General features: G+C 71.5%; 96 protein-coding genes and 1 tRNA gene (1 of these 97 cut by a window edge). 62 read left to right on the forward strand and 35 right to left on the reverse strand.

Annotation, left to right across the window (positions count from 1 at the left end):
* Positions 1–867, reverse strand: an 867-nt coding sequence (locus ACFYYF_RS21100) for a glycoside hydrolase family 11 protein (RefSeq protein WP_388777836.1), incomplete at its 3' end; no start/stop codon positions are given.
* A 312-nt stretch (positions 868–1,179) separates the two neighbouring features.
* A tRNA-Leu gene (locus ACFYYF_RS21105) sits at positions 1,180–1,267 on the reverse strand.
* A 187-nt stretch (positions 1,268–1,454) separates the two neighbouring features.
* Here ACFYYF_RS21105 and ACFYYF_RS21110 point away from each other — a divergent pair.
* The 3 genes from ACFYYF_RS21110 (at position 1,455) to ACFYYF_RS21120 (ending at position 4,422) form a co-directional block, all read left to right on the forward strand.
* Positions 1,455–2,780: a M20/M25/M40 family metallo-hydrolase gene (locus tag ACFYYF_RS21110; RefSeq protein ID WP_361679621.1), complete on the forward strand. Its 1,326-nt coding sequence runs from the start codon at positions 1,455–1,457 to the stop codon at positions 2,778–2,780.
* A gap of 215 nt (positions 2,781–2,995) precedes the next feature.
* A complete protein-coding gene (chpH, locus tag ACFYYF_RS21115) occupies positions 2,996–3,229 on the forward strand; it encodes a chaplin ChpH (RefSeq protein WP_361679618.1) in 234 nt (77 codons plus the stop codon).
* Positions 3,230–3,441: 212 nt separating this feature from the next.
* Complete coding sequence (locus ACFYYF_RS21120; RefSeq protein WP_388777840.1) at positions 3,442–4,422, forward strand: chaplin; 981 nt, start codon at positions 3,442–3,444, stop codon at positions 4,420–4,422.
* A gap of 193 nt (positions 4,423–4,615) precedes the next feature.
* On the opposite strand, the gene ACFYYF_RS21125 is transcribed toward ACFYYF_RS21120, so the two are convergent.
* Positions 4,616–4,804, reverse strand: coding sequence for a DUF5703 family protein (locus ACFYYF_RS21125; RefSeq protein ID WP_081223519.1), 189 nt, complete (start codon positions 4,802–4,804; stop codon positions 4,616–4,618).
* 47 nt (positions 4,805–4,851) lie between these two features.
* Between ACFYYF_RS21125 and ACFYYF_RS21130 the strand changes: the two genes are divergently transcribed.
* Positions 4,852–5,541 (forward strand): hypothetical protein, encoded by a 690-nt coding sequence (locus tag ACFYYF_RS21130; protein ID WP_388777842.1) that lies wholly within the window; start codon positions 4,852–4,854, stop codon positions 5,539–5,541.
* Between the two features lie 107 nt (positions 5,542–5,648).
* Here the strand turns inward: ACFYYF_RS21130 and ACFYYF_RS21135 are convergent, their stop codons facing one another.
* Both ACFYYF_RS21135 and ACFYYF_RS21140 read right to left on the reverse strand, forming a co-directional pair.
* Positions 5,649–7,919 carry a helix-hairpin-helix domain-containing protein gene (locus ACFYYF_RS21135; protein ID WP_388777845.1) on the reverse strand — a complete coding sequence of 757 codons (2,271 nt, stop codon included), beginning with the start codon at positions 7,917–7,919 and terminating at the stop codon, positions 5,649–5,651.
* Positions 7,916–8,899 carry an aldo/keto reductase gene (locus ACFYYF_RS21140; protein WP_361679606.1) on the reverse strand — a complete coding sequence of 328 codons (984 nt, stop codon included), beginning with the start codon at positions 8,897–8,899 and terminating at the stop codon, positions 7,916–7,918. Before ACFYYF_RS21140 ends, ACFYYF_RS21135 begins: the two co-directional genes overlap by 4 nt.
* A gap of 144 nt (positions 8,900–9,043) precedes the next feature.
* Between ACFYYF_RS21140 and ACFYYF_RS21145 the strand changes: the two genes are divergently transcribed.
* Both ACFYYF_RS21145 and ACFYYF_RS21150 read left to right on the forward strand, forming a co-directional pair.
* Positions 9,044–10,099, forward strand: coding sequence for an LLM class F420-dependent oxidoreductase (locus tag ACFYYF_RS21145; RefSeq protein ID WP_388777848.1), 1,056 nt, complete (start codon positions 9,044–9,046; stop codon positions 10,097–10,099).
* 227 nt (positions 10,100–10,326) lie between these two features.
* Positions 10,327–11,115 (forward strand): ferritin-like domain-containing protein, encoded by a 789-nt coding sequence (locus tag ACFYYF_RS21150; RefSeq protein WP_388777850.1) that lies wholly within the window; start codon positions 10,327–10,329, stop codon positions 11,113–11,115.
* A 13-nt stretch (positions 11,116–11,128) separates the two neighbouring features.
* Here the strand turns inward: ACFYYF_RS21150 and corA are convergent, their stop codons facing one another.
* A complete protein-coding gene (corA, locus tag ACFYYF_RS21155; protein WP_388778414.1) occupies positions 11,129–12,127 on the reverse strand; it encodes a magnesium/cobalt transporter CorA in 999 nt (332 codons plus the stop codon).
* 98 nt (positions 12,128–12,225) lie between these two features.
* Between corA and ACFYYF_RS21160 the strand changes: the two genes are divergently transcribed.
* The 4 genes from ACFYYF_RS21160 to mshC all read left to right on the forward strand — a co-directional run bounded on the left by ACFYYF_RS21160 (position 12,226) and on the right by mshC (position 15,733).
* Positions 12,226–12,912, forward strand: a complete 687-nt coding sequence (locus ACFYYF_RS21160; protein ID WP_388777852.1) for a histidine phosphatase family protein — start codon at positions 12,226–12,228, stop codon at positions 12,910–12,912.
* A 115-nt stretch (positions 12,913–13,027) separates the two neighbouring features.
* Complete coding sequence (locus ACFYYF_RS21165) at positions 13,028–13,618, forward strand: DUF3090 domain-containing protein (RefSeq protein ID WP_361679597.1); 591 nt, start codon at positions 13,028–13,030, stop codon at positions 13,616–13,618.
* Complete coding sequence (locus ACFYYF_RS21170) at positions 13,582–14,409, forward strand: SCO1664 family protein (RefSeq protein WP_361679594.1); 828 nt, start codon at positions 13,582–13,584, stop codon at positions 14,407–14,409. The genes ACFYYF_RS21165 and ACFYYF_RS21170 overlap by 37 nt, the downstream gene beginning before the upstream one ends.
* A gap of 94 nt (positions 14,410–14,503) precedes the next feature.
* Positions 14,504–15,733, forward strand: coding sequence for a cysteine--1-D-myo-inosityl 2-amino-2-deoxy-alpha-D-glucopyranoside ligase (gene mshC / locus ACFYYF_RS21175; RefSeq protein WP_361679591.1), 1,230 nt, complete (start codon positions 14,504–14,506; stop codon positions 15,731–15,733).
* A gap of 98 nt (positions 15,734–15,831) precedes the next feature.
* Here the strand turns inward: mshC and ACFYYF_RS21180 are convergent, their stop codons facing one another.
* The 7 genes from ACFYYF_RS21180 to ACFYYF_RS21210 all read right to left on the reverse strand — a co-directional run bounded on the left by ACFYYF_RS21180 (position 15,832) and on the right by ACFYYF_RS21210 (position 25,635).
* Positions 15,832–16,449, reverse strand: coding sequence for a hypothetical protein (locus tag ACFYYF_RS21180; RefSeq protein ID WP_388777857.1), 618 nt, complete (start codon positions 16,447–16,449; stop codon positions 15,832–15,834).
* 63 nt (positions 16,450–16,512) lie between these two features.
* Positions 16,513–18,258, reverse strand: a complete 1,746-nt coding sequence (locus tag ACFYYF_RS21185) for a S8 family peptidase (protein WP_388777859.1) — start codon at positions 18,256–18,258, stop codon at positions 16,513–16,515.
* Between the two features lie 382 nt (positions 18,259–18,640).
* The gene (locus ACFYYF_RS21190; RefSeq protein ID WP_388777862.1) at positions 18,641–19,819 is read right to left on the reverse strand and encodes a PAC2 family protein; all 1,179 of its coding nucleotides are present in this window, start codon (positions 19,817–19,819) and stop codon (positions 18,641–18,643) included.
* Between the two features lie 337 nt (positions 19,820–20,156).
* Entirely contained in the window at positions 20,157–21,773 is a 1,617-nt protein-coding gene (locus ACFYYF_RS21195; protein WP_388777865.1) for an FAD-dependent oxidoreductase, read from the reverse strand.
* Positions 21,774–21,792: 19 nt separating this feature from the next.
* Entirely contained in the window at positions 21,793–23,331 is a 1,539-nt protein-coding gene (gene glpK / locus ACFYYF_RS21200) for a glycerol kinase GlpK (RefSeq protein WP_361679576.1), read from the reverse strand.
* A gap of 116 nt (positions 23,332–23,447) precedes the next feature.
* Positions 23,448–24,236, reverse strand: a complete 789-nt coding sequence (locus tag ACFYYF_RS21205) for an MIP/aquaporin family protein (protein ID WP_361679573.1) — start codon at positions 24,234–24,236, stop codon at positions 23,448–23,450.
* Positions 24,237–24,870: 634 nt separating this feature from the next.
* Positions 24,871–25,635, reverse strand: coding sequence for an IclR family transcriptional regulator (locus ACFYYF_RS21210; protein WP_361679570.1), 765 nt, complete (start codon positions 25,633–25,635; stop codon positions 24,871–24,873).
* A 267-nt stretch (positions 25,636–25,902) separates the two neighbouring features.
* On the opposite strand from ACFYYF_RS21210, the gene metH reads away from it, so the two are divergent.
* The 3 genes from metH (at position 25,903) to ACFYYF_RS21225 (ending at position 32,338) form a co-directional block, all read left to right on the forward strand.
* Positions 25,903–29,430: a methionine synthase gene (gene metH / locus ACFYYF_RS21215; RefSeq protein ID WP_388777870.1), complete on the forward strand. Its 3,528-nt coding sequence runs from the start codon at positions 25,903–25,905 to the stop codon at positions 29,428–29,430.
* Between the two features lie 139 nt (positions 29,431–29,569).
* The gene (locus tag ACFYYF_RS21220; RefSeq protein ID WP_361679564.1) at positions 29,570–30,271 is read left to right on the forward strand and encodes an HAD family phosphatase; all 702 of its coding nucleotides are present in this window, start codon (positions 29,570–29,572) and stop codon (positions 30,269–30,271) included.
* Between the two features lie 465 nt (positions 30,272–30,736).
* On the forward strand, positions 30,737–32,338 hold the full coding sequence (locus ACFYYF_RS21225; RefSeq protein WP_388777872.1) for an ABC transporter substrate-binding protein: 1,602 nt from the start codon (positions 30,737–30,739) through the stop codon (positions 32,336–32,338).
* A 309-nt stretch (positions 32,339–32,647) separates the two neighbouring features.
* Here ACFYYF_RS21225 and ACFYYF_RS21230 read toward each other — a convergent pair whose 3' ends face one another.
* The gene (locus tag ACFYYF_RS21230) at positions 32,648–33,319 is read right to left on the reverse strand and encodes a response regulator transcription factor (protein ID WP_037628456.1); all 672 of its coding nucleotides are present in this window, start codon (positions 33,317–33,319) and stop codon (positions 32,648–32,650) included.
* 14 nt (positions 33,320–33,333) lie between these two features.
* Positions 33,334–34,275: a RecB family exonuclease gene (locus ACFYYF_RS21235; RefSeq protein WP_388777876.1), complete on the reverse strand. Its 942-nt coding sequence runs from the start codon at positions 34,273–34,275 to the stop codon at positions 33,334–33,336.
* A gap of 175 nt (positions 34,276–34,450) precedes the next feature.
* On the opposite strand from ACFYYF_RS21235, the gene ACFYYF_RS21240 reads away from it, so the two are divergent.
* The 3 genes from ACFYYF_RS21240 to ACFYYF_RS21250 all read left to right on the forward strand — a co-directional run bounded on the left by ACFYYF_RS21240 (position 34,451) and on the right by ACFYYF_RS21250 (position 38,473).
* Positions 34,451–36,301 (forward strand): site-2 protease family protein, encoded by a 1,851-nt coding sequence (locus ACFYYF_RS21240; protein ID WP_388777879.1) that lies wholly within the window; start codon positions 34,451–34,453, stop codon positions 36,299–36,301.
* 41 nt (positions 36,302–36,342) lie between these two features.
* Positions 36,343–37,245: a tRNA (adenine-N1)-methyltransferase gene (locus ACFYYF_RS21245; RefSeq protein WP_361679552.1), complete on the forward strand. Its 903-nt coding sequence runs from the start codon at positions 36,343–36,345 to the stop codon at positions 37,243–37,245.
* Between the two features lie 652 nt (positions 37,246–37,897).
* Positions 37,898–38,473: a hypothetical protein gene (locus ACFYYF_RS21250; RefSeq protein WP_388777882.1), complete on the forward strand. Its 576-nt coding sequence runs from the start codon at positions 37,898–37,900 to the stop codon at positions 38,471–38,473.
* A gap of 98 nt (positions 38,474–38,571) precedes the next feature.
* Here the strand turns inward: ACFYYF_RS21250 and ACFYYF_RS21255 are convergent, their stop codons facing one another.
* Entirely contained in the window at positions 38,572–38,877 is a 306-nt protein-coding gene (locus tag ACFYYF_RS21255) for a ferredoxin (protein ID WP_361679546.1), read from the reverse strand.
* 253 nt (positions 38,878–39,130) lie between these two features.
* Here ACFYYF_RS21255 and arc point away from each other — a divergent pair, with 253 nt between their 5' ends.
* The 6 genes from arc to prcA all read left to right on the forward strand — a co-directional run bounded on the left by arc (position 39,131) and on the right by prcA (position 45,251).
* Positions 39,131–40,897 carry a proteasome ATPase gene (gene arc / locus ACFYYF_RS21260; RefSeq protein WP_361679543.1) on the forward strand — a complete coding sequence of 589 codons (1,767 nt, stop codon included), beginning with the start codon at positions 39,131–39,133 and terminating at the stop codon, positions 40,895–40,897.
* 235 nt (positions 40,898–41,132) lie between these two features.
* The gene (dop, locus tag ACFYYF_RS21265; protein WP_388777885.1) at positions 41,133–42,644 is read left to right on the forward strand and encodes a depupylase/deamidase Dop; all 1,512 of its coding nucleotides are present in this window, start codon (positions 41,133–41,135) and stop codon (positions 42,642–42,644) included.
* Positions 42,645–42,800: 156 nt separating this feature from the next.
* Positions 42,801–43,019, forward strand: coding sequence for a ubiquitin-like protein Pup (locus ACFYYF_RS21270; RefSeq protein ID WP_261702927.1), 219 nt, complete (start codon positions 42,801–42,803; stop codon positions 43,017–43,019).
* A gap of 121 nt (positions 43,020–43,140) precedes the next feature.
* Positions 43,141–43,653 carry an endonuclease VII domain-containing protein gene (locus ACFYYF_RS21275; RefSeq protein WP_388778416.1) on the forward strand — a complete coding sequence of 171 codons (513 nt, stop codon included), beginning with the start codon at positions 43,141–43,143 and terminating at the stop codon, positions 43,651–43,653.
* Complete coding sequence (prcB, locus tag ACFYYF_RS21280; protein ID WP_387711311.1) at positions 43,605–44,450, forward strand: proteasome subunit beta; 846 nt, start codon at positions 43,605–43,607, stop codon at positions 44,448–44,450. The genes ACFYYF_RS21275 and prcB overlap by 49 nt, the downstream gene beginning before the upstream one ends.
* A 57-nt stretch (positions 44,451–44,507) precedes the next feature.
* Positions 44,508–45,251 (forward strand): proteasome subunit alpha, encoded by a 744-nt coding sequence (prcA, locus tag ACFYYF_RS21285; protein WP_361679533.1) that lies wholly within the window; start codon positions 44,508–44,510, stop codon positions 45,249–45,251.
* Between the two features lie 122 nt (positions 45,252–45,373).
* On the opposite strand, the gene ACFYYF_RS21290 is transcribed toward prcA, so the two are convergent.
* On the reverse strand, positions 45,374–46,387 hold the full coding sequence (locus ACFYYF_RS21290; RefSeq protein WP_361679531.1) for a LacI family DNA-binding transcriptional regulator: 1,014 nt from the start codon (positions 46,385–46,387) through the stop codon (positions 45,374–45,376).
* A 108-nt stretch (positions 46,388–46,495) separates the two neighbouring features.
* Between ACFYYF_RS21290 and ACFYYF_RS21295 the strand changes: the two genes are divergently transcribed.
* The 12 genes from ACFYYF_RS21295 to ACFYYF_RS21350 all read left to right on the forward strand — a co-directional run bounded on the left by ACFYYF_RS21295 (position 46,496) and on the right by ACFYYF_RS21350 (position 58,763).
* On the forward strand, positions 46,496–47,755 hold the full coding sequence (locus tag ACFYYF_RS21295) for an MFS transporter (protein WP_388777891.1): 1,260 nt from the start codon (positions 46,496–46,498) through the stop codon (positions 47,753–47,755).
* Positions 47,756–47,764: 9 nt separating this feature from the next.
* Positions 47,765–49,126, forward strand: coding sequence for a Pup--protein ligase (gene pafA / locus ACFYYF_RS21300; protein WP_355769317.1), 1,362 nt, complete (start codon positions 47,765–47,767; stop codon positions 49,124–49,126).
* Between the two features lie 128 nt (positions 49,127–49,254).
* Entirely contained in the window at positions 49,255–50,262 is a 1,008-nt protein-coding gene (locus tag ACFYYF_RS21305; RefSeq protein ID WP_388777894.1) for an FKBP-type peptidyl-prolyl cis-trans isomerase, read from the forward strand.
* A 61-nt stretch (positions 50,263–50,323) separates the two neighbouring features.
* Entirely contained in the window at positions 50,324–50,695 is a 372-nt protein-coding gene (locus tag ACFYYF_RS21310; protein ID WP_361679521.1) for an FKBP-type peptidyl-prolyl cis-trans isomerase, read from the forward strand.
* Positions 50,696–50,828: 133 nt separating this feature from the next.
* Positions 50,829–51,782: a helix-turn-helix transcriptional regulator gene (locus ACFYYF_RS21315; protein ID WP_388777898.1), complete on the forward strand. Its 954-nt coding sequence runs from the start codon at positions 50,829–50,831 to the stop codon at positions 51,780–51,782.
* Positions 51,783–51,798: 16 nt separating this feature from the next.
* Positions 51,799–52,821: a WYL domain-containing protein gene (locus ACFYYF_RS21320; protein WP_361679515.1), complete on the forward strand. Its 1,023-nt coding sequence runs from the start codon at positions 51,799–51,801 to the stop codon at positions 52,819–52,821.
* Positions 52,822–52,961: 140 nt separating this feature from the next.
* Entirely contained in the window at positions 52,962–53,222 is a 261-nt protein-coding gene (locus ACFYYF_RS21325; RefSeq protein ID WP_103553753.1) for a hypothetical protein, read from the forward strand.
* Between the two features lie 10 nt (positions 53,223–53,232).
* On the forward strand, positions 53,233–53,427 hold the full coding sequence (locus ACFYYF_RS21330) for a hypothetical protein (protein WP_365485517.1): 195 nt from the start codon (positions 53,233–53,235) through the stop codon (positions 53,425–53,427).
* Positions 53,428–53,664: 237 nt separating this feature from the next.
* Positions 53,665–53,949, forward strand: a complete 285-nt coding sequence (tatA, locus tag ACFYYF_RS21335; RefSeq protein ID WP_361679509.1) for a Sec-independent protein translocase subunit TatA — start codon at positions 53,665–53,667, stop codon at positions 53,947–53,949.
* 47 nt (positions 53,950–53,996) lie between these two features.
* Complete coding sequence (gene tatC, locus ACFYYF_RS21340) at positions 53,997–54,941, forward strand: twin-arginine translocase subunit TatC (protein ID WP_361679506.1); 945 nt, start codon at positions 53,997–53,999, stop codon at positions 54,939–54,941.
* A gap of 29 nt (positions 54,942–54,970) precedes the next feature.
* Positions 54,971–55,861, forward strand: a complete 891-nt coding sequence (locus ACFYYF_RS21345; protein WP_388777903.1) for a diacylglycerol kinase — start codon at positions 54,971–54,973, stop codon at positions 55,859–55,861.
* Positions 55,862–55,901: 40 nt separating this feature from the next.
* Positions 55,902–58,763: a DEAD/DEAH box helicase gene (locus tag ACFYYF_RS21350; RefSeq protein WP_388777906.1), complete on the forward strand. Its 2,862-nt coding sequence runs from the start codon at positions 55,902–55,904 to the stop codon at positions 58,761–58,763.
* A 348-nt stretch (positions 58,764–59,111) separates the two neighbouring features.
* Here ACFYYF_RS21350 and atzF read toward each other — a convergent pair whose 3' ends face one another.
* From atzF to ACFYYF_RS21370, 4 genes are all read right to left on the reverse strand, one after another.
* Positions 59,112–60,776: an allophanate hydrolase gene (atzF, locus tag ACFYYF_RS21355; protein ID WP_388777909.1), complete on the reverse strand. Its 1,665-nt coding sequence runs from the start codon at positions 60,774–60,776 to the stop codon at positions 59,112–59,114.
* A gap of 212 nt (positions 60,777–60,988) precedes the next feature.
* Positions 60,989–64,516 carry a 5-oxoprolinase/urea amidolyase family protein gene (locus ACFYYF_RS21360; RefSeq protein WP_388777912.1) on the reverse strand — a complete coding sequence of 1,176 codons (3,528 nt, stop codon included), beginning with the start codon at positions 64,514–64,516 and terminating at the stop codon, positions 60,989–60,991.
* Positions 64,513–65,112, reverse strand: coding sequence for an urea amidolyase associated protein UAAP2 (locus tag ACFYYF_RS21365; RefSeq protein WP_388777915.1), 600 nt, complete (start codon positions 65,110–65,112; stop codon positions 64,513–64,515). The genes ACFYYF_RS21360 and ACFYYF_RS21365 overlap by 4 nt, the downstream gene beginning before the upstream one ends.
* The gene (locus ACFYYF_RS21370; RefSeq protein ID WP_388777919.1) at positions 65,109–65,933 is read right to left on the reverse strand and encodes an urea amidolyase associated protein UAAP1; all 825 of its coding nucleotides are present in this window, start codon (positions 65,931–65,933) and stop codon (positions 65,109–65,111) included. The genes ACFYYF_RS21365 and ACFYYF_RS21370 overlap by 4 nt, the downstream gene beginning before the upstream one ends.
* A gap of 213 nt (positions 65,934–66,146) precedes the next feature.
* On the opposite strand from ACFYYF_RS21370, the gene ACFYYF_RS21375 reads away from it, so the two are divergent.
* From ACFYYF_RS21375 to ACFYYF_RS21400, 6 genes are all read left to right on the forward strand, one after another.
* Positions 66,147–66,773 carry a TetR/AcrR family transcriptional regulator gene (locus tag ACFYYF_RS21375; RefSeq protein ID WP_388777921.1) on the forward strand — a complete coding sequence of 209 codons (627 nt, stop codon included), beginning with the start codon at positions 66,147–66,149 and terminating at the stop codon, positions 66,771–66,773.
* Positions 66,774–67,070: 297 nt separating this feature from the next.
* On the forward strand, positions 67,071–68,648 hold the full coding sequence (locus tag ACFYYF_RS21380) for a sensor histidine kinase (RefSeq protein ID WP_388777925.1): 1,578 nt from the start codon (positions 67,071–67,073) through the stop codon (positions 68,646–68,648).
* Positions 68,645–69,052 carry a roadblock/LC7 domain-containing protein gene (locus ACFYYF_RS21385; protein ID WP_361679479.1) on the forward strand — a complete coding sequence of 136 codons (408 nt, stop codon included), beginning with the start codon at positions 68,645–68,647 and terminating at the stop codon, positions 69,050–69,052. The genes ACFYYF_RS21380 and ACFYYF_RS21385 overlap by 4 nt, the downstream gene beginning before the upstream one ends.
* Entirely contained in the window at positions 69,049–69,504 is a 456-nt protein-coding gene (locus ACFYYF_RS21390) for a DUF742 domain-containing protein (protein ID WP_388777927.1), read from the forward strand. The genes ACFYYF_RS21385 and ACFYYF_RS21390 overlap by 4 nt, the downstream gene beginning before the upstream one ends.
* Positions 69,485–70,105, forward strand: coding sequence for an ATP/GTP-binding protein (locus tag ACFYYF_RS21395; protein ID WP_361679473.1), 621 nt, complete (start codon positions 69,485–69,487; stop codon positions 70,103–70,105). The genes ACFYYF_RS21390 and ACFYYF_RS21395 overlap by 20 nt, the downstream gene beginning before the upstream one ends.
* Positions 70,106–70,181: 76 nt before the next feature.
* Entirely contained in the window at positions 70,182–71,669 is a 1,488-nt protein-coding gene (locus tag ACFYYF_RS21400) for a cytochrome P450 (RefSeq protein ID WP_388777930.1), read from the forward strand.
* Between the two features lie 233 nt (positions 71,670–71,902).
* On the opposite strand, the gene ACFYYF_RS21405 is transcribed toward ACFYYF_RS21400, so the two are convergent.
* The 4 genes from ACFYYF_RS21405 to ACFYYF_RS21420 all read right to left on the reverse strand — a co-directional run bounded on the left by ACFYYF_RS21405 (position 71,903) and on the right by ACFYYF_RS21420 (position 76,493).
* On the reverse strand, positions 71,903–72,862 hold the full coding sequence (locus tag ACFYYF_RS21405) for an RluA family pseudouridine synthase (RefSeq protein WP_388777933.1): 960 nt from the start codon (positions 72,860–72,862) through the stop codon (positions 71,903–71,905).
* 10 nt (positions 72,863–72,872) lie between these two features.
* Complete coding sequence (locus ACFYYF_RS21410; protein ID WP_388777935.1) at positions 72,873–74,417, reverse strand: amino acid permease; 1,545 nt, start codon at positions 74,415–74,417, stop codon at positions 72,873–72,875.
* Between the two features lie 202 nt (positions 74,418–74,619).
* On the reverse strand, positions 74,620–75,453 hold the full coding sequence (locus ACFYYF_RS21415) for a siderophore-interacting protein (RefSeq protein WP_388777938.1): 834 nt from the start codon (positions 75,451–75,453) through the stop codon (positions 74,620–74,622).
* 101 nt (positions 75,454–75,554) lie between these two features.
* Complete coding sequence (locus ACFYYF_RS21420; RefSeq protein WP_361679836.1) at positions 75,555–76,493, reverse strand: 5'-3' exonuclease; 939 nt, start codon at positions 76,491–76,493, stop codon at positions 75,555–75,557.
* Positions 76,494–76,661: 168 nt separating this feature from the next.
* Between ACFYYF_RS21420 and ACFYYF_RS21425 the strand changes: the two genes are divergently transcribed.
* From ACFYYF_RS21425 to ACFYYF_RS21440, 4 genes are all read left to right on the forward strand, one after another.
* Positions 76,662–77,753 carry a glycine betaine/L-proline ABC transporter ATP-binding protein gene (locus ACFYYF_RS21425; RefSeq protein ID WP_388777941.1) on the forward strand — a complete coding sequence of 364 codons (1,092 nt, stop codon included), beginning with the start codon at positions 76,662–76,664 and terminating at the stop codon, positions 77,751–77,753.
* A complete protein-coding gene (locus ACFYYF_RS21430) occupies positions 77,746–80,361 on the forward strand; it encodes an ABC transporter permease/substrate binding protein (protein ID WP_388777943.1) in 2,616 nt (871 codons plus the stop codon). Before ACFYYF_RS21425 ends, ACFYYF_RS21430 begins: the two co-directional genes overlap by 8 nt.
* Positions 80,362–81,099: 738 nt before the next feature.
* Entirely contained in the window at positions 81,100–81,681 is a 582-nt protein-coding gene (locus ACFYYF_RS21435; RefSeq protein ID WP_361679452.1) for a helix-turn-helix domain-containing protein, read from the forward strand.
* 102 nt (positions 81,682–81,783) lie between these two features.
* Complete coding sequence (locus tag ACFYYF_RS21440) at positions 81,784–82,503, forward strand: helical backbone metal receptor (RefSeq protein WP_388777946.1); 720 nt, start codon at positions 81,784–81,786, stop codon at positions 82,501–82,503.
* A 185-nt stretch (positions 82,504–82,688) separates the two neighbouring features.
* On the opposite strand, the gene ACFYYF_RS21445 is transcribed toward ACFYYF_RS21440, so the two are convergent.
* From ACFYYF_RS21445 to ACFYYF_RS21460, 4 genes are all read right to left on the reverse strand, one after another.
* Positions 82,689–84,512: a choline/carnitine O-acyltransferase gene (locus ACFYYF_RS21445; protein WP_388777949.1), complete on the reverse strand. Its 1,824-nt coding sequence runs from the start codon at positions 84,510–84,512 to the stop codon at positions 82,689–82,691.
* On the reverse strand, positions 84,509–85,354 hold the full coding sequence (locus tag ACFYYF_RS21450) for a class I SAM-dependent methyltransferase (protein WP_388777951.1): 846 nt from the start codon (positions 85,352–85,354) through the stop codon (positions 84,509–84,511). The genes ACFYYF_RS21445 and ACFYYF_RS21450 overlap by 4 nt, the downstream gene beginning before the upstream one ends.
* Before the next feature lie 90 nt (positions 85,355–85,444).
* Positions 85,445–86,314, reverse strand: coding sequence for an arpA protein (locus ACFYYF_RS21455; RefSeq protein WP_388777954.1), 870 nt, complete (start codon positions 86,312–86,314; stop codon positions 85,445–85,447).
* Positions 86,315–86,563: 249 nt separating this feature from the next.
* Positions 86,564–87,721, reverse strand: a complete 1,158-nt coding sequence (locus ACFYYF_RS21460; RefSeq protein WP_388777957.1) for a TDT family transporter — start codon at positions 87,719–87,721, stop codon at positions 86,564–86,566.
* Between the two features lie 95 nt (positions 87,722–87,816).
* Between ACFYYF_RS21460 and ACFYYF_RS21465 the strand changes: the two genes are divergently transcribed.
* Positions 87,817–88,740, forward strand: a complete 924-nt coding sequence (locus ACFYYF_RS21465) for a LysR family transcriptional regulator (RefSeq protein WP_388777960.1) — start codon at positions 87,817–87,819, stop codon at positions 88,738–88,740.
* 244 nt (positions 88,741–88,984) lie between these two features.
* Here ACFYYF_RS21465 and ACFYYF_RS21470 read toward each other — a convergent pair whose 3' ends face one another.
* Complete coding sequence (locus ACFYYF_RS21470; protein WP_388777963.1) at positions 88,985–89,665, reverse strand: gamma-glutamyl-gamma-aminobutyrate hydrolase family protein; 681 nt, start codon at positions 89,663–89,665, stop codon at positions 88,985–88,987.
* Positions 89,666–89,842: 177 nt separating this feature from the next.
* Complete coding sequence (locus ACFYYF_RS21475; RefSeq protein WP_388777967.1) at positions 89,843–90,580, reverse strand: FadR/GntR family transcriptional regulator; 738 nt, start codon at positions 90,578–90,580, stop codon at positions 89,843–89,845.
* 77 nt (positions 90,581–90,657) lie between these two features.
* Between ACFYYF_RS21475 and ACFYYF_RS21480 the strand changes: the two genes are divergently transcribed.
* From ACFYYF_RS21480 to ACFYYF_RS21495, 4 genes are all read left to right on the forward strand, one after another.
* Positions 90,658–92,028 (forward strand): glutamine synthetase family protein, encoded by a 1,371-nt coding sequence (locus ACFYYF_RS21480; RefSeq protein WP_388777969.1) that lies wholly within the window; start codon positions 90,658–90,660, stop codon positions 92,026–92,028.
* A gap of 8 nt (positions 92,029–92,036) precedes the next feature.
* Entirely contained in the window at positions 92,037–93,452 is a 1,416-nt protein-coding gene (locus tag ACFYYF_RS21485; protein ID WP_388777972.1) for an aldehyde dehydrogenase family protein, read from the forward strand.
* Positions 93,449–94,240: a 3-oxoacyl-ACP reductase gene (locus ACFYYF_RS21490; protein WP_388777975.1), complete on the forward strand. Its 792-nt coding sequence runs from the start codon at positions 93,449–93,451 to the stop codon at positions 94,238–94,240. Before ACFYYF_RS21485 ends, ACFYYF_RS21490 begins: the two co-directional genes overlap by 4 nt.
* A 91-nt stretch (positions 94,241–94,331) precedes the next feature.
* Positions 94,332–95,246: a DUF2510 domain-containing protein gene (locus ACFYYF_RS21495; protein ID WP_388777978.1), complete on the forward strand. Its 915-nt coding sequence runs from the start codon at positions 94,332–94,334 to the stop codon at positions 95,244–95,246.
* Positions 95,247–95,333: 87 nt separating this feature from the next.
* Here ACFYYF_RS21495 and ACFYYF_RS21500 read toward each other — a convergent pair whose 3' ends face one another.
* Positions 95,334–96,536: an amino acid deaminase/aldolase gene (locus ACFYYF_RS21500; RefSeq protein WP_388777981.1), complete on the reverse strand. Its 1,203-nt coding sequence runs from the start codon at positions 96,534–96,536 to the stop codon at positions 95,334–95,336.
* 2,050 nt (positions 96,537–98,586) lie between these two features.
* Between ACFYYF_RS21500 and ACFYYF_RS21505 the strand changes: the two genes are divergently transcribed.
* Complete coding sequence (locus tag ACFYYF_RS21505; RefSeq protein WP_388777984.1) at positions 98,587–99,522, forward strand: hypothetical protein; 936 nt, start codon at positions 98,587–98,589, stop codon at positions 99,520–99,522.
* A complete protein-coding gene (mycP, locus tag ACFYYF_RS21510; protein ID WP_388777987.1) occupies positions 99,519–100,754 on the forward strand; it encodes a type VII secretion-associated serine protease mycosin in 1,236 nt (411 codons plus the stop codon). The genes ACFYYF_RS21505 and mycP overlap by 4 nt, the downstream gene beginning before the upstream one ends.
* Positions 100,755–100,863: 109 nt before the next feature.
* Here mycP and ACFYYF_RS21515 read toward each other — a convergent pair whose 3' ends face one another.
* On the reverse strand, positions 100,864–101,826 hold the full coding sequence (locus ACFYYF_RS21515) for a serine hydrolase (protein WP_388777990.1): 963 nt from the start codon (positions 101,824–101,826) through the stop codon (positions 100,864–100,866).
* Between the two features lie 149 nt (positions 101,827–101,975).
* Here ACFYYF_RS21515 and ACFYYF_RS21520 point away from each other — a divergent pair, with 149 nt between their 5' ends.
* The gene (locus tag ACFYYF_RS21520; protein WP_388777993.1) at positions 101,976–102,707 is read left to right on the forward strand and encodes an SseB family protein; all 732 of its coding nucleotides are present in this window, start codon (positions 101,976–101,978) and stop codon (positions 102,705–102,707) included.
* Positions 102,708–102,760: 53 nt separating this feature from the next.
* Here ACFYYF_RS21520 and ACFYYF_RS21525 read toward each other — a convergent pair whose 3' ends face one another.
* Positions 102,761–103,117 carry a DUF1844 domain-containing protein gene (locus tag ACFYYF_RS21525; RefSeq protein ID WP_151468384.1) on the reverse strand — a complete coding sequence of 119 codons (357 nt, stop codon included), beginning with the start codon at positions 103,115–103,117 and terminating at the stop codon, positions 102,761–102,763.
* Between the two features lie 413 nt (positions 103,118–103,530).
* On the opposite strand from ACFYYF_RS21525, the gene infC reads away from it, so the two are divergent.
* The 10 genes from infC to ACFYYF_RS21575 all read left to right on the forward strand — a co-directional run bounded on the left by infC (position 103,531) and on the right by ACFYYF_RS21575 (position 115,070).
* The gene (infC, locus tag ACFYYF_RS21530) at positions 103,531–104,247 is read left to right on the forward strand and encodes a translation initiation factor IF-3 (protein ID WP_388778419.1); all 717 of its coding nucleotides are present in this window, start codon (positions 103,531–103,533) and stop codon (positions 104,245–104,247) included.
* A 107-nt stretch (positions 104,248–104,354) separates the two neighbouring features.
* Positions 104,355–104,549 (forward strand): 50S ribosomal protein L35, encoded by a 195-nt coding sequence (gene rpmI / locus ACFYYF_RS21535; RefSeq protein ID WP_006374321.1) that lies wholly within the window; start codon positions 104,355–104,357, stop codon positions 104,547–104,549.
* A gap of 94 nt (positions 104,550–104,643) precedes the next feature.
* On the forward strand, positions 104,644–105,027 hold the full coding sequence (gene rplT / locus ACFYYF_RS21540; protein WP_003970214.1) for a 50S ribosomal protein L20: 384 nt from the start codon (positions 104,644–104,646) through the stop codon (positions 105,025–105,027).
* A gap of 178 nt (positions 105,028–105,205) precedes the next feature.
* On the forward strand, positions 105,206–106,057 hold the full coding sequence (locus ACFYYF_RS21545) for a TrmH family RNA methyltransferase (RefSeq protein ID WP_388777998.1): 852 nt from the start codon (positions 105,206–105,208) through the stop codon (positions 106,055–106,057).
* 53 nt (positions 106,058–106,110) lie between these two features.
* Entirely contained in the window at positions 106,111–107,280 is a 1,170-nt protein-coding gene (locus tag ACFYYF_RS21550; protein WP_361679393.1) for an ATP-binding protein, read from the forward strand.
* Positions 107,281–107,462: 182 nt separating this feature from the next.
* Entirely contained in the window at positions 107,463–108,590 is a 1,128-nt protein-coding gene (gene pheS / locus ACFYYF_RS21555) for a phenylalanine--tRNA ligase subunit alpha (RefSeq protein WP_388778002.1), read from the forward strand.
* A complete protein-coding gene (gene pheT / locus ACFYYF_RS21560) occupies positions 108,590–111,094 on the forward strand; it encodes a phenylalanine--tRNA ligase subunit beta (protein WP_388778005.1) in 2,505 nt (834 codons plus the stop codon). Before pheS ends, pheT begins: the two co-directional genes overlap by 1 nt.
* Before the next feature lie 585 nt (positions 111,095–111,679).
* Complete coding sequence (locus tag ACFYYF_RS21565; protein ID WP_388778422.1) at positions 111,680–112,657, forward strand: PP2C family protein-serine/threonine phosphatase; 978 nt, start codon at positions 111,680–111,682, stop codon at positions 112,655–112,657.
* Positions 112,658–113,062: 405 nt separating this feature from the next.
* Positions 113,063–114,403: a transcriptional regulator gene (locus ACFYYF_RS21570; protein ID WP_361679384.1), complete on the forward strand. Its 1,341-nt coding sequence runs from the start codon at positions 113,063–113,065 to the stop codon at positions 114,401–114,403.
* A gap of 121 nt (positions 114,404–114,524) precedes the next feature.
* Positions 114,525–115,070, forward strand: a complete 546-nt coding sequence (locus ACFYYF_RS21575) for an NUDIX hydrolase (RefSeq protein WP_339128267.1) — start codon at positions 114,525–114,527, stop codon at positions 115,068–115,070.
* A gap of 41 nt (positions 115,071–115,111) precedes the next feature.
* Here ACFYYF_RS21575 and ACFYYF_RS21580 read toward each other — a convergent pair whose 3' ends face one another.
* A protein-coding gene (locus tag ACFYYF_RS21580; protein WP_361679381.1) for a hypothetical protein crosses the window boundary here: on the reverse strand, positions 115,112–115,343 show its 3' portion. The gene runs 26 nt beyond the window's last position; 232 of the gene's 258 nt are visible here — the last part of the coding sequence; its start codon lies off the right edge, out of view — the gene reads right to left on this strand; the stop codon is at positions 115,112–115,114.

Here is a 115,343-nt window from a genome sequence, read left to right on the forward strand (position 1 = left end):
CGGGGACGGCACGTTCATGGTGACGGTCCAGGCGCTGGAGCCGGTGACCGTGACGTTGAGGTTGTACCGGTCGCTCCACTGCTGGCCCGCGGACAGGGCCGCCGAGCATCCGCCGGTTCCGCCGCCCCCGGATCCGCCGCCCGAACCCGCGTCTCCCACCGTGATGTTGGAGTTCCCGCTGCTCTGGTAGCCCTCGGTGGCGAGGATCATGTAGTAGGTGAAGCCGCCCAGGTTCAGTCCGGCGCGGGCCCAGGCGTCGAAGTGGTTGCCGGTGGTGATCGTCCCGCCCGTCCGCTTCGACTGCCGGACGCTCCAGTACTGGTCGAAGGTGCGGGTCCCTTCGACGGAGGGCGCGTTGGTCCGCGTCGTTTTGTAGATGTCGTACGTGCCGCCGTCGGTGGTGACGGTGCCCTTGAACGTTCCCGTGGGCCGGTAGGTGCCCCAGTTGTCGACGATGTAGTACTCGACGAGCGGGTTGGACGTCCATCCGTAGAGGGCCAGGTAGGCGTTGCCGGACGGGTTGAAGGTGCCCGAGTAGGTCACGCTCCTGCGTCCGCCGTTGCTCCAGCCCTTGCCGGCGACGAAGTTCCCGGTGTTGCTCCACGAGGTGCTGTAGTTGCCGCCGGAGCCCAGGTTCATGGACACCGTCCCGCTGCTGTCGGTCCAGAACGAGTAGTAGTACCCGTTGTCGGTGCCGGTCTGGTTCGACGTGACGACCGTGTCGGCCTGCGCGGTCCCGGGCAGGGTCATCGCGGCCACGGCGACCAGCAGCAGGGTGCAGACGCAGCTGATGAGCAGCCTGAGGTGACGGAACGCCCCTGGGCGACCGTTGCGGCGGCCCGGCGGGTGTGCGGATGCGTCGGTCATGTGCGTGTTTCCTCCTCGTTGTCGTGAGGTGACGCGCTGCGAATCGCCCACAGTGTTGAACTGGCCCTGTCAAGTGTCAACGGTTTCGGCATGACGAACGAAACATTCGCCTTCGTCGACGAGGGGATGGGAGTGTGTTATGCCTGCTCGGACGGGTTGATCAGTTCACGGGAGGGCGTCTCGGTTTTCTCGACGGACACATCAAGATCCGTATGGCTCATTGAGTGTTCGAAAGTTTCGAAGATCTGCCGAATCGTTCGGCGAGAGTGCGGCCCGGGAACGCGAAAGACCCCACCGGAGTGGGGTCTCTGCTGGTGTCCGAGGGGGGACTTGAACCCCCACGCCCGATAAAGGGCACTAGCACCTCAAGCTAGCGCGTCTGCCATTCCGCCACCCGGACAAGGTGTCTGTCGCGCGGGGTTTCCCTCGCGGCGACAGGTGAAACATTACCAGGCTTTCGAGGGTCCCCGATCACCCCCCGTCGCGGCGTGAACGGCGTGTGACGGGCCGGGGCCCACCTTGGGCACAGGGGTGGGTCGGAGAGAGGATGAAGGAGACCACCAGCGGCGACAGTGGGAGGAACCAGCGTGAGCGAGAGCGGCACGACCAGGAACGTCACGGGCGAGGACGAGGTCGTGGACCTCTGTCGTGAGCTGATCCGGATCGACACCAGCAACTACGGGGACCACTCGGGCCCGGGCGAGCGCAAGGCCGCCGAGTACGTCGCCGAGAAGCTCGCGGAGGTCGGCCTCGAACCGCAGATCTTCGAGTCGCACAAGGGCCGCGCCTCCACCGTGGCCCGCATCGAGGGCGAGGACCCCTCGCGGCCCGCGCTCCTCATCCACGGCCACACCGATGTCGTGCCGGCCAACGCGGCGGACTGGACCCACCACCCCTTCTCCGGCGAGATCGCCGACGGGATGGTCTGGGGCCGTGGCGCGGTCGACATGAAGGACATGGACGCCATGACGCTGGCCGTCGTGCGGGAGCGGATGCGCACGGGCCGCAAGCCTCCGCGCGACATCGTCCTCGCCTTCCTCGCGGACGAGGAGGCCGGCGGGACGTTCGGCGCCCGGCACCTGGTGGACAAGCACCCGGATCTCTTCGACGGCGTCACCGAGGCGATCGGCGAGGTCGGCGGGTTCTCCTTCACGGTCAACGAGAAGCTGCGGCTGTACCTCGTCGAGACCGCCCAGAAGGGCATGCACTGGATGAAGCTGACCGTGGACGGCACCGCCGGGCACGGTTCGATGATCCACAAGGACAACGCGATCACGGAGCTGTCCGAGGCCGTCGGGCGACTCGGCCGGCACAAGTTCCCGGTACGGGTGACGAAGACCCTGCGCCACTTCCTCGACGAACTCGGCGACGCCCTGGGCACCGAACTCGACCCCGAGAACATGGACGAGACGCTGGCCAAGCTCGGCGGCATCGCCAAACTCATCGGCGCCTCGCTGCAGAACACCGCCAACCCGACCCAGCTGGGCGCCGGTTACAAGGTCAACGTGATTCCGGGCCAGGCCACCGCGCACGTCGACGGCCGCTATCTGCCGGGCTACGAGGAGGAGTTCCTCGCCGACCTCGACCGGATCCTCGGCCCCCGGGTCAAGCGCGAGGACGTGCACGCGGACAAGGCGCTGGAGACCGGCTTCGACGGTGCCCTCGTCGACGCCATGCAGACCGCGCTCTCGGCCGAGGACCCCATCGCGCGTGCCGTGCCCTACATGCTCTCGGCCGGCACCGACGCCAAGTCCTTCGCCGATCTCGGTGTCCGCTGCTTCGGCTTCGCCCCGCTGAAGCTGCCCCCGGAGCTGGACTTCGCGGGCATGTTCCACGGAGTCGACGAGCGGGTGCCGGTGGACGCTCTCCAGTTCGGCGTGCGGGTACTGGACCGATTCATCGACGCGTCGTGACGTGACGCCGGCGGCACACCCCGCCCCCGTATCGGCGGGCCGACCCGCCGAACCGCCGGGAGGGTGCGGGGTGTTGACGCCGGCATTCGCCCGCGCGTGCGGAGATCGCCCGGGACGAGTGAATGCGACCATAAGCCCATAGCTCTACTACTCCCTCCTCGTTACAGGTGTTGCGATCCGCTGCTTTGGACCGCATTTGCCTACCAGGAGGAATAATGATCAAGAAGATCGTCGCCGCCGCTGCCGCCACGGGTGGTCTGGTTCTCGCGGGCGCGGGTCTGGCCGTCGCCGACTCGGGTGCCCAGGGTGCCGCCGTGGGGTCCCCGGGCGTCGCCTCCGGCAACGTCATTCAGGTGCCCGTCCACGTTCCGGTGAACGTCTGCGGCAACACGGTCTCCGTGATCGGGCTGCTGAACCCCGCCTTCGGCAACACCTGCTACAACCACTGACGTCGCGCCGCATCCCATGAGGGGGATCCCACGGGTCACCTCATGAGGGTCACTTCGTGAAGGTCTGAGCTCGTCGGCCCCGGAGTGCGCGCCATGCGCTCCGGGGCCGACCGGCTTTCCGCGCACGCCCGGTGGTGTGCGCGTGCTCTCGATGGTCCACGTCCCAAGGACTGTTGGTCCACGTCCCAGGACTGAAGGCAGGGAATTCAGCTATGCGACAGGTCACCCGCAAGGGCCTGATGACCGTGGCGGCGGCCGGCGGTGTACTCGCGGTCACCGGCGTCTCCGCGCACGCCGACTCGGGCGCGATCGGCTCCGCCTCGAACTCTCCCGGCGTGCTGTCGGGCAACACGGTCCAGGCGCCGGTGAACGCGCCGGTCAACGTCTGCGGAAACACCGTGAACGTGGTCGGGCTGCTCAACCCGGCCATGGGCAACACCTGCGTCAACCACGGCGGCGGATCGTCCGCGGGCCGGAGCGGTCACGGCGGTCACGGCAAGCAGGGCGGTCAGGCCGGCCGGGGGACCCACTCCGGCGGCGCGCAGGCCCGCGGCGGTGCCGCCCACTCGCCGGGGGTCGCCTCCGGCAACCACGTACAGGCGCCGGTCGACGCCCCGGTGAACGTCTGCGGCAACAGCGTGAACGTCGTGGGGATCGGCAACGCGGCGGCGGGCAACAGCTGCGCGAACGGCTCGACCACGGGCGGCCACCAGCCCGGACACCCGAACCACCCCGGCCAGCCGAACCAGCCCGGCCACCCCGGCCAGCCGGGTCACCCCGGACACCCGGGTCACCCCGGTCACGACGGTGACTGCGAGCACCCTGGTCACCCTGGTCACCCCGGTACACCCGGTCACCCGGGCCACCCCGGACACCCGAACCACCCCGGAACCCCCGGTCAGCCGGGACACCCCGGCACCCCGGGCAACCCCGGTACACCCGGTCACCCGGCCAACCCCGGAACCCCGGATCACCCGGGCACGTCCACCGCGGGCGGCGGAAAGCACCGGGCCGGTGCCGTGCAGGTCGGTCAGACCGGTCCGCGGGCCGCGGTGGGGGCGCCGGCCACGGACGGTGCGGCCGAGCTGGCCCACACGGGCAGTGAGCTTCCGGTCGGAGCCGCCGTACCCGCGGCGGCCGCCGCTCTGCTGGCCGGCGCCGTGCTCTACCGCCGGGCACGCAACGCCGCGTGACGCGACGGCGTCGCCCGGAGCGGTGACGTTGTGATGATCACATCAGGGAGTGGGGCGCGGAGACGACCCCGTGCGCGCAGGACTCATCGCTGCGCGGCACGGCTGCGACCGGGGCGCCACGGCCTTTCCCGCGACGTGGGCGACGGTGCGGGCCTCGCGGTGACGGGGCCCGCACCGGTTCAGCGGTCTCGCGTCACCACGTGGCGCGTACCTGGCGAATGATCCGTCGGCGCAGCCGCACTCTGCGGCTGCCGTCACGGAGCAGGCTCAGGCGGTCCAACTCCCAGTGTCCGTACTCGGCATGGTCCGTCAGCAGACGTGTCGTCTCCTTGCGGGAGACCCCGCGAGGTACGTACACGTCGACAAATTCGTATTCCGGCATCGCATCTATTGTGCGGGCAGAGGCCCTGTACGGATAGCGTCTGCACTATGTCTGATGCTGTGCAGCCCACCGCTGCCGAGGTACGCGCCGCCGCCGAGGCTGTCAAGACCGCACTCGACCGGCACCTGGCCGCGGTCGAGCGCAGGACGGGCGATGACGACCCGGACGTCTACGAGGCGTTCAACGAGCTCGCCGCGGCGGCCGAGGAGTACGACGAGCTCCTCTACGACCGCTACGACGAGGTCACGCCCTTCGAGATCCCCGGCGGTGACGACACGCTGCCTCCTTACACCGGACCCGAGGAGCCGAACGCGCTGAGCGTGGTGATCCGCCGGGACTACGCGGTGGTGGAGCCCCAGCGGCTGCTGGCCCAGGCCCAGCGGGTGGAGGCGGTGGAGGAGGACGGCGCCACCGCCGACGAGGGCTTCGACGCGGCGTCCGGCACCGTTCACGGCGCGCTCGGGGTCCTCTTCGGAGAGTTCGAGCCGGACGAGATCGCCAGCCGGCACAAGGAGTTCGGACTGGAGGAGGGCGACTCCACGCTGTGGGTGACCGCCGCGGACGAGCCGGCCGAGCCCGGTGAATGGCTGGAGACCCCCTTCGAGTCGATCGACCCGCAGCGCGTCGTCTGCCGCTTCGACGTCAGCGCGGTCTTCGACGAGGAGTCGGACGACGACGACCTGGACGACGGGCTCGGCTCCGGCGCGGAGATCGACCCGCTGGACGCGGATCGCTGAGACGCCCCGGCACGCAGGCGTGCCATGCGGTGGCGGTCACCGGACTCCGGTGACCGCCACCCGCATGTCCGGGCCGGGCGGCTGCGAGCGCCTGGTGCCGCCGGTCGTCAGCCCGCCGCCGGTGTCTGCGCCTTCAGCAGGGCCTGCAGGCGGGTCGTACGCGCCTTCTGCGGGACCTCGGCCACCGCGCGCGGCAGGGCCTGATCCACCCCGTGCACGACGGAGAGGTGCCGCTCGGCCCGCCCGAAGGCCGTGTAGACCCAGGGCCGGGTCAGGGCCGCCGCGGCGTCGCCCGGGAGCACCACCACGGCGGCGGGCCAGCGCAGCCCCACCGCCTGGTGAGCCGTGAGTGCCCAGCCGTGCCGCACGGTCTGCTCCACCCGCTCCTTCGGTACGACCACGGGGGTGCCCGAGCAGTCCAGGTGCAGCCCCTCGGCGTCGGCCCGCACCACACGGCCCGGCAGCGAACGGCCCGGCGCGGGGGAGTGGACGATCCGGTCGCCCGGGTCGAAGCCCCCGAAGCGGCCGGGACCGGGGTTCAGCCGCTCCTTGAGCGCGGTGTTCAGCGCGCGCGTGCCGGCCGCGCCCCCGTGCCCCGGGGTGATGACCTGCGTCTGCTCGGCCGGGACGCCGATCGCGCGCGGCACCGAGTCCGCGACGAGCTGAACCGTCCGGTGGACCGCCTCGCCCGCGTCGCGCACCGGGACGATCACCACGTCCTTGCCGGGCGCCTCGACCTGGTTGAGCTCGCCGATGCCGATCCCCGACACCAGCTCGCCGATGGGCCCGGGGTCGGGGGTCCGCGAGGCCACCTGCGGGCAGGCGCGGGCGGCGAGCAGGTCCGCGAAGACCCGGCCGGGACCCGCCGACCACAGCACGCCGGGATCCCCGCTCAGCACGAGCCGCGCCCCGTCGGGCAGCGACTCCGCGAGCATGGCCGCCGTCTCGACGTCGAGCTGCGGCGCGTCCAGGACGACCAGGACGTCCAGGTCCAGGGCGCCGTCCGCGTCCCGGCCGGGACCTTCGGCGCCGGAGAGGAGCCCGGCGACCGTGACGGCTCCCGCCGCCCCGCCGCCCGTGGGCCGGTCCCCGGCGCCGTCCGCCGGTGCGTGCCCGGTCAGCCGGGCGGCGAAGCCGTCGCGCCCGACGGAGGTGTGCGCGGCGGCCCAGCCGCGCAGGCCGAGCGCCCGGGCCGCGTCCAGCAGCGCCGCCGCCTCGGACCGCGAGGCCTCGCCACCGGTGTGCAGCACCAGTCCGTGAGCGGCGACCGCGCGGATCAGCTCCCCGGCCGAGCGGGGTGCCGAGGCCGCTTCCCGCTCCCAGTCGGCGGCCGAACCGTCCTCCTTCGGCACGGAGTTCATCAGCCGGGCGAGTCCGTCGGCGAGGCTCTCCTCGGCCAGCGCGTACCGCTCCAGGCCGATCAGGATCCGCACCGGGCGCTCCTGGGCCTCCTCCGCGTCGTCGTCCGGTGCCGCCGCGGCCGGGGCGGGGGTGTCGAGCGCGTCCTGGAAGACCAGCGCCTCGCCCTCCGCGAGGGCGCTCTGCACGGCCGTGTCCGGGTCGGGGACGGAGCGCTGGGCGAGCGCCGCTGCCAGGGCCGGGGCGTCCAGCGCGGTGTGCCCGGCGACGGCGGCCTGCTCCAGCAGCCACACGGTCAGCGCCGTGCCCCGGCGTTCGTCGTCGGGGCCGCACTCCGCGCCGAGCAGCGCCCGGGCGAACCCGTCGGCCTGCTCGGGCCGCACTCCGGGAACCCGCAGCAACTGCCAGGGATCCTGGCGCAGCAGGTCCTCGGCGCCCTCGCCCAGCACGGTGACGGCCTGTGCCGCGAGCGCTTCGGGGGCACCGGCCCCGGCCAGCACGGCACGGACGGCGGCGACGGCCTCCGGGGCCGCGCCCGGTGCGGGCACCGCGGGCGCCACGACCGGCTGCGGTCGCCGCACTGGCTCCGGAGCGGCCCTGCGCGGCGCGGGGTCGGGCTCGCGGAAGGCGGTGGCCACGGGCTTCTCGCCGCTCTCCACGGCCCGCACCGCCGCGAGCAGGTCCGCGGCGGTGCCGCTGAGTTTGCCGCCGGCCTCGATCGGCGCCCGCTTCTCCGCCTTGCGGCGCTCGATCCGCTCCCGCTCCACACGCTGGGCCGCCAGCTCGGCGGCCGCCTCGGAGACCTCAGCGGCCCCTTCGGCGGAGGTGTCCGAGGCGGCCGTGCCCTCGCCCGCACCCTCGCCTTCGTCCCCGGAGCCGCCCTCGTCCCCGGAGCCGTCGCCGGAGCGCGCGTCCGCCGGGTTCACGTCCTCGCCCTTCGGCTCGGGCGCGCCGTCGGCCGTGTTCGCGCCCGGCGTCCCCGGCTCCGCGTCCTGGGTGGTCTCGGGCTCCGTGCTCACAGCGTGCTCCAGTCGTGATCGGGATAGTGGTGCACCGGGGCCGACACGTCGTCGAGCGCCCGGCAGATCTCGTCAGGAAGACTAAGCGCCTCCACTGACAACGCGGCCGTGAGCTGCTGGGCGTTGCGCGCGCCGACTATGGGCGCGACGACCCCGGGCCGGTCGCGGACCCAGGCGAGCGCGACCTGGAGCGGGGTCACGGCGAGACCGTCGGCCGCGATCGACACGGCCTCCACGATGCTGCTCGCCGTCTCGTCGAGATAGGGCGCGACGAACGGCGCGAGGTGTTCCGAACCGCCCCGGGAGTCGGCCGGTGTCCCGCCCCGGTACTTGCCGGTGAGCACACCGCGCCCGAGCGGCGAGGAGGGCAGCAGGCCGACGCCCAGGTCGAGGGCGGCGGGCAGCACCTCCCGCTCGACGCCGCGCTGCAGCAGGGAGTACTCCATCTGCGTACTGGCCAGCCGGGTGCGTATACCGGGTGCCGAGAGCTGCCAGGTGGCGGCCTTGGCGAGCTGCCAGCCGCAGAAGTTGGACACACCGGCATAGCGGGCGCGGCCGCTGGCGACGGCCAGGTCGAGGGCCTGGAGGGTCTCGTCGAGCGGCGTGTCGGGGTCGTAGGCGTGCACGTGCCACACGTCCACGTAGTCGGTGCCCAGGCGGGCCAGGGAGGCGTCCAGGGCCGACAGCAGATGACTGCGCGAGCCGTCGAACCGGCGGTCCGGCTCGCGCACGCTCCCCGCTTTCGTCGAGATGACCAGGTCCCGGCGCGGAACGAGCCCTTCCATGAGCTGCCCGAGGAGATACTCGGCCTCCCCGTCGCCGTACACGTCGGCCGTGTCGACGAGGTTCCCGCCCGCTTCCCAGAACGTCTTCAAGAGGTCCGCGGCGTCATGCTCGTCGGTGTCCCGCCCCCAGGTGAGGGTGCCGAGTCCGATCCGGGAAACACGCAGGCCGGTACGGCCGAGATGCCTCTGCTCCATGGACGCCGAGATTACTGTCCGGCGCCGGCGGTGTGGGGGCCTGTGGACAACGGAAATCCGGTGGAAGGCCGCTCCCCGCCGGGGGCGCCCGCACGCTAGGGTCTCGGACACAAGGGACGTTACTGATCGGTAAGGGGATCGGCCATGCAGCTCGGCATCAATCTCGGCTACTGGGGCGCCGGAATGGACGCGGACAACCTCGCCGTCGCCCGGGAGGCCGACCGGCTCGGATACGCCGTCTGCTGGGCCGCCGAGGCCTACGGCTCCGACGCGGCCACCGTGCTGAGCTGGGTCGCCGCCCAGACCGAGCGCATCGACGTCGGTTCGGCCATCTTCCAGATCCCGGCCCGCCAGCCCGCGATGACCGCGATGACCGCCGCGACGCTGGACTCGCTGTCCGGCGGCCGCTTCCGCCTCGGTCTCGGCGTCTCGGGACCGCAGGTCTCCGAGGGCTGGTACGGCGTCAAGTTCGACAAGCCGCTGGCCCGCACCCGCGAGTACGTGGAGATCGTGCGCAAGGCCATGACGCGCGAGCGGCTGTCGTACGAGGGCGAGCACTGGACGCTGCCGCTCCCCGGCGGTCCCGGCAAGCCGCTCAAGCTGACCGTGCACCCGGAGCGCGAGCACATCCCGCTGTACATCGCGGCGATCGGCCCGAAGAACCTGGAGCAGACCGGCGAGATCGCGGACGGCGCGCTGCTGATCTTCCCCTCGGCCGAGCACATCGAGGACACCGCCCTCACGCACCTGCGGGCGGGCCGCGAGAAGGCCGGGAAGACGATGGAAGGGTTCGACGTCTGCCCGACCCTGCCGCTGGCCGTGGGCGACGACAAGGACGTCCCCGTGCTCGCCGACATGTTCCGCCCGTACACCGCGCTGTACGTCGGCGGCATGGGCAGCCGCAAGCAGAACTTCTACAACCAGCTCGCGCGGCGCATGGGCTACGAGAAGGAAGCCACCGAGATCCAGGACAAGTACCTGTCCGGCGACAAGGAGGGCGCCGCCGCGGCCGTCCCGCACGACCTGATCGACCGGACGACGCTGCTCGGCTCGGTCGACCGCATCGCCGACCGTATGAGGGCCTACGCCGCCGTCGGCGTCACCACGCTCACGCTGGCCCCCGCCGGCTTCACGCTGGACGACCGGCTCGCCTCGCTGCGGGCCGGCTTCGAGGCCCTGGAGCGGGCCGGACTCGCGTAACCCCGGCGCGGTCGGCGCCGGAAAAGTTCTGCGGCCGTGGTGGGGGCTCGGGGGTCTTCCCCGCCACGGCCGTCACGGAGAACAACGCGCCGACGGCCCCTTGGTTACGCGCTCGGACCCGCAAGCCCGTCCGTCATTCGGCGGATTTGTCGGACACATCGGTTGCCGGGTCCGAGACAACCCATTTGACTCGTTTTCTGCACAACTCTGCAGAGAGGGTGTCAATGATGCTGTCCGCCAAGAGCCTGTTCCAGGAAATCCTCGACAACGACGAGTCGTACCGCCTCTTCTGTTCCATCGCCGCCAGCGGGGAGTCGCAGGGCGGCTGGGAGAACGCCCGGATCGCCGCACTGGTCCCGGCGGACGAACGCGCCCTCGCCCCCAAGATCACCCGGCACGGCGCCGACGAGGACAAGCACGGCCGCATCTTCGGCGCCCTCATGAAGAAGCGCGGCCTCGAACCCGTCGAGGTGCCGCCCGACACCGACTACACGATGCTCCTGGAGCGGCACGGCATCGGCCTCGCGCACGACAAGCTCAAGAGCGACCAGCCCCTCACCGTGCAGGACATCGTCATCTATCTGGCCCACAGCCGGGTCACCGAGCAGCGCGCCTCCGAGCAGATGGACCTGCTGCGCAAGCACTTCTCCGACCACCCCGACATCGGCCGCGCGGTGCGGATGATCTCGGCCGACGAGGACAACCACCTCGCCTACTGCCACGAGGAACTGCTGCGTTTCGCCTACGCCGGCCACGGCCGCGCCATCCAGCGGGCCCTGCGCGAGTGCGCGCTCGCCGAGATCCGCGTCTACCGGGACGTCAGCCTCGCCGTGATGGCCCACATGGGCCGCCTCCTCGGCTGGTCCCGGGCCAAGGCGGCCGTCCTCGCCGCGGGCATCCACGCCGTGTACGCCTACGAGCGTGCCGTGGGCTGGCGCCGGATGGTCACCCTGAAGATGCCCGAGCGGCGCGGCGCGCTGAACGGCCCCGCCACCGCCGCACCGGAATTCGCCTGACCCGCGCGCGGACCTACAGCCAGCCCCGCCGCTTGAAGAGCCGGAACAGCATGATCTCCAGCACCGCCATGCCCCCGATCACCGCCGGATACGACCACAGCCAGTGCAGCTCGGGCATGTGATCGAAGTTCATGCCGTAGATCCCCGCGATCATCGTGGGGACCGCGGCCATGGCCGCCCACGCCGAGATCTTCCGCATGTCGTCGTTCTGCCGCACGCTCATCTGCGCCAGATGCGCCGACAGGATGTCGGACACGAGCCGGTCCAGACTCTCCACGGACTCGTTGACCCGCAGCAGGTGGTCGTTGACGTCGCGGAAGAAGGGCTGCGCGTGGTCGTCGACGAACGGCACCTCCGCCGTCTTCAGGCCCGAGCCCGAGAGCCGCGCGAGCGGCACCGCCAGCGGCACCGTCGCCCTGCGGAACTCCTGGACCTGCCGCTTGAAGGCGTAGATCCGCGAAGCGGTGTGCCGCGAGCCGCCGAGCTGCGGCGAGAAGACCTCCGCCTCCAGCTCCTCCAGGTCGGTGCCCAGCTCCGTCGCGACCTCCAGGTAGTGGTCCACCGTGGCGTCCGCGATCGAGTACAGCACCGCCGTCGGCCCGTGCCGCAGTGTCTCCGGATCCGACTCCAGACGCCGCCGGACCGCCTTGAGCGGCGACTCCTCGCCGTGGCGCACGGTCACCACGAACGAGTCGCCCACGAAGACCATGACCTCGCCCGAGGTGACGGTGTCGCTCTGCGGCTCGTACGACACCGGCTTGAGGACCACGAAGAGCGAGTCCTCGTACACCTCCAGCTTGGGGCGCTGATGGGCCTTGAGTGCGTCCTCGACCGCCAGCGGATGGAGCCCGAACTCCTCCGTGACCAGGTCGAACTCCTTCTCCGTCGGCTCGTGCAGGCCGATCCACACGAACGCGTGGCCCCCGGCACGGCACTGTGCCAGGGCGTCGGAGAGGTCGTCGGCGCCCTCGGTCCGGCGGCCGTCACGATAGATGGCGCAGTCGACGATCACGGTGCGCATTCTCCCGCCGTCATGGCCCCGCCGCACACCGGGGGCCGCTTTCCACAGGGCCCGCCGCCCTCCCGGGCCGTCCGTCTACGCTGGGCCGCATGCCCACCCTGATCCTCGTCCGGCACGGACGCTCCACCGCCAACACCGCGGGACTCCTCGCCGGCTGGACGCCCGGCGTCGCGCTCGACGAACGCGGTACGCAGCAGGCCGCGGCCCTGCCCGGCCGGCTGGCCGGACTCCCGCTCGCCGAGGTCGTCACGAGCCCCCTCCAGCGCTGCCGGGAGACCGTCCAGCCGCTGCTGGAGGCCCGGCCCGAGGTCCCCGTGCACACCGAGGAACGCATCGGGGAGGCCCACTACGGCGACTGGTCGGGCCGCAAGCTCGCCGAGCTCAAGGACGAGCCGCTGATGGACGTCGTCCAGGCACATCCGTCCGCCGCCGCGTTCCCCGGCGGCGAGTCGATGCGGGCCATGCAGACCCGCGCCGCCGAAGCGGTACGCGAGTGGAACGCGCGCGTGGAGCGCGACCACGGAGCCGACGCCGTCTACCTCATGTGTTCGCACGGCGACATCATCAAGTCGCTCGTGGCCGACGCACTCGGACTTCATCTCGACCTCTTTCAGCGGATCTCTGTGGAACCGTGTTCCATCACCGCGATCCGTTACACCCGTCTCAGGCCCTTTCTCGTGCGGCTCGGGGACACCGGTGATCTCGCCTCCCTGGCCCCGCGCGAGGAAACCCCGGACGGCGACGCACCGGTCGGGGGCGGTGCGGGCGCACCGTGATCGTCGGCCGCAGTAGGGTGAAGCGGTCGAACCAGCACAGCAGTTGTCAACCGTTCTCAGCCGACGCGGGCCGACGAGGCCGGCCGGCCCCCTGCCGATTCAATGGAGACAGGACGTGTCCCGTCAGGTGTTCCTCTACGACCCCCCGGACCGCTTCGTGGCCGGTACGGTCGGGTTGCCCGGGCGCCGCACCTTCTTCCTGCAGGCATCCTCCGGCCCCCGGGTGACGAGTGTGGCCCTGGAGAAGACCCAGGTCGCCGCACTCGCCGAGCGCATGGACGAACTCCTCGACGAGGTCGTCCGACGCACCGGAGGCAGCGCCCCCGTCCCGGCCATGGCCTCCACCGACGTGTCCGACACCGCCCCCCTCGACACCCCCGTCGAGGAGGAGTTCCGCGTCGGCACGATGGCGCTGGCCTGGGACGGCGAGGAACAGCGCATGATCGTCGAGGCCCAGGCCCTCGTGGAGGTCGAGGCGGAGACCGACGAGGACCTCGCCGAGGCCGAGGAGCGCCTGCTCCAGGACGAGGAGAACGGCCCGCCCATGCTCCGGGTCCGGCTCACCGGAGCCCAGGCCCGCGCCTTCGCCAAACGGGCCCTCGACGTCGTCAACGCCGGCCGGCCCCCCTGCCCGCTGTGCAGCCTCCCGCTCGACCCGGAAGGACACGTATGTCCGCGCCAGAACGGATACCGCCGCGGAGCGTGACGACCGCCGAGCTGCTCGCCCGGGGCGAGCTGAAGGTACACGGACGGATCCGCGAGGCCTCGAACGCGGTGCTCTACTGCTCCGTGTCCTACGAGGGCCGTGAGGCCTTCTGCGTCTACAAGCCCGTCGCCGGGGAACGGCCGCTGTGGGACTTCCCCGACGGCACGCTCGCCCAGCGCGAGGTCGCGGCCTACGAGGTCTCCGAGGCGACCGGCTGGGGGCTCGTGCCCACCACCGTGCTGCGCGACGGGCCGTACGGCGAGGGCATGTGCCAGATGTGGATCGAGCCCTCCGCCACCGAGGACGGAGAGGGGCTGCTCGCGCTCGTACCGGGCGAGGAGCCCGCCGAGGGCTGGAAGGCCGTCGGATTCGCCGAGGTCGGCGAGGGCGAGACCGCCCTGCTCGTGCACGCCGACGACGCCCGGCTGCGACGCCTCGCCGTCCTCGACGCCGTGATCAACAACGCCGACCGCAAGGGCGGCCATCTGCTGCCCGCGCAGGAGGGCCGCCTCTACGGCATCGACCACGGGGTCACCTTCAACGCCGAGAACAAGCTGCGCACCCTGCTGTGGGGATGGGCGGGCGAGCCGCTCACGGATGAGGCCCTTCAGGTCCTGGCCTCCCTGCGCGACGCCCTGGCTCCGGGCGCGCCCCTGGCCACCCGCCTGGCCGAACTCGTCACCCCCGCCGAGATCGAGGCCACACGGGAGCGGGTCGAGGGGATGCTCGCCTCCGGAAAGCACCCGGAGCCGAGCGGGGACTGGCCCGCGATCCCCTGGCCTCCGGTATAGCCCGCCGCCGCGTCCCCACCCCGCGACACGGTCTCGACACCGTCGGTTCACGCCCAGTTCGTATACGGAAGTCCCGTCCGGTTAGGCTCATGACATGTATGCCTGGCCGTCTTCTGAGGTCCCCGCCCTGCCTGGTGAGGGCCGCGACCTCCGGATCCACGACACCGCGACCGGTGGGCTCGTCAGCCTCACCCCCGGTCCCGTCGCCCGTATCTACGTCTGCGGCATCACGCCGTACGACGCCACCCACATGGGTCACGCGGCGACCTACAACGCGTTCGACCTGGTGCAGCGCGTGTGGCTCGACACCAAGCGGCAGGTTCACTACGTCCAGAACGTGACGGACGTCGACGACCCGCTGCTGGAGCGGGCCGAGCGCGACGGCGTCGACTGGGTGGGACTCGCCGAGAAGGAGACCGCCCTCTTCCGTGAGGACATGACGGCCCTGCGGATGCTGCCGCCCCGCCACTACATAGGCGCCGTCGAGGCGATACCCGGCATCGTGCCGCTCGTCGAGCGGCTGCGGGACGCCGGAGCCGCCTACGAACTCGAAGGCGACGTCTACTTCTCCGTCGAGGCCGACCCCGACTTCGGCAAGGTGTCCGGCCTGGACGCCGCCACGATGCGCCTGCTCTCCGCCGAACGCGGCGGCGACCCCGACCGGCCCGGCAAGAAGAACCCCCTCGACCCGATGCTGTGGATGGCCGCCCGCGACGGCGAGCCGAGCTGGGACGGCGGCTCACTGGGCCGCGGCCGCCCCGGCTGGCACATCGAGTGCGTGGCCATCGCCCTGGACCACCTCGGCATGGGCTTCGACGTCCAGGGCGGCGGCTCCGACCTCGCCTTCCCGCACCACGAGATGGGCGCCTCGCACGCCCAGGTGCTGACCGGCGAGTTCCCGATGGCCAAGGCGTACGTCCACGCCGGCATGGTCGCGCTGGACGGCGAGAAGATGTCGAAGTCCAAGGGCAACCTCGTCTTCGTGTCCGCCCTGCGCCGTGACGGGGTCGACCCCGCCGCCATCCGGCTGGCGCTGCTCGCCCACCACTACCGGTCCGACTGGGAATGGACCGACACCGTCCTCGACGAGGCCGTCGCGCGCCTGGAGGACTGGCGGGCCGCGGTGTCCCGTCCCGACGGGCCGTCCGCCGACGCGCTCGTCGAGGAGATCCGCGCCGCGCTCGCCGAGGACCTCGACGCACCGGCCGCGCTCGCCGCGGTCGACCGCTGGGCCGCCCTCCAGCACGAGAGCGGCGGCTCGGACGAGGGTGCCCCCGGCATCGTCTCGCGGGCCGTCGACGCCCTCCTCGGCGTCGCCCTGTAGTACCTCGTCCCGCCGCGGTCCACGAGCGCCGCGGGACACCCGAGTGCCGGGCGGAGATCCTCCGCCCGGCACTCCTCGCTCTCCTGGGCTTCCCCTCCCTACCGGGTCACGATGACCGACTGGAGGGCACCGGTGCCGGTGTCGTAGATCCCGTGGACCTGCTGCCCGAAGGCGAAGGCCCGCTGGACCACGTCGTGGGTCACCGGGTCGGGGTGCACGAGCCTGCGCCAGCCGTTGTCGATGAACAGGTAGAGCGCCCGCGGCTGGCCCGGGAGCGGCGTCACGACGTCCTGGAAGTGCTGGGCCGTGCCGATGGCCAGAGCCCGGGTCTCGACGGCGCTCGGCAGGATCAGCGGCTCACCCTGCTGGATCTGCTGGTGCTGCTGCTGCCCGCCGAGCTGCTGGAGCAGTTGCTGGAAGGGCTGCTGCTGACCGAGCTGCTGGAGCTGCTGCTGCAGGTACTGCGGAACCTGCTGCCCGGTCTCGTGCCGGCCGAAGGGCTGCTGGATCTGCTGCCCGATCGGAAGCTGCCCGGACATCTGCTGACCGAGGGGCATCTGCTGCCCGACGGGCGCCTGCTGACCGATGAGCGTCTGCTGCCCGATCGGCATCTGCTGACCGAACGGCTGCTGCGGGGCGGTGCCCTGCTGCTGGTACGGCGACGTGCTCGGGTACTGCTGCTGTCCCTGCTGACTCATCTGCGGGATAGCGCTCATGCGGGGTGCCACCTTCCATCCATGGTTGGTTGCGTTGTGTCCCGGTCCGGTGGGACGACGTCCTCAGCCCGTCACGACCAGGCCGACGATCTCGTCGTCCGAGAACCAGACCCGTACATCGGGCCGTCCCGTCGCGAAGGCGGCGTGCACCGCCTGCCGGACATCGGGGGACGGGTGGTCGAGGTTTCGCCAGGCACCGGACACGTACAGCCGGAGCCTTTGCGGTAGTTCGTGCGGATACGGCAGCAGCTCGTCCCAGTACCGTTCCGCCCGGCCCGAGCCGACCGCCTCCGGCAGCAGCCGGGTGACCGCCGCCCGGATGTCCGGCCGGTTGCCGATCCGCTGGGAGGCGGGCCGGCCCGGCGCGTCCTGCTGCGGGGAACCCGTGGTCCGCAGCAGGACGCGCGCACGTTCCGGGGACATCGGGGGCCGGCCCGCGGCCTTGAGCATGCCCTGCAGCGCCGCCAGGGCGCCGACCACCACCGGGGAGGCGGAGGAGGTCCCGGAGAACGTGTCCGTGTACCAGGCGATCTCCTCGGCCCCGCCCTGCAGATCGCCGGGCCGGTCCCAGAAGCCACCGGTGGTCGTCACCTCGCGTCCCCAGCCCTGAGCGTCCACGCGGGCGCCGTGGTTGGAGAACGCGAGCCGTGAACGGTCCGGACCGTGGTCGCGGCCGTGGGTGCCGGGCGGCGGCGCGCCCGCGCCGACCAGGATCGCGCCGGAGGACGGGTTGGAGGGGTTGAAGGGATTGCGCCACCACTCGGGGAACTCCGCGGGCCGGCGCTCGTAGAGCGCGTCGTCCAGCGACTCGCCGCCGTTGCCGGCGGCCGCCACCACGAGGATGCCCCGGGAGGTCGCGTCCTGGACGGCCGCGAAGTCGTCGGGCCACCACTCCAGTGCGATGTAGCCCTCCTGGCTGTCGCGCTCCTCGAAGTCGAACCGGGGCCCCGGAGCGTGCAGTTCGACCAGGATGACGTCGCCCGGGCCCAGCCGCTCCGCCGCCGCGTGGATCGCCGCGGCCGTCCCGATGCCCCGGAACGACGCCGCCGCCGTCACGGCCTCCGGCACGATGCCGGTGATCCCGCGCTCGTTGCGGTCGCCGCCGATCACACCGATGACGGCGGTGCCGTGGTTGCGCCAGGCGAGATCCGTGTGCGGCGTGCCGACGACGACCCCGGCGAGCTTGGACGCCAGGTCCTCGTGACCGAGCTGCCAGGCGCCCTCCACGTCGATCACCGTGACACCCCGGCCCGCACCGCCCGGCCGCTGCCACGCCCAGTAAGCGTCGACGCCCTCGGGCGCCGGGCGCAGGTAGCCCTGCCTGCTGGTGAAGTCGGGGGTGACCGGCGCCCCCTCCTTCAGCCGCCCGCCGTCGTCGGCGCTCCGGCCGGTCCACGCCGCCGTCTCCGAGGCGGGAACGGCACCGGGCTTCACGTACGCCGCGTCGATCCCCGGCAGCGCGGCGATCCGTGCCCGCAGCTCCTGGGCGCGGCTGCGCGCACCGCGCAGCCGGTAGAAGAGCGCGAGGTCGGGTCCGCCGCCCGTGCCCGCCTCCGTGGACTGCCTGAGCCGGTCCTCGCCGCCGAACAGCGGCTCCAGGACGAGCTGTTCGTCGCTGAGGAACATGTCGAGGGCGGAGACGTCGGCGCCCGCCGCCGACCGGACGCCGTCGGCCCGTGCCCGCAGCCTGGCCTCCGGCCGGGCGACGACGATCAGCTCCTGCTCGGCCCCTCGGTAGGTGAATCCGGCTCCGTCGGGCCCCGGCCCGGTCGTTCCCGGGCCGCGCGCCGGCTGTACCTGGTCGGTCATCGCGTACCGCTCCCTTCGATCCCTGGGGTGCCGGTCCCTGCGTGTGCCGTACGCCGCACAACCTGGCACGCCCCCGGCATCCCGTCCACCCCGAATTCGCCAACTTGGTTTGAGAACAAGTTGAATTGGGCAACGTGTGCAATCCGTCCTGAAACAGATGTCACGCCGAATTCAGGCCAAAGGCTGTGGAGACGGATGTCATGTGGTGGGACGGCAGCGGTGGTTGACGGGTGGACACATGGAAGGACGGACACACGGAAGAGCGGACACACGGGCGGGCGGACACACGGAAGGGGCGGTACGCGTGACGCGTACCGCCCCTTCCGGGCCGGTCCGTACGGGCCCGGCCGCCGGCCTCGATCTCCGCGGCTCCGCCGGGAGTTCAGTCCTCGGAGGAGTCCGTCCCGTTCGAGGTGTCGGGAGCGTCCTCGGCCCCGGACTCGGCTCCGGACTCGGCCCCGGACCCCGGCGCGCCGGGCGTGTCCGAAAGACCCGAGGAGCCCTCGGCACCCGACGCACGGTCTTGGGCGTCCGTGCCGGCGGCGCCGTCCGACGGGTCCGCCGCCTTCCGCTGCTCCCCGGACTCGGCGTCCTGTCCGGCGTCGGACTCCGGGCGCTGGGTCATCGGCGGCCGGGTGCGGCCGCCGGGGGTGTCACGCAGGTACGAGGCCGGCTCGCCGCTCTCCGTCGCGAGGCCCGGGGACCCCGCCGTCGGACCGCCGCCGTCCCTGCGGCGCAGGTACCGCTCGAACTCGCGGGCGATCGCCTCACCGGACGCCTCCGGCAGCTCGGCGGTGTCCCGGGCCTCCTCCAGCGTCTGCACGTACTCGGCGACCTCACTGTCCTCGGCGGCGAGCTGGTCGACGCCGAGCTGCCAGGCCCGCGCGTCCTCGGGCAGCTCGCCCAGCGGGATGCGCAGGTCGATGAGGTCTTCCAGGCGGTTGAGCAGCGCCAGCGTCGCCTTCGGGTTGGGCGGCTGGGACACGTAGTGCGGTACGGCCGCCCACAGGGACACGGCGGGTACGCCCGCGTGCGTGCACGCCTCCTGGAGGATGCCGACGATGCCCGTGGGGCCCTCGTACTTGGTCTCCTCCAGATCCATCGTGCGGGCCAGATCGGAGTCCGAGGTGACACCGCTGACCGGCACCGGACGGGTGTGCGGGGTGTCGCCGAGCAGCGCGCCCAGGATCACCACCAGCTCCACGCCCAGTTCGTGCGCGAAACCGAGCAGTTCGTTGCAGAACGAGCGCCAGCGCATCGACGGCTCGATGCCCCGGACCAGCACCAGGTCGCGCGGCTTCTCGCCACCGATCCGGACCACCGACAGACGCGTGGTCGGCCAGGTGATCTTGCGTACCCCACCGTCCAGGAACACGGTGGGGCGGTTCACCTGGAAGTCGTAGTAGTCCTCGGCGTCCAGCGCCGCGAACACCTCGCCCTTCCATTCCCTGTCCAGGTGCGCGACCGCGGCGGAGGCGGCGTCGCCGGCGTCGTTCCAGCCCTCGAACGCGGCCACCATGACTGGGTCGATCAGCTCGGGAACCCCCTCCAGCTCGATCACCCAGCGCCTCCTTCCGATCTGCCCTCGCGTACGCCTCAACCTTACGGCGTGCCGAGGGGACCTCCGCAGCCCCCTTGCACGGGGGAGTGAACGGATCACTGCCCCGTCGGGAGCCCGGAAACACGCGAGCCCGCCACCCCGCCGAGCGTGTCCGTCCCGGCCGCCGTCCGCCAACTGGGCCGGGAACCGTGAGCGTTGCGGCGCGGGCGGCGGCCCCGGAGCCCGCGCCGCAACGCGCGCGGGACTGCGGCGGCACCACCCCCGTGGGAGCCGCTCGCGCACGGGAAAGAGGGGCGGCACCCCCTGTGGGAGCCGCCCCTCACCCGTCCGTGGAGGTCTACTTGCCGTCGAGCAGGTCCTGGACCTTGCCGCGGACCTCGTCCGTGGCGAGACCCCGGATCGTCAGCGTCGTACGGCGGCGCAGCACGTCGTCCGCCGTCTCGGCCCACTCGTTGTCCCGGGCGTAGACGACCTGCGCCAGGATCTCCGGGGCGTCCGGGTGGACCCGCTCGGCGAGCGCCGGGTTCTCGTTCGCCAGCCGGGCGATGTCGAAGGCCAGCGAGCCGTAGTGGGTGGCCAGATGCCGGGCCGTGTCGGCGGCCATGCGCGGACCGGGCGCCGGACCGTCCACCAGCAGCCGGTGGGCGACCGCGCGCGGGTTGGCCACGCCGGGAAGCGGCATCCGCTTCGGCAGCGCGGAGACCGGCTCGAAGTCCTCGCCGAGCGGGTGACCCGGCAGCGCCTCCAGCTTCTTCATGACGGTTCGGCCGATGTGCCGGAAGGTCGTCCACTTGCCGCCCGCGACGGACAGCATCCCGCCGCGGCCCTCCGTGACGACCGTCTCGCGCTTGGCCTTGGAGGTGTCACCGGGGCCGCCCGGCAGCACCCGCAGACCGGCGAACGCGTAGGTGATCAGGTCGCGCGAGAGCTGCTGGTCGCGGATGGAGAACGCGGCCTCGTCGAGTATCTGGGCCGTGTCCTTCTCGGTGACCGAGACGTCCGCCGGGTCGCCCTCGTACTCCTCGTCCGTGGTGCCGAGCAGCAGCATGTCCTCCCAGGGGAGGGCGAAGGTGATGCGGTACTTGTCGATCGGGGTGGCCAGCGCCGCCTTCCACGGGGAGGTCCGCTTCAGGACCAGGTGCGCGCCCTTGGACAGCCGGATCGACGGAGCCGCGTTCGGGTCCTCCATCTTGCGCAGGTGGTCGACCCACGGGCCGGTCGCGTTCAGCACGAGCCGGGCGTTCACGCCGAACTCGTCGCCGGACAGCCGGTCCCGCAGCTCCGCGCCCGTCACCCGGCCCCGGGTGAAGCGCAGGCCCGTCACCTCGGCGTGGTTCAGGACCGCGGCCCCGGACTCGACGGCCGCGCGGACCGTCATCAGGGCCATGCGGGAGTCGTTCATCTGGTCGTCGCCGTACACGGCCACGGCCTTGAGGTTGTCGGTGCGCAGCTCGGGCACGTCCTGCGCGGCCTTGGAGGGGCTGAGCAGATGTCCCACGCCGTCACCGAAGGCCGACAGGGCGGAGTAGGCGAAGACGCCCGCTCCGAGCTTCGCCGCGCCGTGCGGCCCGCCCTTGTACACAGGGAGGTAGAACGTGAGCGGATTCGCCAGATGGGGTGCCACCTGGCGGGAGACCGCACGGCGCTCGAAGTGGTTCTCCGCGACCAGCTTCACCGCGCCGGTCTGCAGGTAGCGCAGACCGCCGTGGAGGAGCTTGGAGGACGCGGAGGAGGTGGCGCCGGCGAAGTCGCCGGCGTCGACCAGAGCCACCCGCAGCCCGGACTGCGCGGCGTGCCAGGCGGTGGAGATGCCCAGGATGCCGCCGCCGATGACGAGGAGGTCGTACGTCGCCTTGGAGAGCTGCTCCCGGGTCTCGGCGCGGCTCGGGTTGGAGCCGGAGGCCGGGTGCGTACCGAGGGCAGGCACGGACTGCAGGGTGGACTGGCTGGTCATTGCGGGTTCTTACTCCTCGTCAGTTCTCGTCTTCGATCCAGCCCATGGTCCGCTCGACGGCCTTGAGCCAGCTCTTGTACTCACGGTCGCGGACGTCCGCGGCCATGTTGGGGGTCCATTCCGCGGCACGGCGCCAGTTGGCGCGCAGGTCCTCGGTGTTGGTCCAGAAGCCGACGGCCAGACCGGCGGCGTAGGCGGCGCCGAGGCAGGTGGTCTCGGCGACCATCGGGCGCACCACGGGGGCGTCCAGGACGTCGGCCAGGGTCTGCATCAGCAGGTTGTTGGAGGTCATGCCGCCGTCGACCTTGAGCGCCGTGAGCTCGACGCCGGAGTCCTTGGTCATGGCGTCGCTGATCTCACGGGTCTGCCAGGCGGTGGCCTCCAGGACGGCGCGCGCGATGTGCGCCTTGGTGACGTACCGGGTCAGGCCGGCGATCACACCGCGGGCGTCGGGACGCCAGTACGGGGCGAACAGGCCGGAGAAGGCCGGCACGAAGTAGGCGCCGCCGTTGTCCTCGACCGAGGACGCGAGCGTCTCGATCTCGGCGGCGGACTGGATCAGGCCCATCTGGTCGCGCATCCACTGCACCAGCGAACCGGTGACGGCGATGGAGCCCTCCAGGGCGTAGACCGGCTCCTGGTCGCCGATCCGGTAGCCGACCGTGGTCAGCAGGCCCGAGTACGAGTTGATGATCTTGTCACCGGTGTTCATCAGCATGAAGGTGCCGGTGCCGTACGTGGACTTGGCTTCGCCCTCGGAGAAACAGGTCTGGCCGAACAGGGCCGCCTGCTGGTCGCCGAGTGCGGAGGCGACCGGGATGCCGCCGAGCAGCTCGCCGAGCGGGCCGCCGGTGACCTCCCCGTACACCTCGGCCGAGGAGCGGATCTCGGGCAGCATCGCCAGCGGGACGCCGATCGACTCGGCGATCTTCTCGTCCCAGGCCAGGGTGTGCAGGTTCATGAGCATGGTGCGCGAGGCGTTGGTGACGTCGGTGACGTGCTTGCCGCCGTCGGGACCGCCGGTCAGGTTCCAGATGACCCAGGTGTCCATCGTGCCGAAGAGGATGTCCCCGGCCTCGGCGCGCTCGCGCAGGCCCTCGACGTTGTCGAGCAGCCAGCGGGCCTTGGGGCCCGCGAAGTACGACGCGAGGGGCAGGCCGGTCTCGCGGCGGAAGCGGTCCTGGCCGACGTTGCGGCCGAGTTCCTTGCACAGCGCGTCGGTGCGGGTGTCCTGCCAGACGAGCGCGTTGTGGACGGGCTCACCGGTGTTCTTGTCCCACAGCAGCGTGGTCTCACGCTGGTTGGTGATGCCGATGGCCTTGATGTCGTCCCGGGTGATGCCGGCCTTCGAGATGGCTCCGGCGACGACCTCCTGGACGTTGGTCCAGATCTCGGCGGCGTCGTGCTCGACCCAGCCCGGCTTCGGGAAGATCTGCTCGTGCTCCTTCTGGTCGACGGAGACGATGCGTCCGTCGCGGTCGAAGACGATGCAGCGCGACGAGGTGGTGCCCTGGTCGATGGCGGCGATGAAGGGGCCGGCGGTGTGTGCGTCGGTCACGGTGTGCTCCTGGAGTCCGTGGGAGAGGGGCTGTTTACGGCGCGGTGCTTCAAAGCGGTGCTGTGCGGCTCATGGTGCATGGGGCGCGGCTTCCAAGCGTGCTGGAGCGGGGGCTCCTAGGCGAAGGCGACGTTGTATATGCCTGCCGCGATCGCGCCGCCGATGAGCGGGCCGACGACCGGGATCCAGGCGTAGCTCCAGTCGGAACCACCCTTGTTGGGCAGGGGGAGCAGGGCGTGCACGATGCGCGGACCGAGGTCACGGGCCGGGTTGATCGCGTAGCCGGTGGGGCCACCGAGCGAGAGACCGATGCCGACCACCACGAAGGAGGTGATCAGGGCGCCCAGGACGCCGAGGCCGTCGCCGTTGTTGTTCAGTCCCTGCGTGAGGATCGCGAGGATCAGCACCACGGTGCCGATGATCTCCGTGGCGAGGTTCTGCACGGCGTTGCGGATCTCGGGGCCGGTGGAGAAGATGCCGAGCACCGGCCCGGCGGCCGCCTCCTCGGCCTCGACCGCCTTCACGGCCTCCTTGCCGGCTCCGCCGACGATCTCGCTGTCGGTGAGGTGCGCGAGGAACTGGCCGTAGTAGGCGACCCAGACCAGTGCCGCGCCGATCATGGCGCCGAGCAGCTGTCCGCCCCAGTAGGTGGCGAGGTTGCTGTAGTCGTCGTCCTTGATCGCCAGTGCGAGCGACACGGCCGGGTTGAGGTGAGCGCCCGACAGCGGCGCCGAGATGTAGACCGCGGTCATGACCGCGAAGCCCCACCCGAAGGCGATGGCCAGCCATCCGGCGGCTCGCGCCTTGGAGGCCTTCAGCGTGACGGCGGCGCACACGCCACCGCCGAGCAGGATGAGAACGGCGGTACCGATGGTCTCGCCGATGAAGATGTCGGAGCTGGACACCCGCGACTCCTTTGTCCTTCGTCCAGGGGAAGCCGAACCCCGGGTCCCTCCGGTGGTTCGTGCTCTCGGGGAGTGAGAGCGATGTCGGCCCCGGCATTGGCACACCTTAGCGTCTATTGCCGGTAGGTGTTCGACAATGCCGACCGATGGACGCGAGTCTTGCTCTCGCTTCGCCGACTCGTCAAGGGTTCGGTTATCGAAAACGCGATCGTTATTGATTGCTGTGTGCTATCGGTGCGTCGCCGCACGTCCGAGGGCATACGAAGGAGGCCGGGAAGCATTCCGCTTCCCGGCCTCGATCCCTGCGGACCCCGGACCTCACCCCGGACGGAACCGGGAGGGAGGTGTGTGAAAAACCCCGTCGAACGCTGTACGCGTCAGGGCCGCCGGCTACGGGGGCGCACAGCGGAACGGCCCGGCGGACGGCGTACGCGTCAGGGCCGCCACCCATGGGCGCGCACGGCGGAACGGCCCGGCGGACGGCGTACGCGTCAGGGCCGCCACCCATGGGCGCGCACGGCGGAACGGCCCGGCGGACGGTGTACGCGCCGGAGCCGCCACCCATGGGCGCGCACGGCCGGACCGCCCGGCGGACGGTGTACGCGCCGGTACGGCCCCACGAACACCGTTCGCGTCAGAACCGCCCCGCGCCCAGGTCGCGCGACACCGCGCGGGCGCAGTCGCGTACCGCGGCGATCAGCTCCGGACGCAGTTCCCCGTCCTTGCAGACCCGCTCCACGGCCCCCGTGATGCCCACCGCGCCGACCGGCATGCGCCGCCGGTTGTGGATCGGCGCGGCGACCGAGGCGACCCCCGTCCACGTCTCCTCGACGTCGTCCGCGAACCCCCGCGCGCGGGTCAGGTCGAGAACACCCTCGAAGTCGTCCAGCTCGCTGACCGTCCGCGGGGTGAACGCCTTGCGCTCGACCTCCAGGACCTCGCTGTGCGCCACCGGGTCGTACGCGGACAGCACCTTGCCCAGGGCCGTGGAGTGCAGCGGCTGCATCGCCCCCACCTCCAGGACCTGCCGGCTGTCGTCGGGCCGGAAGACGTGGTGCACGATCAGGACGCCCTGCTGGTGCAGCACGCCCAGGTAGACGCTCTCGCCGCTGGAGCGGGCCAGGTCGTCGGTCCACACCAGGGCGCGCGCCCGCAGTTCGTGCACGTCGAGATAGGTGGTGCCCAGCCGCAGCAGTTCGGCACCGAGCTGATAGCGCCCGGAGACCGAGTCCTGCTCCACGAACCCCTCCTGCTGGAGGGTGCGCAGGATGCCGTGGGCCGTACCCTTGGCCAGGCCCAGCGAGGAGGCGATGTCGGACAGGCCGAGCTGCCGCTCGCCGCCCGCGAGCAGCCGCAGCATCGCCGCTGCCCGTTCGAGCGACTGGATGTTCCGTGCCATCGCCGTGCTGCCTCCGTCCCCTTCGACCGTCGGCGCGACCACCCGCTGCCGTTCGGCAATGTCGAACACTACCGGTCGTCGCCGAGCTCCCGCCAACGGGTGGTCGCCCCGCGTTCCGTCCGTCTCCACACCGTCTTCACCCACGCCACGTCCGTCCGCCTCGTGGACGCCCATGCCTGATCGACGGTGCTCCGGGCTACCCTGACGGCGTGCGCCTTCCATGGGAAGCGCAAAGCCGACAGCCGTCGCACTCCAGGGAGCTCCTTCATGGCCTCGTTGCCGAACCCGTCCCTTTCGTCCGGTCTCTCCGAGGGCCGGAAGCGAACCGACGCACTCCGAGAAGCGCTCGCCACCCGTGTCGTGGTGGCCGACGGCGCGATGGGCACGATGCTTCAGGCGCAGGACCCGACGCTCGAGGACTTCGAGAACCTCGAAGGCTGCAACGAGATCCTCAACATCACCCGCCCCGACATCGTGCGCTCCGTCCACGAGGCGTACTTCGAGGTCGGCGTCGACTGCGTCGAGACGAACACCTTCGGTGCGAACCACTCCGCGATGGCCGAGTACGACATCGCGGATCGCGTGTACGAACTCTCCGAGGCCGGTGCCCGCATCGCCCGCGAGGTCGCCGACTCCTTCGGCGCCCGCGACGGCCGCCAGCGCTGGGTGCTGGGCTCGATCGGCCCCGGCACCAAGCTGCCCACCCTCGGCCACGTCTCCTACGGCACCCTGCGCGACGGCTTCCAGGCCAACGCCGAGGGCCTGCTCGCCGGCGGCGCCGACGCGCTGATCGTCGAGACCACCCAGGACCTGCTCCAGACGAAGTCCTCCGTCCTCGGCGCGCACCGCGCCATGGAGGCGACCGGCGTCCGGGTGCCGCTGCTCGTCTCGATGGCCTTCGAGACCACCGGCACCATGCTGCTCGGTTCCGAGATCGGCGCCGCGCTGACCGCGCTGGAACCGCTCGGCATCGACATGATCGGCCTGAACTGCTCGACCGGCCCCGCCGAGATGAGCGAGCACCTGCGCTACCTCACCCGGCACTCCCGCATCCCCCTGCTGTGCATGCCCAACGCCGGCCTGCCCGTCCTGACGAAGAACGGCGCCCACTTCCCGCTCGACGCCGAGGGACTCGCCGACGCCCAGGAGAACTTCGTACGGGACTACGGCCTGTCCCTCGTCGGCGGCTGCTGCGGCACGACCCCGGAGCACCTGCGCCAGGTCGTGGAGCGCGTGAACGGCCTCACGCCCGTCGAGCGCAGTCCGCGCCCCGAGCCCGGCGCCGCCTCCCTATACCAGACCGTCTCCTTCCGCCAGGACACCGCCTACATGGCGATCGGCGAGCGCACCAACGCCAACGGCTCCAAGAAGTTCCGCGAGGCCATGCTGGAGGCCCGCTGGGACGACTGCGTCGAGATGGCCCGCGACCAGATCCGCGAGGGCGCGCACATGCTCGACCTGTGCGTCGACTACGTCGGCCGCGACGGCGTCGCCGACATGGACGAACTGGCCGGCCGCTTCGCCACCGCCTCCACCCTGCCCATCGTGCTCGACTCCACCGAGGTCGAGGTCATCCGCGCCGGACTGGAGCGCCTGGGCGGCCGCGCGGTCATCAACTCCGTCAACTACGAGGACGGCGACGGCCCCGAGTCGCGGTTCGCGAAGGTCACCCGGCTCGCGCAGGAGCACGGCGCCGCGCTCATCGCGCTGACCATCGACGAGGAGGGCCAGGCCCGCACCGTCGAGACCAAGGTCGCCATCGCCGAACGGCTCATCGAGGACCTCACGACGAACTGGGGCATCCACGAGTCCGACATCCTCATCGACTGCCTGACCTTCACGATCTGTACGGGCCAGGAGGAGTCCCGGGGGGACGGCATCGCGACGATCGAGGCGATCCGCGAGCTCAAGCGCCGCCGCCCCGACGTCCAGACCACCCTCGGCCTGTCCAACATCTCCTTCGGCCTCAACCCCGCCGCCCGCATCCTGCTCAACTCGGTCTTCCTCGACGAATGCGTCAAGGCCGGCCTGGACTCGGCGATCGTGCACGCCTCCAAGATCCTGCCGATCGCCCGCTTCAGCGAGGAGGAGGTCACCACCGCCCTCGACCTCATCCACGACCGCAGGGCCGAGGGCTACGACCCGCTCCAGAAGCTCATGGCCCTGTTCGAGGGCGCCACCACCAAGTCCCTGAAGGCCGGCAAGGCCGAGGAACTGGCCGCCCTCCCGCTGGAGGAGCGCCTCAAGCGGCGGATCATCGACGGCGAGAAGAACGGCCTCGAAGCCGACCTCGCCGACGCCCTCCAGGACCGCCCCGCCCTCGACATCGTCAACGAGACCCTGCTCGACGGCATGAAGGTCGTCGGCGAACTCTTCGGCTCCGGCCAGATGCAGCTCCCCTTCGTCCTGCAGTCCGCCGAGGTCATGAAGTCGGCCGTCGCCTACCTCGAACCCCACATGGAGAAGTCGGACGCCGAGGGCAAGGGCACCATCGTCCTGGCCACCGTCCGCGGCGACGTCCACGACATCGGCAAGAACCTCGTCGACATCATCCTGTCCAACAACGGCTACAACGTCGTCAACCTCGGCATCAAGCAGCCCGTCTCCGCGATCCTGGACGCCGCCGAGGAACACAAGGCCGACGTCATCGGCATGTCGGGACTCCTGGTCAAGTCCACGGTGATCATGAAGGAGAACCTGGAGGAGCTGAACCAGCGGGGCCTGGCCGCCGACTACCCCGTCATCCTCGGTGGCGCGGCCCTGACCAGGGCCTACGTCGAACAGGACCTTCACGAGATCTACCAGGGCGAGGTCCGCTACGCCCGCGACGCCTTCGAGGGCCTGCGCCTCATGGACGCCCTCATCGGCGTCAAGCGCGGCGTGCCCGGCGCCGTCCTGCCCGAACTCAAGCAGCGCCGGGTGCGCGCCACCGCGACCGCCGAGGTCGAGGAGCGCCCGCAGGAGGGACACGTCCGCTCCGACGTCTCCACGGACAACCCCGTGCCCGAGGCCCCCTTCACCGGCACCCGCGTGATCAAGGGCATCCAGCTCAAGGAGTACGCCTCCTGGCTGGACGAAGGCGCCCTGTTCAAGGGCCAGTGGGGTCTCAAGCAGGCCCGCGCCGGCGACGGCCCCACCTACGACGAACTCGTCGAGACCGAGGGCCGGCCGCGACTGCGCGGACTGCTCGACCGGCTCCAGCGCGACAACCTGCTCGAAGCCGCCGTCGTCTACGGCTACTTCCCGTGCGTCTCCAAGGACGACGACCTGATCATCCTCGACGACCAGGGCAACGAGCGGACCCGCTTCACCTTCCCCCGCCAGAGCCGCGGCCGCCGGCTCTGCCTCGCCGACTTCTTCCGCCCCGAGGAATCGGGAGAGACCGACGTCGTCGGACTCCAGGTCGTCACCGTCGGCTCCCGTATCGGCGAGGAGACCGCCAAGCTCTTCGAGGCCAACGCCTACCGCGACTACCTCGAACTGCACGGCCTGTCCGTCCAGCTCGCCGAAGCCCTCGCCGAGTACTGGCACGCGCGCGTGCGCTCCGAGCTGGGCTTCGCGGGCGAGGACCCCTCCGAGATCGGCGACATGTTCGCCCTCAAGTACCGCGGCGCCCGCTTCTCCCTCGGCTACGGCGCCTGCCCGAACCTCGAGGACCGCGCCAAGATCGCGCAGCTCCTGGAGCCCGAGCGCATCGGCGTCCATCTCTCCGAGGAGTTCCAGCTCCACCCCGAACAGTCGACCGACGCGATCGTCATCCACCACCCGGAGGCCAAGTACTTCAACGCACGGTGACCACTCCGACGCGCCGCGGGACGCACCGCGACGCACACTGATCGGATAAGTCGTACACTGGTCGGTCCATCGCAGGCCGGTTGTCCCCTGGCGTACAGGGAGCGACCGGCCTGATCGTCCCTCAAGGAGGTGCGCCAGGATGACCAGTACGGTCCCCGCGCTCGGAACCCGTACGGCCGAAGGCTCAGCCCTGCAGGCCGTGCTCCTCGACATGGACGGAACCCTGGTGGACACCGAGGGGTTCTGGTGGGACGTGGAGGTCGCGGTCTTCGCGGCCCTCGGGCACGCGCTGGACGAGTCCTGGCGCCATGTGGTGGTCGGCGGCCCCATGACCCGCAGCGCGGGATTCCTCATCGAGGCCACCGGCGCCGACATCACCCTCCCCGAACTGTCCGTGCTGCTCAACGACGGTTTCGAGGAGCGCATCGGCCACTCGCTGCCGCTGATGCCGGGCGCCGCCAGACTGCTCGCCGAACTCGCCGCGCACGAGATCCCCACCGCCCTCGTCTCCGCCTCGCACCGCCGGATCATCGACCGCGTCCTCGGCGCGATCGGTTCCCACTTCTTCGCCCTGACCGTCGCGGGCGACGAGGTGGAACGGACCAAGCCGTTCCCCGACCCCTACCTCCTCGCCGCCTCCCGGCTCGGCGCCGAACCGGCACGCTGCGCCGTCATCGAGGACACCTCGACCGGTGTCGCCTCCGCCGAGGCTGCGGGCTGCCAGGTGGTCGCCGTGCCCTCCGTCGCGCCCATCGCTCCGGCCGCCCGCCGCACCGTCGTGAATTCCCTCGAAGAGGTCGACCTGCCCTTTTTGCATCGTCTGATGACAAACGGGAACTGACTGATCACCGTCCGTGGATCACGGCGTCACTCAGGGTGCGGGCCCGAATGCCCTGGAAAGCCGGGACCGATTCGTGTGGTAAGCGCGGGCGAGGGGCCGACGGAATGCATAACGGGGCGGATCGACGAATTCCGGTACGCCTCAATCAATTTTGCAGTGTGACGTTCGCCACGTGACGGAGGGTCGACAGCGGGACCGACCTGTGCCCGCATCGCCCATTCGTGAAGCTCCGGTGTGCCCTTGTGTCCCGATTGATGAAACCCTGCACTAATCCTTCCCGTGTCGGGTTATCGGTGCGTCCACGCCCGGTTTCGCAGCGTGAGCGGAAGACCGCTCCCATCCAGACCGGCCGACCTTGTGGTGCGGACTAATGTCATCGCGAGAACATCGCCGTATCCCCGTGACCGAGCCGCGCCACCCCTGCATGCCGGTTCGCGGAACCTACAGCTCTGGAGAAACACGAGCATGAACCGCAAGACTTTGGTGCTGCCGGCCGTGGTCGGCCTGCTCGCCCCAGTGCTCGCCGCGTGCGGCGGGTCCGCCAGCGGGGGCGACAGCGGCGATGCCATCGTTGTCGGTACCACGGACCAGTTCACCGCGTCGAAGGAGGCCCCGGCGCCCTTCGACCCGGCGTACGCCTACGACGTCGGCACCTGGAACGTGCTCCGTCAGACCGTGCAGACGCTGATGGTGCAGCCGCGTGGTGACGGTGAACCGCAGCCCGAGGCCGCCGAGAAGTGCGGATTCACCGACAGCGGCAACGAGCGCTACGCCTGCACGCTGCGCGAGGGCCTGGAGTTCTCCAACGGTGACCCGATCACCGCGAAGGACGTCAAGTTCTCCATAGACCGCGCGAGGGCCATCAAGGCCGACTCCGGCGTCTTCGCCCTGCTCTCCACCATCGACACCGTGGAGACCCGCGGCGACCGCGAGGTGATCTTCCACCTCAACAGCGCCGACGCGACCTTCCCCTTCAAGCTGTCGACCCCGGTCGCCGGCATCGTGAACCCGAACGACTACGAGAAGAACAAGCTGCGCGACGGCTTCTCGGTCGACGGTTCCGGGCCGTACACCGTGGAGACCGAGGTCAAGGACGACACCGTCGTCAAGGCCGTCTTCACGAAGAACTCCCACTACAAGGGACAGCTGAAGGTCAAGAACTCCAAGGTCGAGATGCGTTCCTTCACGGACGCCGACACCATGGGCGCGGCCCTCGAGAGCGGCGACATCGACCTGATGACGCGCTCCATGTCGCCGGACCAGATCAACAAGCTGGACAACGCGTCGGGCGGCAACATCAACCTGAACGAGATGCCCGGCCTGGAAATCCGCTACCTGGCCTTCAACACGAACGCCGCCTCGGTGAAGTCGACGGCCGTCCGCCAGGCCATGGCGCAGATCATCAACCGCGGTGAACTCGTCTCCAAGGTCTACGGTTCGCAGGCCGAGCCGCTCTACTCGATGGTCCCCGCGACCATCTCCGGCCACGCCAACGCGTTCATCAACAAGTACGGCGACCCGAGCGCGACCAAGGCCCAGGCCATCCTCACCAAGGCCGGCATCACCACCCCGGTCAAGCTCACCCTTCACTACACGACCGACCACTACGGCGCGGTCACCGCGAAGGAGTTCGGGGTCCTGAAGGACCAGCTCAACAAGAGCGGCCTCTTCAACGTCAGCGTCCAGGGCACCACCTGGGACAAGTTCGTCCCCGCCGAGCGCGCCGGCAAGTACGACGTCTGGGGCATGGGCTGGTTCCCCGACTTCCCCGACGCCGACAACTACCTGGCGCCGTTCCTCGACAAGGACAACTTCCTCAAGTCGCCCTACTCGAACCCCGAGATCATCAAGAACCTGATCCCCGCCTCCCGGCGTGAGGCCGACCGCACCTCCTCCAAGGCGCTCACGACCATGCAGGACATCGTCGCCGACGACGTCCCGCTGATCCCGCTCTGGCAGGGCAAGCAGTACATCGCCGCGCGTGACGACATCACCGGCTCGGAGTGGGCGCTCAACTCCTCCTCCACGCTCCAGCTCTGGGAGCTGAGCCGCGGCGTCAGCGAGTAACGACGCCGACCGACCCGGGACCACCAGGCCCCGGATCCGACCCGGGACCCCACGGTCCCGGGTCTTTCGGTTTCCCCGGCAGGACGCCCACCCCAGGAACACCAGGGGACGGAACAGCACGGGACGGTACGCCTCGGCACGGAACGCCCCGGGACGGAACGCCTCGGGACGGAACACCATGGGACGGAACGCCTCGGGACGCAACAGCACCCGGCCGAACGCCGGCCACGGCCGTCGCACACGAAAGGGCGCCCGTTCCCCTCAGGAACGGGCGCCCTCTCAGGCCGCCCGGACGGACCGGCACCGCCACTACTGCGCCCCGGGACGCACCAACCCGCTCTCGTACGCGTACACCGCGGCCTGCACCCGGTCGCGCAGCCCCAGCTTCGTCAGCACATGCCCCACATGCGTCTTGACCGTGGTCTCACTGACGAACAGATCCGCCGCGATCTCCGCGTTCGACAGACCACGCGCCACCAGCTTCAGCACCTCGACCTCACGGTCGGTCAACGTGTGCAACGTGTCCGGAACCGGCTCGTCCCCCGACGGCAGATGACCCGCGTACTTGTCCAGCAGCCGACGCGTGATGCTCGGCGCGAGCATCGCCTCGCCCGCCGCGACCACCCGGATCGCCTGCACCAGCTCGTTCGCCGGAGCGTCCTTGAGCAGGAAACCGCTCGCACCCGCCCGCAGCGCCTCCACCACGTACTCGTCGAGGTCGAACGTCGTCAGCACCAGAACCTTCGCCGGACCGTCCCGGCCAGGACCCGTGATCTGCCGCGTCGCCTCCACACCGTCCATCCGCGGCATACGGATGTCCATCAGAACCACATCGGGCTGCAGAGCACGCACCTGATCGAGTGCCTGGAGACCGTCACCGGCCTCGCCGACGACCGCGAGATCCGGCTCCGCCTCCAGAATCATCCGGAAGCCGGTGCGCAGCAGCGGCTGGTCGTCGACCAGTAGGACGCGGATGGCCACGTAAGTCTCCTTCGCTAGTCCGGCCCCATTCTGCCCTGCTCCCCGGCGCCCGACCCGGGCGCCCTGACCGGGAGCGGATATGCCGGGGGAGTACCACCGAATTCCGGACACACCGCCTGGTGATCGCACCAGCCGCACAGCTTCGTGGGACGCGGCCGCCACACGCCCGTCTCCGTCGCCTCCCGGATCGCGTCCCACAGCGCCAGCAGCTTGCGCTCGACCCGCTCCAGATCCCCGATCTCCGGGTCGTACGTCAGCACGTCACCACTGCCCAGATACACGAGCTGGAGACGGCGCGGAACCACCCGCTTCAACCGCCACACCACCAGCGCGTAGAACTTCATCTGGAACAGCGCGCCCTCCGCGTACTCCGGCCGCGGCGCCTTCCCCGTCTTGTAGTCCACGATCCGGACCTCGCCCGACGGAGCCACATCCACCCGGTCGATGATCCCGCGCAGCGTCAGCCCGGAATCCAGCCGCGCCTCCACGAACAGCTCGCGCTCCGCCGGCTCCAGCCGCGTCGGATCCTCCAGCGTGAACCAGCGCTCCACCAGCCGCTCGGCCTCCGACAACCAGCGCGCCAGCCGCTCGCCCTCCGGATCGTCCGCGAACAGCTCCACGACCTCCGGCTTCGTCTCCCGCAGCCGGTCCCACTGCGCCGGGATCAACGACTTGGCACGCGGCGCCGTCCGGTCCACGGCCGGAGCGTCGAACAGCCGCTCCAGAACCGCGTGGACCAAGGTCCCCCGCGTCGCCGCCTCACTCGGCTTCTCCGGCAGCTTGTCGATCACCCGGAACCGGTACAGCAACGGACACTGCATGAAGTCACTGGCACGCGAGGGCGACAGCGAGGCGGGAGCACGCGCCACCACCGGAGCCGGAGCCGGAACGCCGGCGACGGCTCCGCCGGCCGCGGCCGCTTCTTCGGGCACGGCGCCCTCGGTGCTTGTTTCCATGACACAGACCATAAGGCCCGCCACCGACAGCGAACCGGTCCCGGCGGGCACCACGGCACGAAAACAGAAGGGGTGCCGGGGCGGAACGCACCGCGACCGCCGCATACCATCGACCCCAGACCCTCCCGCCCCGCATGAACCGGGGGGCGGGGGACGCTTCGAACGAGGGGACATCGTGGACGAGAGCGGCGGGAGCGGGCAGCCGCGGTCCGGCACCGGCGAGGCGACCGAGCACCACGCGAGGCCGTCGGCCTCCACCGGTCCCGCCCCGGACGCGCGCCCCGGACCGGCAGGCCCCGAGACCACCGGGCCGCAGCCCACGGCCCCCGAACACGCCTCCACCCGGCACACCGACGAAACCGCGCCCCACGGCGAGCCCGCCGACACCGCCGAGCCGATCCCGGACCCCTCCGGACCCGCCGCATCCCCCGGCCTCTCCGAGCCGTCCGAGCCTGCCGCACCCTCCGGCCCCTCCGAGCCGTCCGAGCCGTCCGAGCCTGCCGCACCCTCCAGCCCTTCCGAGCCGTCCGGACCCGCCGCACCCTCCGGCCCCTCCGAGCCGTCCGGGCTCGCGGCATCCCGCGGCCCTTCTGAGCCGTCCGGGCCCGCCGCGTCCTCCGGTCCCTCCGAGCCGTCCGGGGTCTCCGAGCCTTCCAAGCCCTCCGGCCCCCCCGAGCCTCCCACGGCCGCCGGGAGCACCGGGTCCTCGGACCCCGCCGGCCCCCACCAACGCTCCGAGACCACAGAGACCACGGAGACCACCGGGCCCTCCGACCCCTTCGAGCCCTCCCGCCCGTCCGGCGGCCCGGGCCAGGGCCGGCGCACCCCCGCCCGCACCGGCACCGCCAAGGGACGCCCCCCGCGCCGCCCCAGGGAACCCGGCGGCGGACTCCTCATGGGCCGCCCCTTCGGCGTACCCGTGTACGTCGCCCCCAGCTGGTTCCTCGTCGCCGCCCTGATCACCTGGGTCTTCGGCGGCCAGCTCGACCGCGTCCTGCCCGACCTCGGCGCCGCCCGCTACCTCGTCTCCCTCTTCTTCGCCGTCGCCTTCTACGCCTCCGTCCTCGTCCACGAACTCGCCCACACCGTCGCCGCCCTCCGCTTCAAACTCCCCGTCCGCCGCATCCAGCTCCAGTTCTTCGGCGGCGTCTCCGAGATCGAGAAGGAAGCCGAGACACCCGGCCGCGAATTCGTCCTCGCCTTCGTCGGCCCCCTCCTCTCCCTCGTCCTCTCCGGCGTCTTCTACCTCGCCATGCTCCCCGTCGAGCCCGGCACCGTCCCCGGCGTCCTCCTGGCCGGCCTCATGGTCTCCAACCTCATCGTGGCCGCCTTCAACCTGCTCCCCGGCCTCCCCCTCGACGGCGGCCGCATGCTCCGCGCCGTCGTCTGGAAGATCACCGGCAGGGCCATGAGCGGCACCGTCGCCGCCGCCTGGGTCGGCCGCGCCCTCGCCGTCTCCGTCCTCATCGGGCTGCCCCTCCTCACCCAGTCCGAGGCACTCGGCAACGCCCCCGAGAACGCCGGCAGCATGGACACCATCACCGACGCCCTCCTCGCCGCCATCCTCGCGGCGATCATCTGGACCGGCGCCGGAAACAGCCTCCGCATGGCCCGCCTGCGCGAACACCTCCCCGAACTGCGCGCCCGCTCCCTCACCCGCCGCGCCGTCCCCGTCGAGAGCACCACCCCCCTCTCCGAAGCACTCCGCCGCGCCAACGACGTCGGCGCCCGCGCCCTCGTCGTCGTCGACGCCGACGGCGAACCCCTCTCCCTCGTCCGCGAAGCCGCCATCGTCGGAGTACCCGAACACCGCCGCCCCTGGGTCGCCGTCAGCGGCCTCGCCCAGGACCTCACCGACGGCATGCGCGTCTCCGCCGAACTCGCCGGCGAAGACCTCCTCGACGCCCTGCGCGCCAGCCCCGCCACCGAGTACCTCGTCGTCGAGGACTCCGGCGAGATCTACGGCGTCCTCTCCGCCGCCGACGTGGAACGCGCCTTCGTCAAAGCCATGGCCCGCCCCTCCTGACCGTGGTCGGCGGCCCCGCCAACGACCGGTAGGCTGTTCACATGTCCGAACCGACCGGTGCCGCCCGCAGGCGCGGGCCCTTCAAGGTCGGGGACCAGGTTCAGCTGACCGACCCCAAGGGCCGCCACTACACGTTCACGCTCGAGGCCGGGAAGAACTTCCACACCCACAAGGGTTCCTTCCCCCACGACGAGCTGATCGGCGCTCCCGAGGGCAGCGTTGTCCGCACCACGGGAAACGTCGCCTACCTCGCGCTGCGCCCCCTGCTCCCCGACTACGTCCTGTCCATGCCCCGCGGCGCCGCCGTGGTCTACCCCAAGGACGCGGGGCAGATCCTGGCCTTCGCCGACATCTTCCCCGGCGCCCGCGTCGTGGAAGCGGGAGTCGGCTCCGGCTCGCTGAGCAGCTTCCTGCTCCGTGCCATCGGCGACCAGGGCATGCTGCACTCCTACGAGCGCCGCGAGGACTTCGCCGAGATCGCCCAGCAGAACGTGGAGCGCTACTTCGGCGGCCCCCACCCCGCCTGGCAGCTCACCGTCGGCGACCTCCAGGACAACCTGAGCGACACCGACGTCGACCGGGTCATCCTCGACATGCTCGCCCCCTGGGAGTGCCTGGAGGCCGTCTCCAAGGCGCTCGTCCCCGGCGGCATCCTCTGCTGCTACGTGGCGACGACCACCCAGCTCGCGCGGACCGTCGAGTCGATCCGCGAGATCGGCTGCTTCAACGAGCCGACCGCCTGGGAATCGATGATCCGCAACTGGCACATCGAGGGCCTGGCCGTCCGCCCGGACCACCGCATGATCGGCCACACCGGGTTCCTGCTCACCGCCCGCCGCCTCGCGGACGGCGTCGAGCCGCCCATGCGCCGCCGCCGCCCCGCCAAGGGCGCGTACGGCGAGGACTACGCCGGCCCGAACGCCGACGGCGGCACCGGCCGCTGACGCACCCAACGCACCGCACCTGTGGCCGAGTTCCCGGAACCCTCCGGGAACTCGGCCACAGCGCTTTTCCGTTGACGCGCCACCAGAACCCCTCGCCCCGGCGGCGAACGCCACCAGGGCACCCGCCGGACGGCTCGCCGCAGTCCGCGATGAGGTCCGCCCCAGAGGGGGCCGGGCCCACGACGCCTCGGCCAGAGCCCGTGGGGCCGGGTCCGCCCGAGTGGGCTCGCGACAGTCCTTCGGTACGGGGCCGCGGGCCGGGCCGAGCCGTCGTGGGCCCGGCCCGGTCCTTGCGGGCAGGTGGCCGCGCAGGCCGGTCCGGACCTCCGGGCAGGTGCGCGCAGGTCGGTCCGGTGGCGCGGGGGAGAGGCCGCCACGGCCTGAGACGGGGACGCGTCCGCAGGTGTTCCGGAATTCCGGCCGGGGCCGGGCCGCGGGTGTTCCGGCGCCCCGGCCGGGGGCTGGGCCCTGGGTCCTTCGACGGCCCGACCGTGGCCGTGCCAGGGCTGTGCCGGGGCCGGGCGAGAACCCGGACCGGAACCGCGCCGGAACTCTTCACAAGTCCGGACCCCGCCGTTCCACCAGGCTGTGACGTGTGGCACCATGCGGGACACCCACCCCACCGGCACAGCCCTCGCGGGAGACACCCCCAGTGCAGCAATCCGTTGTCCCGGAACTGGCACATACACAGACCAGTCCCCTCCAGTGGGTCGCCACGGCCACCGCCATCGCCGGAGTCGTGGCCCTGTCCTCCCTCGTCCAGCCGGATCCGGCGAGGGCGGCCCAGCACGGCACCGACCCCAAACCGGCGGCGGCCCCCGCGACCGCCCCCGACCCCACCGGCGTGGACTTCCCGATCGTCTGCGGCCCCGCCAAGGTCCTCGTCGAGAAGAAGGCCTCCGGCGACCTGGACGGTGACGGCCGCCCCGAGACCGTGGCCGTCGTACGCTGCGACGCCGGCTCGGGCACCCCGCCCAGCGGCGTCTACGTCCTGACCCAGGCCGAGGGCGCCAAGGAACCCAGGGTCGTCGCGACCCTGATCGATCCCAAGGACCGCCTCAGCGTCACGGACTTCGCGCTGCGCGACGGAGCCGTCACCGCCACGCTCCTCGGCTATTCCTCGGCCGACGTACCGAGTTGCTGCCCGGACCTGAGGGAGAACGCCAAGTGGCAGTGGAAGAACGGCGCGTTCATCCGCTCCACGCCGTCCGAAGCGCGCGGCGCCTGAGCGCGCCCCCGGCGCAACACCCGAACAAAAGACGACACCCTCCGCGCCGCGGAGGGTGTGAGGAACCGGTCACATCGTGACGCCCGGTGCCCGGACGGTCACTCCGCGTCGGGACCGAAGACTTCGACCTTGTCCGAAACGCGACGCACATGGATGCAGTCGCCCGGACACTCCTTCGCCGAGTCCACCACATCGCTCAGAAGCGGCAGGGGCACGGGCGTTGTGGCCCCCACGGCCTGCAGGAGCTCGTCCTCCGGGCTCTTCACGTACGCCAGACCGTCAATGTCCAGCTCAAAGACCTCGGGCGCGTACTGGACACAGATCCCGTCGCCCGTACAGAGATCCTGGTCGATCCAGACCTCAAGCGCCTCGCCGCCGACTCCGGCCTCCTGCTGCACGGTCATTTCTCCTGCCGTTTTCTGCGTCGAGCGAACCGAAGACTGGGGAATCGGGCCAGCTCTGACGGGTGTTGAACACTTCGACCCTACCTCCGCCCGCTTCCCAATCATGTTCGGTGGGTATTCCCCTGGCGTGAGGGAGAGCGCAAGGGTGAAGATCGGACACACCCCGACAGTCTTTGTGATCTAGGGGTTTCAATCGACACCCACCCAGGTAGGGTCTGGAAGCGTCCAGCTCCCCTTGGAGGAGGTGAGGACCGTGGCAGCCCACGACGACGACATGAACCGCGGCATCCGCCCGGGACGAGGGTCCGATGACCCCGCCGGGCAGATTGCCTACCTTGAGCAGGAGATCGCCGTCCTGCGACGCAAGCTCGCCGACTCTCCGCGACACACGAGGATTCTCGAAGAGCGGATCGTCGAGTTGCAGACCAACCTGGCAGGCGTGTCCGCACAGAACGAACGACTGGCGAACACACTCCGTGAGGCCCGCGACCAGATCGTGGCCCTCAAGGAGGAAGTCGACCGGCTCGCGCAGCCGCCGGCCGGCTTCGGTGTCTTCCTCACGGCGAACGAGGACGGCACGGCCGACATCTTCACCGGGGGCCGCAAGCTCCGGGTGAACGTCAGCCCCAGCGTCGAGCTCGACGAGCTCCGGCGCGGCCAGGAAGTGATGCTCAACGAAGCCCTCAACGTGGTCGAGGCCATGGAGTACGAGAGCGTCGGCGACATCGTCACCCTCAAGGAGATCCTGGAGGACGGCGAGCGCGCCCTCGTCCAGGGACACACCGACGAGGAACGGGTGGTACGGCTCGCCGAACCACTCCTGGACGTCAATATCCGTCCCGGAGACGCCCTGCTCCTCGAACCCCGTTCCGGCTATGTCTACGAGATCGTTCCCAAGAGCGAGGTCGAGGAACTCGTCCTCGAAGAGGTCCCGGACATCGGCTACGAGCAGATCGGCGGTCTGGGCGGCCAGATCGAGATGATCCGCGACGCGGTCGAGCTCCCGTACCTCTACCCCGACCTCTTCAAGGAACACGAACTGCGGCCCCCCAAGGGAGTCCTGCTCTACGGGCCCCCCGGATGCGGCAAGACGCTCATCGCCAAGGCCGTGGCCAACTCACTGGCCAAGAAGGTCGCCGAAGTGACCGGCCAGGCCACCGGCAAGAGCTTCTTCCTCAACATCAAGGGCCCCGAGCTCCTGAACAAGTACGTCGGCGAGACCGAGCGGCAGATCCGCCTCGTCTTCCAGCGTGCCCGGGAGAAGGCCAGCGAGGGCACCCCCGTCATCGTCTTCTTCGACGAGATGGAATCCCTCTTCCGCACCCGCGGATCCGGCGTCAGCTCGGACGTGGAGAACACCATCGTCCCCCAGCTCCTCGCCGAGATCGACGGCGTGGAAGGCCTGCAGAACGTGGTCGTCATCGGCGCCTCCAACCGCGAGGACATGATCGACCCCGCCATCCTGCGGCCCGGCCGGCTCGACGTGAAGATCAAGATCGAACGCCCGGACGCCGAAGCGGCCAAGGACATCTTCCAGAAGTACCTCACCGAACGCCTCCCCCTGCACTCCGAAGACGTCGGAGAGCACGGCGGCGACAAGGCGGCAACGGTCCACGGCATGATCCAGACAGCCGTGGAGCAGATGTACGCCGAATCGGAGGAGAACCGCTTCCTGGAGGTCACCTACGCCAACGGCGACAAGGAAGTCCTTTACTTCAAGGACTTCAATTCCGGCGCCATGATCGAGAACATCGTGGGCCGCGCCAAGAAGATGGCCATCAAGGACTTCCTGGAACACAGCCAGAAGGGCCTCCGCGTCTCCCACCTCCTCCAGGCCTGCGTGGACGAGTTCAAGGAGAACGAGGACCTGCCGAACACCACCAACCCCGACGACTGGGCCCGCATCTCCGGAAAGAAGGGCGAACGGATCGTCTATATCCGTACGCTCATCACCGGAAAGCAGGGCGCGGACACCGGACGCTCCATCGACACGGTGGCCAACACCGGTCAGTACCTGTAAAAGACAGGGCGGCTGCGGGTGCCCTTCACAGGGCATCCGCAGCCGCCTGCTTTTCCGGTCACGGCCGGAACACAGCAATGACGCAAATGATCTCCCCACCAGCGCAGAGGCGTTCTAGGCTCTTTCGTACCGCCGAGTCGCGCAGTGCGGGGACGGGCACCGCACACGCACCGGAGCGCCAGCGGTACTTGAGCAGCGCCCCCGACCGAGGGCGCCGCCGGGCAAGGAGGGCCGCATGACCGTACGGCGAGTAATGGGCATCGAGACGGAGTACGGGATCTCCGTCCCCGGTCACCCCAACGCCAATGCCATGCTCACCTCGTCCCAGATCGTCAACGCCTACGCGGCGGCGATGCACCGGGCGCGCCGCGCCCGCTGGGACTTCGAGGAGGAGAACCCGCTGCGGGACGCGCGAGGCTTCGACCTCGCCCGGGAGGCCGCCGACTCCAGCCAGCTCACCGACGAGGACATCGGCCTGGCCAATGTCATCCTCACCAACGGTGCACGGCTGTACGTCGACCACGCACACCCGGAATACAGCTCCCCCGAAGTCACCAACCCGCGGGACGCGGTCCTGTGGGACAAGGCCGGCGAGCGCATCATGGCCGAGGCCGCGGAGCGCGCCGCCCAGCTCCCCGGCGCCCAGCCGATCCACCTCTACAAGAACAACACCGACAACAAGGGCGCCTCCTACGGCACGCACGAGAACTACCTGATGAAGCGGGAGACCCCCTTCTCGGACATCGTGCGCCACCTCACGCCGTTCTTCGTCTCACGCCAGGTCGTCACCGGAGCGGGCCGCGTCGGCATCGGCCAGGACGGGCACGAGCACGGCTTCCAGCTCAGCCAGCGCGCCGACTACTTCGAGGTCGAGGTCGGCCTCGAGACCACCCTCAAGCGCCCCATCATCAACACCCGCGACGAACCGCACGCCGACGCCGAGAAGTACCGCCGGCTGCACGTGATCATCGGAGACGCCAACCTCTCCGAGATCTCGACCTACCTCAAGCTCGGCACGACGGCCCTCGTCCTCTCCATGATCGAGGACGGCTTCATCGCCGTCGACCTGGCCGTCGACCAGCCCGTACGCACCCTCCACCAGGTCTCCCACGACCCCACCCTCAAGCGCCTGGTCACGCTCCGCAGCGGCCGCACACTCACCGCGGTCCAACTGCAGATGGAGTACTTCGAGCTCTCCCGCAAGTACGTGGAGGAGCGCTTCGGGGCCGACGCCGACGAGCAGACCAAGGACGTCCTGCTGCGCTGGGAGGACACTCTGAACCGCCTGGAGAACGACCCGATGAGCCTCTCCGGGGAGCTCGACTGGGTCGCCAAGCGGGAGCTCATGGAGGGCTACCGGCGTCGTGACGGCCTCGACTGGGACGCCGCCCGGCTGCACCTGGTCGACCTCCAGTACGCCGACGTGCGGGCCGACAAGGGCCTGTACAACCGTCTGGCGGCCCGGGGCAAGATGAAGCGCCTGCTGGACGAGAACGAGGTCGAGCGGGCCCGTACGACCCCGCCGGAGGACACCCGCGCCTATTTCCGCGGGCGCTGCCTGGAGCAGTACGCGGACGACGTGGCGGCGGCCTCCTGGGACTCGGTGATCTTCGATCTGCCCGGCAGGGACTCGCTCCAGCGCGTCCCAACCCTGGAGCCGCTTCGCGGAACGCGTAATCACGTCAAGGCGCTCCTGGACCGCTGCCGGACGGCGGAGGACCTGGTCAGGGTCCTGTCGGGCAACTGAGCTTCCTCCCGGACGGCACGGGCCGGACAGGGTGGAATACCCGGCGTTACGGGAATCATCGAGGTGGTCCCCGTACGTTGTGGCAACTGCGGGGCCGATGTCGGACCCTGCTTGTAGGGTCTGATCAAGAACGTCGAACCGAGCGGGGTGAGGGTTATGGCGACCAAGGACACCGGCGGCGGACAGCAGAAGGCGACGCGTTCCACCGAGGAGGTCGAGGAACAGTCGCAGGACGCGCAGGCAACCGACGACCTCAAGGAACGCCAGGAAAAGCTGAGCGACGACGTCGACTCGGTTCTTGACGAAATTGACGATGTCCTCGAGGAGAACGCCGAGGACTTCGTTCGATCCTTCGTTCAGAAGGGTGGAGAGTGATTTCACCTTCGATTCGAAGGTGGAGTTGGGGACTCCCTGAGTGAACGAAGAGCTGGAGTTGCGGCGCTGCTCGCGGTGCAAGCAAGGCTTGCCGAGAGATGCGTTCGCAAGCAACAAGTCCATGCCTGATGGTCTCCAGGCGTACTGCCGGGAGTGCTCAGCCGAGTACTACCGGCAGCGCCAGGAGGCCAAGGGTAAAAAGGTGCGCGAGAAGGTCTCTGTCCCGCTGGGGCACAAGCGGTGCCCGCAGTGCAGCGAAGTGAAGCCTCATTCCGACTGGGAGCGGAACAACTCCACGTCGGACGGTTGGGCGAGTTACTGCCGCCCATGCCGTGCGCAGCGCAACAGGGCCAGCCACTTCAAGCGGAAGTACGGCCTTACCGAGGCCGAACGTGACGAGTTGATCGCCTCCCAAGGTGGCGTCTGTTGCATCTGCCTATCGGCACCAGCCACACAGGTGGATCACTGCCACAAGACGGGTAGTGTCCGAGGCGTACTGTGCTTCAACTGCAATTCAGGCCTCGGTCTGTTGAGGGACGACCCCGAAGCTGCATACCGAGCTGCTGACTACCTGGAAGGAAACGCGTGGAAGCCAACACTCGTAGCACCGGGCGTCTACCGGCTGCCTTCCTGACGCCCGGGTCGTCGTCCTTCATGGACTTCCTCTCCGAGCACCAGCCGGAGATGCTCCCGGGCAAGCGGCAACTGCCGCCCGTCCAGGGCGTGATCGAGGCCCCGCACGGGACGACGATCGTCGCCGTGACGTTCCCGGGCGGAGTCGTCCTGGCCGGTGACCGGCGGGCCACGATGGGCAACGTCATCGCCCAGCGCGACATCGAGAAGGTGTTCCCGGCCGACGAGTACTCGGCGGTGGGCATCGCCGGCACGGCGGGCCTGGCCGTGGAGATGGTGAAGCTGTTCCAGCTGGAGCTGGAGCACTTCGAGAAGGTGGAGGGCGCGCAGCTCTCCCTGGAGGGCAAGGCGAACCGCCTGTCCACGATGATCCGTTCCAACCTCGGCATGGCCATGCAGGGTCTCGCCGTGGTGCCGCTCTTCGCGGGCTACGACGTGGACCGCGGCAGGGGCCGCATCTTCTCGTACGACGTGACGGGTGGCCGTTCCGAGGAGCACGGCTACGCGGCCACGGGCTCCGGCTCGCTCTTCGCGCGCGGCGCCATGAAGAAGCTGTACTCCAAGGATCTGACGGAGGACCAGGCCACCACGCTGGTGATCCAGGCCCTCTACGACGCTGCCGACGACGACTCGGCGACCGGTGGTCCCGATGTCGCGCGCCGGATCTACCCGATCGTCACCGTGATCACCGAGAGCGGTTTCCGCCGGCTCACGGACGAGGAGTCCTCCGAGATCGCGCGCGTGATCCTGGAGGCGCGGCTCCAGCAGCCCGACGGCCCGCGTGCCGCGCTGTACTGAACGCCCGTCTCTCTTCCAGGTGATCCAGTGACTTCGACAGAAAGGGACGGATAGCCGGTGTCGACGCCGTTCTATGTCTCACCCCAGCAGGCGATGGCCGACCGGGCGGAGTACGCCCGCAAGGGCATCGCGCGTGGCCGCAGCCTGGTCGTGCTGCAGTATGCCGACGGCATCGTGTTCGTCGGCGAGAACCCGTCCCGTGCGCTGCACAAGTTCAGCGAGATCTACGACCGGATCGGCTTCGCGGCCGCCGGTAAGTACAACGAGTACGAGAACCTGCGGATCGGCGGTGTGCGCTACGCGGACCTGCGTGGCTACACGTACGACCGTGACGACGTGACGGCCCGTGGTCTGGCCAACGTGTACGCCCAGACGCTGGGCACGATCTTCTCTTCGGCGGCGGAGAAGCCGTACGAGGTGGAGCTGGTGGTCGCGGAGGTCGGCGAGACTCCGGACGGTGACCAGATCTACCGGTTGCCGCATGACGGTTCGATCGTGGACGAGCACGGTTCGGTGGCCGTCGGTGGCAACGCGGAGCAGATCAGCAGTTATCTGGACGCGCGGCACCAGGACGGCATGTCGCTGGCCGAGGCGCTGAAGCTGGCCGTCCAGTCGTTGTCCCGGGAGCCGAACGGCGGTGAGCGGGAGATTCCGGCGGAGCGTCTTGAGGTGGCGGTGCTGGACCGGACGCGGCCGCAGCAGCGGAAGTTCAAGCGGATCGTGGGCCGTCAGCTGTCCCGGTTGCTGGAGGCCGGGGGCGCGGAGACCGCGACGGAGGCCGAGGACGCCGACGACGAGTGAGTTTCGGCTTGGACCGGGCGCCCGTGTGCCGGGTGTTCGTACGGAAGGGGCCGCTCCGGTGCAGACCGGTGCGGCCCCTTCCGTGTGTCCGGGTCCTGACGGCGGGTGGCAGGTGGTGGGTGTCAGGCGCCTGGAGGGGCTGTGGAGCCGCGTACGACGAGGTGGACGGGGATGTCCTCCTGCGGGGGTGTGCGGCCGTCCAGGACGGCGAGGAGGGCTTTCATGCCCTGTTCGCCGAATCGTTCGGCGTCGAGGCGGACGGTGGTGAGTTCGGGGTCGAGGGCGCGGGCGAGGGCGAGGTCGTCGAGTCCGGTGATGGAGATGTCTTCGGGGATGCGCAGGCCGAGGCGGCGTGCGGCCTTGTAGGCGCCGGCGGCGAGTTTGTCGTCGTCACAGATGACGGCGGTGGGGCGGGGGCCGGGTGCGGTGAGGGCGCCGTGGGTGGCGGCGAGGGCGTCCTCGAAGGAGATGGGGGCGCGGGCGACGCGGAGGCTGGTTCCGGGGACTTCGACGAGGCAGGAGGCGAGTTCGCGGGCGCGGACCTCGAAGGTCCAGGAGGGGATGTCGGCGGCGAGGTGCAGGAAGCGGCGGTGGCCGAGGCCCAGGAGGTGGTCGGTGACCTGGCGGACGCCGTCGGGGATGTCGAGGTTGACGGTGGCGGCGCCCTGGCTGCCGGCGGGGTCGCTGTCGAGCATGACGAGGGGGAGCTGGTCGCCGCGGATGGCGGTGAGGGCGTCGGCGGCCATGGAGGAGGCGATGACGCCGTCGAGGGCGGCCTGGGCGGAGCCGAAGGGGTCGCGGGCGGGGCCGATGCCCTCGGGGGAGGGGTAGAGGACGACTCCGAAGCCGTGCTGTGCGGCTACGCGGGCGGCTCCGGTGTAGACGCCGGCGAAGAATTCGGTGGTGAGGGCGGGGACGACGAGGAGGACGGTGCGGGTGCGGCCGAGGCGGAGGTTGCGGGCGGCCAGGTTGGGGCGGTAGCCGAGTTCCTGGGCGGCGTCGCGGACGCGTTCGGCGGTGGCGGGGGAGACGCGGCCGCGCCATTTGTCGCCGAGGACGAGGGAGACGGCTGCCTGGGAGACCCCGGCGGCCTCGGCGACGTCCCGGCTGGTGGGGCGCGTGCTACCTCTTGCCACCGTGGGCCTGCTCCTTCGTCTGGACTCGCGGTCAGCGCACATGGTACGTATTGAGGAGGACGTTATACGTAACACTTGGGCGTCGCGCACTAGCTGGAAGGGCAGGCCATGGCCGCCGGATACCTGGAGATCCTCAGGGCGAGGCACGCCACCAGACTGCTGGTGGGGACGCTGGTGGGGCGGCTGCCGAACGCGACCGCGGCCATCGCCGTCGTGCTGTTCGTGCGGGCCGAGGGCGGCACGTACAGCCTGGCGGGCGTGCTCGCGGCCGTGTACGGGGTGGCCAACGCGGTGGGGCAGCCGCTGCTCGGCCGGCTCGTGGACCTGCACGGCCAGCCGCGGGTGCAGTTCCCGGCGGCGGTGGTCTCGGCCCTGGGCATGGCCGTCTTCGCCCTGGCCGGGACGGAGCCGGTGGCGCTCGCGTGTGCCGCGATGATCGTGGCCGGGCTCTTCACGCCTCCTCTGGAGGGCGGGCTGCGGGCCCTGTGGCCCTCGGTGCTGGGCGAGGAGGAGCAGGTGCACACGGCGTACGCGATGGACGCGGTGGCGCAGGAAGTGATGTTCACCGTCGGCCCGTTGCTGGTGACGCTGTGCGTCGCGCTGTGGTCCGCGCAGGCCGCCCTGCTGATCCTCGCCGTCGTCGGTGTCCTCGGGGCGCTCTCGGTGGTCCTGTCGCCGCCTTCGCGCGCGTGGCGTTCGGCTCCGCGTGAGGCGCACTGGCTGGGTGCCCTGCGCTCGCCGGGGCTGCTCGCTCTGCTCGGGGCGTTCCTGTTCATCGGGATGGCGCTGGGTTCGATCACGGTCGCGGCGGTGTCGTACGCGGACGCGCACGGCGGCGACGCGGTGTACGGGTGGCTGATGGCGGGCATCGGTCTGGGCGCGCTGTTCGGTGGTGTGGTCTACGGTTCGCGCCGGTGGGGCGGGGCGCCGGAGCGGCGACTGCGGGTGCTGGTGGCGCTTCTGGCGGTGTGTTACGTCCCGCTGGTGCTGGTCCCGGGTCCGGTCGCGATGACGGCGCTGGCGACGCTGGCGGGGGTGTTCCTGGCGCCGAGCATCGCGTGTGCCTTCGTGCTGGTGGACCGGCACGCGCCGGCCGGTACGGTCACCGAGGCCTTCTCGTGGCTCGTGACGACGTTCACGGTGGGTGCGTCGGTGGGTACGGGGCTCGCGGGGCCGGTCGTGGAGTGGGGCGGGGCGGCCCGGGGTTTCGCGGTTCCGGGGGTCGCGGGTGCCGCCGCGCTGGTGGTTCTGCTGGCCACGGGCCGGGTCCTCGCGGCGGCCGGGAGGGGCGGGGTTGTTGCGGCTTCATCGGAAAATGATCCAAACCGAGCCGTCGAACCCCGTTTCAGCTCAGGGGATCGGGCGTAATGTTCAGTCATGGACCGCCGCATTTTCGGGCTGGAGAACGAGTACGGCGTCACGTGTACGTTCAGGGGACAGCGCCGGCTGTCTCCCGACGAGGTGGCGCGGTACCTCTTCCGCCGTGTCGTGTCATGGGGCCGCAGCAGCAATGTCTTTCTGCGGAACGGTGCCCGCCTTTATCTCGACGTGGGATCACATCCGGAATACGCGACACCCGAATGTGACAACGTGACGGAGCTCGTCACCCACGACAAGGCCGGCGAGCGCATTCTCGAAGGTCTCCTGGTGGATGCCGAACGACGCCTGCACGAGGAAGGGATCGCGGGCGACGTCTATCTGTTCAAGAACAACACCGACTCGGCGGGCAACTCCTACGGATGCCACGAGAACTATCTGGTGGCCCGGCACGGGGAGTTCTCGCGGCTTGCGGACATCCTGATCCCGTTCCTCGTCACGAGGCAGCTGCTGTGCGGCGCGGGCAAGGTGCTGCAGACGCCGCGGGGTGCCGTGTACTGCGTCAGCCAGCGGGCCGAGCACATCTGGGAGGGCGTCAGTTCCGCGACGACGCGGTCCCGGCCCATCATCAACACGCGTGACGAGCCGCACGCGGACGCCGAGCGCTACCGCCGGCTGCACGTGATCGTCGGCGACTCGAACATGTCCGAGACGACGATGCTCCTCAAGGTCGGTGCCACGGATCTCGTGCTGCGCATGATCGAGGCGGGCACGGTCATGCGGGACCTGACGCTGGAGAACCCCATTCGGGCGATCCGGGAGGTCAGTCACGACATCACGGGCCGCCGCAAGGTGCGTCTGGCGAGCGGCCGTGAGGCCTCCGCGCTGGAGGTGCAGCGCGAGTACTACGAGAAGGCCGTGGACTTCGTCGAGCGCCGGGGTATCCGTACCGGAACCGTCGACCAGGTGCTCGAGCTGTGGGGCCGTGTGCTCGACTCGATCGAGGCCGAGGACCTGGACCGGATCGGCACCGAGATCGACTGGGTCATGAAGTACCAGCTCATCGAGCGGTACCGGGCGAAGCACAACATGACGATGTCGCATCCGCGGGTCGCGCAGATAGACCTCGCCTACCACGACATCCACCGCCGTCGTGGCCTCTACTACCTGCTGGAGAGGAAGGGGCAAGCCGCGCGGATCTGCAACGACTTGAAGATCTTCGAAGGCAAGTCGGTGCCTCCGCAGACCACTCGGGCGCGGCTGCGCGGAGACTTCATCCGGCGGGCGCAGGAGCAGCGGCGGGACTTCACCGTCGACTGGGTGCATCTGAAGCTCAACGATCAGGCGCAGCGCACGGTGTTGTGCAAGGACCCGTTCCGTTCGGTGGACGACAGGGTGGAGAAGCTGATCGCGGGAATGTGATGCGGGAGTTCCGTGGGTGACGCGGAACGCAACGCGGGGCGCCGTACGTTTTCCGTACGGCGCCCTTCTCACGTCGTAGAGTTGCGCGCACGCCATCCACCAAGATCGACCGATACGAGGCTCCTACCGTGCGCCGACGCTCACTCCTTCTCTCCGTACCCGCTGGACTGGTCACGCTCGCCGGATGCGGTGACGACGGCAAGTCAGACACGGCGAAGTCCAGCGAGACTCCGTCGCCCTCGGCCTCGGCGGACGCGTCGGCCGCGCCTCCGCCGAAGATCGTGGACGGTCCGGTGCCGGCGATCACGGCCGGTACGAAGTTCGGTGAGAAGCCGACGGTGGCCAAGGGCACGGGGGAGCCGTCGAAGGATCTCGCGGTCCGGACGGTGATCGCGGGCAACGGCAAGACGGTCGCGGAGAACGACTACATCCAGGCCAACTACCTGGGTCAGATCTGGGCCACGGCGAAGGTGTTCGACAACTCCTACGACCGGGGGACGCCGCTGGTCATCCAGCTGGCGCAGGGCGGCATCATCGACGGCTGGCGTTACGGCCTGGTCGGCAAGAAGACCGGCAGCCGTGTCGAGATGGCGGTGCCGCCGACCTGGGGTTACGGCTCGGAGGGCAACGCGCAGGCGGGTATCAAGGGCACGGACACGCTGGTGTTCGTGGTGGACATCGAGGACACGTTCAACTCGAAGAGCTCCGCCAAGGGCAAGAACGTGGCGCAGAAGGACGCCTCGCTGCCGACGGTCGGCACGAACACGGACGGCTCCGCCCCGAAGATCACGGTGCCGAAGAAGGACGCTCCGACGAAGCTCGTGGCGAACTACGTGATCGAGGGCGACGGCGACGAGGTCAAGGCCGACAGCACGGTCCTGGTGCAGTACGAGGGTGTGCTGTGGGACAGCGGCAAGGAGTTCGACTCGACGTACAAGCGCGGTCAGCTGACGTCGTTCTCGCTGCAGCAGGTCGTCAAGGGCTGGGCGCAGGGCCTGACGGGCAAGAAGGTGGGCAGCCGCGTCCTGATCGTGATTCCGCCGGCTCTGGGCTACGGCGACAACCCGCCGGCCGGCAGCGGTATCAAGAAGGACTCCACGCTCGTCTTCTCGGTCGACATCCTGGCGAAGATGTAACCCCTCCGGGGATGCAAGACTGTCCGTGTTGTCCTTACGTACACAAAGCAGGAGCAAAGACGTGAGCATCGAGAAGCCCGAGATCGATTTCCCCGAGGGCGAGCCGCCGGCGGACCTTGAGATCAAGGACATCTGGGAGGGCGACGGCCCGGAGGCCAAGTCGGGCCAGAACGTCACGGTGCACTACGTGGGTGTGGCGTTCAGCACGGGTGAGGAGTTCGACGCGAGCTGGAACCGGGGCAACCCGTTCCGCTTCCCGCTCGGCGGCGGCCGTGTCATCAAGGGCTGGGACCGGGGCGTGCAGGGCATGAAGGTCGGCGGCCGTCGCCAGCTGACCATCCCCGCCCACCTCGCCTACGGCAACCAGAGCCCGACCCCGGCGATCAAGCCCGGTGAGACGCTGATCTTCGTGGTCGACCTGATCGCGGTCTGATCACAGAGGACCGGATCCGATCCGGATCGGGTCATCTGGGGCCCATGCCTGTCCGGGCATGGGCCCTCGGCTTTTGCCGCGACACTCCGGAGCGGTACGGTCATCGGTCGGAAGCACCATAGGAAGGGCGTCGATGGCCATTGCCAAGGCCGAGCGGCTGATGAACCTCGCACTGTGTCTGCTCGGGACGCGGCGGCCGCTCAGCAAGCGGGAACTCCGCGGGTCCATCGAGGCCTATCTGGAAGCCGGCTCGGACGACAGCTTCAACCGGATGTTCGAGCGGGACAAGGACGATCTGCGCGAACTCGGCCTGGTCATCGAGACGGTGGAGAACCTCGACGGCGAGGTCGGTTACCTCGCCCGGCGCGACAGCAACCGCCTGCCGCCGATCACCCTCGACGCCGAGGAGGCCGCCGCCCTCGGTCTGGCCGCCAAGGTCTGGCAGCAGGCGCGCCTCGCGGGGGCCGCGAGCGGAGCGCTCCAGAAGCTGCGCGCCGCGGGTCTGCCCGAGGACGTGGACCCCTACGGTTCCCACGGCGCCCTCGAACCGCACATCCCCGTCCACGAGGCCGCCTTCGAGCCGCTGATGCTCGCCTGCCGCGACCGCCGCCCGGTCGTCTTCGACTACCGCAAGGCCAACGCCGCGCAGCCCGGGACCCGGCATGTGGAGCCCTGGGCCCTGGAGTGCTGGCGCGGCCACTGGTATCTCGCCGGCTGGGACCGGGACCGCGGCGCCGAACGCGTCTTCAGGCTCTCCCGGATCACCGGCAAGGTCCGCGCGCGTGCGGGCAAGTACACCGCGGAGGTCCCCGACGTGGTGACCGTGCGCGAGACGGTGGCCGGCTGGGCGGGGGAGATCACCGACCGCTCCGCGCTGATCCGGCTGCGTTCCGGCGCGGGCTACCCGCTGCGCGCCAAGGCCGTCTCGGTGCGGGAGCTGGGCGACGGCTGGGACGAGCTGGAGATTCCGTACGGGCACGGTCTGGACGCCTGGCTCGTGGAGTTCGGTCCGGACGTCGTGGTCGTGGAGCCCGCCGAACTGCGGGCCGATGTGGTCGACCGGCTGCGCGCCGTGGCCAAGGGCTGAGGGGGAAGGTAAGAAAGTGGCAGGAAAACCGGCCAGGCCCACGAACGCGATCGACCAGACCCGGCGGATGCTGTCCCTGGTGACGTATCTGCGCGAGCGCCCCGGCGCCCGCGTCGGCGATGTGGCCCGTGCCTTCGGGATCACCGAGGACGAGCTGATCTCCGACCTCGACGTGCTGCCGCTGTGCGGGACCAGTTTCCGCGGCGGGGATCTGCTCGACATCGACACCGACGGCGACCGGATCTGGTGGCACAACCCGGACGACGTCGCCGAGCCGCTGCGGATCGCCGCCGACGAGGCGACCGCGCTGCTGGTGGCCGCCCGCGCGGTGTCCACCCTGCCCGGCCTGCGCGAGGGGGACCGGCAGGCGCTGCTGCGGGCCACCGCCAAGGTGGAGGCCGCTTCGGGGGAGGCGGCGGGCGCCAGCGCCCGGCTGTCGGTGACCTTCGAGTCCGAGGGCGGTGTCTTCGCCGACGTGGACCGGGCGATCTCCGAGCGGCGCCGGCTGTGGATCCGCTACTACTCGCCCGCGCGGGACGAGCTGAGCGAGCGCGAGATCGACCCGATCCGCCTGGTCAGCGTCGGTCACACCTATGTGGAGGCCTGGTGCCGCCGCTCCGAGGCGCGCCGCACCTTCCGGCTCGACCGGGTCGCCGAGATCCGCATCCTGGACGAGCCGTCCGCGCCGCCCGAGATCGAGCTGCGGGACCTGTCCGAGGGGCTCGTCCAGCCCGCGGCCGAGGATCCGGAGGTCGTCGTCGAGGTGGGTCCCGGCGGGCGCTGGGTCGCCGAGTACTACCCGCACGACAGCGCGGATGAGCTGCCGGACGGCGGGCTGCGTATCACCCTGCGGACTCCCGACCCCGCCTCGCTGCGGCGGCTGGCCCTGCGTCTCGGCGGTGACGGCCGGATCGTCTCGCCGCAGGCGCTGGCGGACAGCGCCCGTGGCGCGGCCCGCGAGGCGCTCGCCGCCTACGACGGGCCGGACGGGCCCGGGGTCCAGGACGGTCCGTACGAGGGGCGGGAGCAGGGGCTTTGAGGACGCCGATGTCTGGTGCGCAGGGAAGGCCGGGTGGCCCGGAGAAGCCGGGTTCCGTACGGCGGGCGGGCGTGACGGGCCGTGCCGGGTCCGCCGCGGGCGGTCCGGGACGGTCCGCCTCGGCCCCGGGCGCGCAGGACATGTCGGTGGGGACGGCCTTCGCGGGGATGCGCCGGGTCGTCGAGGTCATGTTCAAGGCGGCCTGCCCCGACTGCCGGGCCGGCTTCGAGCTCACGCCCGGTGCCCTGCGCCTGGCCATCGGCGCCAGCAGCCGGACGACGTTCTACTCGTTCACCTGCCCCGCGTGCGGGTCGGCGGTCCGCAAGCCCGCGGGTGAACGCATCGTCGAACTGCTCACCGGGGGCGGGGTCCGCACACTGCGGCTGCACTCCACCCTCTAGGGTCGACGTCATGTTCTGGCCGATGTTTGCGATCGCCGCGGGTTTCCTGGGAATCACGGTTCTCGGGGTGCTCGCCGTCCGTGTCTTCCTCGAAGCGGAGCGTCTGGGCCGTCAGGTGGCCGATTCCGCCCGCCGTATCGGCGCCGCCTCCGAGGACCTGGAAAAGGCCGCGGTCGGGGCTGCGCGTTCCATGGATACGGTATGAGTCGTTCCATGGATGCGTAATGCGTCACGCTGGCCTGTCGACTTCGTGCGGGGGCCAGGTACGCTCATGGGCGCGGCCCGGAGAATGAGGCGCGGGCCGCGAACTGGGAGTACGCACAGGGATTGTCCCGCGTTCACCCCTGAGCGTTACGATCGCTGACATCACGACGACCGGACACATGTCCGATCGATCGGCCAGCACCCCGACCATGCAGCCTCGGTGAGAAGGTAAAGACTTATGTTCGGAAGGCTCGGAGCTCCCGAGATCATTCTCATCCTCGTCGTCATCATCCTGCTGTTCGGCGCGAAGAAGCTTCCGGACATGGCGCGCTCCCTCGGCAAGTCCGCCCGGATCCTCAAGAGCGAGGCGAAGGCGATGAAGGAAGAGGGCGGCAGCCAGGCCCCGGCCGGTCCGCCGGCCGGCGACGAGCAGACCCCCGCGCAGCGCACCATCCAGGCGGCTCCCGGCGACGTGACCAGCTCGCGTCCGGTCAACGAGCCGACGGACACGACCCAGCGCTGACGCAGGGCCGGTGACATCCGGCCCACCGCATGAGATGAGGATGTGGGTTGCTCAAGTCTGCCCGCAACACGGAGAAGGATCCCGAGGGGCGCATGCCCCTCGCGGACCATCTTCGCGAGCTCCGCAACCGGCTCGCGAAGGCGATGCTGGCGATCGTCCTCGTCACGATCGTCGCAGCCTTCTACTACAACGACATCATCAACTTCTTCACCAAGCCGGTCCTGGATTCCGTCGGGTGCCCGGAGACGTTCGCCGAACTGGCGAAGCAGTCCAAGAACCAGTGCGCGCAGATCACCATCAACGGTCTGCTCGCCCCGTTCACCCTGGCCCTGAAGGTCTCCCTGATGGCGGGCGTCGTGCTCGCCTCGCCGGTCTGGCTCTACCAGCTCTGGGCGTTCGTCGCCCCGGGTCTGCACAAGAGCGAGAAGAAGTACGCGTACGCGTTCGTCGGCACCGGCGTCCCGCTGTTCTTCGGTGGCGCGTTCTTCGCCTACAAGGTGCTTCCCACCACGGCGAAGGTCCTGATGGAGTTCACGCCGGACGGCGTGAACAACCTCCTGCCGCTGGACGACCTGCTCGACCTGGTCACGCGCATGGTGGTCGTGTTCGGCCTCTCGTTCGAGCTGCCCCTGCTGCTGGTGATGCTCAACCTCACGGGCATCATCACCGGCAAGCGCATGCTCGGCTGGTGGCGCGGCATGATCATCGGCATCACGGTCTTCGCCGCGATCGCCACTCCCAGCACCGACCCGCTGACGATGCTCGCGCTCGCCGGGCCGATCTGGATCCTGTACTTCGGCGCGGTCGTGTTCTCGCTGCTCAACGACCGGCGCAGGCGCCGGCGCGACGAGTCCGGGCCCGCCGACGACGAGGCGTCCGAGCTCGACCTCACTCCTGAGGACATCGGTGACGTCGAGAGCGTGTCGACCCGCCGCAGCCTTCCGGAGCAGGCCACCACGGACCGGGTCAACGGTTATGACGACGTGACCTGACGGAGTCCGCGACCTCGTAGGGTCAGCCTGTGACCAGCGAGATCACCCTCTTCGTCAACCCCACCGCGGGCCGCGGCCGGGGCGCCCGAGCGGCGCTGCCGGCCGCTTCCGCTTTGCGTGCCGCCGGATTCTCCGTCGAGACCGTCCAGGGCGAGGACCCGGCGGACGCCCTCGCGCGGGCCCGCGAGGCGGTCGCCGGCGGCACCGGCGCCCTCGTCGCGGTCGGCGGGGACGGCATGGCGAACATGGCCCTGCAGGCCGTCGCCGGAACCCGTACCCCCTTCGGGCTGGTCGCCGCGGGCACCGGCAACGACTTCGCGCGGGCCCTCGGCCTGCCCGTCGGCGACCCGGCGGCCGCGGGACGCATGATCGCCGAGGCGCTGAAGGGCGAGCGGCTGCGCGAGGTCGACCTGGGCCGGGTGAACGGCGCCTGGTTCGGCACCGTCCTCGCCTCCGGGTTCGACTCGCGGGTCAACGACCGCGGGAACCGGATGCGCCTGCCCGTCGGCCGCTTCAAGTACGACGTCGCCATGGTCGCCGAACTGGCCGCCTTCCGGCCCGTCCCGTACCGCATCACGCTGGACGGCGGCGAGACACTGGAGACCGAGGCGACGCTGGTCGCGGTCGGCAACGGGTCGTCGTACGGCGGCGGAATGAGGATCTGTCCCGGGGCGAGCCTCGGCGACGGGCTGTTCGACATCACGGTGGTCGGGGACTGCTCCCGCTCCACCCTGCTCAAGATCTTCCCCCGCGTCTACAAGGGCACCCACGTCGGCCATCCCGTGGTGAGCGTGCTGCGGGCGGCCCGGGTCGAACTCCTCGCCGAGGACGTCACCGGCTACGCGGACGGAGAGCCGCTGGGCCCGCTGCCGCTGACCGCGGAGTGCATACGGGGCGCGGTGCGCGTCGCACTTCCCTGAGCTGCGGGGATCCGGGGTTTCACAGCCCCTGATCCGGATAATGATCGTCCTTGTGTCAGTGCCTCCCGGTAGTCTCGAAAGCACGATGACAGAGGACCTCTCACCGGCCGAGCGGTACGCGGCAGCACGCAGGCGCGCCGCCGAGCAGGCCACCGCGCTCGCCTCCTTCCGCGAGATGTACGACTTCGGCCTCGACCCCTTCCAGATCGAGGCCTGCCAGGCACTCGAAGCGGGCAAGGGTGTGCTGGTGGCCGCGCCCACCGGCTCCGGCAAGACGATCGTCGGCGAGTTCGCCGTCCACCTCGCCCTCCAGCAGGGCAAGAAGTGCTTCTACACCACGCCGATCAAGGCGCTCTCCAACCAGAAGTACGCCGACCTGTGCCGCCGCTACGGCGCGGACAAGGTCGGCCTGCTCACCGGCGACAACAGCGTCAACTCCGAGGCACCGGTGGTCGTCATGACCACCGAGGTCCTGCGGAACATGCTGTACGCGGGCTCGAACACCCTCCTCGGCCTCGGGTACGTCGTGATGGACGAGGTGCACTACCTCTCCGACCGCTTCCGCGGCGCCGTCTGGGAGGAAGTGATCATCCACCTGCCCGAGTCGGTGACGCTGGTGTCGCTCTCGGCGACCGTGTCGAACGCCGAGGAGTTCGGCGACTGGCTGGACACCGTGCGCGGCGACACCCAGGTGATCGTCTCCGAGCACCGGCCCGTGCCGCTGTTCCAGCACGTGCTGGCCGGACGGCGGATGTACGACCTCTTCGAGGAGGGCGAGGGCCAGCGCAAGGCCGTCAACCCCGACCTCACGCGCATGGCGCGCATGGAGGCGAGCCGTCCGTCGTACCAGGACCGCAGACGCGGCCGCGCGATGCGCGAGGCCGACCGGGAGCGTGAGCGCCGGCAGCGCTCACGGATCTGGACGCCGGGCCGGCCCGAGGTCATCGAGCGGCTGGACGCCGAAGGGCTGCTGCCCGCCATCACGTTCATCTTCAGCCGCGCGGCCTGCGAGGCCGCCGTGCAGCAGTGCCTGTACGCGGGGCTGCGGCTGAACGACGACGCCGCCCGCGCCCGGGTGCGTGAGATCGTCGAGGAGCGCACCGCCTCCATCCCGGACGAGGACCTGCACGTCCTCGGCTACTTCGAATGGCTGGAAGGCCTGGAGCGCGGCATCGCGGCCCACCACGCGGGCATGCTGCCGACCTTCAAGGAGGTCGTCGAGGAGCTGTTCGTCCGCGGCCTCGTCAAGGCGGTCTTCGCGACGGAGACCCTGGCGCTCGGCATCAACATGCCGGCCCGCTCGGTGGTGCTGGAGAAGCTCGTCAAGTGGAACGGCGAGCAGCACGCCGACATCACCCCCGGCGAGTACACCCAGCTCACCGGCCGTGCCGGGCGGCGCGGCATCGACGTGGAGGGCCACGCGGTCGTGCTGTGGCAGCGCGGCTTCAGTCCCGAGCATCTCGCGGGACTCGCGGGCACCCGCACCTATCCGCTGCGCTCCAGCTTCAGGCCGTCGTACAACATGGCCGTGAACCTGGTCGAGCAGTTCGGCCGGCACCGCTCGCGCGAGCTGCTGGAGACGTCGTTCGCGCAGTTCCAGGCCGACAAGTCGGTCGTCGGGATCTCCCGGCAGGTGCAGCGCAACGAGGAGGGCCTCGAAGGCTACAAGGAGTCGATGACCTGCCATCTCGGGGACTTCGACGCCTACATGGGGCTGCGCCGCGAACTGAAGGACCGTGAGACCGAGCTGGCCCGGCAGGGAATGTCGCAGCGCCGGGCCGAGGCGGCCGTCGCCCTGGAGAAACTGAAGCCGGGTGACGTCATCCATGTGCCGACCGGCAAGTACGCGGGGCTGGCGCTGGTCCTGGACCCCGGGCTGCCCGCGGGCCGGTCGAACGGCCACCGGGGCTTCGAGCAGCACGACGGGCCGCGTCCGCTGGTGCTGACCGCCGAGCGCCAGGTGAAGCGGCTGGCCTCGATGGACTTCCCGGTGCCGGTCGAGGCGCTCGACCGGATGAGGATCCCCAAGACCTTCAACCCCCGCTCGCCGCAGTCCCGTCGGGACCTCGCCTCCGCGCTGCGCACCAAGGCCGGGCACATCGTCCCGGACCGGCACCGCAAGAGGCGCTCCGAGGCCGCCGACGACCGTGAGATCGCCCGGCTGCGCACGGCGATCCGCGCGCACCCCTGCCACGGCTGCGGCGACCGCGAGGACCACGCCCGCTGGGCCGAGCGGTACCACCGGCTCAAGCGCGACACCTCGCAGCTGGAGCGCCGGATCGAGGGCCGGACGAACACCATCGCCCGTACCTTCGACCGGATCGTCGCCCTGCTCACCGAGCTGGACTACCTGCGCGGCGACGAGGTCACCGAGCACGGCAAGCGGCTCGCCCGGCTGTACGGCGAACTCGACCTGCTGGCCAGCGAATGCCTGCGCGCCGGAGTCTGGGACGGGCTGTCCCCGGCCGAACTGGCCGCCTGCGTCTCGGCGTTGGTGTACGAGTCCCGGGTCGCGGACGACGCGATGGCGCCGAAGGTGCCCTCCGGAAAGGCCAAGGCCGCGCTCGGCGAGATGGTGCGCATCTGGGGCCGTCTGGACGCCCTGGAGGAGGACTTCCGGATCAACCAGACGGAGGGCGTGGGCCAGCGCGAGCCGGACCTCGGTTTCGCCTGGGCCGCCCACGAATGGGCGTCCGGCAAGGGCCTGGACGAGGTGCTGCGCGAGGCCGAGATGCCCGCCGGTGACTTCGTGCGCTGGTGCAAGCAGGTCATCGACGTCCTCGGCCAGATCTCGGCCGCCGCGCCCGTCTCGGGCGGCGAGAGGTCGACGGTCGCGAAGAACGCCCGCAAGGCGGTCGACGCGCTGCTGCGCGGGGTCGTGGCCTACTCATCGGTCGGCTGACCCACCACGCCGGACCGTCCCCGGACCGGCCTCCACGGGTCCGGGGCGGTGTCCGCCGGGCCAGCTCGTGCCGAGCTGAACCGGCCGGGTTGCGCCTGGCCGGGACGTGCGGGGCCGGAATGAACAGGGCCGCGCCGGAATGGGCTGCGTCGAGCCGGTTCGGGACGTCCGTGTCTGGCTGGGCTGGGCCCCAGGGGGACAGCCTCCCCTGGCGGCCGGCGGGCCACGTCGGACCCGCGGTGTCTCGTGTCGGCAGCGGCCCCACTCCGTAGCACCGGCGGTGTCCGGCCCGGCCGTCTTCGGCGGGGCCGGACACCGTCGGTCGATGTCCGACTCTGGGTGGTGCGGTCAGCCGGACTGTCGGGCCTGCATGTACGCGCGCCAGCCGCCGTGGTGTGTGATGTCCGGTGCGCCCTCCAGCGCGCCGGGTTCGCAGAGGAAGCCGGGGACGTGGGTGCCGTCGGCGAGTTCGACGCTGCCCAGGGTCATCGGGCGGGGGAGCGCCGCCAGCAGGTGCCCGAGGCCGTCGGCAGGCAGGCGCCACACCTCGGCCTCGACGGCGCCGCCGCCCGCACCGACGTGGACCAGACCCGGCTTCGGCGGACTGGTCGTCAGGGCGTGCAGCCGGTAGACGGCCGCGGTGGTCGTCGTACGTTCGAGGCGGGCGCCCAGGGAGAGCAGCTGCGGGTTGAGCGGCTGGCCGGACAGATGCGCCCCCACCACGGCGAGGCGGGTCTCCGGCTCCAGGAGGCGGGCGATCCGCGCGAGCCGTTCGTCGGTGAACGCCGGGCCGATCAGCATCACCCCGAAGGGGCGTCCCGCGGGTGTCCGTCCGGCCGGGACGGCGACCGCCGCCAGGTCGAACAGGTTCGTGGAGTTGGTGAAGCGGCCCAGGCGGGCGTTGGCGCCCAGCGGGTCGGCGGCGACCTCGGCGAGCGTGGGATGGCCGGGCGCGGTGGGCAGCAGCAGCGCGTCGGCGTCGCCCAGTTCCGCCAGGGCCCGGATGCGCAGGGACGCCAGCCGCTCCTGGTCCGCGTAGAGCCGGTGGGCCGGTACGTCCCGCGCGCGGGTGATGATCCCGGCGACGGTCGGGTCGAGCCCGGTACCCCCCTCGGAGATCAGCTTGTCGACAAAGCTCCCCACCGCCGTGTAGCGCTCGGCGACGAAGGCGCCCTCGTAGAGCATCGCGGCGGCCTCGGTGAACGGGGCGAGGTCGAGCGTGCGCACCTCCGCCCCCGCCGTGACGAGCCGGCGCACCGCCGCCTCGTACGCCTCCGCCCAGCCCTCGTCCAGTTCGCCGAGCTGTGCCGTCGGCGGGACGGCGACGCGCCACGGGCCGGGCGCGCGCTGTGCCAGGGGCGGCAGGTCCCGCCCGGAGGGGGACGCGAGGTGGGCGAGGGCCTGTTCGGCCTCCGGGAGGGTGCGGGCGAACACGGTCACGCAGTCCAGGGAGGCGCAGGCCGGGACGACGCCGGTGGTGGGCACCAGACCGCGGGTCGGCTTGAGGCCGACGATGCCGTTGAACGCGGCGGGCACGCGGCCCGAGCCCGCGGTGTCGGTGCCGAGCGCGAGGTCGGCGATGCCGAGGGCCACGGCCACGGCCGATCCCGAGCTGGAGCCGCCGCTGATCCGTTCCGGGTCGAGGGCGCCCCGGACGGCTCCGTACGGAGAGCGGGTGCCGACCAGGCCGGTGGCGAACTGGTCCATGTTGGTGGTGCCGAGCACGACGGCCCCGGCGGCGCGGAGGCGGGCGACCGCGGGGGCGTCTTCCTCCGGGGCGTAGGCGTAGGCGGGACAGCCGGCGGTGGTGGGCAGACCGGCCACGTCGATGTTGCCCTTCACCGCCAGGAGCCGGCCGGCGAGCGGAAGGTGCTCCCCGGCGGCGACCCGCTCGTCCACGGCACGGGCCTCGCGCTCGGCCTCCGCCCGGGGGCGCAGATCGATCCAGATCTCGGGGCGGTCCACGGCCTCGATACGGGCGTACGCGGCGCGGACTCGGGTGAGGGCGGACATCGGAACTCCTCGTGACGGAGGTCGTGCGGGGGCGGACACGGGGGTGACCGGGCAGGCCCGCGACCGGACGAGTGCGACCGGTGCGGGGCGCCAGAGGCCAGAGGGCGGAGGCCAAGGGGCAGGGTCAGGGGCCCAGGGCCGGAAGTCAGAGGACGGAGGCCAGGGGGCAAGGTCAGGGGCCCGGGGGCGGAGCAGAGGGCAGGGGGCGGGGGTCAGGGAACCGAGGGTTCCAGGGGGGCCAGGACGAGCAGGGCCGTGCCCGCTTCGACCTGGGCGCCCGGGCGGGTGAGGACCTGGTGGACGACGCCGTCGACCGGCGCGGGGACACGTGACTCCATCTTCATCGCCTCCAGCGCGAGCAAGGGCTGTCCCGCCGTGACCTGTTCACCCGGTGCGACGTTGAGCTGCCACACCGAGGCGGCGAACTCGGCCTCGATCAGCCGGCCGCCCGCCGGGACGCTCACCTCGACGGCCGGTGGCGGAGCGGCCCCCGCCTCCTCGGCCCGCGTGAACTCGCCCGCCGCCTCCCAGGCGTCCCGCTCGGCGGAGAACGCGCCGCCCTGCCGGGACCGGAACTCCGCTATGGACTCGGCGTTCTCGGCGAGGAAGTCCTCGTAGGCGGCGAGGGAGAAGGTGCCCTCCTCCACGCGCGGCACGAAGCGGCCGGAGACGATGTCGGCCCGCAGTTCCAGGAGTTCGTCCGCCTCGACCGGATACCACTTGATCCGGTCGAAGAAGCGCAGCAGCCAGGGCGAGCCGGGCTCGAACGCGCCGCGCTGCTGCCAGGGCGACCACACCTGGGTCGTACGGCCGACGAACTGGTAGCCGCCGGGGCCCTCCATGCCGTAGACGCAGAGGTAGGCGCCGCCGATCCCGACGGAGTTCTCGGCGGTCCAGGTGCGGGCGGGGTTGTACTTCGTGGTGACCAGCCGGTGGCGCGGGTCGAGCGGGGTGGCGACCGGTGCGCCGAGGTAGACGTCGCCGAGGCCGAGGACCAGGTATTCGGCGTCGAAGACGGTGCGGTAGACGTCGTCGACGGAGTCCAGGCCGTTGACGCGGCGGATGAACTCGATGTTCCAGGGGCACCAGGGGGCGTCGTCGCGGACACCGGCCATGTAGCGGGCGATGGCCTCGCGGGTGGCCGGGTCGTCCCAGGACAGCGGGAGATGGACGGTGCGGGAGGGAACGACGAGCCGGTCGGTCGGGGGCAGGGCGCGGACCGTGCGCCGTACGGCGTCCAGGAGGTCGCGCTGGGGGAGTCGGCCGGGGTCGGTCTGGATCTGGAGCGAGCGGATGCCCGGCGTCAGGTCGGTGACGCCGTCGAGACCGGCCGCCGCCACCGCTTCCATCAGCGCGTGGACCCGCATCCGCAGGGCGAGGTCCAGTTGCATGGGGCCGAATTCGACCAGCAGGTTGTCGTCGCCGCTGCGGCGGTACGTCACGTCGCCGTCCCGGGCGAGCACCCCGCCGTCGACGATCGCGGGCCGCGCCGAACCGTCGTCGGCCAGCGGCGCGAAGCGCACGGTATCGCCGGGGCGGAGCTGGCCGAGCTTCCAGCGTTCCGTGCTGACGACGGTCGCCGGGCACACGAAGCCGCCGAGGGAGGGGCCGTCCGGGCCGAGGAGCACCGGCATGTCGCCGGTGTAGTCGACGGCTCCGACCGAGTAGGGGGTGTCGTGGATGTTGGAGGGGTGCAGACCGGCCTCGCCGCCGTCGGTGCGGGCCCAGCGGGGCTTGGGCCCGACGAGGCGCACGCCGGTGCGGGCCGAGTTGAAGTGGACCTTCCAGTCGGCGGCGTAGAAGTCGTGGATGTCTTCCTCGGTGAAGAACTCCGGTGCCGCGTGCGGCCCTTCGAGGGCGCCGATCCGCCACTCCGCGGTGAAGTCGGGACGCTCGGCGGGCGGCACGGGTGCCCGGAGTCCGGTGACGGTGCCGCCGTGCAGGACGTCACCGGTCCGCAGGGTGCGGCCGCCGTGGCCGCCGAACCGGCCGAGGGTGAAGGTGGCGGCGCTGCCGAGGAAGGCGGGCACGTCCAGGCCGCCGCCCGCGAACAGCACGTAGGTGCGCAGGCCGTGCCCGTCGGGCGCGCCGACCTCCAGCACCGCACCGGCCGGCACGGTCACCGGCTCCCACCGGGCGACCGGGGCCCCGTCCACGGTGACGGGGGCGGGAGCCCCCGTGACACACACGGTGGTGGCGTGGGTGAACCTCAACGCCGGTCCCTGGAGGGTGCATTCGAGTCCGGGGGCGCCCTCGGGGTTGCCGAGCGCGCGGTTGCCGAGCCGGAAGGAGAGGTCGTCCATCGGGCCGCACGGCGGTACCCCGACCTGCCAGTAGCCGGTGCGTCCGGGCCAGTCCTGCACGGTGGTGAGCGTGCCGCCGGAGACGACCTCGACGCGCGGGGTGGGATCGCTCACGCCGGCCAGTGTGGCGGTGGAGTGCGCCGCCCGCCGGAAGGACGGCTCGGCGAGCGCGGCCCGCACCAGGCCGAGGTTCGTCTCGATGCCGTCGATCCGGGTCGCGGCCAGTGCCGTGTCGAGGCGTTCCAGGGCCTCGGCCCGGTCCGCCCCGTACGCGACGACCTTCGCGAGCATCGGGTCGTACGAGGTGGTCACCTCGGTGCCGGCCTCGACCCAGCCGTCGACGCGGACCCCCGCGGGGAACTCGACCCGGGTCAGCAGGCCCGCGCTGGGACGGTGTTCGCGCGAGGGGTCCTCGGCGTACACCCGGGCCTCGACGGCGTGTCCGTGCGGTGCCCCCGGTTCCCGTACGACGTCGGACTCGCCCCGGGCCAGGCGCAGCATCCAGGCGACGAGGTCGACGCCGTAGATCTCCTCGGTGACCGGGTGTTCCACCTGGAGGCGGGTGTTGACCTCCAGGAAGTACGCCTCCTCGCGGGCGGCGTCGTAGACGAACTCGACGGTTCCGGCCGAGCGGTAGCCGACCGAGGCGCACAGCTCGCGTGCGGCGGAGGCGAGCCGCTCGCGGACGTGGGTGGGGAGGCCGGGGGCGGGTGCCTCCTCCAGGACCTTCTGGTTGCGGCGCTGGAGCGAGCAGTCGCGGTCGCCGAAGGTGACGACACGGCCCCGGCCGTCGCCGAAGACCTGCACCTCGACGTGGCGGGCGTGTTCGACCAGGCGCTCCAGGAACACCCCGGCCGAGGAGAAGGAGGCGGCCGCGACGCGCTGCACCCGGTCCCAGGCCTCGGTCAGTTCGGCGGCGGATCGACATGCCGACATGCCGATGCCGCCGCCCCCGCCGGTGGCCTTCAGCATGACGGGGTAGCCGATGCGGCCGGCCGCCTCCAGGGCCTCGGGGAGGCCGGGCAGGAGTCCCGTGCCCGGTGCGAGGGGCACCCCGGCGGCCTCGGCCGCGGCCCGGGCCGTGTGCTTGGCGCCGAACAGTTCCAGCTGCTCCGGTGTGGGGCCGACGAACACGATCCCGGCGTCCTCGCAGCGGCGGGCGAACGCCGCGTCCTCGGACAGGAAGCCGTAGCCGGGGTGGATGGCGCCGGCCCCGGTGTCCTTGGCGGCCTTCAGGACCAGGTCGCCGTCGAGGTAGGACTCCTTGGCGGGGGCGGGGCCCAGCCGTACGGCCTGGTCGGCGAGGCGGACGTGGGGGGCCGCGCGGTCGGCGTCGGAGTACACGGCGACGGTGCGCAGGCCCAGTTCGCGGGCCGTGCGGATGATGCGGACGGCGATCTCGCCGCGGTTGGCGATCAGGAGGGTGCCGAAGCTCATGCGGGGTCCCCGATCGTCATCGCGACGGCGGTGGGCTCGAAGCCGTTGCACGGGTTGTTGATCTGGGGGCAGTTGGAGACCAGCACGATCACGTCGCGTTCGGCGCGCAGGGCGAGCCTGCGTCCCGGGGCGGAGAGGCCGTCGACGATGCCGAGCGTGCCGTCCTTCTCGACGGGCACGTTCATGTACCAGTTGATGTTCGAGACGAGGTCGCGCTTGCCGAGGCCGTGACGGGCGCCCTCGGCGAGGAAGTTGTCCACGCAGGCGTGCTGGGACCAGGTGTGGTGTCCGTAGCGCAGGGTGTTGGACTCCTTGGAGCAGGCGCCGCCGACGGTGTCGTGCCGGCCGACCTCGTCCTCGGTGACGGTCATCAGCGGGGTGTGCTCGTTCGACATCAGCACGCTGCCGGTGGTCAGGAAGATGTTCCCCTGGGCCTGGATCGTGTCGGGCGCGCTGTAGCGGACGGCGGTGTCCGCGGCGTCGTAGACCAGGAAGTCGACGGCCTGGTTGCCGTGCAGGTCGGTGACGGTGAGCGTCTGGCCGGCGCGGACGACGGCGGACCAGGCGGCCCGGGCCGGGACGGTGACGTGCGTCATGCGAGCCCCCTCGTGGCAAGGAATTCGGCGGTGTTGAGGAAGGCGCGGCGGCCCTCGGGTGTGGCGTCCCACAGCGGGTCGCCCGCCGCGGTCGCCCGCGCGCGCCAGGCCAGCACCTGAAGGGGGGTGCTCGTGTAGGCGGGGCGCGGGTCGGCCGGGTGCGGCACGTTGGCGATCAGCACGGTGACGTCCTGCTCGGCGCGCAGGGTGACGGCTCCGCCGGGCCCGGCGGAGCCGGTGAAGTCCGGCGAGCCGTCGTCGCGGATCTCCACGCCCTGGAAGAAGGAGAGCGAGGGCGGCAGATCGCGGGGGCCGAGCCCGTTCTTGGCGGCGGCCAGCTTGAACAGCTCGCGGCCGGCCGGGGACGCGGACTGCGGGGTGCCGTCCCCGTAACGCTCGGTGTTGCGTACGAGGGTGGAGGTGCCGCAGAGGGCGTCGTGCCGCCCGGAGGTGTCGGTCACCACGGAGGCGAGCACCCGGCCCTGGTCGGAGAGGAGCAGCCGTCCCGCGCCCAGGTAGGCGTTCCACTGGACCTTGACGGTGTCGGCGGTGTTCAGGCGTTCCCACGGCCGGTCCGCGACGTACAGCAGGAGGTGCGCGCAGGCGTCGCCGGCGAGGTCGGTCAGGCGCAGTTCGGTGCCCCGGGCCAGCACCTTGTGCGTGTAGTTGCCGCCCGCCACGGTCTCGGCCCACAGGAGGGGGCCCGCCTCGGGCGGCGGGGTGGGCCAGTCGTCCGCGGGGACCACGGGCATGGCCTCGGCGCGGGTTCCCTGCTGGGCGCGGGCGTGGTCGCGTGCTCCGTGCGTGGTGGCTGTCGCCATCGCGGGTCCTCCGGCTCCTCGGTCATTTCTGTCGCGCGACAGAAATTAGGGGCGGGGTGGGTCGCGGCCGTGTCCCTCGTGTTGCCGCGCGGTTACCTGTCCCTCACGCGGGCCGCGCCGCCGGTGCGGGGCCCTGCGTGCCGCGGTCCGGTGTCCGCCGTGCGCGCCGCGGCGCCCGGCCCGGGGCGCGCCGGGTGTGCGAGGATCGAACGCATGGGAACGGGTGGCGGACGCCGGGTCGGCAGGCCCCGGGCCGCGCAGCGGCCGGACAGCGGGCTGTCGCCGCGCGCGGAACTGCTGGACGCGGCCGCCGAGTTGTTCACGACGCGGGGATACGCGGCCACCACCACGCGGGCCGTGGCCGAGCGGGCGGGCATGCGGCAGGCGTCCATGTACCACTACGTCACCGGCAAGGAGGAGTTGCTCGCCGAACTCCTGGAGTCCACCGTCACCCCCTCCCTGGCGTACGCCCGTGAGCTTCTCGCCGATGAGACGGTGTCCGCGGAGGGCCGGCTGTGGGAGCTGTGCCGCACCGACGTGGAGGTGCTCTGCGGTGGGCCGCACAATCTCGGCGGTCTCTATCTGCTGCCCGAGGTGCGCACCGAACGCTTCGCCGGCTTCCATGCGGTGCGGGCCGAACTCAAGGACGCCTACCGTCAGTTGCTCGCCGCCACGGCGGCCGGGGGAGCGCTCGCCAAGAGTGAGCTCGAACTGCGGACGGATCTGCTGTTCGGGCTGATCGAGGGCGTCATCCTCGTGCACCGCTCCGATCCGCAGCGCCCGGTGTCGGCCTTCGCCGAGGCCACGGCGGACGCGGCGCTGCGGATCGCCGGGATCTGATCCCTCACCCCCACGCCTTTCGCATGCCCGTGCGTCATCACGCAGCGTGTGCGAGCGGGGGCTCAGCGTGTAAATGAGGCTGAGGGTACTCCAGTCTTATGGGTGGTTTCAGGTGCTTGCGGAATATGACACAGCGTTGATCCGGTCGGACTAAGCTCGCCCGCAGCGCACCGAGTTGAGATGTATTCGTGCGCTTGTTCCCAAAAGTTCCGAAGATCTGGTTTGACTGATGCCGATCCGTGCCGTTTCCCCCACAAACCTCCCCCACCCCCAGCCGACTTGTCTCAGAGGGCATACATGGTGAGTGTTCAATCGCCTCCCGGTGGCAGTGAACTTCCCTACGCACGCGTCCTGTTGCTCCCGGCCGTCCTGATGGCGGTGGCGACCGGCGCCGCCGTCGCCGTCGTGACCGGCCCGGCCAGGGGCGCGGTGGCCCTGTGCGGCGGCCTCGCCATGCTGCTGGTCATCGCGATCGGCGGCGAGGCCGTCCGCCGCGGCCGCGTCACCCGTGACCTGCGGGCCGACTTCGCGCGCCGCACCGCATCCCTGGAACAGCGCATCGCCGCGCACGATCAGGAGATCGTGCGCTTCACCCGGGACGTCCTGCCGTACGCCGTCGACCGGCTGCACGAGGGGAACTCCCCGTCGGAGGTCATGCGCACCCTGGGACGCGACAACCCGGACTTCGGCGAGATCCCCGCGGCCCAGAAGGACTTGCTGAAGAAGCTGCTCAAGGTCATCGACGCCGAGGAGTCGATGCGCGACGCGGCGCAGCGCTCCTTCGTCAACATCGCCCGACGCGTCCAGGCCATCGTCCACCAGCAGAACAACGAACTCCGCGAGATGGAGGAGGACCACGGGCGCAATCCCGAGGTCTTCGACGACCTGCTGCGCATCGACCACGGCACCGCGCTGATCGGCCGGCTCGCCGACTCCATCGCCGTGCTCGGCGGCGGCCGTCCCGGACGCCAGTGGCCCGAACCCGTACCGCTGTTCAGCGTCCTGCGCGGCGCGATGTCGCGCATCCTGGAATACCGGCGCATCGAGCTCCACAACATCGTCGACATCGCCGTCAACGGTGTCTCCGTCGAACCGCTCATCCACGCCCTGGCCGAGCTCCTGGACAACGCCACCCGGTACTCGCCGCCCCACACCAAGGTGCACGTCACCGCGATCGAGGTGCAGACCGGCATCGCCATCGAGATCGAGGACGGCGGCGTCAGCCTCAGCGACGAGGCCCGCGGCAAGATCGAGGAGCTGCTCCGGCTGGCCGCCGCGGGCGTCGACCCGAACACCATGGGCCAGGCGCCGCGTCTCGGCATGGCTGTCGTCGGGCGACTCGCGCAGATGTACAGCATGCAGATCTCGCTGCGGCAGTCCGCGTACGGCGGTGTCCGCGCCGTCCTCGTCGCACCCCGCCACATGCTGACCACCGACTTCGCCCCCGGTCTCGCGCACGGCATCGGGGCCAGCTCCGTGGCCGGCATCGACAACGGCGGCGTCGAGGGCCCGGCGCGCAAGCCCAAGAAGCGCCGGCCGACCGCCGGCCCCCGCGTCCCCTCGTCGAGCGGCGACCCCCGGGAGGACGACGTCCCGGTCGTCACGGAATGGACGCCCAACGGTCTGCCGCAGCGCCGCAGCCGCATGAAGGTCCCGCTCAGCCAGCGGTACGCCGAGGCCCGCGCGGAGCAGGAGGCCGCCGAGTCCGCCGCCTTGTGGGAACCCGACCCCGCGCCGCAGGAGAAGGAGCCCGAACCCGGGCTGTGGGTCGAGGCGTTCATGAACGGCCTCAAGGGCGACCCGGATCCGACCGCATTCAGCACGGACAACCGGCCGGGCCCGGCCGAGACCGACGACGAGGAGGACCTCAAGTGATCCAGCAGCGAGCCAACTTCGACTGGATGCTCAAGGAACTCGCCGACGGGGTGCCGGGCATCCAGCAGATCGTGGTGCTCTCCGCCGACGGACTGCGCATCGCGCGCTACGGCGGCGACCCGGACGCGGCCGACCGGGTCGCCGCGGCCTGCGCGGGCCTGCAGAGCCTCGCGGGAGCCGTCGCCGGAGAGATCCCCAAGAGCGACGGCCGGATGCGGATGGTCATCATCGAGATCGACGGCGGCTACTTCTACCTGATGTCGGCGGGACCCAACGCCTACCTCGCCGTCCTCGCCAACCAGACCGCGGAGCCCGGGCTGATGAGCAACCGCATGCGCGACCTCGTCGTCCGCATCGGCGCCCATCTCACCAGTCCGCCGCGCCGCAACGGGCAGACCGTATGAGCCCTCCGCAACGCCGACGGCGCCAGCCCAGGGAGCGGCCCCCGGAACCCCCCGCGCCGCCCGCCCCCCTCGCGGGCCCGGAGGGCTCCGCGGGGGAGGGCGAGGACGGGCAGGGCGAACCGAGGAACCCGGAGCGCCTGTACGTGCTCACCGGCGGGGCCGAGGGCGGCGACCGGGCCGAGGTCGACCTGGTCACGCTGGTCGTCGCCCGCCCCGTCACACCGCCGCCCGCCACCCAGCCGGAGCAGTCGGCCCTGCTGCGGCTGTGCCGTACCCCCCTGTCCGTGGCCGAGATCTCGGCCTACCTCAATCTGCCGTTCAGCGTGGTGACCGTCCTGCTCACCGAGCTGCTGGCGGCCGAACTGGTACAGGCGCGCGCCCCGATCGTCCGTCAGGCGCTCCCCGACCGTTCCCTCCTCGAAGCGGTGATGCATGGACTTCAAAAGCTCTGACACCGTCACGGGCCCTCGCGCCGAGGACCACCTCCCGCACACCGCTCAGGCGGCCGTGAAGATCGTGATCGTGGGCGGATTCGGAGTCGGCAAGACGACCATGGTGGGCTCCGTCAGCGAGATCAAGCCGCTGACGACCGAGGAGACCATGACGCAGGCCGGCATCGGCGTCGACGACAACTACGGGTCCGAGACCAAGACCGCCACCACCGTGGCGATGGACTTCGGCCGGATCTCGGTCACGGACAGACTGGTCCTCTACCTGTTCGGCACGCCGGGTCAGGAACGCTTCTGGTTCCTGTGGAACGGCCTGTTCGAGGGAGCGCTCGGCGCGGTCGTCCTGATCGACACCCGCCGCCTGGAGGTCAGCTTCGACGTGATCGGACGCCTGGAGGAGCGCGGTGTCCCGTTCGTCGTCGCGATCAACGACTTCCCCGACGCGCCCCGGTACCCGGTCGAGGACCTGCGGACCGCGCTCGACCTCGCCGAGGAGATCCCGATCGTGCGGTGCGACGCCCGCCGCAGAGCGTCCAGTCGCGACACCCTCATGACCCTCATGCGGTTCCTGCATTCCCTGGCGATGACCTCGGCGCCGCGCTGAACGCCGTAACGTGATTACGGCATCCGTACGCCAACTACCAATCCACAGAACGTACTTGAGCTTCGGAGCGATCATTGTGACGACCGAATCCCATTCCCCGGCCGGTACGGAAGAACCCGCGGTCGGCCCACCGCCCGGCTGCCCCGCGCACGGCATGGGCCCCGGCGTCGGTCCGGGCGGACTGCGCCGCCTGTACGGGCCCGAGGCGGAGGACCTGGGCGCGCTGTACGAGAAGCTGCGGGCCGAACACGGCGCCGTCGCACCCGTGTTGCTGCACAACGACGTACCCATCTGGGTGGTCCTCGGCCATGCCGAGAACCTGCACATGGTCAGCACCCCCTCGCACTACGCCCGCGACAGCCGGCTGTGGACCGCCGTCCAGGACGGCACGGCGGGGGCCGACCATCCGCTCGCCCCCCACATCGCCTGGCAGCCCATCTGCTCCCACGCCGAGGGTGACGAGCACCTCCGGCTGCGCGGCGCCGTCACCGGCGCCATGTCGACCATCGACTTCCGCAGCCTGCGCCGCTACATCAACCGCGCGACCCAGCGCCTGGTCAACGCGTTCTGCCCGCTCGGCAAGGCCGACCTGGTCGGACAGTTCGCCGAGCATCTGCCGATGTCCGTGCTCTGCGAGATCATCGGGATGCCCGAGGACTACAACGACCGCATGGTGCACGCCACCCGTGACCTGCTCAAGGGCACCGACACCGCCATCGCCAGCAACGAGTACGTCATGAGCGTGCTGACCCAGCACACCCTGCGGCGCCGTGCCGAGCCCGAGGACGACTTCACCAGCCACCTCATCAACCACCCGGCCCGGCTCACCGACGACGAGGTGGCCCAGCACCTCAGGCTCGTCCTGCTCGCCGCCTACGAGGCCACCGCCAACCTCATCGCCAACGTGCTGCGCATGCTGCTCACCGACCCGCGTTTCCGCGCCCAGCTCAACGGCGGGCAGATGACCGTGCCCGAGGCGGTCGAACAGTCCCTGTGGAACGAACCGCCGTTCAGCGCCGTCCTCGGCTACTTCGCCAAGCAGGAGACCGAGCTGGGCGGTCAGCGCATCCGCAAGGGCGACGGACTGCTCTTCGGCATCGCGCCCGGCAACGTCGACCCCCGGATCCGGCCCGACCTGGCCGCGAGCATGCAGGGCAACCGCTCCCATCTCGCCTTCGGCGGCGGTCCCCACGAGTGCCCGGGACAGGACATCGGCCGCGCCATCGCCGATGTCGGCGTCGACGCCCTGCTGTTGCGCCTGCCCGACGTCGAACTCGACTGCGAAGAGAGCGATTTGCGCTGGCGCAGCACCATGTCCTCGCGGCACCTCGTGGATCTGCCCGTGCGCTTCGAGCCCAAGCCGACCCAGGAGGTCACACAGCGGCCGTCCGTGCGCGCCGTGCCCGCCCAGCGGGCCCCCTGGCAGGTGACCACCGAGGAAGCGGCACCGGCCATGCCCGCGCCGCAGCCCAAGGCCCCCGAGCCGGCCCCGGCCGCTCCTCCCGAGCCCGCCGCACGGCCCGGCGCCTGGCAGCGTCTCCTGCGCTGGTGGCGCGGCTACTGATCCCCGGCGGACGGGGCACCGGCCGGACTGCTCCCCGGCTGCCGGCCGGGCGGCACCGGCCACCGAGCCCCGCGGGCAGGGCGCGGGCCGCCGAATCCGGCGGGCCGGGCTCCGGCCACACGGAACCTGGCGGGCCGGGCACCGGCCACTGAGCCCGCCGGGCCGGCGGCACCGGCCATCGAACCCGCCGGGCGGGGGCATCGACCATCGAACCCGGCGGGCGGGGGCACGGGCTATCGGTGGCCGGTGCCCCCGCCCGACCAGGCGTCGTACGAGGTCCATGCCTCCAGAGCCCGGCCGCTGACGAACCGGTGAGCCCGGCCGGTGACCGGGTCGGTGAACTCCAGCGTCCTCGCCAGCAGTTGCAGCGGACGCCGGAAGTCCCCGGCCGGCACCGGCCCCGTCACCACCGGGTACAGCGGGTCGCCGAGGATCGGCACGCCCAACGTGCTCATGTGCACCCGGAGTTGATGGGTCTGCCCGGTGCGGGGCGTCAGCCGGTAGCGCCCGAGGCCGTCCCGGTGCTCGACCAGATCGATCCCGCTGACCGCGTTCGGCTCACCCGCCACCTCCCGGGCGGCCATCACCCCGCGCTCCTTGAGGATGCGGCTGCTGACCGTACGCGGCAGGCCCAGACCGGAGTCGTACGGCGCCACGGCCTCGTACTCCTTGCCGATCAGCCGGTCGCGGAACAGCGACTGGTACGCGCCGCGCTCCCCGGGCCGCACGGTGAACAGCACGAGCCCCGCCGTCAGCCGGTCCAGACGGTGCGCGGCGCCCAGCTCCGGCAGCTCCAGCTCCCGGCGCAGCCGCGCCAGGGCCGTCTCGGCGACATGGCTGCCGCGCGGCGTGGTGGCCAGGAAGTGCGGCTTGTCCGCGACGACGATGTGCTCGTCGCGGTAGACCACGTCGAGCGGGAACGGCACCCGCTCCTCGTGCGGCAGCTCCCGGTGGAACCACAGGAACAACCCCGGCGCGTAGGCCTCCCCGGCCGTCAGCGGCCGTCCGTCCTCCAGGACGATCAGCCCGTCGCCGATCATCGCGTCGATGACTCCGCCGCCCGCCGCGAGCCGGTCCACCAGGTACGCCCGGGCCGTGGCCCAGCTCCCCTCGCGCGGCAGTCTGATCCGCACGGGGTCGACCCCGTGGCGCTGCGGGAGGGGAGCGGGCGGGATCCGGGGCTTGCGTCTCACCCGGTCAAGCCTACGAGGCCGGGACCGCCTCGGGAGACTCCGGCACCGTCGGCCGCGCCGTGTACACCCGGTACCCCGCGCCCGCCACCAGCGTCACGGCCAGGAACAGCAGGGTGAACCAGCGGAAGTACCAGTGTCCGCCCGCCGGGTCGTACACCGCGGCACGCGGCCAGGCCAGGTTGACGGTCATGAACAGGCCGTAGAGGAGGGCGAGCACGTTGACGGGGACGCCCCAGCGGCCCAGCGAGAAGAGCGGGGCGCCCGTCTCGTCGGTGCCGTCCGCGGTGAACCGCCCGCGCAGCCGGCGGACCAGGAGTGGTCCGGTGACCATCGCGTAGGCGAGGTACAGCATCACGATGCACGTGGTGCCGATCGCCAGGAACGCGTCCGGGGAGGCGAAGTTCAGCAGCAGCAGGGCGGCCGCGAGGACACCGACGACCAGGGCGGGGGCGCTCGGCATGCCGGTGCGCGCGTCGACCTTGGCGAGACGGCCGGAGAAGGGGAGCCGGCCGTCGCGGGCCATCGAGAAGAGCATGCGGCAGGCGGCGGTCTGGATCGCCAGGGTGGCCACCGCGATGGCCACCACGACGTCGGCGAGCAGCGCCCGGCCGACCCCGTCGCCGAGGCTGCTGGTCAGGACGTAGCTCAGGCCGTCGACGCCGAGGCGGCCGTCGGTCAGGCTCGGGGCGGCGAGCAGTCCGCCGAGCACGATCAGCCCGCCGAGCAGGCCGGCCGCGCCGAGGGCGGTGAGGATGGTCCGGGGCGCGGTGCGCCGCGGGTTGTGGGTCTCCTCGCTCATCTCACCGGCGCTGTCGAAGCCGATCATGACGTACGCGGCCATGAACGAGCCCACCATCAGCGCCCCGAACAGCCCGGTGCCGCCCCCGCCGGTGTGGAAGGTGATGCCGGGGGAGCGCTCGGAGTGGGTGAACAGCAGGACGATGATCAGGACGGCGCCGATGATCTCGGCGGTGACACCGATCCGGTTGACCGCGGACATCACGCGGTTGTCGAGGATGTTGACCAGCGTGGTCAGGACGAGCAGGACGACGCCCAGGACGGCCGCGTTGGCGGCGCCGTCGGGACTGGTCGGGGCCGGATCGTCGCCGATGAGCTGGAAGCCCGACCAGATCGCGGGCAGGACCATCTGCAGGGCGAGTGCCGCCGCGGCCACCACGACGACCTGCCCGATCACCATGATCCAGCCGGCGAACCAGCCGAAGGACGGGGTCGACAGGCGCGAGGACCACTGGTAGATCGCGCCGGAGATCGGATAGCGCGCGGCGAGTTCCGCGAAGCAGGCGGCGACGGCGAGCTGGCCGATGAGCACGGCGGGCCAGGTCCAGAAGAAGACCGGGCCGCCGAAGGCGTACCCGAAGGCGAAGAACTGGAAGACGGTGGTGAGGACGGAGATGAAGGAGAACCCGGCGGCGAACGAGGCGTACCGGCCGAGGCTGCGGTGCAGCTCCTGGCGGTAGCCGAACTCGGTCAGGGACCGGTCGTCGGGGGAGGAGGGCGGATCGGGGCGGACGTCGGAGGGGGCGGTGGTGGTCACGGCGGCACCTGCCTTCGGCGCGAAGGGTGAGCGGGATTCCTGTCGGGTGACAGAAATTAGGGAGACCCTGTTTCACCCGCGTGACGCGACCGTGTCGGCGACGGGCCCAATTCCTCACGGCCCGCCGCCCGTACGTACGTCAGGAGGCGGACCCGCGGTATGCGGGTCCGCCTCCTGGGGCGTACGAGGTCGGGGGAGGGCGTCAGGCCACCTCCTGCTCCCTCTCCACCTGGGCGTTCCAGTCGCGCTTCGCGGCCTGCCAGCCGTCCTCGTTGTGGCCGAGGCGCCAGTAGCCGGAGATGGACAGGTCCTCGCGCGGAACCGCGAGCTCGACCCGCAGCAGAGCCCGCAGCTCCTTCACGAAGCCCGCCTCGCCGTGCACGAACGCGTGCACCCGGCCCTCCGGGAATTCCAGGGCCCGTACGGCCTCCACGAGGGCCGCGCCGACGGGCCGGTCGCCGCGGTGCAGCCAGACGATCTCCACGTCGGAGTCGATCTTCTGCTCCTCCTCGGGCCCGGAGACCTCGACGAAGGCGCGGACGGTGGCGGCGTCGGGCAGCGACTCCAGCGCGGCGGCGATCGCGGGCAGCGCGCTCTCGTCACCGGCGAGCAGGTGCCAGTCGGCGGTCGTGTCGGGCGCGTAGGCGCCACCGGGGCCCATGAAGCGGACGGCCTCGCCCGGCTGTGCCCGAAGGGCCCACGGTCCGGCGAGTCCCTCGTCCCCGTGCACCACGAAGTCCAGGGTCAGCTCGCGCGCCTCGGGGTCCCAGGCGCGCACGGTGTACGTCCGCGTCACCGGCCACTGCTCGCGGGGGAACTCCTCGCGGACGCGCTCCATGTCGAAGGGCTCCGGGTAGGTGACGCCCGGAGGGCCGAACAGCAGCTTCACGTAGTGATCGGTTCTGCCGCCCGTGGCGAAGTCCGTCAGGGTGTCGCCACCGAGGACCACCCGTTGCATGTGGGGCGTCAGCCGCTCGGTCCGCACGACCTTCGCGGAGTGGGGCTTCCGGGGCTTGCGTTCCGGGCGCTCTGCCATGACTGCCTCCTGCTCAAATGGTTAGGCTTACCTAAGTTAGCATTCCTTCCTCTGTGACACCTATGCGCGAACGGGTTACGCGTCGGGTCAACACGGTTCGACTAAGACTGCAGGGTCGTAAGCAGGCGGTGCAATGAGCCCCCGAGGCCCCAGCGTGCCGCCAGCGCGTCCAGCGCGGCGGGATCGCGCGGCGCGTGCGGCAGCGCCGTGTCCACCCCGGGGAGCGGCACGTCACCGGCCACCTTGACCACGGTCGGCGCCACGGCGATGTACGGCCGGGACTCGTCGAGCCGCTTGCGCTGTGACGGCGTCAGCTTCGCCTTCGGGTCGTCGACCGCGGCCATGATGCCGGCCAGGTCGCCGAACTCGGCGAGCAGCTTGGCGGCCGTCTTCTCCCCGATGCCGGGCACTCCGGGCAGCCCGTCGCTCGGGTCGCCGCGCAGCAGCGCCAGATCCGCGTACCCCGGACCGTCGACGCCGTACTTCTCGCGCAGCCACTCCTCGTCGGTGAGCTGGAGCGTGCCGACGCCCTTGAGGGGATACAGCACGCGCACCCCCCGTGCGTCGTCGACGAGTTGATACAGGTCGCGGTCGCCGGTGACGATGTCGACCGGGCCGGTGGCGCGACCGGTGAACGTGCCGATCACGTCGTCCGCCTCGTACCCCGCGACGCCCACGCGCGCGATGCCCAGCGCGTCCAGGACCTCCTCGATGACGGGCACCTGGGGGGAGAGCGTGTCCGGCACCTCCTCCTCGTCCGGGCCGGTCTCCGTCTCCACCGCGACCCGGTGCGCCTTGTACGACGGGATCAGGTCGACCCGCCACTGCGGACGCCAGTCCGCGTCCATGCAGGCCACCAGATCGTCCGGACGGTGGTCCTTGACCAGGCGGTCGATGAACTCCAGCAGGCCGCGCACCGCGTTCACCGGCGTGCCGTCCGGGGCCTTCACGGATTCCGGGACGCCGAAGTAGGCGCGGAAGTAGAGCGAGGCGGTGTCGAGGAGCATCAGTCGTCGCGTCTGCAGAGTCACGCTCCGCATCATGCCGTAAGCCACTGACAGTGACCTGGACCACTCCCGTGTTTGCTCCGTGTAAGCGGGGGCAGGCGCCGCCACTGAAGAACGCGGTTGTGAATTCAACCGTCATCGGCAGCCGGGCACACACGGGTCGTCCTTCCGTGTGCGCCCCTGCCCCGACGAGAGGCACCTGTGTCATCCAGGCTTGAGGCCGACCATCTGTACAAGGTGTTCGGAAGACGACCGGAAGCGGCGGTGGAACGGCTCCGCCAGGGAGCCGACCGTGAGGAACTGCGCGCCGACGGCACCACCGCCGCCGTGATCGACGCGTCCTTCACGGTGGAACCGGGCCAGATCTTCGTCGTCATGGGCCTGTCCGGATCAGGCAAGTCCACGCTGCTGCGCATGCTCAACGGACTGCTGGAGCCCACCGCGGGACACGTGCGCTTCGACGGCCAGGACCTCACCGGGCTCAGCGCGCGCGAGCTGCGCGAGGTCCGCTCCCGGAAGATCAGCATGGTCTTCCAGCACTTTGCGCTGTTCCCGCACCGCAGCGTGCTGGAGAACGCCGGCTACGGCCTGGAGGTCCAGGGCGTACCGGCCGCCGAACGCCGCGAACGGGCGGCCGCGGCCCTCGAACTGGCCGGACTCGCGGGCTGGGAGAAGTCCTGGCCCGACGAGCTGTCCGGCGGGATGCAGCAGCGCGTGGGTCTCGCCCGCGCGCTCGCCACCGACGCCGATCTGCTGCTCATGGACGAGTCGTTCAGCGCCCTCGACCCGCTGATCCGCCGTGACATGCAGGACCAGCTCCTCGAACTGCAGAAGAAGCTCGAGAAGACCATCGTCTTCATCACGCACGACCTCAACGAGGCGATGCGCCTCGGCGACCGCATCGCCGTCATGCGCGACGGCCGCATCGTCCAGGACGGCACCGCCGAGGACATCCTCGTCCGGCCCGCCGACGACTACGTCGCCTCCTTCACCCAGGACGTCGACCGCTCGCGGGTGCTGACGGCGGGCGCCGTCATGGACACGGACCTGCGCGGCGACGAGGCCGACTGCGCCTGCGAGACCGCCACGCCCGGCACCCCGTTCGTGGACCTCTGCGCGATGAGCGCGCGCCTTCCGCACTCGGTCGCGGTCCTCGACGAGAAGCACGCCCTCGTCGGCGTCGTCCCGCGTCAGCGGCTCGTCGGTTTCCTCGGCGACGAACAGGGCGGCCCCCGCACCTGTCCCGGCGGACGGGACGGCGGACGGGGCAAGGGGGTGAAGGCGCATGCCTAGGATCCCCTTCGGCGACTGGGTCAACGACACGGTCGACTGGCTGCTGAACCACATGGCGTGGCTCTTCGACTTCCTCAAGACCGTCTTCACGGGCACCTACGACGGCATCGACGCCGTCCTCCAGGCACCCCAGCCGCTGCTCCTCGCCGGCATCTTCGCCGTCATCGCCTTCTGGCTGCGCGGCACTTCGGCCGGTCTGCTCACCTTCGCCGGATTCGCCTTCATCGACTCCCTCGATCTGTGGGAGGACGCGATGGTGACCCTGTCCCTGGTCCTCGTCGCGACCCTGATCGCGCTCGTCGTCTCCGTGCCGGTGGGCATCTGGGCGGCCCGTTCCGACCGGGTCAGCTCCGTCGTGCGGCCGGTCCTCGACTTCATGCAGACGCTGCCCGCGATGATCTACCTCATCCCGGCCATCCTGTTCTTCGGAACCGGAGCTTCCGCCGGTATCGTCGCCACCCTGATCTTCGCGCTGGCCCCCGGTGTCCGCATGACCGAACTGGGCATCCGCCAGGTCGACAAGGAACTGGTCGAGGCCGCCGACGCGTTCGGCACCACCCCGCGCGCCACCCTGCTGCGCATCCAGCTCCCGCTCGCCCTGCCCACCGTCATGGCGGGCGTCAACCAGGTCATCATGCTGGGCCTGTCGATGGCCGCCATCGCCGGCATGGTCGGCACCGGCGGCCTCGGCGGCGACGTCAACGAGGCCATCGGCCAGCTGAACGTGGGCCTCGGCTCCGAGGCCGGCGTCGCGATCGTCATCCTCGCGATCTACCTCGACCGCATGACCGGCGCGCTCGGCACCCAGGTCTCCCCGCTCGGCCGCCGCGCCGCGGCCAGGGCGCGGGCCGCGCAGGGCCTGAAGATCTGGTCCTACCGTCCCCGTCCCGCCGTGGCCGTGGTCGGCGTCGTCGTGCTCGCCCTGGTCGCCGGCGGCATGGGCGTCTTCGGCGGCGCGGGCGCGACCTCCACCGCGGCCGACGGTGAGAACGTCGGCCGGGGCAAGAAGGTCACCATCGGCTACATCCCCTGGGACGAGGGCGTCGCCTCCACGTTCCTGTGGCAGGAGATCCTGGAGCAGCGCGGCTTCCAGGTGGAGACCAGGCAGTTCGACGCCGGTCCCCTGTACACCTCGCTGGCCCAGGGCGACATCGACTTCGAGACCGACTCGTGGCTGCCGACCACGCACGAGCAGTACTGGAAGAAGTACGGCAAGCAGCTCGACGACCTGGGCTCCTGGTACGGCCCCACGTCCCTGGAGCTCTCGGTGCCCGCCTACATGAAGGGCATCGACTCCCTGGAGGACCTCAAGGGCCAGGCCGGGAAGTTCGGCGGCAAGATCACCGGCATCGAGTCCAGCGCCGGAATGATGGGCCTGCTCAAGAGCAAGGTGCTCAAGGCGTACGGGCTCGACAAGGAGTACGAGGTCGTCGACAGCTCCACGCCCGCGATGCTGGCCGAGCTGAAGCGCGCGTACGCCAGGAAGGCGCCGATCGTCACGACCCTCTGGTCGCCGCACTGGGCCTACAGCGACTACGACCTGAAGAAGCTCAAGGACCCGAAGGGCGCCTGGGGCAAGGGCGACGGTGTGCACACGCTGTCCCGCAAGGGCTTCGCGCAGGACAACCCCGTCGTCGGTGACTGGCTGAAGAACTTCAGGATGACGGAGAAGCAGCTGACCGGTCTCGAGGCCGGGATCAACAAGGCCGGCAAGGGCAGGCAGCAGGACGCCGTGCGCGCCTGGCTGAAGAAGAACCCCGGTGTCGTCGACAAGCTGGCCCCGGTGAAGAACGCCTCCGGTGCGGCCCCGGCCGAGGCGAAGCGCGCCCTGGACGTCGCCTGGTTCCCGTGGGACGAGGACGTCGCCGTCACCTACCTCTGGAAGAACGTGCTGGCCCGGCGCGGCTACACGCTCAACCTCAAGCAGATGGACGTCGGCCCGGTCTACACCGGCCTGGCCTCCGGCGACCTCGACCTCAACTTCGACGCCTGGCTGCCGTACGCCCAGTCCAACTACTGGGACCAGCACAAGGACGACCTGAAGGACCTGGGCACCTGGTACGAGCCGACCTCCCTGGAGATCGCGGTCCCCTCGTACGTGAAGGACGTCAAGTCCCTCGCCGACCTCAAGGGCAAGTCCAGGACCTTCGGCGGAAAGATCATCGGCATCGAGCCGGGCACCGGCGAGATGAACCTCCTCAAGAAGAAGGTGCTTCCGGGCTACGGCCTGGACAAGGAGTACGAGGTCGTCGACGGCTCCACGCCCGCGATGCTGGCCGAGCTGAAGCGGGCGTACGCCCAGAAGAAGCCGGTCGCGGTCGTCCTGTGGTCGCCGCACTGGGCGTACAGCCAGTACGGACTCACCAAGCTCACCGACGACAAGAAGCTGTTCGGTGAGGGCAACACGATCCGGACCATCGCCTCCAAGGAATTCCCGGGCCGGTACCCGAAGCTGACCGGCTGGATCAAGAACTTCAGGATGAGCGAGGCCGAACTCGGCAGCCTGGAGAGCGAGATCAAGCAGCGTGGCCAGGGGCACGAGGAGGACGCCGTGGCCGCGTGGCTGGACGAGCACCCGGACATGGTGGAGCGCATGACTCCGCAATAGCGGACGAGCAGCCCCCTGGCCGGGCGCGCGGGCGAGCCGTCCGTGCCGGGGCGGGCGAGCCGTCAATGCCGGGGCGCAGCGATTCACTCCGAGGGGTGGTCCTCGTCGTCAGGGTCTTCTTGACCCCTACGACTAGGACCACCCCTCGTCGCGTCCCGGGTCCGCGGACCCCTGCGCGCCGGCGGGCGCCGGTCCGCACGCGCGGGCGACGGTGCCCGTGGTCGCGTACTGGCGTACGAGAGGGATCCGGCCAACCGCGTCGCGGGGCTCTCCGGGACCCCGTCGACGCGTTTGCGTACGCCGGTGCCGGCCACGCGTCCCGTCGTTCCGGCCGCCGCCGGGCATGGCTGCGGGGGCCCGCCGCACATCAGCTCTCTGCCCGCGGGCAGGGCCGCCCCCGATCTCCGGCGCGCGCCCCCGGACCGGTGCGAGCCGCCAACTGCGCCCCGAAACAACGGACTTCACGAACGAACCCGCTGTCTCAGGCCGCCGAGGCGGGTGTTCCGCCCTCGTGATCGGCCCTTTCGCCCCGTACGAGGGGGCGGCGGCGCCAGGCGCGCGAGGGCTCGCGCGGTGGCGCGAACTGTAACCCTCACACTCCCTCGAAGTGACAGCGATGTGACGGCTCCATGAAACGGTTTGCCGAACATGCGTAGGGTGCAAACAACTCAACAGAAGCGGCGGGCCGGAAATCCGCACGGTTCGCGGACCGACGACGCGAGGGAGGGAGCCGGAGCGATGGGCGACCACAAAGAACAGCCCCTTCGAGTGGGTGCGGCCGTACGGCGACGACGCCGGGCACTGCGGCTCACGCTCGCCGTCGTGTCCGAACGCAGTGGCCTGTCGGTGCCCTTTCTCAGCCAGGTGGAGAACGAGCGGGCGCGACCGAGCCGGAGTTCCCTGGAACGCGTCGCCGACGCCCTCGGCACCACGGCCGCCGACCTGCTCGCCGCCGCCGACCCGGCGTGCAGCGTCGACGTCGTGCGCGCCGACGCCGGCGCCGAGTTCACCCCCGGGGCCCACGCCCGCCCCCTCGTGCGCGGTCACCACCAGCTCCACGCCACCGAGTTCACCGGTGACCACGAGGAGGCCCGCGAACTCCAGCACCGCAACGACAAGTTGATGTACGTCGCCGACGGCGGTGTCGAGGTCGAGGCGGAGGGGCGGGCGCACCGGCTGGGGCGTGGCGACACGCTCTATCTGACGGGCGGTGTGCGGCACCGCTGGCGCGCGACCGTGCCCGACACCCGGGTCGTCGTCGTCGAGGTCGCCCACCACATCGACGCGGTGGAGGACCCGCACAGCTTCGGCAAACGCTGAACGCCCCGGGCGACGGGGGTCCCCCGGCGCGGCGCGCGCGGACGGCGCGGGAGAGAATGACGGGAGACAGGAGACAGGGCGGCGCGGGAGAGGCGGACGGGAATGCGCGTGGTGTCCCTCGTGCCCTCGCTGACGGAGGCCGTGGCCGTGTCCGTGCCCGGAGTCCTCGTCGGCGCCACCGACTGGTGCAGCCACCCGGCGGACCTGGACGTCACCCGGATCGGTGGCACCAAGAACCCCGACGTCGACGCCGTCGTACGGCTCGCGCCCGATCTCGTCGTCGCGAACGAGGAGGAGAACCGGGAGCCCGATCTGGCCGCCCTGCGGGAGGCGGGCATCGAGGTGCTGCTCACCGAGGTGCGGGACGTGCCGGGGGCCCTTCGCGAACTGGACCGGGTACTCGTCGCCTGCGGTGCGCCCACCCGTCCGCGCTGGCTGGACGAGGCGGAGGCCGCCTGGGCGCAGCCCGTCCTCCCGGCCCGCCGCAGGACCGCGATCGTGCCGGTCTGGCGCCGGCCCTGGATGGTGCTGGGCCGGGACACCTTCGCGGGAGACGTCCTTTCGAGGCTGGGCGTCGACAACGCGTACGCCCACCACGCGGACCGGTATCCGCGCGTCCCCGTCACCGAACTGACCGCCGCGGGCGCGGACCTCGTGGTCCTGCCCGACGAGCCCTACCGCTTCACCCGCGACGACGGCCCCGAGGCCTTCCCCGGCCTGCCCTGCGCCCTGGTCGACGGCCGCATGCTGACCTGGTACGGCCCCTCACTGACGGATGCGCCGGCCCGGCTCGGCGAGGCGCTGCGCGCTGCCGGCGGCTGACCGGGCGGCCGCGACGACGGTCCGGCCCTTCCCGGCCCGCCCGGCTCGGGAGAGGCCCGGCCGCCGGAGCGGTCCGTGCGACCGGAGCCGTCCGCGCCGCCGGAGCGGTCCGTGCCGCCGGAGCCGTCCGTGCCGCCGGACCGGTGGTCCTTGACCGGGAGTTCCGGTCCGGCGGCGCGGTCCGCTCAGTCCCCGGACCGCTCGGACGCCAGCAGCTCCCGGAGTTCGTCCATCGCCTCCCGGAGCCGGTCGGCGAAGGTCGCCATCTGCTCGGCGACCGCCAGCGGCGTGCTCAGATAGAGGTTGAACCGCTCGGGAAGCAGGACGTAGGCGACGCCGATGCACTGGCTGCTGGTCGACCCGAAGCCGAAGTACTGGATGTTGACCGACGGGGCGGAGCTCGTGCTCAGGTAGTCGTCCCGCATGGTCGACCAGCCCGGCGTCCGGTACAGCGCGGGCTGCTCGGTCACCCCGAGCTCGGCCCCCCGCCGGCGCTGGATCAGCTCCAGCTCCCACAGGTGCTGCTCCGGCACCTGCCCGGCCTGGCACGCCTTCGCGCGCGCCACATGGGCCTCCGTGGCCGCCCGGAACGCCGCACGACGCGTCTCCGCGTCCGCCGCCGGGTCCTCCATCGCCGCCACGAACGCCAGCATCTCCGGGGTGACGACGCGCATCGCCTCGGTCCGCCCGTGCCGGTACTGCCGGGTGGCGATCGACTCGTACGTGGCGCCCAGACGCCCCTTGGCGCGCTGGTGCGCGAGCTGGTAGGCGGCCTGGACGAACGCGTCCGGCGAGACCCCCAGCACCTTGGCCGCGTCACTGCCGAAGTCCGTGAACGACACCGTGCTCGTCGCGGTGTTCTCCCCGTACGCCGCGAACGCCTCGGCGGCGGCGCGCGTTTGTTCGCGCAGCGCGTCGTCCAGTTCGAACACGATCGGCTCCAGGGCCGGCAGCCTCTGGGAGCGGGCGCCGGACTGCCGCGACTGCTCCTCGGCCGGGGTGTCGAGCAGGGCGTCGGTGAAGGTCAGGATCGTCGTCCCGTCCAGCTCGCAGTGCTCGACGTTGATGCCCGCCCGTCCGTCGGCGAAGACGACGAAGGACACGGCCTTGTCGAACCAGCGGTTGCCGCGGTCGCCGTACAGCAGCTCGTCACAGGCGTCCTGGACGTCCGCGGGGGCGAAGTCCTCCAGCGCGACGCAGAACAGCGCGGTCTCGACGTCGTCGAGGGCGTCGGCGTTGCCGGGGTGACAGGCGCGCAGGGACTGCCGGGCGGCCGCCCACTCCGCACGGGCCATGGTGGTGAGGTGGCCCACCGGGGTCTCCGCGCCGGCCGCGTCGGCCTTCATCACCGCGCGCAGCCCCGCCTCGATGTCCTCCAGGCTGTGCGGGACACCGTCCGGACCCAGCACGTCCAGCCGGAACATGGCGCCCCGGAAGAACACCACGACGTGCCGGGCCCCGGACGGGCCGGGCCACTCCTCGGTGTAGGGGGCGCGGACGGTGTCCTGCTGCGCGCCCGGGATGCGCGTGGTGGAGAACAGGAACTTGTTCTGCACCATCGACTGAGGCGCTCCGCGCTGCACCAGCGGCGGAATCAGCCCCTGGTCGAGCTGCCGCTTGTAGTTGAGGGCTCCGGCGACGAGCCCCGCCGCCCGCTCCACCTGTGCCTGGCCGGAGTCCTGGAACAGGAAGAAGAAGTTGGCGTTGAGGGCGATCCTGTCCCGGCGTCCCAGGTATCGGTAGGGCCAGAAGGTGTCGAGCCAGCTGTGCACGCCCTCGGTGGCGTCGTACTCCTCCAGCGCGGCGTGCAGCACCCGGCCGGGGCCGTCGGGCCGGAGGAAGGCGGCGACCTCCGCCTCGGTCGCCGACCGCTCGTCGGCGGTCAGCAGCGGCGTGCACCAGGCGAGAAACCGCTCGCAGCTGGCCTCCAGCGTGGGCAGCGGTACGCGCGGGAGGCTGCCCTCCTGGGCGAAGGTCGCGTTGCCTGGCGCATCCTGACTGGTCTTCAACTCTGTTCTCGATTCGGATCGTCGGTACCTGTGATGTCGTACGGCCGGGAGAGGTAGAGCTGTGCGTACAGCCAGCCTTCCGCCTCCAGGCCCCGTGGATCCACCCCTGCGGCCGACATGCCGTCGAGCACGAGCTCCTGCTCCTGCGGGGAGGCGAACCGCCGCTGCCTGAACACCTCGTCGACGCGGACGGTCCGGTAGCCGAGACCGGCCAGCGCGCGCTCGACGGGGTCGAACGGGAACATCCGCAGCACGAAGTGCGCCATCCAGGGCCGATGGACGCCCTGCGCCCGGACGACTCGCGTGAGCGTCCGCTCGGTGACGTAGCCGACGCAGCCCGTCGAGATCACCAGGTCCGTTCCCGCGAGCTGGGCGCGCTGCCGTGGTGTGGGCTCGTTCTCCTCCAGGTCGGCGTGCACCGCGTCGTCGAGGAACCCGGCCTCGAGGGCGTAGGACAGCGCGCTGCCGGAGGTGTCGAGGCCGACGAAGCGGATCGGCTGCGGAGGCCGGCGCGACCGGGCCAGCTCCCGGTCGCGGGCCAGCAGGGCCTCGCGGCTCTCACCCGCGTGCTCCTCGTCGCCGTAGAGCGCGTACAGCTCGTCCATGGTCGCGTCGTACTTCAGCAGGGCGGCGTTGATTCCGTACGAGCAGCCGATGTCCAGCACCTGCGGCACCGCGACGTGCCGGGACGCCCGGTACTCCGTGACGAGCTTGGCGAAGTAGGGCTTGGCCTGCTGCGGAACGCCGTAGTCGAGCGGGCGCAGCGCGGTGAAGTAGGTTCGCGGATCTGGCTGGTCGTAGATGTGGTCGAGCGAGACTTTTCCGGTCACGTCGAAACGCACGGGGCTTACTCCTCCGGGGGATCGCGCAGGGGAAACGGCTTGCGGCGGCTCCGCGTTCTCGGCGGGCCCGAGGGGCGTGGCGGAGCGGTCCTAGTCCAGGAGCCGGTCGCCGCGGACCGCGCGGCCCTCGGCCGCCAGGTGCTCGGGCAGCACCCGCCCGAAGAGCTGCCGGGTCCGCTCCACGCTCCCGATGACGCCGGGGCGCTCGCTGTAGGCGAAGATGGCGGAGTGGCGCGCGATCTCGCCGCGCACCGGGCTCACCCGGTGCAGCGAGTACCGCCCTTTGAACAACTGCAGGTCACCCGGTTGCAGCGGGAGGCGCCGGGTCAACCGCTCGCCCCGGCCGTTCACCACGTCCCGGACGTCGTCGAAGTTCTCGTCCCGCGCGGTCCGGATGTTCGGGCAGTACTCGAAGACGCCGCCGTCCCGCGCCTGCTGGGTGAGCATGCTCACGGTGAACTCGTTGGTGTCGAAGTGCCAGGGGTGCTCCATGCCCGGCGCGACGACGTTGAGGACCAGCCCGGAGAGCGGGTCCGCCAGCTCGTGCAGCTCGGGCAGTTCGAAGCAGCGGGCGATGAACTGCCGGAACACCGTGTCGGAGTAGAGACGGCTGATGAGGGAGTCCGCGGGGATGCGGTCCCGCGCGACGAACGCGTTGCCCCGCTCGAAGGTCGTCCGGCCCGGATGGTCCTCGGGCAGCGCGGAGTCCACCGCGATGTTGTAGACGTTCACCGTCTCGACGTCGTGGTGCGCCCGGGGGGCGATGGCCGCGCACTCCTGCCGCAGCACGTCGCGCAGCGCGGGGCGGATGAAGTCCGGCAGTACGGTGCAGCCGAGAGCCGACAGGTCGCGCCGGGCACGGGCGACCACGGCCTCGCCCCGGGCGCTCGCGAGTTCCGGCAGGGGATAGCGAGCCGTGTCGACCACCTGATCAAGCGTCAGGGCTTCCAAAGAGCGCATTCGATCCTCTCCGCATGCGGGCCGCCCGGCCGGACCCGCTCGCCACATGTCGGCAACTCGGCCGTTACGAGGGGTACTTGAAGTTCCCACAGCGGCGCCGCGTTGTCTGTGACACGTCACACTGCCCATGTGTGTCCTCCGGCATGCCTTCGGGGGCCGGGCGCGGGCCGGCCCCCGCGCGGGAGCCGGGGGCCGGTGCACTCCGCGCGGGGGCCGGCCCGTGAGGCCGGTTGAACACGGGGATCGTGGCTACGCGCGCGGAGGCGCCGCGAGCAGCCTGCCGCTCACCAGACCGTGCGCGGTGCGGACGGCCGCCACCGACCAGGCGGCGACCAGCAGGACGTACAGGGCGACGGCCAGTACCTCGAAGGCGGTCAGGCCGGTGTGCCGGGCCAGGCCCTCCGCACCCGTCACGCAGGTGCCCACCGGGAAGGTGAAGGCCCACCAGGTCATGGCGAAACCCATGCCCTGGCGGCGGGCCCGTACGGCCATCGCGGCGGCCAGCGCGAGCCACAGCAGCGCGAAGCCCAGCACGGGGACGCCGTAGAGCACGGCGAGGAGCGTGAAGCCCTGGTCGTAGGGGGCGGGCACCACCCCGGGAGCGACGTCCGCGAACTTGCCGACCGCGGTGGTCGACTGGCCCAGCGGGCCGAGGACGAGGAACAGGGTCGGGGTGAGCGCGAGCGGCAGCGGACCCGAGGTGACGAGCCGCGCGAAGACCATCGGCAGCATCACGAAGGTGGCCAGCAGGCTGATCCCGAACATCGCGACACAGGCCAGGAGCAGGGTCTCCCGGGGCTGTCCGGCCGGCAGGTGGGGGACGAGGAGCGGGCCGAGCGCGGCCGACACCATGGGGGCCACGATCGGCAGCAGCCACACGGGGGAGGCCTGTCCGGGCTCGATGCGATGCCGTACGACCATGAGGTAGGGGACGGCCACGGCGGCGGCGAGTCCGATCAGCGTCCCGGCGGTGAACAGCACCGTGTCCACGGCGATGGCCGCCGGTGTCCCGATCCAGTCCCGGCCGACCAGGAGGGTGCCGCCGCCCACGGCGAGCAGGGCCATCGACAGGCAGCCGTAGAAGGGGGCCATGGCCGGGTCCAGGAGGTGGGCGCGGGCCTGGTCGCGGTGGTACGTCCAGTGCAGGGCGCGGGCGGTGAGCAGCGCCGTCAGCAGGGTGAGGGAGAGGGCCCACACGGCGGTGCAGGCGGTGCGCAGGCCCGGCACGTCCACGGGGAGTCCGGCCCCCGCCGTGGCCACGATGGCGGTGCCCATCACGGAGGCGTACCAGTTCGGGCCGAGGTGTCGGACCGCGGCGACGGCGCGGCTTCCCGGGACACGGGGGGTCTTCGTGCCGGGGACGGTTCCCGCCTGATGGGCGGACAGGGGCTGGGCTGCGGTGACCATGACACCACGGTCGCGCCGTCGCGGGCCGCCCACCAGGGAGTGCTTTCCTATGAGGGCATAAGCTGGGTTTATGAGCAGCAGTGCTGAGGATCGCCATGAGTAGCGGTGCCGAGGACCGGCCCGGCGCGGGGATCGCGCACCGGATACCCGATCTGGGCGCCCTGGAACTGCTGCTCGCGGTGGCCCGCCTCGGCAGTCTCGGGCGCGCCGCACGCGAACTGGGGATCACCCAGCCGGCGGCCAGCAGCCGTATCCGTTCCATGGAGCGGCTGCTGGGGGTGGCGCTCGTCGACCGTTCGCCGCGTGGGTCCCGGCTCACCCGTGAGGGGGCGCTCGTCACGGACTGGGCCCGGCGCGTGGTGGACGCGGCCGAGGCGTTCGACGCCGGGGCGCAGGCCCTGCGCGACCGGCGTGACTCGCGGCTGCGGGTGGCCGCGAGCATGACCATCGCCGAGTATCTGCTGCCCGGCTGGCTGATCGCCCTGCGGGCCCAGCGTCCCGACACGGCCGTGTCGCTGCTCGCCGGGAACTCCGCCGCCGTCGCCGAGCGGCTGCTGGCGGGTGAGGCCGACCTCGGGTTCGTCGAGGGGCTCTCGGTGCCGTCCGGTCTCGACTCCACCGTCATCGCGCACGACCGGCTGATCGTGGTCACGGCGCCCGGGCATCCCTGGGCGCGCCGGCGGGCGCCCCTCGCGGGGGAGGAGCTGGCGGCCACGCCGCTCATCCTGCGGGAGGAGGGGTCGGGGACGCGTCAGGTTCTCGACTCCGCGCTCGGGGGGCTCGCGCGGCCGTTGATCGAGCTGTCCTCGACGACGGCGGTCAAGGCCTCCGCCGTCAGTGGGGCGGGGCCCGCCGTCCTGAGCGAACTCGCCCTGGGCGAGGAGCTGTCCGCCCATCGTCTGGTGGGCATCCCGCTCGCCGACGTGCGGCTCACCCGCGCCCTGCGGGCCGTCTGGCCGACGGGCCACCGCCCCACGGGCCCGGCCCGCGACCTGCTGTCCCTGACCCGGACCACGTAACCCACCAGCCTTCTCTCGCCCCCTCCGCCCCTACCCGTCCCGTCCCTGGGGGCTGCCGCCCCCAGACCCCCGCTTCGGCCTGGACGGCCTCGTCCTCAATCGCCGGACGGGCTGAAACTCCCCCGCGGGGAAAAGTTCAGCCCCTCCGGCGCTTGAGGAGCGGGGGTCCGGGGGCGGCGCCCCCGTGACGGGTCGGGTAGGGGCGGAGGGGGCGAAAGGACGTCCGTGCGGGGCCCGGGGCCGCTCAGGTTGCCGCTGCGATCAGACCCCGCATCACCCGCAGGTCCTCTCCCATCTCGGGGTGCCACTGGACCCCCAGGACCCAGGCGGAGCCGGGGAGTTCGATCGCCTCCACGGTCCCGTCGGCCGCGTACGCGCCGACGGTGAGACCGTCCCCGAGACGGTCCACCGCCTGGTGGTGGTACGTCGGCACGGCGCACGGCTCCGCCACGAGACCGGCGTACCGCGTCCCCGCCACGGGTGACACCTCGTGGTGTCCGACGACGCCGGTGTCCTTCACATGCCCGTCGAGATGCTGGACGAGGGTGCCGCCGAGCGCCACGTTCAGCAGCTGGTGGCCCCGGCAGATGCCGAGCAGCGGAGTGCCGGAGTCCAACGCGGCCCGGATCAGGGCGAGTTCCCAGACGTCGCGCTCGGGCGCGGGCGGGCCCGTACGCGGGGAGCGTTCGGCGCCGTACCGGGAGGGGTCGACGTCGGGTCCGCCCGCGACGACCACCGCGTCCAGCCGGGCGACGGTCTCGCGCGCCAGGCCAGGATCGTCCGGCGGCAGCATCACGGCGAGTCCCCCCGCCCGCTGCACGAGCCGCGGATAGCCGGCCGGCAGCAGCGCGGCCTCCAGCTCCCACACGCCCCAGCGCGCCCCGGCCTCCAGATACGTACTCACACCGACCAGCGGCCTGCTCACGCGCTACTCCCTCGGATCGGGGTCGCCACCACGCCCAGGAACGGCGACGGCTGCAAGGCCTTGGACGCTTCAACGCCTCAATGGAAAGGTCTCATACCTTTGCCGGGCCGGGGGCGGAACGCAGAGGCTCCACGGGTCACGTCCGGCTCATGCCGGAAACCTCCGGCTCACGCCGCCTCACGCAAGGAACCCCCGCAGCAGCGCCGCCGTGCCCGCGCAGTGCTCCCGCATCATCTCCCGCGCGCCGTCCGCGTCCCCGTCGAGCACCGCCTCGACGATCGCGGTGTGCTGGCGCTGCGAATGCTCCAGATTGCGGACGAGGAGCGGAATGCAGTCGAGCAGGTCGTTGACGCCCGCGCGGACGGCCGCGTACCGCGCGGTGAGGGACGGGGAGCCGCACAGCTCCGCGAGGGTCAGGTGGAGCATGGTGTCCAGACGCCGGTACTCGGCGAGCGGGGCGTCGTTCGTCCGCTCCAGTGCCTCGCGCAGCCGCAGCGCCCGGTCCGCGTCGAGCCCGTGCGTCGCGCACAGCCCGGCCGCGCCCACCTCCAGGACCTCACGGAAGCGCAGCACGTCCTCGATGTCGACCGAGGCGACCCGGCGGCGCAGCTCGTGCTCGCCCGGCGTGTCGGTGCGGGCCAGCACGAACGTGCCGCCGTACCGGCCGCGCCGCGACTCGACCAGACCCTGGTCCTGGAGCACCTTCAGGACCTCGCGCAGGGTCACCCTGCTGATGCCGAGCCGGTCGGCCAACTCCCGCTCCGAGGGCAGCCGTTCACCACCCGGCACCAGGCCGAGCCGGACGATCTGGAGGATCTGCTCCAGCGCCTCCTCGAAGCCGTTGCCCGCCCGCACCGGCCTGAGGACCGGGGTGAGCCGGTCGTCCGTCCCACGGTCGGGTTGCGCCCGCGTCATCAGGTCGCGCCCCCTTCCCAAGCAATGGTTCTCCGCAATACCTTATGGCCCTCGGCTGACCCAAGGAGGCTTTTCCGGTGGCAGACCGCACACCCCCGCTCTCCGTCGACGAACTGCGCGTCCTCGTCGAGGCCGGTGACATCGACACGGTCGTCCTGGCCTTCCCCGACATGCAGGGGCGGCTCCAGGGCAAGCGGTTCGCCGCGGCCTTCTTCCTCGACGAGGTCCTCGAGCACGGGACGGAGGGCTGCAACTACCTCCTCGCCGTCGACACCGACATGAACACCGTCGACGGATACGCCATGTCCTCCTGGGACCGCGGCTACGGCGACTTCGCCATGCACCCCGACCTCACCACCCTGCGGCGCGTGCCCTGGAACGCCGGCACCGCCCTGCTGATCGCCGACCTCGCCTGGAACGACGGCACCCCGGTGGTCGCCGCGCCCCGCCAGATCCTGCGCCGCCAGCTCGACCGCCTCGCCGAACTCGGCTACACCGCCCAGGTAGGCACCGAGCTGGAGTTCATCGTCTTCAAGGACACCTACGAACAGGCCTGGGACAGCGGCTACCGGGGGCTCACCCCGGCCAACCAGTACAACATCGACTACTCGGTCCTCGGGACCGGACGCATCGAGCCCCTGCTGCGCCGCATCCGCAACGAGATGCAGGCAGCCGGCCTCACCGTCGAGTCCGCCAAGGGCGAGTGCAACCCCGGCCAGCACGAGATCGCCTTCAGGTACGACGAAGCCCTCGTCACCTGCGACCAGCACGCGATCTACAAGACCGGCGCCAAGGAGATCGCCTCCCAGGAGGGCGTCTCCCTCACCTTCATGGCCAAGTACAACGAGCGCGAGGGCAACTCCTGCCACATCCACCTCTCCCTGGCCGACGCCGACGGCACCAACGCGATGGCCGGCTCCGAGCGGGACCCCGGCGGCATGTCGGAGGTCATGCGCCACTTCCTCGCCGGACAGCTCGCCGCGCTGCGCGACTTCAGCCTCCTGTACGCGCCCAACATCAACTCGTACAAGCGTTTCCAGCCCGGCTCCTTCGCGCCCACCGCCGTGGCCTGGGGGTACGACAACCGCACCTGCGCGCTCCGCGTCGTCGGCCACGGCCGGTCCACACGCTTCGAGAACCGTCTTCCCGGCGGCGACGTCAACCCGCACCTGGCCGTCGCCGGACTCGTGGCGGCCGGCCTGTACGGCGTCGAGCGGAAGCTGGAACTGCCCGAAGCCTGCTCGGGCAACGCCTACACCGCCGCGTACGCGCACGTGCCCACCACCCTGCGCGAGGCCGCCGAGCTCTGGGAGAACAGCCCGATCGCCCGGGCCGCCTTCGGTGACGAGGTGGTCGAGCACTACCGCAACATGGCGCGCGTCGAACTGGAGGCCTTCGACGCCGCGGTGACCGACTGGGAGCTGCGCCGCTCCTTCGAACGCATGTGAGGACCCCCTTGCCGCACCCGCACGCATCGCACCCGACCACCTCACCCCCGCACGGCCACGAACTCCAGGTGCTCGACCCGGCCACCGAGGAGATCGTCGCCACCGTCCCGGCCGCCACCGCCCAGGACGTGGACGACGCCGTCGTACGGGCCGGCCGGGCGCAGGCCGGATGGGCCGCCCTCGCGCCCGCCGACCGGGCCAGACTGCTGCGCCGCTTCGCCTCCGTCGTCGACGGCCATCTGGAGGAACTGGCCCGTCTGGAGGTCCGCGAGGCCGGCCACACCCTCGGCAACGCCCGCTGGGAGGCGGGCAACGTCCGCGATCTGCTCGACTACAGCGCCGGGGGAGTGGAACGGCTGACCGGCCGTCAGATCCCCGTCCCCGGCGGCCTCGACATCACCCTGCTCGAACCGCTCGGCGTCGTCGGCGTCATCGCGCCCTGGAACTTCCCGATGCCCATCGCCGCCTGGGGCACCGCACCCGCCCTCGCCGCGGGCAACGCCGTCGTCCTCAAACCCGCCGAGACCACCCCGCTCACCGCACTGCGACTGGCCGAACTCGCCCTGGAGGCGGGTCTGCCCGAGCACCTGTTCCAGGTGCTGCCCGGCGCCGGACCCGTCGCGGGCGACGCGCTCGTCTCCCACCCCGGCGTCGCCAAGATCGTCTTCACCGGGTCGACGGCCGTCGGCAAGCAGGTCCTCGCCAAGGGCTCCGCCCTCCTCAAGCGCGTCACCCTCGAACTCGGCGGCAAGAGCCCGAACATCGTCTTCGCCGACGCCGACATCGAGGCCGCCGCCGCCTCCGCCCCCATGTCCTTCCTCGACAACTCGGGCCAGGACTGCTGCGCCCGCACCCGCATCCTCGTCCAGCGCTCCGTCCACGACCGCTTCCTCGAACTCCTCGCCCCTGCCGTCGAGTCCGTCGTCGTCGGCGACCCCTTGGACGAGAAGACCCAGATGGGGCCGCTGATCTCCGCGGCCCAGCTGGAACGCGTACGGTCCTACGTCGACGCCGACGCGCCCGGCATCCGGGGCAAGGCCCCCGAGGGGCCCGGCTTCTGGTTCGCGCCGACCGTCCTCACCGGCGTCGAACCCGGCGCGCGCGTGGCGGTCGAGGAGGTCTTCGGCCCCGTCGCCGTCGTGCTGCCCTTCGAGGACGAGGCCGACGCCGTCCGGCTCGCCAACGCCACCGACTACGGCTTGTCCGGCTCCATCTGGACCCGCGACGTCGGCCGTGCCCTGCGCGTCTCCCAGGCCGTCCGCGCGGGCAACCTGTCCGTCAACTCCCACTCCAGCGTCCGCTACTGGACCCCCTTCGGCGGCTTCAAGCAGTCGGGGATCGGCCGCGAACTCGGCCCGGACGCGCTCACCGCCTTCACCGAGACCAAGAACGTCTTCATCAGCACGGAGGGTCCCGCCCAGTGACTTCAGACACCCCCGAGACCATCTGCCGCCGCCTGGTGGGCCGCACCGCCGTCATCACCGGGGCCGCCAGCGGCATCGGCCTCGCCACCGCGCGCCGGCTCGCCTCCGAGGGAGCCCACGTCGTCTGCGGCGACATCGACGAACAGCACGGAAAGGCCGTGGCCGCGGAGGTCGGCGGAACCTTCGTCAAGGTCGACGTGACCGACCCCGAGCAGGTCGAGACCCTTTTCAGGACGGCGTACGACACCTACGGCTCGGTCGACATCGCGTTCAACAACGCGGGCATCTCGCCGCCCGACGACGACTCCATCCTGGACACGGGCCTGGAGGCATGGAAGCGCGTCCAGGAGGTCAACCTCACCTCCGTGTACCTCTGTTGCAAGGCCGCCATCCCCTACATGCGCCGCCAGGGCCGGGGTTCCGTCATCAACACCGCCTCCTTCGTGGCCCGCATGGGCGCGGCGACCTCCCAGATCTCGTACACGGCCTCCAAGGGCGGGGTACTGGCCATGTCCCGTGAACTGGGCGTCCAGTTCGCCCGGGAGGGCATCCGCGTCAACGCCCTGTGCCCCGGCCCGGTCAACACCCCGCTGCTCCAGGAGCTGTTCGCCAAGGACCCCGAGCGGGCCGCGCGCCGGCTCGTGCACATCCCGGTCGGACGGTTCGCCGAGGCGGACGAGATCGCCGCCGCCGTCGCGTTCCTCGCCAGCGACGACTCCTCCTTCGTGAACGCCACCGACTTCCTGGTGGACGGAGGCATCTCGGGCGCCTACGTCACACCGCTCTAGCGGAAACGGCCCGCGGGTCGGGGGCGGCACTCTCGCGCCCGACCCGCGGACCCCGTGTACCGCCGCTCGCGGGACGTCCTAGAGTGCCGGGATGAGCATGACGCCTCCACCCGGCTGGTACCGCGACCCGTCGTACCCGCTCGTCGAGCGCTGGTGGGACGGGACCGCGTGGACCGATCACCGGCGTCAGCCCGAAGCCCCCCAACAGCCCCTAATACAGGCCCCGTCGCCCGGTGGAACCGGCTCCGGCCGGGCCAGGGCCGTCGCCCTCGTGACGGCCGCCGCCGTCCTCGTGGCCGCAATCGTCACCGGCGCCGTGCTGCTGCGCGACGACGACGGCGACGAGGCCGCGACGACGACCACACCCGCGACCGCGTCGCCCACCCCGTCCGAGGACCCCTCGCCGTCCTCCGCCGGACCCTCGCCGTCGGGCGACCCCTCCGTCGTCGTGGACGAACTCGACGGCATCACCTTCCCCGTCCTCGACGGCTGGGCGAAACCGCAGTACGTCGCCGACCACGACACGGTGCTCACGACCCCGCGCACCTACGACTGCCCGGGCGACCCCGGTCTGTGCCGCCACGGCCGGGTCGACGCCCGCACCGCCACGGCCACCGACGAGACGTCGCCCAAGGCCCTCGCCGAGGGGGACATCGAGGACGCCGCCGACAGCGCGTACGGCCACGACCTCGTCGGCAGCCGGCCCTTCCGGGGCATCACCTCCCACCGCCTGGTGAAGTCCGGCTCGGTCGCCGTCGCCGGGCGCGCCGGGTATTTCGTGCGCTGGAAGGTCAAGACCGGTGTGGGGCCCGGGGGTTACGTCGAGTCGCTGGCCTTCCCGTCCAGCGTGGGCTCGCAGTCCCTGGTCATCGTCCGGTTCGCCGTCGACGTCGGCGCCGACGCGCCACCGGTGTCCGACATCGACCGGATCACCGAGGGCATCCGCTCGGTGGGTGACAAGGACACCGGCGGCGGTGTGGGCAGCAGCATCGGCCCGTCCGACTAGGACCGCCGCCCGCGGCGATGACGGGCAGGACCGCCGCCCGCCGGGGTGACGTACGTCCTCCCGGCCGGACGGCTGTGATCGCGCGGATCAGAGGAAGGTGTGGCCCTCTCCGCGGTAGGTCGGGACGGAGGCCGTGACGGTGTCACCCTCCACGAGGTGCAGGGTGTCGAACCGCTCGCACAGCTCACCGGCCTTCGCGTGCCGGAACCACACCTTGTCGCCGATGAGCAGATCGTCCGCCGGGGAGCCGAGCAGCGGGGTCTGCACCTCGCCGGGACCCTCCTGGGGGTCGTACGCCAGGCCCTCCGGGAGGTACGGGACCGGCAGCCGGTCCGGGCCCGCCGCGCCGGACGCGGGATAGCCGCCGCCGAGCACGGTCACCACACCCACGCCCGGCCGCCGCACCACGGGCTGGGCGAACAGCGCCGCCGGGCGTCCGCTGAAGGACGTGTAGTTGTCGAAGAGCCTCGGCACGTAGAGCCCCGAGCCGGCCGCTATCTCGGTGACCGCGTCCTCGGCGGCCGTGTGCTGGACGCTGCCGGTGCCGCCGCCGTTGACGAATTCGAGGTCCGGCTCCACGGCCCGGACCGCCCGGACGACCTCCGCGCGGCGCTGGGCGAGCTCCTTGCGGGCGGTGGCCTGCATCAGCCGCACGGCGCGCGAGCGCAGCGGCCGTCCCGAGACGGCGTCACCGACACCGGCGATGTGACCCTCGTACGCCATGATCCCCACCAGCTTGAACCCGGGGGCGCGCTTGACGGCACGGGCCATCTCGGCCACCTGGGCGGGGGAGTACAGCGGCGAGCGCAGGGCCCCGACCCTGACCCGGCCGCCGAACAGCTTGAGCGAGGTGTCCAGCTCCAGGCAGACCCGCACGACCTCGGTGCCGCCCTCGCGCGCCTCGTCGATCAGACGGAGCTGCGCCGGATCGTCGACCATCACCGTCACCGCGGCGGCCAGCTTGGGGTCGGAGGTCAGCTCGGCGTAGCCCTTGCGGTCGGCCGACGGATAGGCGAGCAGGACGTCGTCGAAACCTGACCTGGCCAGCCACAGCGATTCGGCGAGGGTGAACGACATGATCCCCGCGAAACCGTCGCGTCCCAGGACGCGTTCCAGGAGGGTGCGGCAGCGGACGGACTTGCTGGCCACACGGATCGGCTTCCCGCCGGCCCGGCGGACCAGGTCGTCCGCGTTCGCGTCGAAGGCCTCCAGGTCCACGATGGCGACGGGGGCGTCGAGGTGAGCGGTGGCCCGGTCGTAGCGGGCCCTGTCGGCGGCACGGGCAGTCATGAACGAAGACTGCCAGACTCGATTACCGCAGGGTAGGGGGACGTTCCGGGCAGATGCCCCGGGGCCTCGGACTGGTTCCCGCCAGGGGCGCGTCAACCCGTAGAGTGACGCGGACGCAGGGAGGAACGACCTTGCCCCGCCGGGCCCTGCCCGGGGTGACGGTCTCCCGGTGCGGGTATGCGTGCCCGTGGCGACCTCTCGCACGACACGAAGCGGCTCGCCGGGCTCCGGGGCGTCCGACAGCCCGGTACGAGGAAACGGGGGGTGCATGAGTACGGAAGCGCGGCGCGCCTCGAACCCCCGGCGTCCCTCCGTCCCGCCCACCCCGGCCTCCGAGACCCCGCCGCCCCCGGCGGAACCGCCGTTCACCCGGACTCCCGCGCCCCCGGCGGACCCGCCTGCCGTTCCGGCTCCGGCCCACCCCTCGGTTCCGGTTCCGCCGGAGCCCGTCCGGTCGCCCGGGCCCGACCTGTCGGCCGGGGAGGACTGGTCCGCGGACGACCTCTCGCCGGGCACTCCGGGCTCCGCCCCCGGATCCGGACGGGCCCCCTCCGAGCGCGCTGCGTCGGTCCCGCCGCGCCCCGCGGTCCCGCCCCACGGCACGGCCCCCTCGGTGCCGCCCCAGCCTGTACGGCCCCCGTCCGCGCCGGAACGGTCCGCCGCACCGCAGTCATCCGCACCGGCCCCGCCGAGGCCGACCTCACTGGTCCGCCCGAGGGCGGCTTCACCGAGCGCGTCCGGTCCGTCCGGCAACACACAGACCGGCTCCCCGACCCAGCCCAAGCTCCGTACACCAGACACCACCCTCCCCGTCTCCCCGGCGCCGACGACCCCTGCCGCACCGGGGCCCGACGCCGCGCGTTCCGCCGTGCCCGGCACGCCGGTGGCCGAGCCACCGCGGTCCGCTCCGACCGGGACACCGGTGCCCGAACCGCGACAGTCGGCTCCGGCCGGTACGGGTTCCGGCCCGAGTCGGCCCGCCTCGGCCGACGTGCCAGGGTTCGCCGCGTCCCGCTCCGTCCCGCCCGGCACGCCGGAGTCCGACGCGCCGCGGGCCGCCGCGCCCGGCATTCCGGGATCCGACCCGCGACGATCCGGCTCGGCCGACGTGCCGGGGTTCGCCGCGTCCCGCTCCGTCCCGCCCGGCACGCCGGAGTCCGACGCGCCGCGGGCCGCCGCGCCCGGCATTCCGGGATCCGACCCACGACGATCCGGCTCGGCCGGTATGGCGGGATCCGCCGCCCCGCGTTCCGCCGCGCCCGGCACTCCGGGGTCCGCGTCACGGTCCGTCCCGACCGGGTCCCCGTCGGCCGGTTCCTCATCGGCCGACGCGTCACCCCCCTCGTCGGCAGGCGCGCCGTACGGCTCCGCGGCCGCCCCGCCGGCAGGCGCCCCGTACGGCTCCGCGGTCACCCCCTCGGAGCGCCCGGCCCGGGCGGACGCACAGCGTTCCGCGTCGGACACCGTCGCGCCGAGGTCCGGAGCCGCGTCGGCGCCGGAGGCCCGGCGCTACCCCCCTCTGCGCCCCGAGGGCCGGACGGCGCCACTTGCTCCGCCGCCCCCCGCGGCCTCCGCACGCTTCCCGGACGCCCCGCCCGCGTCCGCCGCCCCGGCACGCCCCGACGGGGCGCCGCACACCACGGGCCCGTCACGGCCCGGCGGGACGCAGCGGCCCGCCCGGCTCCCGCACCCCGCCGCGCCGCAGCGCCCGTCCGAGGCCCCGCCCGCCTTCGAGGCCCCGCCCCCCTCGGAGCCCGTCGCGCCCTCGGAACGCCCGCGGTCCTCGGACCCGTCGCGCACCCTCGGCGCCCCGCGCCCCTCGGAGCCCTCGCGGCCGGCCGGGCTGCAGAGCTCGCCCCAGACCACGCACCCGTCGGCCCCCGCGCGCCCGGCCGTGCCCCCGCGGGCCCCCGAGCCGTCGCGCACCTTCGAGCCCGGCCTGTCCGGCTCCTCGCACCCGGCCGGGCTTCAGCGACCGTCCGCCCCCTCGCACCCCTCCGAGCCGGGAGTGTCCGAACGGGAGCCCGGTTTCGGGGAGCGCTTCGGAGAGGTGACGCGGACCGGGCCGGACCGGTCGGTCGACGGCTCCGCCGGCTCGCCTGCGTTCGTTCCGGCACCGTCGGCGGCGGCTCCCACCGGAACCGCCCCGGACCTGCGGCGCCCCTTCGTGACCTTCGCGGAGCCCGAGACGTACGGCGGCGACACCGCGCGGGTACGTCCGTTCCGCGGGCGGATCCGGCCGGGTGCCGTGGCCGCCGCGACCTGCCTCGTGCTCGGCCTCGGGCTCATCGGCGGCGCCGTGACCGGCAGCTGGCTCACCGGCGACGACACGGACGCGGCCGGTTCGCCCGGCGCGTTCACGGCGGCCGGAGCGCTCTGGCACAGCGTGCCCGTGGACCAGCTCTTCCCGCCGACCGTGCGCGGCGACGGCGCGGGCCCCGGCGGCTCCGACCGGGCCTGGACGCGGATCGCCGTCGCCCCCGACACCGGCTGCAAGGACGCCTTCGACCCACTGCTGCGCCAGGCCCTCGCCCCCGTCGGCTGCCTGCGCCTGCTGCGTGCCACCTACGTGGACGCGACCCGCAGCCATGTCACCACCGTCGGTCTGCTGTTCACCAAGGCGGACGCGGCGGGCATGACCTCCCTGAAGGCCCGCTTCCGCAAGGAGGGCCTGGACCGGCGCACCGACCTGCTGCCCCTGCCCTACGCGGCCGAGGGCACCGCTGCTGCAGGCTTCGGCAGGGCCCAGCGTGCCTCGTGGACGGTGTCCGTCCTCACGGACGCCCCCGTCGTCGTGTACGCGGTCTCCGGGTTCGCCGACGGGCGTACGGTCGCCGCCCCGCAGCCCGCCGCCGAGGCGATGAAGCCGGAGGCGACCACGGCCGCGGCCCAGTCGGGCCTCGGCCACGAGGCGCAGGGCCTCGCCGACCGGGTCGAGCGAGGCCTTCGCAAGACCGTCACCTCGTCCACGGAGAAGCCGTCATGACCCGCGACGACGGCCCCGACGGCCGCACCCGGCGCACGGCGACCCGCCGGCCCCGGCTCTCCCGCCGCTCCGGTGCCCTCACCGCGATCCTCGCCGCCTCCCTCGCGCTGGTGCCCTCCACGGCCGCGCACGCCGACGGCATACGTGCCCAGCAGTGGGGCCTCGACGCGATGCACACGCAGCAGGCGTGGCGCACGACCAAGGGCAAGGGCGTCACCGTCGCCGTCCTCGACACCGGCGTCGACGCCCGGCACCCGGATCTCAAGGGCAACGTGCTCGGCGAGAAGGACATGGTCGGTTTCGGCGCGAGCCGCGGTGACCGGACCTGGGCCCGGCACGGCACCGCCATGGCCGGCATCATCGCCGGTCACGGCCACGGGCCGGGCGACGCCGACGGCGTCATGGGGATCGCCCCGGAAGCCAGGATCCTGCCCGTCCGCGTCATCCTCGAGGACAAGGACCCGGCCCGCTCCAAGGCCCGCAACACCCGTGGCAACGCCCTCGCGGAGGGCATCCGCTGGGCCGCCGACCACGGCGCCGACGTCATCAACCTCTCCCTCGGCGACGACTCCAGGTCCGCCCACCCCGAACCCGCCGAGGACGAAGCCGTCCAGTACGCGCTGAAGAAGGGCGTCGCCGTCGTCGCCTCCGCCGGCAACGGCGGGGAGAAGGGCGACCACATCTCGTACCCCGCCGCCTACCCCGGCGTCATCGCGGCGACCGCCGTGGACCGCTACGGAACCCACGCCTCCTTCTCCACCCGCCGCTGGTACGCCACCGTGAGCGCCCCGGGTGTCGACGTGGTCATCGCCGACCCGGACGACCGGTACTACGAGGGCTGGGGCACCAGCGCGGCGTCCGCGTTCGTCTCCGGCGCGGTCGCGCTCGTCAAGGCCGCCCACCCGGGGCTGTCCCCGGCGCAGATCAAGCGGCTGCTGGAGGACACCGCCCGCAACGTTCCCTCCGGAGGCCGTGACGACTCCCGCGGCTACGGCTTCGTCGACCCCGCCGCGGCCATCAAGGCGGCCGGCCGGATCAAGCCGGAGGGCGGCCCCAAGGCGGCCGCGTACGGCCAGAAGTACTTCGGTACGGGGCCCGACACCCCCGACGACGGCGGTGGTTCGGCCGACTGGGCCGCTCCCCTCGCGGGCGCCCTGGGCCTCGGCCTGCTGACGGCGGCGGTGTTCCTGTGGCGCGGACGCAGACCCTCGAACCCGTTCGAACGGCCCTAGCGGCGAACGCGGTTCGGCAACCCGCCCGCCCCTGAACAGGTTTGGCGGGACATACTGTCCGGCAACCATCCGCCCCGAACCGGTTCGGCGGCGAACGCCGTCCGGGGCCTCAGTCCTCGGCCGTGTCCCGGAACGAGGCCACCGCCGCCTTCGACACCGCCTCCACCAGCGAAATGCCCTTGGCCTGCGTGGAGTTGCCGTTCGACAGCGTCGCCACGAGGTAGTCGCGGCCGTCGGCCGAGATCCGCCCGATGCTGTTGATGTCCCACAGCCCGGTCGTGCTGCGCGCCAGCCACCCGTTCTTGAGCGCCCAGCCCGAATCGTCGCCGGCGGCGGACACCCCCCACTGCTGGTCGGTCTCGATCTCGCCCATCAGCCCCTGGAGATAGGACCGCGAGGCCGCGCTCAGTTCGGAGTCGTCCCCGAACACCTGGCGCAGCAGGGTCAGTTGGTCGCCGGCGGTGGTCTGCGTCAGACCCCACAGCTCGCCGTCGCCGCCGTGGGTGTCCGTCAGCCCGAAGCGTTTGTTCGCGGCGTCCAGCCCGTCGGCCCGGCCGATGGAGGCCCACAGCGCGGTCGCCGACGCGTTGTCGCTGTTCTCGATCATCGCGGTGGCGTACGTCTTCTCCCGCGCGGTGAGATGCCGGTCCGCGTCCTGCGCCTGGAGCAGCAGCGCGGCCAGGATGTTCACCTTGACGATGCTCGCGGTGTCGAAGGCCGTGTCGCCGTGGACGGCGCTCTCGCCGGAGTCGATGTCGAGGACGGCGACCGAGGTCTTCGCACCGGCTGCCACGGTCACCGACTTCAGTGCCTTGGCGAGCAGCGCGTCCCGGTCCACGGAGGGCTCCGCCACGGGTTCCACCGACGCCTCCTCGCTCCCGGCCGGTGACGCGGAGGGCGACGCCGACGCCGCAGACGATACGACGCCGGAGCCGTCGTGCGCCTGCGCCTTCATGTACACCGTCCCGGCAGCCGTGGCGCCGACGAGGACGAAGGAGGCCACCGCGGTGTACAGGAGCGGCTTGCCGCGGGAGGGCCGGGCACGGCGCCCGCGTGCTCTGTGACGGTCCATCCGGCGATGCTGGACGGCTGTGCTGTGCCCGCGGTTAGACGCGTGTGAAAGGCGTGTCAGGGAAAACTGAGAAACGCATGAATCCCGTCGCCCGCGCGTTACGGGGGCCGCACAAGCGCAGCAGTATCCCCCCGATAGGGTCGGGGACCGTGGCGAACAAGAACATTCCCGACTCCGGCTTCCCCGACGACGACGGCTCCGCCGACCCCCGGCTGAGTGCCGCGCTCGCGGCCTGGTCCGCCGACCGCTCCGCCGTGCCGCCGGTCCTGGAGGCCCTCTCGGGCGCCCGGCTGCTCGTGCCCGTCGTGGCGATGCTCGGCGAGGTCGAGGAGGACGAGAACGGGCTGCGCCGCGAGAAGACCAGTGACATGGCCGTGCCCACGCTCAAGGCCGGGAAACGTACGGCCCTGCCCGCCTTCACCTCCACGGATGCGCTGGCCCGCTGGGACCCCGAGGCCCGCCCCGTCGCCGTACGGCTGAACCAGGTCCTGGAGGCCGCGGTCCACGAGAAGGCCGACACGATCGTGCTGGACCTGGCCGGGCCCGTGGCCTACGAGCTGACGGGTCCCGCCCTGCTGGCGGTCGCCGAGGGACGTACGACCGCCGATCCGCTCGCCGATCCCGCCGTCGTGGAGGCGGTACGGGCCTCGGTCGCCGCCGAGCCGCTGGTGGCCCGCGCCCATCTCGGCCCGGGCCCGGCGGACGGCACCCTCGCGCTCGTGCTCGACCCCTCCGCCGCCCCCGCCGAGACCGCACGCGCGGTGGCGGAGCGGCTCGCGGCCGACGAAACACTGAGGGCCCGCCTGGTGCGCGGCCTCGACCTGGCACTGCTGCCGGCCGGGGCGACGCCTCCGGGCGAGCCCCTGTACGTACGCGGATAGGTACGCGGGCGGGTCCGTGTCCGTGCGACGGCTCGTACGGACACGGGCACGGGTCAGCCGTAGACGGGGCCCGTGTACTTCTCGCCGGGGCCCTGGCCGGGCTCGTCCGGGACGAGGGACGCCTCGCGGAAGGCGAGCTGGAGGGACTTCAGGCCGTCGCGCAGCGGCGCGGCGTGGAAGGAGCTGATCTCGGTCGCGCTCGCGTCGAGCAGGCCGGCGAGGGCGGTGACCAGCTTGCGCGCCTCGTCCAGGTCCTTGTGCTCGTCGCCCTCCTCGGTGAGACCGAGCTTCACGGCTGCGGCGCTCATCAGGTTCACGGCGACCGTCACGATGACCTCGACCGCGGGGACCTCGGCGATGTCGCGGGTCATGGTGTCGTAGTCGGGGTTCTGGGGAGGGGTGTCACTCATGCCTCACACGATAGGCCCCGGCGCGCGCGGCCCCGTCCACGGGAGCCCGCCGCCCGCCGGGCCGGGGGCGCCCGCGCCCGGTGGGCGGCGGTGAGGAGGCCTCCGGTTAGCGCGTACCCGGCGGAACTGCTAACCTTGTGTAACGACCGGCCGGACACCTTGTGCCCGGCCCACAAGTGGAGGCTCCGATCTCCCACCTGACCGTCCTCCGGGACGGCGGGTCATCCGGTCAGGCGGCCGCCATCGTTCCGTACGGACGATGGAGTCGCCCGAGTGCGCGCCCCGCGGTTGACCGCGGCGGTGCTCCGGTTGTCATGGAGCCCCGCCTGTGTCCCGTCCGGGGCATTTTTCATGCCCTGCGGCGGTTGGTCAAAGTGTCATCAGAGACATACGCGGCTGTCCGCCAGACCGCCGTGTGGTGCTACCGAGGAGGATCCATCAGCGCCGAGCCCCGCATCAACGACCGGATTCGCGTTCCCGAAGTGCGACTTGTCGGTCCCAGCGGCGAGCAGGTCGGGATTGTTCCGCTTGCCAAGGCCCTTGAGCTTGCTCAGGAGTACGACCTCGACCTCGTCGAGGTGGCGGCGAACGCCCGCCCGCCCGTCTGCAAGCTCATGGACTACGGCAAGTTCAAGTACGAATCGGCCATGAAGGCCCGTGAGGCGCGCAAGAACCAGGCGCACACGGTCATCAAGGAGATGAAGCTCCGGCCGAAGATCGACCCGCACGACTATGACACGAAGAAGGGTCACGTCGTCCGGTTCCTCAAGCAGGGCGACAAGGTCAAGATCACGATCATGTTCCGTGGTCGCGAGCAGTCCCGGCCGGAGCTCGGCTACCGACTGCTGCAGCGTCTGGCCACGGACGTCGAGGACCTCGGGTTCATCGAGTCGAACCCGAAGCAGGACGGCCGAAACATGATCATGGTTCTCGGTCCGCACAAGAAGAAGACCGAGGCGATGGCCGAGGCCCGTGAGGCTCAGGCGGCTCGCAAGGCGGAAGCGAAGGCCAACCCCGGTCGCTCGCAGAACGCCGCAGAAGAGGTCGTCGCCGACGGTGGCAGCACCGAGAGCGCGCCCGCCGAGGCCGAGTCGGCCGAGACCCCGGCCGAGGCGTCAGCCGAGGCCTGATCCCAGGGCCCCCGCCCCGGGATGTCAATCGATACATATGACGTTCCACCCGTGCCCGGTCCCGCGACCGGGCACCGGAACGCCACTGACGAGGAGAGAACGGCGCTATGCCGAAGAACAAGTCGCACAGCGGTGCCAGCAAGCGCTTCAAGATCACCGGCTCCGGCAAGGTGCTCCGTGAGCGCGCCGGCAAGCGCCACCTGCTCGAGCACAAGTCGTCCCGCGTGACGCGCCGCCTGACCGGCACCGCCGAGATGGCCCCGGGCGACGCCGCGAAGATCAAGAAGCTTCTCGGCAAGTGACGTACCGGCGCCCAGCGCCGTACGTCTGATCCGGGACCCAATCGATTTCGGGTCGTGTGAGTCCAACCACGGCCCCGCTACAAGGAGTTAAAAAGTGGCACGCGTCAAGCGGGCAGTCAACGCCCACAAGAAGCGCCGGGCGATCCTCGAGGCGGCCTCCGGCTACCGCGGTCAGCGTTCGCGCCTGTACCGCAAGGCCAAGGAGCAGGTCACCCACTCGCTGGTCTACAACTACAACGACCGCAAGAAGCGCAAGGGCGACTTCCGTCAGCTGTGGATCCAGCGCATCAACGCTGCGGCCCGCCAGAACGGCATGACGTACAACCGCCTCATCCAGGGTCTGAAGGCCGCCAACATCGAGGTGGACCGCAAGATCCTCGCGGAGCTGGCCGTCAACGACGCCAACGCGTTCGCCGCGCTCGTCGAGGTCGCGCAGAAGGCGCTGCCGTCGGACGTCAACGCGCCGAAGGCCGCGTGACGCTGCGCTGGCTTTTGCCGACGTGACTGAAGGACCCGCAGGTTTCAGCCTGCGGGTCCTTTGCTGCTGACGCCCGTTGAGGCTGTTCGCCCGGGTGCGGGCCAGTGGGGGCTGATCGCGCAGTTCCCCGCGCCCCTAGCGGGTTGCAGTCGTCCCAGATATCGAAGGTGAACCTGAAATGCCCTCCGCCAGCCCCGAGCTGATCTCGCCTCGTTCCCCCCGCGTCTCGGCCGCGCGGCGGCTGGCCCGGCGGAACTTCCGGGGGAAGGAACGGCTGTTTCTCGCCGAGGGGCCGCAGGCCGTGCGGGAGGCTGCGGCACACGGCGGTGACACGCTCGTCGAGCTGTTCGCCACCGTGGAGGCCGCCGAGCGGTACGCCGACCTCGTCGCGGAGGCCCGCACCGTCGGAGCCCGCGTCCACCTGGCCGACGAGCAGGTCATCGCGGACATCTCCACCACCGTGACCCCGCAGGGAATCGTCGGCGTGTGCCGGTTCGTCGACACGCCCTTCGAGGAGATCCTCGCCGCCCGCCCGAAGCTCGTCGCCGTGCTCGCCCACGTCCGCGACCCCGGGAACGCCGGAACCGTGCTGCGCTGCGCGGACGCCGCCGGCGCCGAGGCCGTCGTCCTCACCGACGCGTCCGTCGACCTGTACAACCCCAAGGCCGTACGTGCCTCCGTCGGGTCCCTGTTCCATCTGCCCGTCGCCGTCGGCGTGCCCGTCGAGCAGGCCGTGGCCGGACTCAAGGACGCCGGCGTCCGCATCCTGGCCGCCGACGGCGCCGGGGAGGACGACCTCGACGACGAACTCGACAAGGGCACCATGGGCGGCCCCACCGCCTGGGTCTTCGGCAACGAGGCCTGGGGGCTTCCGGAGGAGACCCGCGCGCTGGCCGACGCCGTCGTGCGCGTTCCGATCCACGGAAAGGCCGAGAGCCTGAACCTGGCGACGGCCGCGGCCGTATGTCTCTACGCGTCAGCCCGTGCACAGCGCGCCTCCACAGGGTGCCGCTCCGTCACCGGCAGCTAGTAGGGTGACGGGCCCGGGGGCCCTCTGCGCCAGACGAGAGGTGGGGTACGGGGATGAGTGTCGGCACGGGCGGTGCCCACAGCGCGCTGCGAGCGCGGGACGCGCGCGGCACTTCCGCGCCCCGGCCCGATGACACCGCCGGAGCCGGCCTCGGCATAGACCCCGACGATCTGCCCGACGGGATCGTGGTCGCCGACGAGAGCGGCCGGGTCGTCTGCTTCAACGCCGCCGCCGCCCGGATCACCGCGGTCCCCGCCGGCGAGGCCCTCGGCCTCCGGCTCGAAGCGGCCCTCCCGCTGGAGGACCTCGAAGGCCGGCGCTGGTGGCAGCTGACCGACCCCTACGGCGGGCTCGCCATCCGCAACGGCCAGCCCGAACGGAACCTGCTGCTCCCCGGCGGCCGCGAGATCCTCGTCTCCGCGCGCTACGTGCGCACCCACCCCACCGGACCGGTCCGCCGGGTCGTCGTCTGCCTGCGGGACACCGAGGCCCGGCGCCGCACCGAGCGCAGCCACGCCGAGCTGATCGCCACGGTCGCCCACGAACTGCGCTCGCCGCTCACCTCCGTCAAGGGCTTCACCGCGACCCTGCTCGCCAAGTGGGAACGCTTCACCGACGACCAGAAGAAACTGATGCTGGAGACCGTCGACGCCGACGCCAACCGCGTCACCCGGCTCATCGCCGAACTCCTGGACATCTCCCGCATCGACTCCGGCCGCCTCGAGGTACGCCGTCAGCCCGTCGACATCGGCGCCGCCGTCGGCCGCCACATCCAGGCGTACGTCGCCTCCGGCCAGCCCGCCGACCGCTTCCTGCTGCGCATCGAGCAGCCCCTGCCCGCCCTGTGGGCCGACCCCGACAAGGTCGACCAGGTGCTCAGCAACCTGATCGAAAATGCGGTGCGCCACGGCGAGGGAACCGTCACCATCGACGTGGCACCCTCCACGTCCCCGCGCGAGCGGCCGGACGAGGAGGGCACGGCGAACGCCGTCACGTCGGTCACCGTGAGCGACGAGGGCACCGGAATCCCGGAGGAGTCCATGAACCGCGTCTTCACCCGCTTCTGGCGGGGCAGCAAGCGCGGCGGCACCGGCCTCGGGCTCTACATCGTCAAGGGCATCGTCGAAGCCCACGGCGGCACGATCACGGTCGGACGCGCCCCCGGCGGGGGCGCCGAGTTCCGATTTACGCTGCCCGTGGGCACCCCGGCGTATCTCCTCTAGCGCCGCAGCGGCCCCCACGGGCGCCTCCGCACCCGAACACCGCGAGGACGCCCCGTCCTGGGCGGACCCTCACCCCCGTTAGACTCGGCCTTTGGCACCTTTGCGTCCACTCATCTGCGGACGATTCGTCTCCGAGTCGATGACGGGGACCCTCAGCCAGCCAACCGGAAGCACGGGAAGAGATGTCGGCACCTAATAAGTCGTACGACCCTGTAGAGGTCGAGGCCTTGAAACCGGAAGAGATCGAGCGCATGCGGGACGAGGCGCTCGCCGCCTTCGCCGCCGCCGGCGACCTCGACGCGCTTCAGGAGGCCAAGGTCGCCCACACCGGCGGCACCTCCCCGCTGGCCCTCGCCAACCGCGAGATCGGCGCACTGCCCCCGCAGGCCAAGGCCGCGGCCGGCAAGCTCGTCGGCCAGGCCCGGGGCGCCGTGAACAAGGCCCTCGCCGCCCGCCAGACCGAGCTGGAGGCCGAGCGCGACGCGCGCGTACTGGTCGAGGAGGCGGTCGACGTCACCCTGCCGTACGACCGTGTGCCCTCCGGCGCCCGGCACCCGCTGACCACCATGATGGAGCGGGTCGCGGACGTCTTCGTGTCCATGGGATACGAGGTCGCCGAGGGCCCCGAGGTCGAGGCGGAGTGGTTCAACTTCGACGCCCTGAACTTCGGCCCGGACCACCCGGCCCGGCAGATGCAGGACACCTTCTTCGTCCAGGGCCCCGAGGGCACCCACGGCGACGAGTCCGGTGTCGTGCTGCGCACCCACACCTCGCCGGTGCAGGCCCGCGCCCTGCTCGACCGGGAGCCGCCCGTCTACGTCGTGTGCCCCGGCCGCGTCTACCGCACGGACGAGCTCGACGCCACGCACACCCCGGTCTTCCACCAGATCGAGCTGCTGGCCGTCGACGAGGGCCTGACCATGGCCGACCTCAAGGGCACCCTGGATCACATGGTCCAGTCGCTCTTCGGCTCGGACATGAAGACCCGGCTGCGCCCGAACTACTTCCCCTTCACCGAGCCGTCCGCCGAGATGGACATGCTCTGCTACGTCTGCAAGGGCGAGTCCGTCGGCAACCCCGACCGTCCCTGCCGGACCTGCTCCTCCGAGGGCTGGATCGAGCTCGGCGGCTGCGGCATGGTCAACCCGCGCGTGCTCGTCGCCTGCGGCGTCGACCCGGAGAAGTACAGCGGATTCGCCTTCGGGTTCGGCATCGAGCGGATGCTGATGTTCCGTCACAACGTTGAAGACATGCGAGACATGGTCGAGGGTGACGTCCGGTTCACCCGGCCGTTCGGGATGGAGATCTGATGCGGGTCCCGCTTTCTTGGCTGCGGGAGTACGTCGACCTGCCGGCGACGGAGACCGGGCGCGACGTCCAGGCCAAGCTCATTTCGGCAGGGCTCGAGGTCGAGACGGTCGAGCAGCTCGGCGCCGACCTCAAGGGTCCCCTGGTCGTCGGCCAGGTGCTCACCATCGAGGAACTGACGGAGTTCAAGAAGCCCATCCGCTTCTGCACCGTCGACGTCGGCACCGCCAACGGCACCGGTGAGCCCCAGGAGATCGTCTGCGGCGCGCGCAACTTCGCCGTCGGCGACAAGGTGGTCGTGGTCCTGCCCGGCGCCGTCCTGCCCGGCAACTTCGCGATCGCCGCGCGCAAGACGTACGGCAAGACCTCGCACGGCATGATCTGCTCCGGCGACGAGCTGGGCATGGGCGACGACGGCAGCGGCGGCATCATCGTGCTGCCGCCGGAGGTCGAGCCCGGCACCGACGCGATCGAGCTGCTCCAGCTCGTCGACGAGGTCCTCGACATCGCGGTCACGCCCGACCGCGGCTACGCCCTGTCGCTGCGCGGTGTGGCCCGCGAGGCCGCCATCGCCTACGGCCTGCCGCTGCGCGACCCCGCGCTGCTCGACGTGCCGGCCCCGAACGCGTTCGGGCACCCGGTGCGGATCAGCGACCCCATGGGCTGCGACCGCTTCACCGCGCGGACGGTGACCGGCCTCGACCCCGACGCCCAGTCCCCGATCTGGCTGCGCCGCCGGCTGCAGAAGGCCGGCATGCGCCCGGTCTCGCTCGCCGTCGACATCACCAACTACGTGATGCTGGAGCTCGGCCAGCCGCTGCACGCCTACGACCGCAGCCGGGTCCAGGGCACGATCGGCGTGCGCCGGGCCGAGAAGGGCGAGAAGCTCACCACCCTCGACGGCGTCAAGCGCACGCTGGACGCCGGCGACCTGGTGATCACCGACGACCGCGGCCCCATCGGCCTCGCGGGCGTCATGGGCGGCGCCCACACCGAGATCGACGACACCGAGGGCACCACCACCGAGGTCGTCATCGAGGCCGCGCACTTCGACCCGATCTCCATCGCGCGCACGGCCCGCCGGCACAAGCTGGCCTCCGAGGCGTCCAAGCGCTTCGAGCGCGGCTCCGACCCCGAGGCCACCTCGGCCGCGGCCCAGCGGACCGTCGACCTCCTCGTGCTCCTCGCGGGCGGCACCGCCGACGCCGGGGTCACCGAGGTGATCGCGCCGTCCGCGCCGCACACCATCACCATCCCGGCGGACCACCCGGACAAGGTGGCCGGTGTCGACTACGGCCGCGAGACCGTCGTACGCCGCCTCCAGGAGGTCGGCTGCGACGTCTACGGTCAGGACGAGCTGATCGTCACCGTGCCGTCCTGGCGGCCCGACCTGACCGACCCGAACGACCTCGCCGAAGAGGTCATCCGGCTCGAGGGCTACGAGAACCTGCCCTCCACGCTGCCCAAGCCGCCGGCGGGCCTCGGCCTCACCGACCGGCAGCGGCTGCACCGCCGGGTCGGCCGCGCGCTGGCCGGCGCCGGATACGTCGAGTCGCCGAACTACCCGTTCATCGGCGAGCACGTCTTCGACCAGTTCGGCCTCGCCGACGACGACCCGAAGCGCAAGGTCGTCAAGCTGGTCAACCCGCTCTCCGACGAGGAGCCCGCGCTCCGTACGACGCTGCTGCCGGGCCTGCTGCAGGCCCTGCGCCGCAACGACGGACGCGGCAGCCACGACCTGGCGCTCTTCGAGACCGGTCTGGTCTTCCACCCGCGCGAGGAACTGCGCGTCGCCGGGCGGCTGCCCGTCGACCGCCGTCCCGCCGACGAGGAGATCGCGTCCCTGACCGCCGCACTTCCCGTCCAGCCCCGGCACGCCGCCGTCGTCCTCGCGGGCGCGCGCGAGCAGGCCGGCTGGTGGGGCAAGGGACGCCCGGCCGACTGGGCCGACGCGATCGAGGCCGCCCGCATCCTGGCCCGTGAGTCGGGGACCGAACTCCTGGTTCGCTCCGGTCAGTACGGTCCGTGGCACCCGGGCCGCTGCGCCGAGCTCGCGGTCGTCGTGGACGGCACGGAGCAGGTCGTCGGGTACGCCGGTGAGCTGCACCCCGGTGTCCTGAAGACGCTGGGCCTGCCCGCGCGCACCTGCGCGATGGAGCTGGACCTGGACGCGCTGGAGCGGGCGAGCTCGGGCCACCCCAAGGGCCCGAAGATCTCGACCTTCCCGGTCGCCACGCAGGACGTCGCGCTGGTCGTCGACCGACGCGTCCCGCACGCGGACGTCGAGGCGGCCCTGCACGAGGGCGCGGGTGAACTCCTCGAGTCCATCCGGCTGTTCGACGAGTACGAGAGCGCGCAGCTCGGCGAGGACAAGAAGTCCCTCGCCTACGCGCTGCGGTTCCGTGCCGCCGACCGCACGCTGACCGTCGACGAGGCCTCCGCGGCCCGTGACGCGGCCGTGGCGCTCGCCGCCGAGCGAACGGGAGCCGTGCTGCGCGGAGCCTGACGGCTCCGCCCGACGCGCCGGGGAACCGGGCGCCCCGACCGCGGATCATCCGCGGTCGGGGCGCCCGGTTCCCCGCTCCCCTTTCCGGACCCATGACTCCGCTGCGCGGCGAGCTTGTCGGGGCCTTTTCGCTGGTGGGTCGGCTTCTGCCTGCATAAATGCGGACCGCCGAGGACACCTCACTCATTCGGGTGACATGTCCGGGTGACCCTGCCCGGCCGGGGCGGGGGTCGACAGAATCGGAGCGGTCTCTCCGAGGCCCGTTCTGCGCCGTCAGTGCCTATTGGGGGGCCAATCGGCATGATCCGTATCAAGGCTGGGGCTCCCCGCAGGGCGACGCTCCAGACGCATTCGCGGAAGCCGGCCAGGTCGGTCCCGGGGCCGCGTCGTCGGCGTGACCGGCTGAGGGCCGGATTCGACCGGGCGGTGCGCGCCCGCCGGCCGCGCCTCGGCCTGTTCCGCGAAGACTGCGGACAGGGCGTCCTCGATCACCGGGTCCCGCACACCGCCGACCGGCCGCCGCTGCGCCGCGCGGTGAACCTGGGGCTGCCCGCGGTCTGGGGCGCGCTCGCGATCTCGTACAAGATGGCCTGTCCGCTCGCGCAGGAGAACGGGCTCGGCGCCCGCGCCGTCACCAGCGCCGTCTTCCTCGCGGTCGGAGCCGGGCTGATACTCCACGTCAGAAGAGCGCTGCTGCGCGAGCTCCGGCAGGTCCGCAGAATCGCGGGAGCCGCGCAGAACGTGCTGCTGCGCCCGCTGCCACCGCGCATCGACGGGCTGGACATCGCCGCGGCCCAGCTCTCCGCGGACCACGGCGCGAGCATCGGCGGCGATCTGTACGAGGCGATCGCCACCGAGCACGGCGTGCGGGTCGTGATGGGGGACGTCCGGGGGCACGGACTGGGCGCCGTCGGGACCGTCGCCGCCGTCCTCGGCAGCTTCCGCGAGGCCGCGCACGACGAGGCCGAACTCGGCGGCGTCCTCAGACGACTCGAGCGGGCGCTGGCCCGGCACCTGCGCGAGCGGGACCGGTCCGAACACGCCTGTGCCGGACCCGAGTCCGACCACCACGCCGTCGAGGAGTTCGTCACCGTCCTGCTCCTGGAGATCCGCGGGAACGGCGAGGTGCACGCCCTCAACTGCGGCCACCCCTGGCCGTACCTGCTCACCCGGGGCCGCGTCCGGCCGTTCGTCCGCGCCGAACCCCTGCCCCCGCTCGGGCCGTTCCCGCTGCCGGCCCGTCTGCCGGCCGAATCCTGCGGCCGGCTCCGGCCCGGCGAAGGGCTCTTCCTGCACACCGACGGCGCCGAGGACGCGCGGGACGCCCGGGGCCGGTTCTTCCCGCTGCTCCCGGCGCTCGCGGCGGCCGTCCGCGACGGACCCGTCGAACCGCAGGCCGTGCTGCGCGCGGTGTTCACCGGCCTGCTGCGCCACACCGGCGGCAGACCGGACGACGACGTGGCCGTCCTCGTCCTGCGCAACGGGCGCCGGCCGCTCGCCCTGAAACACGACCATGTCTCCGGGCACGTGCCCCGCCAGGACCTGTCCGGCCGGACACCGTGAAGGACGCCGGCGGCACCGGGCCGACCACGGGAACGGCGGTCGCGGTTCCGCGCGCCCGGGGACGACCGGCCACGGGACCCACTCCCGGACGACCGGAGTCCCGCGGTCGCTCCGGCCGACCGGCTCTGCCGTCCGCCCGGCCACGGAGTGTCGGGCAGGCGGCCGGGCGGACGGCGCGGAGCGGGCCGCCGTACTGTACGAGGGGGAGCCGGCGGCCCGGCCGGCCTCTTGCGAGGCATTTCAGTCAACCGGTGCGAAACTCTCCGCGACAGCGCGCGCACAGCGCGGATACGGGCATTCCCATCACACCCCGTGTGAAAGAGGACGCACTACTCTCTCTGGTGCGGTCGGGAGCGGTCGGGCCCGGCCGGCGCCGTCGGCAACGAGCCACCCGGGGGGCCTCCCATGCAGCCCAACACTCTGCTCGACGCGATCCTCGACGAGGCGGGCGTCTCGCACGCGGGACTCGCCGCCCACGTCAACCAGGCGGGCCGGGCCCGCGGGCTGGCCCTGCGCTACGAACACACCGCCGTGGCACGGTGGCTGAAGGGCCAGCGACCGCGCGGTCAGGTGCCCGACCTGATCTGCGAGGTGCTCGCCGGACGACTGCACCGGCCCGTCACGCTCGACGACATCGGCCTCGGGGTCCCCGGCGAGCCCTCCACCCCGCACACCGGTTCGCTCTCCGGCTTCGTCGAGCGCGCCACCGCGCTGTGGCGCTCCGACGAACAGCAGCGCCCGCACATCCTCGGCGCCCAGGCCGTCACCGGAACCCCCGCCGTGATGCCCGTGTGGGAGTGGGAGAACCCGCCCGAGGACGTGGACGTCTCCCGCGGCGGCCGCCATCAGGTCAGCATGGCCGACATCGACATGCTGCGCGCGGCACGGGCCCACTACGAGCAGATGTACCGCAAGGCGGGGGGCATGGCGACCCGCACCCGGATCGTCGGCTTCCTGAACGCCGAGACCGCGCCCCTGCTGCGCGGCAGCTACACCGACGCCACTGGGCGCCAACTGCACCGTGCGACGGGCGGGTTGGTGGCCATCGCGGGCATCTGCGCCTACGACTCCGACGCGCACGGACTCGCCCAGCGCTACTTCCACCAGGCGCTGCGCCTGGCGAAGGCCAGCGGGGACAGGGGACTTGGCGCCTACGTCATAGCGCTGCTGGTCAACCAGTCGCTGTTCATGCGCGAGTACCGGCAGGCGGTCGCCTTCGCCGAGGCCGCGCTGCGCGCCGCGGGGCGCCACATCACACCGGCGCTCGCCTCCGACCTCTACGCCATGCAGGCCAAGGCGTACGCGCACCTCGGCGACGGCAGCAGCGCGCTGTCCTGCATACGGCGTGCCGAGCAGGCCGCCGAGCGTATCCGGCGCGGTTACGAGCCCGACGAGACCGGCTATGTCCAGCCGGGACTGGTCAACGTGCAGGTGGCGGAGGCACTGCTCAGCCTCGGCGACCTGGTGGCCGCCGCGGAGCACGCCGCGGCCGCCGTCGACAATCCGGCGCACGACCGGGGACGGGTGCACCGGCTGGCCATGCTGAGCCAGATCGAACTGCGCCAGGGCAACGCCGACAAAGCGGTGGCGACGGCCGTTCAAATGGCCGAGCAGGCACGGGGAATGGAGTCCCAGCGGCTGCGCGACAGACTGCGCGCGGTACGCGAACACCTGGTGCGCAGCGGCTGCGCGGGGACGACCGAGGCCGCTGAACTCATCGACGGCGCACTGCGCGTACCGCTGTAGGGAGCGGCCCGGCACGCCCCTGCGTTCACCGCCACCGTGCTGCGCCCCGACCCCGGTGAGCCCTGCTGTCGGGACGCGGCTGCTGCGATATTGCCTTCACTCGGCGGAAGGTGGCAGAACCGTGCAGTGGACGAAACAGAACGAACAAACTGTGTATGAAAACCGCTGGTTCAGCGTCAATCTCGCAGATGTGGAGCTGCCGGACGGGCGGCATCTCGATCACTTCCTGATACGGCTGCGGCCCGTCGCTGTGGCCACGGTGGTGAACGAGGCCAACGAGGTGCTGCTGCTGTGGCGGCACCGCTTCATCACCGACAGCTGGGGATGGGAGCTCCCGGCGGGCGTCGTGGAGGACGGCGAGGACATCGCTGTGGCGGCGGCCCGCGAACTGGAGGAGGAGACCGGCTGGCGGCCGGGACCCCTGCGGCATCTGATGAGTGTCGAGCCCTCCAACGGGCTCACCGACGCCCGGCATCACATCTACTGGGCCGACGAGGGCGCGTACATCGGACACCCCGTGGACGACTTCGAATCGGACCGCCGGGAGTGGGTCCCCCTCAAACTCGTTCCCGACATGGTCGCCCGCGGTGAGGTCCCGGCCGCCAACATGGCGGCCGCACTGCTGCTCCTGCACCATCTCAGGCTCGGTCAGGACGTGTTGCCCTGACCGGCACCCGCGTCCCGCCGCATGGCCGGGACGGCGGAGCGCTAGTGGCCCAGAGCCTGCCAGACCGCGAGGGCCAGGGCGCCCACGGCCGCGACGGCGGCGACGGTGGGCAGTGGCCAGCGGGTGTGTTCGAGCGCGACGATCCGCGTGCTCAGGTCATCGAGGTCCTTGGCCGTCTGGTCGTCGCGCTGGGTGAGCAGCGCCAGTCCTCCCTCGATGCGGGTGAACCCCACTTCGAGCGACCGGCGTAACTCCGCGATCTCCTTCGGTGCC

This window comes from Streptomyces sp. NPDC001914 (assembly GCF_042891215.1).
Lineage (GTDB): Bacteria > Actinomycetota > Actinomycetes > Streptomycetales > Streptomycetaceae > Streptomyces.

Coding starts and splice junctions, on each gene's coding strand:
- pheS (WP_388778002.1), top strand. CDS start 107,463: ATGTCGGCACCTAATAAGTCGTACGACCCTGTAGAGGTCGAGGCCTTG.
- rpmI (WP_006374321.1), top strand. CDS start 104,355: ATGCCGAAGAACAAGTCGCACAGCGGTGCCAGCAAGCGCTTCAAGATC.
- dop (WP_388777885.1), top strand. CDS start 41,133: ATGACCGTACGGCGAGTAATGGGCATCGAGACGGAGTACGGGATCTCC.
- metH (WP_388777870.1), top strand. CDS start 25,903: ATGGCCTCGTTGCCGAACCCGTCCCTTTCGTCCGGTCTCTCCGAGGGC.
- ACFYYF_RS21545 (WP_388777998.1), top strand. CDS start 105,206: ATGCCCTCCGCCAGCCCCGAGCTGATCTCGCCTCGTTCCCCCCGCGTC.
- ACFYYF_RS21525 (WP_151468384.1), bottom strand. CDS start 103,117: ATGAGTGACACCCCTCCCCAGAACCCCGACTACGACACCATGACCCGC.
- pafA (WP_355769317.1), top strand. CDS start 47,765: ATGGACCGCCGCATTTTCGGGCTGGAGAACGAGTACGGCGTCACGTGT.
- ACFYYF_RS21350 (WP_388777906.1), top strand. CDS start 55,902: ATGATCGTCCTTGTGTCAGTGCCTCCCGGTAGTCTCGAAAGCACGATG.
- ACFYYF_RS21120 (WP_388777840.1), top strand. CDS start 3,442: ATGCGACAGGTCACCCGCAAGGGCCTGATGACCGTGGCGGCGGCCGGC.
- ACFYYF_RS21460 (WP_388777957.1), bottom strand. CDS start 87,721: ATGGTCACCGCAGCCCAGCCCCTGTCCGCCCATCAGGCGGGAACCGTC.
- ACFYYF_RS21415 (WP_388777938.1), bottom strand. CDS start 75,453: ATGGCAGAGCGCCCGGAACGCAAGCCCCGGAAGCCCCACTCCGCGAAG.
- ACFYYF_RS21270 (WP_261702927.1), top strand. CDS start 42,801: ATGGCGACCAAGGACACCGGCGGCGGACAGCAGAAGGCGACGCGTTCC.
- ACFYYF_RS21550 (WP_361679393.1), top strand. CDS start 106,111: ATGAGTGTCGGCACGGGCGGTGCCCACAGCGCGCTGCGAGCGCGGGAC.
- ACFYYF_RS21185 (WP_388777859.1), bottom strand. CDS start 18,258: ATGACCGACCAGGTACAGCCGGCGCGCGGCCCGGGAACGACCGGGCCG.
- ACFYYF_RS21565 (WP_388778422.1), top strand. CDS start 111,680: ATGGCCTGTCCGCTCGCGCAGGAGAACGGGCTCGGCGCCCGCGCCGTC.
- ACFYYF_RS21360 (WP_388777912.1), bottom strand. CDS start 64,516: ATGAGCTTCGGCACCCTCCTGATCGCCAACCGCGGCGAGATCGCCGTC.
- atzF (WP_388777909.1), bottom strand. CDS start 60,776: ATGTCCGCCCTCACCCGAGTCCGCGCCGCGTACGCCCGTATCGAGGCC.
- ACFYYF_RS21220 (WP_361679564.1), top strand. CDS start 29,570: ATGACCAGTACGGTCCCCGCGCTCGGAACCCGTACGGCCGAAGGCTCA.
- ACFYYF_RS21420 (WP_361679836.1), bottom strand. CDS start 76,493: ATGCGGAGCGTGACTCTGCAGACGCGACGACTGATGCTCCTCGACACC.
- ACFYYF_RS21150 (WP_388777850.1), top strand. CDS start 10,327: ATGCTGTCCGCCAAGAGCCTGTTCCAGGAAATCCTCGACAACGACGAG.
- ACFYYF_RS21380 (WP_388777925.1), top strand. CDS start 67,071: ATGGTGAGTGTTCAATCGCCTCCCGGTGGCAGTGAACTTCCCTACGCA.
- ACFYYF_RS21330 (WP_365485517.1), top strand. CDS start 53,233: ATGTTCTGGCCGATGTTTGCGATCGCCGCGGGTTTCCTGGGAATCACG.
- ACFYYF_RS21515 (WP_388777990.1), bottom strand. CDS start 101,826: ATGGACCGTCACAGAGCACGCGGGCGCCGTGCCCGGCCCTCCCGCGGC.
- ACFYYF_RS21235 (WP_388777876.1), bottom strand. CDS start 34,275: ATGGAAACAAGCACCGAGGGCGCCGTGCCCGAAGAAGCGGCCGCGGCC.
- ACFYYF_RS21570 (WP_361679384.1), top strand. CDS start 113,063: ATGCAGCCCAACACTCTGCTCGACGCGATCCTCGACGAGGCGGGCGTC.
- ACFYYF_RS21180 (WP_388777857.1), bottom strand. CDS start 16,449: ATGAGCGCTATCCCGCAGATGAGTCAGCAGGGACAGCAGCAGTACCCG.
- ACFYYF_RS21440 (WP_388777946.1), top strand. CDS start 81,784: ATGCGCGTGGTGTCCCTCGTGCCCTCGCTGACGGAGGCCGTGGCCGTG.
- ACFYYF_RS21160 (WP_388777852.1), top strand. CDS start 12,226: ATGCCCACCCTGATCCTCGTCCGGCACGGACGCTCCACCGCCAACACC.
- ACFYYF_RS21430 (WP_388777943.1), top strand. CDS start 77,746: ATGCCTAGGATCCCCTTCGGCGACTGGGTCAACGACACGGTCGACTGG.
- ACFYYF_RS21195 (WP_388777865.1), bottom strand. CDS start 21,773: ATGACCAGCCAGTCCACCCTGCAGTCCGTGCCTGCCCTCGGTACGCAC.
- pheT (WP_388778005.1), top strand. CDS start 108,590: ATGCGGGTCCCGCTTTCTTGGCTGCGGGAGTACGTCGACCTGCCGGCG.
- ACFYYF_RS21390 (WP_388777927.1), top strand. CDS start 69,049: ATGAGCCCTCCGCAACGCCGACGGCGCCAGCCCAGGGAGCGGCCCCCG.
- ACFYYF_RS21315 (WP_388777898.1), top strand. CDS start 50,829: ATGGCCATTGCCAAGGCCGAGCGGCTGATGAACCTCGCACTGTGTCTG.
- mycP (WP_388777987.1), top strand. CDS start 99,519: ATGACCCGCGACGACGGCCCCGACGGCCGCACCCGGCGCACGGCGACC.
- ACFYYF_RS21475 (WP_388777967.1), bottom strand. CDS start 90,580: ATGACGCGGGCGCAACCCGACCGTGGGACGGACGACCGGCTCACCCCG.
- ACFYYF_RS21255 (WP_361679546.1), bottom strand. CDS start 38,877: ATGACCGTGCAGCAGGAGGCCGGAGTCGGCGGCGAGGCGCTTGAGGTC.
- ACFYYF_RS21125 (WP_081223519.1), bottom strand. CDS start 4,804: ATGCCGGAATACGAATTTGTCGACGTGTACGTACCTCGCGGGGTCTCC.
- ACFYYF_RS21275 (WP_388778416.1), top strand. CDS start 43,141: ATGCCTGATGGTCTCCAGGCGTACTGCCGGGAGTGCTCAGCCGAGTAC.
- ACFYYF_RS21370 (WP_388777919.1), bottom strand. CDS start 65,933: ATGGCGACAGCCACCACGCACGGAGCACGCGACCACGCCCGCGCCCAG.
- chpH (WP_361679618.1), top strand. CDS start 2,996: ATGATCAAGAAGATCGTCGCCGCCGCTGCCGCCACGGGTGGTCTGGTT.
- ACFYYF_RS21245 (WP_361679552.1), top strand. CDS start 36,343: ATGTCCGAACCGACCGGTGCCGCCCGCAGGCGCGGGCCCTTCAAGGTC.
- ACFYYF_RS21395 (WP_361679473.1), top strand. CDS start 69,485: ATGGACTTCAAAAGCTCTGACACCGTCACGGGCCCTCGCGCCGAGGAC.
- ACFYYF_RS21325 (WP_103553753.1), top strand. CDS start 52,962: ATGTCGGTGGGGACGGCCTTCGCGGGGATGCGCCGGGTCGTCGAGGTC.
- ACFYYF_RS21375 (WP_388777921.1), top strand. CDS start 66,147: ATGGGAACGGGTGGCGGACGCCGGGTCGGCAGGCCCCGGGCCGCGCAG.
- ACFYYF_RS21225 (WP_388777872.1), top strand. CDS start 30,737: ATGAACCGCAAGACTTTGGTGCTGCCGGCCGTGGTCGGCCTGCTCGCC.
- ACFYYF_RS21365 (WP_388777915.1), bottom strand. CDS start 65,112: ATGACGCACGTCACCGTCCCGGCCCGGGCCGCCTGGTCCGCCGTCGTC.
- ACFYYF_RS21500 (WP_388777981.1), bottom strand. CDS start 96,536: ATGACTGCCCGTGCCGCCGACAGGGCCCGCTACGACCGGGCCACCGCT.
- ACFYYF_RS21130 (WP_388777842.1), top strand. CDS start 4,852: ATGTCTGATGCTGTGCAGCCCACCGCTGCCGAGGTACGCGCCGCCGCC.
- ACFYYF_RS21170 (WP_361679594.1), top strand. CDS start 13,582: ATGTCCGCGCCAGAACGGATACCGCCGCGGAGCGTGACGACCGCCGAG.
- mshC (WP_361679591.1), top strand. CDS start 14,504: ATGTATGCCTGGCCGTCTTCTGAGGTCCCCGCCCTGCCTGGTGAGGGC.
- tatA (WP_361679509.1), top strand. CDS start 53,665: ATGTTCGGAAGGCTCGGAGCTCCCGAGATCATTCTCATCCTCGTCGTC.
- ACFYYF_RS21455 (WP_388777954.1), bottom strand. CDS start 86,314: ATGCGCTCTTTGGAAGCCCTGACGCTTGATCAGGTGGTCGACACGGCT.
- ACFYYF_RS21140 (WP_361679606.1), bottom strand. CDS start 8,899: ATGGAGCAGAGGCATCTCGGCCGTACCGGCCTGCGTGTTTCCCGGATC.
- ACFYYF_RS21435 (WP_361679452.1), top strand. CDS start 81,100: ATGGGCGACCACAAAGAACAGCCCCTTCGAGTGGGTGCGGCCGTACGG.
- ACFYYF_RS21465 (WP_388777960.1), top strand. CDS start 87,817: ATGAGTAGCGGTGCCGAGGACCGGCCCGGCGCGGGGATCGCGCACCGG.
- ACFYYF_RS21495 (WP_388777978.1), top strand. CDS start 94,332: ATGAGCATGACGCCTCCACCCGGCTGGTACCGCGACCCGTCGTACCCG.
- ACFYYF_RS21145 (WP_388777848.1), top strand. CDS start 9,044: ATGCAGCTCGGCATCAATCTCGGCTACTGGGGCGCCGGAATGGACGCG.
- ACFYYF_RS21210 (WP_361679570.1), bottom strand. CDS start 25,635: ATGGCACGGAACATCCAGTCGCTCGAACGGGCAGCGGCGATGCTGCGG.
- ACFYYF_RS21295 (WP_388777891.1), top strand. CDS start 46,496: ATGGCCGCCGGATACCTGGAGATCCTCAGGGCGAGGCACGCCACCAGA.